Annotated in this window: 98 protein-coding genes, 5 tRNA genes, 1 other RNA gene and 1 pseudogene (1 of these 105 only partly in view); 56 read left to right on the top strand and 49 right to left on the bottom strand. The window is 63.9% G+C overall.

Features of this window, described 5'->3' with window-relative positions:
- The 3 genes from F4827_RS01560 to zwf form a co-directional block, all read right to left on the bottom strand.
- Positions 1-1,796, bottom strand: the 5' portion of a protein-coding gene (locus F4827_RS01560) for a bifunctional transcriptional regulator/glucokinase (RefSeq protein ID WP_183720501.1). The gene continues 121 nt to the left of window position 1, outside the view; only the first 1,796 of its 1,917 coding nucleotides appear in the window; the start codon lies at positions 1,794-1,796; its stop codon lies beyond the left edge, outside the window.
- On the bottom strand, positions 1,777-2,478 hold the full coding sequence (pgl, locus tag F4827_RS01555) for a 6-phosphogluconolactonase (protein WP_183720504.1): 702 nt from the start codon (positions 2,476-2,478) through the stop codon (positions 1,777-1,779). Before pgl ends, F4827_RS01560 begins: the two co-directional genes overlap by 20 nt.
- A 91-nt stretch (positions 2,479-2,569) precedes the next feature.
- Positions 2,570-4,030, bottom strand: coding sequence for a glucose-6-phosphate dehydrogenase (gene zwf, locus F4827_RS01550; RefSeq protein ID WP_183721337.1), 1,461 nt, complete (start codon positions 4,028-4,030; stop codon positions 2,570-2,572).
- 661 nt (positions 4,031-4,691) lie between these two features.
- Between zwf and F4827_RS01545 the strand changes: the two genes are divergently transcribed.
- The 4 genes from F4827_RS01545 (at position 4,692) to F4827_RS01530 (ending at position 9,015) form a co-directional block, all read left to right on the top strand.
- Entirely contained in the window at positions 4,692-5,939 is a 1,248-nt protein-coding gene (locus tag F4827_RS01545; RefSeq protein ID WP_183720507.1) for an ABC transporter substrate-binding protein, read from the top strand.
- Positions 5,940-6,075: 136 nt separating this feature from the next.
- Positions 6,076-7,020 carry a carbohydrate ABC transporter permease gene (locus F4827_RS01540; protein WP_183720510.1) on the top strand — a complete coding sequence of 315 codons (945 nt, stop codon included), beginning with the start codon at positions 6,076-6,078 and terminating at the stop codon, positions 7,018-7,020.
- The gene (locus F4827_RS01535; protein WP_183720513.1) at positions 7,010-7,867 is read left to right on the top strand and encodes a carbohydrate ABC transporter permease; all 858 of its coding nucleotides are present in this window, start codon (positions 7,010-7,012) and stop codon (positions 7,865-7,867) included. The genes F4827_RS01540 and F4827_RS01535 overlap by 11 nt, the downstream gene beginning before the upstream one ends.
- A 29-nt stretch (positions 7,868-7,896) precedes the next feature.
- The gene (locus F4827_RS01530; RefSeq protein WP_183720516.1) at positions 7,897-9,015 is read left to right on the top strand and encodes an ABC transporter ATP-binding protein; all 1,119 of its coding nucleotides are present in this window, start codon (positions 7,897-7,899) and stop codon (positions 9,013-9,015) included.
- A 74-nt stretch (positions 9,016-9,089) separates the two neighbouring features.
- On the opposite strand, the gene F4827_RS01525 is transcribed toward F4827_RS01530, so the two are convergent.
- The 6 genes from F4827_RS01525 to trxB all read right to left on the bottom strand — a co-directional run bounded on the left by F4827_RS01525 (position 9,090) and on the right by trxB (position 16,154).
- Complete coding sequence (locus tag F4827_RS01525) at positions 9,090-10,082, bottom strand: spore coat protein U domain-containing protein (RefSeq protein WP_183720519.1); 993 nt, start codon at positions 10,080-10,082, stop codon at positions 9,090-9,092.
- A 23-nt stretch (positions 10,083-10,105) separates the two neighbouring features.
- The gene (locus F4827_RS01520) at positions 10,106-12,565 is read right to left on the bottom strand and encodes a fimbria/pilus outer membrane usher protein (RefSeq protein WP_260174843.1); all 2,460 of its coding nucleotides are present in this window, start codon (positions 12,563-12,565) and stop codon (positions 10,106-10,108) included.
- A gap of 19 nt (positions 12,566-12,584) precedes the next feature.
- Positions 12,585-13,307: a molecular chaperone gene (locus tag F4827_RS01515; RefSeq protein ID WP_221303543.1), complete on the bottom strand. Its 723-nt coding sequence runs from the start codon at positions 13,305-13,307 to the stop codon at positions 12,585-12,587.
- Between the two features lie 90 nt (positions 13,308-13,397).
- Positions 13,398-13,907 carry a spore coat U domain-containing protein gene (locus tag F4827_RS01510; RefSeq protein ID WP_183720527.1) on the bottom strand — a complete coding sequence of 170 codons (510 nt, stop codon included), beginning with the start codon at positions 13,905-13,907 and terminating at the stop codon, positions 13,398-13,400.
- A 307-nt stretch (positions 13,908-14,214) separates the two neighbouring features.
- A complete protein-coding gene (locus F4827_RS01505) occupies positions 14,215-14,994 on the bottom strand; it encodes a Smr/MutS family protein (RefSeq protein WP_183720531.1) in 780 nt (259 codons plus the stop codon).
- Between the two features lie 164 nt (positions 14,995-15,158).
- Positions 15,159-16,154 (bottom strand): thioredoxin-disulfide reductase, encoded by a 996-nt coding sequence (gene trxB / locus F4827_RS01500; protein ID WP_183720534.1) that lies wholly within the window; start codon positions 16,152-16,154, stop codon positions 15,159-15,161.
- A 345-nt stretch (positions 16,155-16,499) separates the two neighbouring features.
- Here trxB and F4827_RS01495 point away from each other — a divergent pair, with 345 nt between their 5' ends.
- Together F4827_RS01495 and lolA are read left to right on the top strand one after the other, a co-directional pair.
- Positions 16,500-18,815, top strand: a complete 2,316-nt coding sequence (locus F4827_RS01495) for a DNA translocase FtsK (protein WP_183720536.1) — start codon at positions 16,500-16,502, stop codon at positions 18,813-18,815.
- Between the two features lie 52 nt (positions 18,816-18,867).
- A complete protein-coding gene (lolA, locus tag F4827_RS01490) occupies positions 18,868-19,578 on the top strand; it encodes an outer membrane lipoprotein chaperone LolA (RefSeq protein ID WP_183720540.1) in 711 nt (236 codons plus the stop codon).
- A gap of 77 nt (positions 19,579-19,655) precedes the next feature.
- Here lolA and F4827_RS01485 read toward each other — a convergent pair whose 3' ends face one another.
- Positions 19,656-20,726: an MBL fold metallo-hydrolase gene (locus F4827_RS01485; RefSeq protein ID WP_183720543.1), complete on the bottom strand. Its 1,071-nt coding sequence runs from the start codon at positions 20,724-20,726 to the stop codon at positions 19,656-19,658.
- 210 nt (positions 20,727-20,936) lie between these two features.
- Between F4827_RS01485 and F4827_RS01480 the strand changes: the two genes are divergently transcribed.
- The 10 genes from F4827_RS01480 to bioB all read left to right on the top strand — a co-directional run bounded on the left by F4827_RS01480 (position 20,937) and on the right by bioB (position 32,411).
- Positions 20,937-21,356, top strand: coding sequence for a MerR family DNA-binding transcriptional regulator (locus F4827_RS01480; RefSeq protein WP_233178402.1), 420 nt, complete (start codon positions 20,937-20,939; stop codon positions 21,354-21,356).
- 26 nt (positions 21,357-21,382) lie between these two features.
- On the top strand, positions 21,383-23,185 hold the full coding sequence (aceK, locus tag F4827_RS01475; protein ID WP_183720549.1) for a bifunctional isocitrate dehydrogenase kinase/phosphatase: 1,803 nt from the start codon (positions 21,383-21,385) through the stop codon (positions 23,183-23,185).
- 44 nt (positions 23,186-23,229) lie between these two features.
- Complete coding sequence (locus F4827_RS01470) at positions 23,230-24,435, top strand: acetyl-CoA C-acetyltransferase (RefSeq protein WP_183720552.1); 1,206 nt, start codon at positions 23,230-23,232, stop codon at positions 24,433-24,435.
- A 104-nt stretch (positions 24,436-24,539) separates the two neighbouring features.
- A complete protein-coding gene (locus tag F4827_RS01465; protein WP_183720555.1) occupies positions 24,540-25,217 on the top strand; it encodes an SDR family oxidoreductase in 678 nt (225 codons plus the stop codon).
- Positions 25,218-25,304: 87 nt separating this feature from the next.
- Positions 25,305-25,760, top strand: coding sequence for a YchJ family protein (locus F4827_RS01460; protein ID WP_183720558.1), 456 nt, complete (start codon positions 25,305-25,307; stop codon positions 25,758-25,760).
- 457 nt (positions 25,761-26,217) lie between these two features.
- The gene (locus F4827_RS01455; RefSeq protein ID WP_183720562.1) at positions 26,218-27,624 is read left to right on the top strand and encodes a dienelactone hydrolase family protein; all 1,407 of its coding nucleotides are present in this window, start codon (positions 26,218-26,220) and stop codon (positions 27,622-27,624) included.
- Between the two features lie 344 nt (positions 27,625-27,968).
- Complete coding sequence (gene bioA, locus F4827_RS01450; RefSeq protein WP_183720565.1) at positions 27,969-29,354, top strand: adenosylmethionine--8-amino-7-oxononanoate transaminase; 1,386 nt, start codon at positions 27,969-27,971, stop codon at positions 29,352-29,354.
- Positions 29,354-30,547: an 8-amino-7-oxononanoate synthase gene (gene bioF / locus F4827_RS01445; protein WP_183720568.1), complete on the top strand. Its 1,194-nt coding sequence runs from the start codon at positions 29,354-29,356 to the stop codon at positions 30,545-30,547. The genes bioA and bioF overlap by 1 nt, the downstream gene beginning before the upstream one ends.
- Positions 30,547-31,284, top strand: a complete 738-nt coding sequence (bioD, locus tag F4827_RS01440) for a dethiobiotin synthase (protein ID WP_183720571.1) — start codon at positions 30,547-30,549, stop codon at positions 31,282-31,284. The genes bioF and bioD overlap by 1 nt, the downstream gene beginning before the upstream one ends.
- A 41-nt stretch (positions 31,285-31,325) precedes the next feature.
- Positions 31,326-32,411: a biotin synthase BioB gene (gene bioB / locus F4827_RS01435; RefSeq protein ID WP_183720575.1), complete on the top strand. Its 1,086-nt coding sequence runs from the start codon at positions 31,326-31,328 to the stop codon at positions 32,409-32,411.
- Positions 32,412-32,509: 98 nt separating this feature from the next.
- Here bioB and cytX read toward each other — a convergent pair whose 3' ends face one another.
- On the bottom strand, positions 32,510-33,817 hold the full coding sequence (gene cytX, locus F4827_RS01430; protein WP_183720578.1) for a putative hydroxymethylpyrimidine transporter CytX: 1,308 nt from the start codon (positions 33,815-33,817) through the stop codon (positions 32,510-32,512).
- Between the two features lie 223 nt (positions 33,818-34,040).
- On the opposite strand from cytX, the gene F4827_RS01425 reads away from it, so the two are divergent.
- The 3 genes from F4827_RS01425 to F4827_RS01415 all read left to right on the top strand — a co-directional run bounded on the left by F4827_RS01425 (position 34,041) and on the right by F4827_RS01415 (position 37,025).
- A complete protein-coding gene (locus F4827_RS01425; RefSeq protein WP_183720581.1) occupies positions 34,041-35,372 on the top strand; it encodes a replication-associated recombination protein A in 1,332 nt (443 codons plus the stop codon).
- A 120-nt stretch (positions 35,373-35,492) separates the two neighbouring features.
- Positions 35,493-36,785, top strand: a complete 1,293-nt coding sequence (gene serS / locus F4827_RS01420) for a serine--tRNA ligase (protein ID WP_183720584.1) — start codon at positions 35,493-35,495, stop codon at positions 36,783-36,785.
- Positions 36,786-36,934: 149 nt separating this feature from the next.
- Positions 36,935-37,025 (top strand) — tRNA-Ser (locus tag F4827_RS01415).
- A gap of 78 nt (positions 37,026-37,103) precedes the next feature.
- Here F4827_RS01415 and F4827_RS01410 read toward each other — a convergent pair.
- The gene (locus tag F4827_RS01410) at positions 37,104-37,925 is read right to left on the bottom strand and encodes a glycosyltransferase family 2 protein (protein ID WP_260174853.1); all 822 of its coding nucleotides are present in this window, start codon (positions 37,923-37,925) and stop codon (positions 37,104-37,106) included.
- Positions 37,926-38,141: 216 nt separating this feature from the next.
- Between F4827_RS01410 and map the strand changes: the two genes are divergently transcribed.
- The 7 genes from map (at position 38,142) to waaC (ending at position 43,871) form a co-directional block, all read left to right on the top strand.
- On the top strand, positions 38,142-38,927 hold the full coding sequence (gene map, locus F4827_RS01405) for a type I methionyl aminopeptidase (RefSeq protein WP_167066582.1): 786 nt from the start codon (positions 38,142-38,144) through the stop codon (positions 38,925-38,927).
- A gap of 154 nt (positions 38,928-39,081) precedes the next feature.
- Complete coding sequence (locus F4827_RS01400) at positions 39,082-39,618, top strand: GNAT family N-acetyltransferase (protein WP_183720587.1); 537 nt, start codon at positions 39,082-39,084, stop codon at positions 39,616-39,618.
- Positions 39,619-39,826: 208 nt separating this feature from the next.
- Entirely contained in the window at positions 39,827-40,711 is an 885-nt protein-coding gene (gene minC / locus F4827_RS01395) for a septum site-determining protein MinC (protein ID WP_183720590.1), read from the top strand.
- Positions 40,712-40,809: 98 nt separating this feature from the next.
- Positions 40,810-41,625, top strand: coding sequence for a septum site-determining protein MinD (gene minD / locus F4827_RS01390; RefSeq protein WP_183720593.1), 816 nt, complete (start codon positions 40,810-40,812; stop codon positions 41,623-41,625).
- A gap of 14 nt (positions 41,626-41,639) precedes the next feature.
- The gene (gene minE / locus F4827_RS01385; RefSeq protein ID WP_027795398.1) at positions 41,640-41,894 is read left to right on the top strand and encodes a cell division topological specificity factor MinE; all 255 of its coding nucleotides are present in this window, start codon (positions 41,640-41,642) and stop codon (positions 41,892-41,894) included.
- Between the two features lie 222 nt (positions 41,895-42,116).
- Entirely contained in the window at positions 42,117-42,434 is a 318-nt protein-coding gene (locus tag F4827_RS01380) for a YXWGXW repeat-containing protein (RefSeq protein WP_183720596.1), read from the top strand.
- A 432-nt stretch (positions 42,435-42,866) separates the two neighbouring features.
- On the top strand, positions 42,867-43,871 hold the full coding sequence (gene waaC / locus F4827_RS01375) for a lipopolysaccharide heptosyltransferase I (RefSeq protein ID WP_183720599.1): 1,005 nt from the start codon (positions 42,867-42,869) through the stop codon (positions 43,869-43,871).
- A gap of 492 nt (positions 43,872-44,363) precedes the next feature.
- On the opposite strand, the gene F4827_RS01370 is transcribed toward waaC, so the two are convergent.
- The 4 genes from F4827_RS01370 to F4827_RS01355 form a co-directional block, all read right to left on the bottom strand.
- Complete coding sequence (locus tag F4827_RS01370; RefSeq protein WP_183720602.1) at positions 44,364-44,543, bottom strand: hypothetical protein; 180 nt, start codon at positions 44,541-44,543, stop codon at positions 44,364-44,366.
- Positions 44,544-44,736: 193 nt separating this feature from the next.
- Positions 44,737-46,053, bottom strand: a complete 1,317-nt coding sequence (locus tag F4827_RS01365) for an MFS transporter (RefSeq protein WP_183720605.1) — start codon at positions 46,051-46,053, stop codon at positions 44,737-44,739.
- A 435-nt stretch (positions 46,054-46,488) separates the two neighbouring features.
- A complete protein-coding gene (locus F4827_RS01360) occupies positions 46,489-46,923 on the bottom strand; it encodes an energy transducer TonB (RefSeq protein ID WP_233178399.1) in 435 nt (144 codons plus the stop codon).
- Positions 46,924-47,188: 265 nt separating this feature from the next.
- The gene (locus F4827_RS01355) at positions 47,189-47,401 is read right to left on the bottom strand and encodes a hypothetical protein (protein WP_183720609.1); all 213 of its coding nucleotides are present in this window, start codon (positions 47,399-47,401) and stop codon (positions 47,189-47,191) included.
- A gap of 477 nt (positions 47,402-47,878) precedes the next feature.
- Between F4827_RS01355 and F4827_RS35060 the strand changes: the two genes are divergently transcribed.
- The 4 genes and pseudogenes from F4827_RS35060 (at position 47,879) to F4827_RS35050 (ending at position 48,999) form a co-directional block, all read left to right on the top strand.
- Positions 47,879-48,067 carry an Arm DNA-binding domain-containing protein gene (locus F4827_RS35060; RefSeq protein ID WP_260174860.1) on the top strand — a complete coding sequence of 63 codons (189 nt, stop codon included), beginning with the start codon at positions 47,879-47,881 and terminating at the stop codon, positions 48,065-48,067.
- Positions 48,068-48,163: 96 nt separating this feature from the next.
- Positions 48,164-48,315, top strand: a pseudogene (locus tag F4827_RS35935) (phage integrase central domain-containing protein); the annotation flags it as partial.
- Positions 48,316-48,327: 12 nt separating this feature from the next.
- Positions 48,328-48,564, top strand: a complete 237-nt coding sequence (locus tag F4827_RS35055; RefSeq protein ID WP_260174861.1) for a hypothetical protein — start codon at positions 48,328-48,330, stop codon at positions 48,562-48,564.
- A gap of 48 nt (positions 48,565-48,612) precedes the next feature.
- The gene (locus F4827_RS35050) at positions 48,613-48,999 is read left to right on the top strand and encodes a tyrosine-type recombinase/integrase (RefSeq protein ID WP_260174862.1); all 387 of its coding nucleotides are present in this window, start codon (positions 48,613-48,615) and stop codon (positions 48,997-48,999) included.
- A 16-nt stretch (positions 49,000-49,015) separates the two neighbouring features.
- Here F4827_RS35050 and F4827_RS01345 read toward each other — a convergent pair whose 3' ends face one another.
- The 8 genes from F4827_RS01345 to rph all read right to left on the bottom strand — a co-directional run bounded on the left by F4827_RS01345 (position 49,016) and on the right by rph (position 55,077).
- Positions 49,016-49,564, bottom strand: a complete 549-nt coding sequence (locus tag F4827_RS01345) for a hypothetical protein (RefSeq protein ID WP_183720611.1) — start codon at positions 49,562-49,564, stop codon at positions 49,016-49,018.
- A 63-nt stretch (positions 49,565-49,627) separates the two neighbouring features.
- Entirely contained in the window at positions 49,628-50,857 is a 1,230-nt protein-coding gene (locus F4827_RS01340; protein ID WP_183720615.1) for a DUF2235 domain-containing protein, read from the bottom strand.
- Between the two features lie 23 nt (positions 50,858-50,880).
- The gene (locus tag F4827_RS01335) at positions 50,881-51,348 is read right to left on the bottom strand and encodes a DUF3304 domain-containing protein (RefSeq protein ID WP_183720619.1); all 468 of its coding nucleotides are present in this window, start codon (positions 51,346-51,348) and stop codon (positions 50,881-50,883) included.
- A gap of 272 nt (positions 51,349-51,620) precedes the next feature.
- Positions 51,621-51,911, bottom strand: a complete 291-nt coding sequence (locus tag F4827_RS01330; protein ID WP_183720622.1) for a hypothetical protein — start codon at positions 51,909-51,911, stop codon at positions 51,621-51,623.
- 384 nt (positions 51,912-52,295) lie between these two features.
- A tRNA-Ser gene (locus tag F4827_RS01325) sits at positions 52,296-52,385 on the bottom strand.
- A 90-nt stretch (positions 52,386-52,475) separates the two neighbouring features.
- Positions 52,476-53,645, bottom strand: coding sequence for a radical SAM family heme chaperone HemW (gene hemW, locus F4827_RS01320; RefSeq protein ID WP_221303557.1), 1,170 nt, complete (start codon positions 53,643-53,645; stop codon positions 52,476-52,478).
- A 44-nt stretch (positions 53,646-53,689) separates the two neighbouring features.
- Positions 53,690-54,343, bottom strand: coding sequence for an RdgB/HAM1 family non-canonical purine NTP pyrophosphatase (gene rdgB / locus F4827_RS01315; protein ID WP_183720628.1), 654 nt, complete (start codon positions 54,341-54,343; stop codon positions 53,690-53,692).
- On the bottom strand, positions 54,343-55,077 hold the full coding sequence (gene rph, locus F4827_RS01310) for a ribonuclease PH (RefSeq protein ID WP_183720631.1): 735 nt from the start codon (positions 55,075-55,077) through the stop codon (positions 54,343-54,345). Before rph ends, rdgB begins: the two co-directional genes overlap by 1 nt.
- A gap of 341 nt (positions 55,078-55,418) precedes the next feature.
- Here rph and F4827_RS01305 point away from each other — a divergent pair, with 341 nt between their 5' ends.
- The 5 genes from F4827_RS01305 (at position 55,419) to F4827_RS01285 (ending at position 60,501) form a co-directional block, all read left to right on the top strand.
- Positions 55,419-56,360 carry a YicC family protein gene (locus F4827_RS01305; RefSeq protein WP_183720634.1) on the top strand — a complete coding sequence of 314 codons (942 nt, stop codon included), beginning with the start codon at positions 55,419-55,421 and terminating at the stop codon, positions 56,358-56,360.
- 98 nt (positions 56,361-56,458) lie between these two features.
- Entirely contained in the window at positions 56,459-57,172 is a 714-nt protein-coding gene (gmk, locus tag F4827_RS01300; RefSeq protein ID WP_183720637.1) for a guanylate kinase, read from the top strand.
- Positions 57,173-57,211: 39 nt separating this feature from the next.
- On the top strand, positions 57,212-57,415 hold the full coding sequence (gene rpoZ, locus F4827_RS01295; protein WP_027817423.1) for a DNA-directed RNA polymerase subunit omega: 204 nt from the start codon (positions 57,212-57,214) through the stop codon (positions 57,413-57,415).
- 134 nt (positions 57,416-57,549) lie between these two features.
- Complete coding sequence (locus F4827_RS01290) at positions 57,550-59,916, top strand: bifunctional (p)ppGpp synthetase/guanosine-3',5'-bis(diphosphate) 3'-pyrophosphohydrolase (protein WP_183720640.1); 2,367 nt, start codon at positions 57,550-57,552, stop codon at positions 59,914-59,916.
- A 96-nt stretch (positions 59,917-60,012) separates the two neighbouring features.
- Positions 60,013-60,501, top strand: a complete 489-nt coding sequence (locus tag F4827_RS01285; protein ID WP_183720641.1) for a phage protein NinX family protein — start codon at positions 60,013-60,015, stop codon at positions 60,499-60,501.
- Between the two features lie 73 nt (positions 60,502-60,574).
- Here F4827_RS01285 and F4827_RS01280 read toward each other — a convergent pair.
- Together F4827_RS01280 and F4827_RS01275 are read right to left on the bottom strand one after the other, a co-directional pair.
- Positions 60,575-60,651, bottom strand: a tRNA-Arg gene (locus F4827_RS01280).
- 75 nt (positions 60,652-60,726) lie between these two features.
- Positions 60,727-60,803, bottom strand: a tRNA-Arg gene (locus F4827_RS01275).
- Positions 60,804-61,034: 231 nt separating this feature from the next.
- Here F4827_RS01275 and greB point away from each other — a divergent pair.
- Positions 61,035-61,598, top strand: coding sequence for a transcription elongation factor GreB (greB, locus tag F4827_RS01270; RefSeq protein WP_183720644.1), 564 nt, complete (start codon positions 61,035-61,037; stop codon positions 61,596-61,598).
- Positions 61,599-61,700: 102 nt separating this feature from the next.
- Here greB and F4827_RS01265 read toward each other — a convergent pair whose 3' ends face one another.
- Together F4827_RS01265 and F4827_RS35045 are read right to left on the bottom strand one after the other, a co-directional pair.
- The gene (locus tag F4827_RS01265) at positions 61,701-62,852 is read right to left on the bottom strand and encodes a porin (protein ID WP_183720647.1); all 1,152 of its coding nucleotides are present in this window, start codon (positions 62,850-62,852) and stop codon (positions 61,701-61,703) included.
- A gap of 546 nt (positions 62,853-63,398) precedes the next feature.
- The gene (locus F4827_RS35045) at positions 63,399-63,629 is read right to left on the bottom strand and encodes a hypothetical protein (protein WP_409258752.1); all 231 of its coding nucleotides are present in this window, start codon (positions 63,627-63,629) and stop codon (positions 63,399-63,401) included.
- 368 nt (positions 63,630-63,997) lie between these two features.
- Between F4827_RS35045 and F4827_RS01260 the strand changes: the two genes are divergently transcribed.
- Together F4827_RS01260 and F4827_RS01255 are read left to right on the top strand one after the other, a co-directional pair.
- Positions 63,998-64,201 carry a cold-shock protein gene (locus F4827_RS01260; RefSeq protein ID WP_027817418.1) on the top strand — a complete coding sequence of 68 codons (204 nt, stop codon included), beginning with the start codon at positions 63,998-64,000 and terminating at the stop codon, positions 64,199-64,201.
- Positions 64,202-64,530: 329 nt separating this feature from the next.
- A complete protein-coding gene (locus F4827_RS01255; protein ID WP_183720650.1) occupies positions 64,531-65,694 on the top strand; it encodes an exonuclease domain-containing protein in 1,164 nt (387 codons plus the stop codon).
- 24 nt (positions 65,695-65,718) lie between these two features.
- Here F4827_RS01255 and F4827_RS01250 read toward each other — a convergent pair whose 3' ends face one another.
- Together F4827_RS01250 and F4827_RS01245 are read right to left on the bottom strand one after the other, a co-directional pair.
- Complete coding sequence (locus F4827_RS01250) at positions 65,719-66,309, bottom strand: chorismate mutase (protein ID WP_183720653.1); 591 nt, start codon at positions 66,307-66,309, stop codon at positions 65,719-65,721.
- A gap of 281 nt (positions 66,310-66,590) precedes the next feature.
- Positions 66,591-66,740: a hypothetical protein gene (locus F4827_RS01245; RefSeq protein ID WP_183720656.1), complete on the bottom strand. Its 150-nt coding sequence runs from the start codon at positions 66,738-66,740 to the stop codon at positions 66,591-66,593.
- A gap of 674 nt (positions 66,741-67,414) precedes the next feature.
- Between F4827_RS01245 and F4827_RS01240 the strand changes: the two genes are divergently transcribed.
- Positions 67,415-69,259, top strand: coding sequence for a tetratricopeptide repeat protein (locus tag F4827_RS01240; protein ID WP_221303542.1), 1,845 nt, complete (start codon positions 67,415-67,417; stop codon positions 69,257-69,259).
- A 51-nt stretch (positions 69,260-69,310) separates the two neighbouring features.
- On the opposite strand, the gene F4827_RS01235 is transcribed toward F4827_RS01240, so the two are convergent.
- The 3 genes from F4827_RS01235 to pepN all read right to left on the bottom strand — a co-directional run bounded on the left by F4827_RS01235 (position 69,311) and on the right by pepN (position 73,390).
- Positions 69,311-69,386: transfer RNA gene (locus F4827_RS01235), tRNA-Thr, on the bottom strand.
- Positions 69,387-69,452: 66 nt separating this feature from the next.
- Complete coding sequence (locus F4827_RS01230) at positions 69,453-70,469, bottom strand: class 1 fructose-bisphosphatase (protein WP_183720662.1); 1,017 nt, start codon at positions 70,467-70,469, stop codon at positions 69,453-69,455.
- A 230-nt stretch (positions 70,470-70,699) separates the two neighbouring features.
- Positions 70,700-73,390: an aminopeptidase N gene (gene pepN / locus F4827_RS01225; RefSeq protein WP_183720665.1), complete on the bottom strand. Its 2,691-nt coding sequence runs from the start codon at positions 73,388-73,390 to the stop codon at positions 70,700-70,702.
- A gap of 441 nt (positions 73,391-73,831) precedes the next feature.
- Here pepN and F4827_RS01220 point away from each other — a divergent pair, with 441 nt between their 5' ends.
- Positions 73,832-74,542, top strand: a complete 711-nt coding sequence (locus F4827_RS01220; RefSeq protein WP_183720668.1) for a DUF4136 domain-containing protein — start codon at positions 73,832-73,834, stop codon at positions 74,540-74,542.
- A gap of 95 nt (positions 74,543-74,637) precedes the next feature.
- Here the strand turns inward: F4827_RS01220 and guaD are convergent, their stop codons facing one another.
- From guaD to F4827_RS01195, 5 genes are all read right to left on the bottom strand, one after another.
- Entirely contained in the window at positions 74,638-75,939 is a 1,302-nt protein-coding gene (gene guaD, locus F4827_RS01215) for a guanine deaminase (RefSeq protein WP_183720671.1), read from the bottom strand.
- Positions 75,940-76,129: 190 nt separating this feature from the next.
- Complete coding sequence (locus tag F4827_RS01210; RefSeq protein ID WP_183720674.1) at positions 76,130-77,164, bottom strand: adenosine deaminase; 1,035 nt, start codon at positions 77,162-77,164, stop codon at positions 76,130-76,132.
- Between the two features lie 33 nt (positions 77,165-77,197).
- On the bottom strand, positions 77,198-78,313 hold the full coding sequence (gene xdhC / locus F4827_RS01205) for a xanthine dehydrogenase accessory protein XdhC (RefSeq protein WP_183720678.1): 1,116 nt from the start codon (positions 78,311-78,313) through the stop codon (positions 77,198-77,200).
- A 500-nt stretch (positions 78,314-78,813) separates the two neighbouring features.
- Positions 78,814-79,344, bottom strand: coding sequence for a disulfide bond formation protein B (locus F4827_RS01200; RefSeq protein WP_183720681.1), 531 nt, complete (start codon positions 79,342-79,344; stop codon positions 78,814-78,816).
- Positions 79,345-79,479: 135 nt separating this feature from the next.
- Positions 79,480-80,865, bottom strand: coding sequence for an amidase (locus F4827_RS01195; RefSeq protein WP_183720684.1), 1,386 nt, complete (start codon positions 80,863-80,865; stop codon positions 79,480-79,482).
- Positions 80,866-81,055: 190 nt separating this feature from the next.
- Between F4827_RS01195 and F4827_RS01190 the strand changes: the two genes are divergently transcribed.
- The 3 genes from F4827_RS01190 to F4827_RS01180 all read left to right on the top strand — a co-directional run bounded on the left by F4827_RS01190 (position 81,056) and on the right by F4827_RS01180 (position 85,442).
- The gene (locus tag F4827_RS01190; RefSeq protein WP_183720687.1) at positions 81,056-82,825 is read left to right on the top strand and encodes a cation:proton antiporter; all 1,770 of its coding nucleotides are present in this window, start codon (positions 81,056-81,058) and stop codon (positions 82,823-82,825) included.
- Positions 82,826-82,980: 155 nt separating this feature from the next.
- On the top strand, positions 82,981-84,501 hold the full coding sequence (locus tag F4827_RS01185) for a gamma-glutamyl-gamma-aminobutyrate hydrolase family protein (RefSeq protein WP_183720690.1): 1,521 nt from the start codon (positions 82,981-82,983) through the stop codon (positions 84,499-84,501).
- A 218-nt stretch (positions 84,502-84,719) separates the two neighbouring features.
- Positions 84,720-85,442 (top strand): DUF2968 domain-containing protein, encoded by a 723-nt coding sequence (locus tag F4827_RS01180; RefSeq protein ID WP_183720693.1) that lies wholly within the window; start codon positions 84,720-84,722, stop codon positions 85,440-85,442.
- 105 nt (positions 85,443-85,547) lie between these two features.
- Here the strand turns inward: F4827_RS01180 and F4827_RS01175 are convergent, their stop codons facing one another.
- Both F4827_RS01175 and F4827_RS01170 read right to left on the bottom strand, forming a co-directional pair.
- Positions 85,548-86,834, bottom strand: a complete 1,287-nt coding sequence (locus F4827_RS01175; RefSeq protein WP_183720696.1) for a hypothetical protein — start codon at positions 86,832-86,834, stop codon at positions 85,548-85,550.
- A gap of 237 nt (positions 86,835-87,071) precedes the next feature.
- On the bottom strand, positions 87,072-87,614 hold the full coding sequence (locus F4827_RS01170; protein WP_183720699.1) for a GNAT family N-acetyltransferase: 543 nt from the start codon (positions 87,612-87,614) through the stop codon (positions 87,072-87,074).
- A gap of 376 nt (positions 87,615-87,990) precedes the next feature.
- On the opposite strand from F4827_RS01170, the gene F4827_RS01165 reads away from it, so the two are divergent.
- On the top strand, positions 87,991-89,286 hold the full coding sequence (locus F4827_RS01165) for an MFS transporter (RefSeq protein ID WP_183720702.1): 1,296 nt from the start codon (positions 87,991-87,993) through the stop codon (positions 89,284-89,286).
- A gap of 79 nt (positions 89,287-89,365) precedes the next feature.
- Here the strand turns inward: F4827_RS01165 and F4827_RS01160 are convergent, their stop codons facing one another.
- Positions 89,366-91,276 carry a lipopolysaccharide assembly protein LapB gene (locus tag F4827_RS01160; RefSeq protein ID WP_183720705.1) on the bottom strand — a complete coding sequence of 637 codons (1,911 nt, stop codon included), beginning with the start codon at positions 91,274-91,276 and terminating at the stop codon, positions 89,366-89,368.
- A 147-nt stretch (positions 91,277-91,423) separates the two neighbouring features.
- Here F4827_RS01160 and F4827_RS01155 point away from each other — a divergent pair, with 147 nt between their 5' ends.
- The 3 genes from F4827_RS01155 to F4827_RS01145 all read left to right on the top strand — a co-directional run bounded on the left by F4827_RS01155 (position 91,424) and on the right by F4827_RS01145 (position 94,633).
- Positions 91,424-91,744, top strand: coding sequence for a helix-turn-helix transcriptional regulator (locus F4827_RS01155; RefSeq protein ID WP_233178086.1), 321 nt, complete (start codon positions 91,424-91,426; stop codon positions 91,742-91,744).
- Positions 91,744-92,769, top strand: coding sequence for a cation diffusion facilitator family transporter (locus tag F4827_RS01150; RefSeq protein ID WP_183720711.1), 1,026 nt, complete (start codon positions 91,744-91,746; stop codon positions 92,767-92,769). The genes F4827_RS01155 and F4827_RS01150 overlap by 1 nt, the downstream gene beginning before the upstream one ends.
- A 103-nt stretch (positions 92,770-92,872) precedes the next feature.
- Positions 92,873-94,633, top strand: coding sequence for an FAD-dependent monooxygenase (locus tag F4827_RS01145; RefSeq protein ID WP_183720714.1), 1,761 nt, complete (start codon positions 92,873-92,875; stop codon positions 94,631-94,633).
- 6 nt (positions 94,634-94,639) lie between these two features.
- Here F4827_RS01145 and F4827_RS01140 read toward each other — a convergent pair whose 3' ends face one another.
- From F4827_RS01140 to F4827_RS01125, 4 genes are read right to left on the bottom strand one after another with little or no spacing between them, the layout of a single operon-like run.
- A complete protein-coding gene (locus F4827_RS01140) occupies positions 94,640-94,885 on the bottom strand; it encodes a formate dehydrogenase subunit delta (protein ID WP_183720717.1) in 246 nt (81 codons plus the stop codon).
- A 14-nt stretch (positions 94,886-94,899) separates the two neighbouring features.
- Positions 94,900-97,845 carry a formate dehydrogenase subunit alpha gene (fdhF, locus tag F4827_RS01135; RefSeq protein WP_183720720.1) on the bottom strand — a complete coding sequence of 982 codons (2,946 nt, stop codon included), beginning with the start codon at positions 97,843-97,845 and terminating at the stop codon, positions 94,900-94,902.
- A gap of 13 nt (positions 97,846-97,858) precedes the next feature.
- On the bottom strand, positions 97,859-99,427 hold the full coding sequence (locus F4827_RS01130) for an NADH-quinone oxidoreductase subunit NuoF (RefSeq protein ID WP_183720723.1): 1,569 nt from the start codon (positions 99,425-99,427) through the stop codon (positions 97,859-97,861).
- On the bottom strand, positions 99,424-99,951 hold the full coding sequence (locus tag F4827_RS01125) for an NAD(P)H-dependent oxidoreductase subunit E (protein WP_183720726.1): 528 nt from the start codon (positions 99,949-99,951) through the stop codon (positions 99,424-99,426). Before F4827_RS01125 ends, F4827_RS01130 begins: the two co-directional genes overlap by 4 nt.
- Before the next feature lie 131 nt (positions 99,952-100,082).
- Here F4827_RS01125 and F4827_RS01120 point away from each other — a divergent pair, with 131 nt between their 5' ends.
- Both F4827_RS01120 and F4827_RS01115 read left to right on the top strand, forming a co-directional pair.
- Positions 100,083-101,168, top strand: a complete 1,086-nt coding sequence (locus tag F4827_RS01120; RefSeq protein WP_183720729.1) for a substrate-binding domain-containing protein — start codon at positions 100,083-100,085, stop codon at positions 101,166-101,168.
- 141 nt (positions 101,169-101,309) lie between these two features.
- Positions 101,310-101,576 carry a hypothetical protein gene (locus F4827_RS01115; RefSeq protein ID WP_183720732.1) on the top strand — a complete coding sequence of 89 codons (267 nt, stop codon included), beginning with the start codon at positions 101,310-101,312 and terminating at the stop codon, positions 101,574-101,576.
- Between the two features lie 160 nt (positions 101,577-101,736).
- Here F4827_RS01115 and ssrA read toward each other — a convergent pair.
- The 4 genes from ssrA to ompA form a co-directional block, all read right to left on the bottom strand.
- Positions 101,737-102,106, bottom strand: a transfer-messenger RNA (tmRNA) gene (ssrA, locus tag F4827_RS01110).
- Positions 102,107-102,203: 97 nt separating this feature from the next.
- The gene (locus tag F4827_RS01105) at positions 102,204-102,920 is read right to left on the bottom strand and encodes an HAD family hydrolase (RefSeq protein ID WP_183720735.1); all 717 of its coding nucleotides are present in this window, start codon (positions 102,918-102,920) and stop codon (positions 102,204-102,206) included.
- Positions 102,921-102,949: 29 nt separating this feature from the next.
- A complete protein-coding gene (gene ubiG, locus F4827_RS01100) occupies positions 102,950-103,648 on the bottom strand; it encodes a bifunctional 2-polyprenyl-6-hydroxyphenol methylase/3-demethylubiquinol 3-O-methyltransferase UbiG (protein WP_183720738.1) in 699 nt (232 codons plus the stop codon).
- Between the two features lie 230 nt (positions 103,649-103,878).
- The gene (ompA, locus tag F4827_RS01095) at positions 103,879-104,523 is read right to left on the bottom strand and encodes an outer membrane protein OmpA (RefSeq protein WP_183720741.1); all 645 of its coding nucleotides are present in this window, start codon (positions 104,521-104,523) and stop codon (positions 103,879-103,881) included.
- Positions 104,524-105,137: 614 nt separating this feature from the next.
- Here ompA and gyrA point away from each other — a divergent pair.
- From gyrA to cmk, 7 genes are all read left to right on the top strand, one after another.
- Positions 105,138-107,747, top strand: coding sequence for a DNA gyrase subunit A (gene gyrA, locus F4827_RS01090; RefSeq protein WP_183720744.1), 2,610 nt, complete (start codon positions 105,138-105,140; stop codon positions 107,745-107,747).
- Between the two features lie 276 nt (positions 107,748-108,023).
- Positions 108,024-108,632: a DUF2059 domain-containing protein gene (locus F4827_RS01085; RefSeq protein WP_183721349.1), complete on the top strand. Its 609-nt coding sequence runs from the start codon at positions 108,024-108,026 to the stop codon at positions 108,630-108,632.
- A gap of 241 nt (positions 108,633-108,873) precedes the next feature.
- Positions 108,874-109,956, top strand: coding sequence for a 3-phosphoserine/phosphohydroxythreonine transaminase (serC, locus tag F4827_RS01080; protein WP_183720747.1), 1,083 nt, complete (start codon positions 108,874-108,876; stop codon positions 109,954-109,956).
- Between the two features lie 52 nt (positions 109,957-110,008).
- The gene (gene pheA, locus F4827_RS01075) at positions 110,009-111,091 is read left to right on the top strand and encodes a prephenate dehydratase (protein ID WP_183720750.1); all 1,083 of its coding nucleotides are present in this window, start codon (positions 110,009-110,011) and stop codon (positions 111,089-111,091) included.
- Between the two features lie 56 nt (positions 111,092-111,147).
- Entirely contained in the window at positions 111,148-112,152 is a 1,005-nt protein-coding gene (locus tag F4827_RS01070) for a prephenate dehydrogenase (protein ID WP_183720754.1), read from the top strand.
- A gap of 67 nt (positions 112,153-112,219) precedes the next feature.
- Positions 112,220-113,524: a 3-phosphoshikimate 1-carboxyvinyltransferase gene (gene aroA, locus F4827_RS01065; RefSeq protein WP_183720757.1), complete on the top strand. Its 1,305-nt coding sequence runs from the start codon at positions 112,220-112,222 to the stop codon at positions 113,522-113,524.
- A 28-nt stretch (positions 113,525-113,552) separates the two neighbouring features.
- Positions 113,553-114,263, top strand: a complete 711-nt coding sequence (cmk, locus tag F4827_RS01060; protein WP_183720760.1) for a (d)CMP kinase — start codon at positions 113,553-113,555, stop codon at positions 114,261-114,263.
- Positions 114,264-114,437 lie beyond the last annotated feature (174 nt).

Genomic DNA, 114,437 nt, shown 5'->3' with positions numbered 1-114,437 from the left:
CGACGGATCGCGACGCCCACGGCCAGGATGTCGATCATCAGCAGATGCAGGATGCGCGAGATCATCGAAAGCTGCGACTCGCGCATTTCGATGTGATCGGTCTCCAGCGCCACGGTGGCGCGCCTGGCGAGCGGCGTGTTGCTCGACGTGATGGCGATCACCTTCGCGCCCGCCTGCATGGCCACGTCGAGCACGCGCAGCAGTTCCGGCGCACGGCCCGACTTCGACACCGCCACGATCACATCGCCCTTGCCAAGCAGCGCAGCGGAAGCGGCCTGCATGTACAGATCGCCGTAAGCGATGGTCGGGATGCCGAAGCGGAAGAACTTGTAGTGCGCGTCCTGGGCGACGATGTGCGAATTGCCCAGACCGTAGAACTCGATGCGCCGTGCGCCGTTGAGCAGCGAAATCGCCTGCTCGACCTGATCGAAGTTCAGGTGTTCGCGCAACTGCAGGATCGCCGATACGGTGTTGTCGAGCACCTTCGCACCGAAGTCGGTGGCCGTGTCGCCCAGATGCACCTGGCTGTGGCTCACCGGAATCGTGCCGGTCAGGCCGGTGGCGAGCTTGAGCTTGAAGTCCGACAGACCCTGGCAGCCCAGCGAGCGGCAGAAGCGGATCACGGTCGGCTGGCTCACGTCGGCCTTGCGCGCGATATCGACGATCGGATCGTTGATGATCGAGCGCGGGTGATTGAGCGCGAGATCGGCCACGCGGCGCTCGGCGGGCGTGAGCGCGTCGCGCATCTGACGGATGCGCTCGAACACCGCCGACGATCCGCCACCCGCGCGGTTCGAGAGTTGTTCCGCGAGAATCGCCGAAACCCCCAGAAACGCCGGGTATTCCGCCGTGATCACATAGGTGGGCACGTTGGAGAGATAGACGTCGAAGCGGCCCTTGGCCTCGAAACGCTGGCGGAACGAGGAGCGCATGAACAGCTCGCCCAGACGCCCGACCACGCCGCCGCCGATATAGATGCCGCCCAGCGCGCCGAGCGTCACCGCGATATTGCCAGCGAAGCTGCCAAGAATGCCGCAGAAGACTTCGACCGTTTCCAGCGCGAGTTCCTCGCCTTCGTGCGCGCGCTTGACGACTTCGGCCGGGCTGATATCGGCGCTGACTTTCTTCTTGTCGCGTGCGGCCAGCGCGCGATAGATCAGCTCGACGCCAGGCCCCGCGCAGACGCGCTCGAACGACACATGCGGCCACTTTTTGCGTGCATATTGCAGCACGATATCTTCGCGTTCGTCCTGCGGCGAGAAGCTGGCGTGGCCGCCTTCGCTGCCCAGCGCGATCCAGCGGTCGTCGGCGGGAATCAGGCCCGAGACGCCCAGACCCGTGCCCGGCCCGAGCAGGCCGATCACGCTGTTCTGGCGGCGCTGGCCGCCGCCCACCTGAACGCGCTGCGCGTCGGTCAGACCCGGCAGCGCCATGGCGAGTGCGGTGAAGTCGTTCACCACCAGCAAGGTGTCGAAGCCCAGCGCGCGGCGCGTGGCTTCGATCGAGAAGGTCCAGTCGTGATTGGTCATGCGCACCTGGTCGCCGTCGACCGGATTCGCGATGGCAATCGCCGCATGATTGACGCGGCCGATCTTCGTGTCCTTCAGATACTGCTGGATCACCTCGGCGACGCCCGGATACTGCGCGCACGGATACACGCGCACCTGGCCAATGTCGCCGGGCGCGGTTTCCAGCGCGAAGCGCGCGTTGGTGCCGCCGATATCGGCGAGCAGTCTCGGTCCGTCGGCGTGCTGGCCCGCGCCGGAGGCGGATTTGTTAGGCGCACCAGTAGACATCGAGTCTCACTCCCTTGTCGTTCGCCAGCCTGGAGATGGCGTTGTTTTGTTCTGTCGCGGCCGCCTGTTGCAGCACGTCGAGCTTGCGCTGTCCCGCGATCAGCAGGAACAGGCGGTCGACCTGGCGCAGGGCCTGCATCGACCACGACACGCGCGCATGGGGCGCTGCCTGCGGATGCACGGCCACGAACGGGCGCGCGGTGGTGATGGCCTCATGCCACTCGGGGGCATCGGCGAAGATCGAGGCGGTGTGGCCGTCCTCGCCCATGCCCAGTACAGCCACGTTCGGCACGAGGCGTTGCGGGTCGGCGTTGAGCGCGGCGACGTGGGCGTCGAGATCCTGCGTCACGTCCACGAGCGGCAGGAAGCGCGCGTTGGCGGCTGCGTGCTGGAGCAGCGTTTCGCGCACGAGGCGCGCGTTGCTGGCCGCATCGCTTTCGGGCACCCAGCGGTCATCGACCAGCGTGACGTCGGTGTGGGTCCAGTCGAAGCGATGCGTCGACAGGTTTTCGAGAAACGGACGCGGGCTCGTGCCGCCGGAGACGGCGAGCGTCGCGCGGCGCGCACCGGTGCCGGGCGCGGCTGCAAGAGCGGTGAGCGACGCATGTAGCGCGTCGCCCACGGCTCGCGCCAGCGCGTCGGATTGGACGCGCGGGTCGTCGAATACGTGAAGCTCGATCACTTCTCCTCCAGGCTGCTTTTTTGTAGGTGTTCGGGGTCGTTCATCTGTGCATATCTGTGCATTACGGCGTGCGCGCACTCATGCACTCACATCAATTCTCTTCTTCGAGCCAGCAGGTGCCGTGCTGCGCCAGCATCGCGCTGGCCGCCGCCGGTCCCCATGTGCCCGCCGCGTAGGGCTTGGGCGCACGCGTGGACACGCTCCAGTCGTTGAGGATCGGCTCGACCCATTTCCACGCGGCTTCCTGCTCGTCGCGGCGCACGAAGAGGGCAAGGCGACCGTTGATGACGTCGAGCAAGAGACGCTGATACGCCTCCATCTGGCCTTCGCGGAAGAACTGGTCGAAGGCGAGATCCAGATGCACGCTCGCGAGGTTCATGCCTTCGCCGGGCTGCTTGGCGAGGCAATAGAGACGAATGCTTTCGTTCGGCTGCAGGCGGATCACTAGGCGGTTCGCGCCGGGACGCAGCGCCGTGGGACCGAGCGCCGAATGCGGCACGGGCCGGAAATTCACCACGATTTCCGCGACGCGGTCGGCCAGACGCTTGCCGGTGCGCAGGAAGAAGGGCACGCCGGCCCAGCGCCAGTTTTCGATCTCCACCTTCAGCGCGACGAAGGTGTCGGTGCGGCTGTCGGGCTTGACGCCTTTTTCGGTGGCGTAGGCGGGCACCGGCGTGCCGCGGATCACGCCCGCGTGATACTGGCCGCGCACCGCGACCTTGCTGATTTCGTTGGGATCGATGGGCTTGAGCGCGCGCAGCACGCGCAGCTTTTCGTCGCGCACCGAATCCGAATCCATCGAGTGCGGCGGCTCCATCGCCACGATCGAAAGCAGCTGCAGCAAGTGGTTCTGCACCATGTCGCGCAGCGCGCCGGTGTTGTCGTAGAAGTCGCCGCGCGCTTCCACGCCGAGTTCTTCCGCGATCGTGATCTGGATGCTCTCGACCCATTCGCGCCGCCACAGCGGCTCGAACAGGGCGTTGCCGAAGCGCAGCGCCAGCAGGTTCTGCACCGGCTCTTTACCGAGGTAATGGTCGATGCGATAGATCTGCTCTTCGGCAAAGATTTCGCCCACCGCGTCGTTGATCGCGTTCGACGATTTCAGGTCGTAGCCCAGCGGCTTTTCCAGCACGATGCGCGCATTCGCGTTCAGGCCGACCGCGGCCAGCGCGCGGCAGATCGGCACGAACAGCGACGGGCCGGTGGCCAGATAGAACACGCGGATGCCAGGCAACCCGGCGATGCCGTCGCGCAACGTGCCGAAGTCTTCGGCGCGCGACAGATCGAGCTTCACATAGACGATGCGTTCGAGAAAGCTGGCCCAGGCGGCTTCGTCCAGACCGCCTTTCGAGACGTGCGGCTTGACGTGTTCCTCGACCCACTGGAGATAGTGATCGCGGTCGTTCTCATGGCGCGCCACGCCCACGATCTTGCCGGACTCTGCCAGCATGCCCGAGCGGTGCGCTTCGAACAGTGCGGGAAGAATCTTGCGCATCGCCAGGTCGCCGGTGGCGCCGAACAGCACGAACGTGAATCCTGAATCGGTAGGGATTTGCATAGTCTCCGTCACAGTCCAGATGGGTCGAACCCAGGCTAGAAGCGCACTTGAACCGGGCCGCTCAGGCCACGCCAGCGGGGCGCGGGCAGCGGTCCGCCAGGCGGCCGTAGTCCGATAAAATTTTTTTTGACACTGAATTGTAGTTTAACTACAATCCAAATCAAGAGGTAACGTTGATTCGATGAAAAAAGCGTGCGGAAGCGCGGCCCGGCGAGGGTTTGCGGCGGTCTTCAGGCGCATTTCGCGAGTCGGACGGAACGTCTCCCATGTTAAAGGACAATGAATCTGTCCATCGGCGAGCCCGGCGCATGATCGAGGCCAGCCACATGTGGGAACGGCAAGCCGCGCGCGCATGAACGATGCAGGCGGCGCCTCGACTGGCCGCGCATCTACAGGCAGCGAATAAGCCTGGCGGGCGTGGGCCGGACAAAATCAAAAGAGGAGACAGTCTTTGCATCCCGAACCACTCATCTCTTGAGCGTCCAGCGGCCGGAAACCGGCCCGCGGCCCGCGCGCATCCCAAGACAACACGCGCGCGCGGTACTCCGGCGCCACTTTCGTCCGTCCAGTGTTTTGCCTGTTTGAACTACACCGCACCCTGGCGCAATCAGGGGCCAACCGATTTTTTTGTTCAGGTGTCTGGAGGAGATAAGCAATGAAATTCCGAGCGATCATGGGCGCCCTGTGCGCAGCAGGTCTGATGGGCGGCGTCGCCACGGCGCAAGCTGCCGAGTCGATCGAAGTGCTGCACTGGTGGACGTCGGGCGGCGAATCGAAGGCCGTCGGCGTGCTCAAGGACGACATGCAGAAGCAGGGCTACACCTGGAAGGATTTCGCCGTTGCCGGTGGCGCGGGCGCGGCAGCCATGACCGCACTGAAGACCCAGGTGATCTCGGGTAACTCGCCTTCGGCAGCCCAGATCAAGGGTCCGCTGATTCAGGAATGGGCGGAGCAGGGCGTGCTGGTGCCGATCGACCCGGTCGCGGGCGACTGGAAGGCGAACCTGCCGCCGCAGATCGACAAGATCATCCACGCGGACGGTCACTATGTCGCCGCGCCGTTCTCGGTGCACCGCGTGAACTGGCTGTGGATCAACAAGGCCGCGCTCGACAAGGTCGGCGCGAAGGCCCCGACCACATGGCCGGAATTCTTCGCCCTCGCTGACAAGCTCAAGGCCGCGGGTATCCAGCCGGTCGCCGCAGGCGGCCAGCCGTGGCAGGACCTGACGCTGTGGGAAGACGTGGTCCTCTCGCAGGGCGCGGACTTCTACAAGAAGGCCATCGTCGATCTGGACCAGAAGACGCTCACGTCGGCGCAGATGGTCGGCGTGTTCGACACGGTTCGCAAGATCGAGTCGTACATGGATAACGGCCGCACGGGCCGCGACTGGAACCTCGCCACGGCCATGGTCATCAACGGCAAGGCCGGCATGCAGTTCATGGGCGACTGGGCCAAGGGCGAGTTCAACAACGCGAACAAGAAGCCGGGTGCGGACTACATCTGCGCCCCGGTCCCGGGCACCTCGAAGGGTTACACATTCAACGTCGACTCGTTCGTGTTCTTCCAGCAGAAGGGCCAGAAGACGGCAACGCCGGGCCAACTGGCGCTGGCCAAGACCATCATGAGCCCGGCGTTCCAGGAGCAGTTCAGCCTGTACAAGGGGTCGATCCCGGTGCGTCTGGGCGTCGATATGAGCAAGTTCGACGATTGCGGCAAGCAGTCGTACGCGGATGAGCAGACGGCCATCAAGGCCGGCGGCTACGTTCCGTCGCTGGCTCACGGCATGGCGCAAGCCGATGCCACGGCCGGTGCGATCACCGACGTCGTCACGAAGTTCATGAACTCGACGCAAGACTCGAAGAGCGCGGTCGAAGCGCTCGCGAAGGCAGCGAAGACGAAGTAATCAAGCAGTGAGTTTGTGAAGCAAGACGGGATGCGCACGCCGCGTGCGGCGCATCCCGGGCATGACGGTTCAACCCGAACCCCTTCATCGTGCGCAAGGTCACCCCGATTTTTCGCACCGTAACAGGAGTTGCGCAGTGACTGCTTCTCTTAGCGGCAACGGCAAGGCGGCCACGCCTGCTGAATCGCGCCGCGCGTCGCCGATGGCGGCGCTCGCAGACCGCTGGATTCCGAAGCTGGTGCTTTCGCCCAGTATTCTGATCAGCCTTGTGTTCGTCTACGGCTTCATCGCTATTACCGGCTATATCTCGCTGTCCAATTCGCGATTGATGCCGCGCTACGATTTTGCTGGCTTGGACCGCTACAGCGAGCTGTTCTCGAACGACGTCTGGTGGACGTCGGCGCAGAACCTCGGCTGGTTCGGCATTCCATTTATCGCCATCTGCGTGTTTCTCGGCCTGTTTCTCGCGATCCTGCTCGACCAGCAGATTCGTCAGGAAGGCGCGCTGCGCGCGGTGTTCCTCTATCCGATGGCGCTCTCGTACATCGTCACGGGTACGGCCTGGCAGTGGATTTTCAATCCCGATCTGGGCCTCCAGCAGGTGCTGCACGACTGGGGCTGGACGAGCTTCCAGCTTGGCTGGCTCAACGATCCGGACAAGGCGATCTTCTGTATCGTCGTCGCGGCGGCGTGGCAGTCGACCGGCTTTTGCATGGCGCTGTTCCTCGCGGGCCTGCGCGGCGTCGATAGCGAAATCTTCAAGGCCGCCCAGGTGGACGGCGCGACGCTGCCCACGATCTACCGCAAGATCGTGATTCCGAGCATGCGTCCGGTGTTCTTCTCGGTGCTGCTGATCCTGTGCCACATCACGATCAAGACGTTCGATCTGGTGGTCGCGCTCACCGCAGGCGGCCCGGGGACCTCGTCGTCGCTGCCGGCCATTTTCATGTACACGTTTTCGTTCAACCGCGGGCAACTCGGCGTCGGCGCAGCTTCGTCGATGATGATGCTCGCGACGGTGGTGGCCGTGCTCGTGCCGCTCATGTACCTGGAATCGAGGAGCACGCGCAATGCAGCCTAAGATGAAGGTGAGCCGCGTTTTTATCTACGCGGTGCTGATCCTGTTCGCGTTGTACTTCCTGTTCCCGCTCTACGTGATGCTCTCGACGTCGTTCAAGACGCTCGACGAACTCCACACGGGCAACATGCTCACGCTGCCCGCGCACCCCAGCTTCGCGCCGTGGGTGAAGGCATGGGCCGAAGCCTGTACCGGCGTGCGTTGCGACGGCATGCAGCCGTTCTTCATGAACTCGGTGAAGATGGTGATTCCGGCCGTGCTGATCTCGTCGATCATCGGCGCGTTCAACGGTTATGTGCTCACGCACTGGCGCTTTCGCGGCGCGGATGCGCTCTTCACGATGCTGCTGGTGGGCTGCTTCATCCCCTTCCAGGCGATCCTGCTGCCGATGGCGCGTCTCGAAGGCTTTCTCGGCCTGTCGAACACGATTGGCGGTCTGGTGGTGGTGCACGTGGTCTACGGTATCGCGTTCACCACGATGTTCTTCCGCAACTTCTACGTGAGCGTGCCGGCTGAACTCGTGAAGGCTGCGCGCATCGACGGCGCCGGTTTCTTCATGATCTTCACGCGCATCATGCTGCCGATCTCGCTGCCCATTTTCATGGTGTGCCTGATCTGGCAATTCACGCAGATCTGGAATGACTTCCTGTTCGGTATCGTGTTTTCGGGCGTCGATTCGATGCCGATCACGGTGGCCCTGAACAATCTCGTGAACACCTCCACGGGCGTGAAGGAATACAACGTCGACATGGCCGGCGCGATCATCGCCGCGCTGCCCACGCTGCTCGTCTACGTGATCGCCGGCCGCTACTTCGTGCGCGGCCTCACGGCGGGCGCGGTGAAGGGCTAACCCCCGCATTCGATTAAAGGATTCATAGCATGGCAAGCCTTTCCATTCGCGACGTCTACAAGACCTACCCGAACGGGGTGCCCGTCCTCAAGGGCGTAAACATCGACATCGAAGACGGCCAGTTCCTGATTCTGGTCGGCGGCTCGGGCTGCGGGAAGTCGACGCTGCTCAACATGATCGCGGGTCTCGAAACCGTGACCAAGGGCGAGATCATGATGGACGGCAAGGTGGTGAACAACCTCTCGCCGAAGGATCGCGATATCGCGATGGTGTTCCAGTCCTACGCGCTCTATCCGTCGATGACGGTGCGCGAGAACATCTCGTTCGGCCTGAACATCCGCAAGGTGCCGAAGGCCGAGCAGACGCAGATCGTCGACCGTGTCTCCAGCATGCTGCAGATCCAGCATCTGCTCGACCGCAAGCCGGGCCAGCTGTCGGGCGGCCAGCGTCAGCGCGTCGCGATGGGCCGCGCACTGGCGCGCGATCCGATCATGTTCCTGTTCGACGAACCGCTCTCGAACCTCGACGCCAAGCTGCGCATCGAGATGCGTTCGGAAATCAAGCTGCTGCATCAGCGCGTGGGCAAGACCATCGTCTACGTGACGCACGACCAGATCGAGGCGATGACGCTGGGCGACCGCATCGCGGTGATGAAGGACGGCATCGTGCAGCAGTTCGGCGCGCCGCAGGACATCTACGATTCGCCGTCGAACCTCTTCGTGGCGGGCTTCATCGGCGCGCCGCCGATGAACTTCATCAACGGCCGTCTGGTGGAGCAGGGCTCGGGCGTGGGCATCGAACTGGATACGGGCGTGGCGCGCAACGTGCTGAACCTGCCTTTCGACGCCAACAAGCTGCGTAGCCATATCGGCCAGGAAGTGGTGCTGGGCCTGCGCCCGGAACGCATCACCGACGCGCGCAGTTCGCACGACGGTCACGGCCACGAACTGCAACGTCATACGGTGAAGGTTGATGTGATCGAGCCGACCGGTCCGGACACGCTGGTGTTCGCGCAGGTCAACGGCAAGCGCGTGGTGAGCCGTGTGCACCCGGGCGCGAATCCGCAGCCGCTGAACAGCATGGAACTGCTGTTCGATGTATCGAAGGCCGTGCTGTTCGATCCGAAGACGGAAGAGCGCATTGCGTAAAGGCGCAATTCGCTAAAAGAAAAGCCCGTTCGCTGCGTGAGCACGAACGGGTTTTTTGTTGACCGCAGCGGCGTTTAGAAGCTGACTGTCGCCGTGATCGTGTCGGAGTAGTTGCCGGGCGGGGGCACGGACTGAGGCAGGATGCGTCCGTAGACCGTGAAGGCTTGCGAATTGCCGTTACCCGTGCCGGCGTTCGTGGTGGTGCCCCTCGTGCCGTCGCCCCACGGCTGGCCCCAGGCCGCATCTTTGAAGAGGCCGTAGGCAACGGTGGTAGAGCCGCCGTTGAGCAGCAGCAGCCGGTTCGCCACAGTGGCGCCCGGCGTGGTCCCCGCGTCGAGTGCGATCGTGTACGGAGCGCCCGAGACGCAGGTGACCTGGACACTCGTGTTGGCCGTGACCTGGCTGTTGAGCGCCGTGACGGCTGGAAAGGCCAGCGGCGCCGCCGTAATGTTGCAATCGGCCGCGACTGCGGCGGTAACCGTGAAGCTAAGCCGCGCCGAAGGCGTCGACGCGCCGGTACAGGTGGGCGGCGCACCCGAATAGCCGAGATAGGTCAACAGCGTGTCCGTGGTGGCGAACGTTTGGGTATAGGTGCCGACTGGCGACCCATTCTGCCCTGCGTTGACGCGCGCATACAAGGTCAAGCTGGTCGAGGCGCTTCCGCTGACGACGGGCAGATCGACGATGACCGCCTTCCAGGTGCTCGAATTGATCGAGCCCCAGATGGTCGTGTGCGCGGCATCGCTGTAGATGTTGTAGGCGAGCGTCGAACTGGACGGCCCCTTCAGCGTTCGTGGATCGAATCCGCCGGAAGGAATGCCAAGGCTCAGGCACAGCCGGATTGTCGAAGTCGAATAGCCGCTGCAGTTCGCGGTGAGTGTGCCGTTGGCATCGGCGGGGACGCCGGAGATCGTACTGATGTTGCCGACCACGATATTGCTGAGCGTGAACGAGCACGTTTGCGCGAGCGCGGCGCGCGGCGTGACGCAGCATAAGGCAAGCAGTGCGAGCGCGGCGGACGGCCACACGCGCAGCAAGCTTGCAAGCCGGGGGAGCAGGCGAGGCATCGGCACGTCTCCTATCGATTTCCTTAACGGGGCGGGGCCGCCGGTGGCGCACAGACAATGGGGCCGAGCTGCGGCATCCTGCTCGCGCTCGACGGATCGAACGGCAGGTCCGCCACGCAGCTCGCTCCGCCCTTGCCCTTGATCGTGACGGTGTTGGCCGCGTCGAGCTTGTCGAAGAACGCCACGCCGTCGTAGCCCACGACCGAGCTGGCGCCGCCGGGCTGGACGCTCGCGAGCCCACCCGCTGGCAGCGGCTGGCCCTGCTCGTCCACGAAGCTCACGGAAGCGCCTGTATAGCGCTTGAGCCCGAAGTGCACGTATACACCGGCGCGGCGCTCCGGAGCGACATCTTCACTGCTCGATTCGATCAGCGCATCCGCGGGGAGTGCGAGCGGATCGATGTCAATCTGGTTGCGCACATACGAGGTCATGTCGGGCACGAGCAGATAGCCGCGCGAATTGGTTGTGCCCACCACGCGATTTTCCTGGAGCACGGGCACATTGGGCACGCCGTCGGTGGAAACGAGCGCGAAGCCGTCCGAGAGCGTGCGCGAAGGCGTGAGCGTGCCGCCCATCACCGTGAAGGCGCCGGTCGCTTCGAGTGTGCCGGTGTTGGTGCCGTTGAAGCGTTGCGCCGTGGCCTGGAAGTCGCCGACGCCCGCGCGGTAGTTGGCCGAAGCGAATCCCAGGTGCGAGTCCGAGCCCGCGCCGCCCTGGACGGCCCAGCCCCAGCCGCCGCTGAAATCGGCGGGGCGCGAGGCGCTGACGTTGGCCGTCGTGTCGCTGCCGGTGCGCGTGACCGTCGCGCTCGCCGAAACATTGCCGCCCAGCGCGATCGTCACGCCCACCGAGCCGCCCCAGACGCCGCTTTGTGCGTAATCGCGAAAGACATTCGCGTAGAACGACCATCGGCTGCCCAACTGGCCGCTGTAGCCGAGCGTGAGCACACGCGAATGTCCCGAGAAACTGTCTTGCGCATCGATGTACGAGACGTTGAACGCCTGGTTGCTGTAGATCGAGACGGTGGTCGTCGCCTGGTACTGGTGGCGAAACAACACGCCGCCTTCCAGTGCGGCGATGTCTCGGTATCCGGGCGTCGCGCGCGTGCCTTGCAGATCGACGGAAAAGTGCGGGCCGATGTATTGATAGCCTGCGCTGTAGAGCGCGCCCGAGGCTCCGCTTGCCGTGCTGCCCGCGGCGGCGAGCGAGAGCGAGCCCGCGTCGCCGATGCCGATGATCGAGCCAACGCCGCCGTTGCGCAGGCTTTGCGCCGCTTCGGCATGCGTTTGCAGCGTGAGCCAGTTGCGCATGCCGTAGCGCAGCGTGCCGCTGAAAAGCGGCGACGAATGATAGGAAAACGAATCGATGCCGTAGTTCTCGCGCAGAAAGCCGATTTCCGCCGAGTAGTCAAAGAGTCCCTGCGCGAGCCGGCTCGTATCGACGTAGAGCGGCACGCTGGTGGTCACGCGCCGCCCCAGGATGTCGGTGAGCGTCACCTGCGCGACCCCGGCGCCGGTGAGCGCCGGCGGCTGGGCGATCTGGAACGGACCCGGCGCGACATTGCCGCTGTACTGGCGCAGACCGTTGACGAAGAGATCCACGGCGGACGGCACGACCGCGCTGCCCGCGATCAGTGGCATCGGCCAGGTCACGAGATTCGGCTGAAGCGAGTAGTTGCGCTGGATCTGGATGCCGCCGAAGCGCACCGCGCGCGTCCACGGCAGCGACCCGGAGATCGAGTCGCCCACGTTGAGCGTGAACAGTTTCGTGGCGTCCGAATAGCTGTAGTCGGTGTCGAGCCGCGTATAGCGGCTGACGCCGGTGCCGCTGATCCAGGCGCCGGTGTTGTCTAGCACGCCGAGCGGCGAGAAGAAGCGTTGTTCGCTCCACACGCCGAACTGGTTCTCGGTGCCGTCGCCGGACGCATGCACGTAGCTCGCGTCGTAGTTGAGCACGAAGCCGGTGCCCGACGTGGCCCTGGGCGCGGCGACCACGCGGTAGCCGAGTTGCTGCGCGATCTGCTGGTGCTGCGCGACGTCGATGACGAGCTGCTGCTTTTGCGCGTCATAGCGGTAATGCAGGTCCGGTATCGAATCGAGCGCGATCCGGCCGTCCGGGCCGGGTTTGACGTTGCTGGTGCGGATGCCCGCGTCGTTCAAGGTCTGCGGTATTGCGTAGAACGCGTTGCCGCGCCGCTCGAAGGTCGCGGGATCGCCCTGGCTCGCGCCGTTCACGATGATTTCCAGCACGAGCGTTTCGGTTTCGTTCGCGTCTGCTGGCGCGGGTGGCGCAATGGTCGTGGGGACGGCCGCCGCCGGGTCGGACTGTGCGGATGGCGGATTCGGCACGGCGGCCGGTGTTTGCGCGATCGCCGCCTGCATCGCGAGGCCTAGCACGACGATCGCCGCGCCGCACGCGCGCGCATCGCGCAGCACCGCACGGCGGCGTTGCGATGGACGCGAAGGTGGAGCGGCGGCGCGCAAGGCGGAGTCGCGGTGCAGATCAGTGTTCGAGCGCGACGGGCGCCGTCACGGATTTCCCGTTCACGTTCGCCGTGACCTGGAGCGGTGCGCATGCGTGCCAGCCGGCGCTCGCCTGTGTGAGCGGAAAGACACGCTCGCGCCCGGCGAGGGCGTAACCGAGCAAGCCCGCACGCACCGGCACCGTTTCTCCTGGGCAGGTCAGCGTGACGTCGCTGATGCGCGCATGGATGGAACCGCTGTTGGCGACATGCAGGAACCACTTGCCGGCGCGGCTTTCCAGCGACCAATGCGTGTCGGGCGCGCCGCGTTCGCCAGCGGGGTAGAGGAACACGGGCACCGAGTAGCGAAAGCGGAACTGTATGCCGGTGGCGGCGTTCGTGTTGTCGGGCGGCAGCTCGTCGATGAGAAGGCGATAAGCCGCCTCTTTCGGCGCCGCGCCGCCGTTCGCGCGAATCAGCCGCATGATCTGTTCGCCGCCGGGTGGCACCTGCGCGATGGGGGGGCTCGCGATGAGGTCGCGGGTCGGTGTGAGGTGATCTTCGCCGTCTGCCTGATCCCAGGCGAAGACGCGAATCTGGGCACTGAGGGCAGCCTCGCCGCTGTTGCGCAGCTTCAGCACCTGGCCGTTCTGGTTGGCTTCGAGTTCGACGGTGACCGGCGTGATTTCCAGTGAGGCCGCCGCTGCTGATGCGGCATATATGGTTAGCAAACCTGATGTTATAAGCCGGGACAGTGCGCGCATCGTCAACCTCCGGTTCTCTGTGCCAGATTGGGCTAACGAACTTGATACACGGGACACGACGCCTTGGCAAGCGTCGTGCCAGAAGATTGCTCAGAACGTAACAGTCGCGGTCACTGTCGACTGATACGTATCGGGTGCGGGGGTGTTTTGAGCCGGTACGCGCCCATACACCATGATCGATTGCGCGGTGCCGGTGCCCGTGCCCGCCACGGTATCGGTGCCGGCCGTTTGGCCCCAGACCTGGGTGCGCGCCGCATCTTGATAAAGGTTGTACTTGACCGTGCCCGTTGCACCAGCGTTCGCGAGCAGACGGCTGGCGACGGTCGAACCCGTGGGCGTGCCGGCGTCGAGCGCTACCGCGTACGGCGTGCCGGTCGAGCAGGTGACGTTGAGATTCGTCTGCTGGTCGATATTGCTGGAGAGCACGCCGGTCGAGCCGAAGTTGAGCGGATTGGTGTTGATCGAGCAGTCGGCCTGAACCGTCAAAGTGACCTGGAATGTCGCGGACTTCGAGCCCGCATAGACGGTCGGAATCGATGCGCCAACCAGACCTGCAACTGCGACGCCCATTGCCACTGCCTTCACAATTTGCTTCTTCATGATGATTTTCCCATTCAAGCTGTAAGTGTTGAGATCAATGCCCGATCGGTTGAGTACAGCGACCGCGACGACATGGGAAAAGGATAAAAAAATGCGCTCACGCGATACATAGAAGGAGTTCGAAACCGCTGGGAAAGTCGACGTAGCGCATCCTGAAGCGGCATTTTCGAACTGCCAGTCGAACTGGGCGCAAGGGGGAGGTCGGATTTCGATTTGGAATCCGAATTAATTGGGGCGAAAAAAACGCGTGCCGCCGGGTATGGCCGTGGCACGCGTAGCGAGGCAATCGCTGAAGCGGGGGAGGTCGTCAGCGCGGCTCGTGCTGGCCGTGTCCGTGCGGGTGTCCGTGCATTTGAGGCTGCAGCAGCACAAGCACCGCGCCCGCGCCGCCGTCATGCGGCCGCGCCTGGCAGAACGCGATCACTTCTTCCTTCTGCACCAGCCACGCGCGCACCTTGCCCTTGAGCACCGGCTCCTTGCCCACGGAGCCAAGCCCCTTGCCGTGAATCACACGCACGCAGCGCAGCCCGCGCTTGCCGGCTTCGCGAATGAAGGTCTGCAAGGCTTCGCGCGCTTCCTCGCGGCGCATGCCGTGCAGGTCGAGCTGCGCCTGCACGATCCACGTACCGCGCCGCAGTTTCTTGACCACTTCCTCGCTGATGCCAGGGCGGTGGTAATACAGCGAATCGTCGGTATCGAGCAGCGCTTCGGGATCGAATTCATCGGAGATGGCTTCGTGTAGCACCGCTTGCTCGTCGAGCTGGGTTTGCAGCGGCAGCGGCACGGGCGCAGCGCGGCGCGGCTGGGCGCGCGGCGGCGCAACGAGCGGCGCAACCTGGCCGATCTCGCGGCGGAACAGATCGCTGTCGGCGGCGGCTTCCACGCGCGCGGCCTGAGCGGCGACTTTTTCGCGCTCGCGTTGGCGTGTCTGGGTCTTGAGCGCGTCGCGCAGGCTGCCGAGGCCGGAAAAGCCGCTCGCGGCCTTGCCAGGTTCGAGCGCCGGTGCAGGCGCGGTAATGGGAGCCGGTGCGGGGCGCGCGGCGGCGGGGCGCTTGGGTTCGCCCGGATGGGGGACGTTCTTGGGCATAAGAGTCGATCTTGAAGCGGAAAGTAGTGCGCGCGACGTCAATAAAAAGGGCCGCCGGCTGGCTGGCCGCGGCCCTCTTGCACTGCGCCGGCAGGCTCGATCGAGCCTCAGCGCGCTATTTTACCGGCTTGACGCCACGTGCTCGCCTGGCGGCCTGGAGCCCCTTAGCGATCCGCCTCGGCGCTCATCACGTGCTCCTGGCCGAGTTCATCCACGGATTCCAGGTAGCGCTGCGCGTCGAGCGCGGCCATGCAGCCCGTGCCGGCGCTGGTAATCGCCTGGCGGTAGACGTGATCCTGCACGTCGCCTGCCGCGAACACGCCCGCCACGCTCGTGCCGGTGGCGTTGCCGTTCAGGCCGCCGTTGGTGATGATGTAGCCGTTCTTCATCTCCAGTTGGCCTTCGAAGATGTCGGTGTTCGGCTTGTGGCCGATCGCCACGAACACGCCTTGCAGGTCGAGATCGGTGGTTTCGCCGGTTTTGACGTTCTTGATGCGCAGGCCGTTGACGCCGCCTTCGTTGCCCTTCACTTCGTCGAGCACGTGATCCCACTTGATCTCGACCACGCCTTCCTTTTCCTTCGCCAGCAGGCGGTCGATCAGGATCGGCTCGGCGCGGAACTTGTCGCGGCGGTGGATCACCGTGACCTTCTTCGCGATGCCCGCCAGGTACAGCGCTTCTTCCACAGCCGTATTGCCGCCGCCGATCACGGCGACGTGCTGGTTGCGGTAAAAGAAGCCGTCGCAGGTCGCGCAGGCCGACACGCCGCGGCCCATGAACAGCTCTTCGCTGGGCAGGCCGAGGTATTGCGCCGATGCGCCCGTTGCGATGATCAGCGAATCGCAGGTGTACTCGGCCGAATCGCCGATCAGGCGGATCGGCTTTTCATCGAGTTTGGCCGTATGGATGTGATCGAACACGATTTCCGTGTTGAAGCGCTCCGCGTGCTCAAGGAAACGCTGCATCAGTTCCGGGCCCTGCACGCCGTTCGGGTCGGCGGGCCAGTTTTCCACGTCGGTTGTGGTCATCAACTGGCCGCCCTGGGCCAGACCCGTGACGAGCAGCGGCGACAGGTTCGCGCGCGCCGCATAAACGGCGGCCGTGTAGCCGGCGGGGCCGGAACCGAGAATCAGGACTTTGGCGTGTTTGGTTGCGGACATGATCGAATTCCGTAGAAGGCGCTGCGCGGCGGGTAGCCGGCGCGGCTGCCGGGGGTTCGCATGGGCCGCGCGACAAGGCGGCGGCGCTCAAGCAGGTAGTTGGGTATCAGCCCGTAATTATAAAGGCCGCGGCACACCGATGCTTCATGAGGGTTTCTCATCGCGCCGATAGCCTCCCGGAGCGACTCCCACGCCGTTGTCAGTTACCGTCATTTACAGCCCGGGACAGCCGGGGCCGAAACAACGCGTTTACAATAGGCCGGATAGGACGGCCACCGCGCCCGTCTGCCGGGGCGTCCGGCAGCGCGCCCGCGCCGCGCAAGCATTACGAGTCACCGGGATTCAATGGCCAAAGCTCCCTTTTCCGCGCAGGCGCAGGCATTGCCTCACCGCATGTCGCGTCTTTTCACCGAAATCCGCTGGATCCTGCAGGTCGCGCTAGGCGTGTTCCTGCTGATGGCGCTCATCAGCTATAGCCGCCGCGACCCCAGTTGGACCCACGCCGCTCAGGTCGACCATATCTCGAACTGGGCCGGGCGCGTGGGCGCCTGGACGTCGGACATCCTGCTGCTGCTGTTCGGGCTGTCGGCCTACTGGTGGGTCGTGATACTCGCGCGGCATATCTCGAAGAACTACCGGCGCATCACCCGTCACGAGTCGCTCGACGATGACGACGAGGACAAGCCGCGCGATCATGGCTGGATCGCCGAAGCCTTTGCGTTCGTGCTGGTGCTGCTCGCCTGCGACGGCATCGAGGCGCTGCGCATGTGGTCGCTCAAGGTGCAACTGCCGCGCGCGCCGGGCGGCGTGGTGGGGGAGGCCGTCGCGCGCGGCGTCTCGCACGCGCTGGGCTTCACGGGCGGCACGCTCGCGCTTTTGCTGGCGCTGGGCATCGGCCTGTCGCTGTATTTCCGCTTTTCGTGGCTTTCCGTGTCCGAGAAGGTTGGCGAGTCGATCATCAACGCCGTGACGATGGCGCGTCTGCGCCGCGAGGAACGCAGCGACCGCAAGCTGGGCGAGGCCGCCGCGGTCAAGCGCGAAGGCAAGGTCGAGCGCGGCCGCGTGAAGATCGAGGAGCACGAGCCGGTCACGATCGTGCCGCCGGTGGTCACGCCGCAGCGTTCCGAGCGCGTGGAGAAGGAGCGCCAGGTGCCGCTCTTCACCGACCTGCCGGGCGACTCCACCTTGCCCGCGATCTCGCTGCTCGACCCCGCGCCCGCGAGCCAGGAAACCATCTCCGACGACACGCTCGAATTCACTTCGCGTCTGATCGAGAAAAAGCTCAAGGACTTCGGCGTGGATGTGGCCGTGGTGGCCGCCTATCCCGGTCCGGTCGTGACGCGCTACGAAATTGAGCCGGCCACCGGCGTGAAGGGCAGCCAGATCGTCAATCTGGCCAAGGATCTGGCGCGCTCGCTTTCGCTGGTGTCGATCCGCGTGGTGGAGACGATTCCGGGCAAGAACTGCATGGCGCTGGAGTTGCCGAACCAGCGCCGCCAGACCGTGCGGCTTTCGGAAATCCTCGGCTCGGCGGTCTATGCGGATGCACCTTCGGCGCTCACCATGGGGCTGGGCAAGGACATCGGCGGCAAGCCGGTGTGCGCCGATCTCGCCAAAATGCCCCACCTGCTGGTGGCCGGTACGACCGGTTCGGGCAAGTCGGTGGGCATCAACGCGATGATTCTCTCGCTGCTTTACAAGGCGAGCGCCGAACAGGTCCGCATGATCCTGATCGACCCGAAGATGCTCGAAATGAGCGTCTACGAGGGCATTCCGCATCTGCTCTGCCCGGTCGTGACCGACATGCGCCAGGCCGGCAACGCGCTGAACTGGACCGTCGCCGAAATGGAGCGCCGCTACAAGCTCATGAGCAAGCTGGGCGTGCGCAATCTGGCGGGCTACAACAACAAGATCGAAGAGGCGAACAAGCGCGAGGAAAAGATCCCGAATCCGTTCAGCCTCACGCCGGACGATCCGGAACCGTGCCAGAAGCTGCCGCATATCGTGGTGGTGATCGACGAACTCGCCGATCTGATGATGGTGGTCGGCAAGAAGGTCGAAGAGCTGATCGCGCGGATCGCGCAGAAGGCGCGTGCGGCCGGCATTCATTTGATTCTGGCCACGCAGCGTCCGTCGGTGGACGTCATCACCGGTCTCATCAAGGCCAACGTGCCCACGCGTATGGCCTTCCAGGTGTCGTCGAAGATCGACTCGCGCACGATTCTCGACCAGATGGGCGCGGAATCGCTGCTCGGCATGGGCGACATGCTCTATCTGCCTCCCGGCAGCGGCATGCCGGTGCGCGTGCACGGCGCCTTTGTCAGCGACGAAGAAGTGCATCGCGTGGTGGACAAGCTCAAGGAGCAGGGCGAGCCGAATTACGTCGAAGGCATTCTCGAAGGCGGCGTGACGGGCGAGGGCGACGAGGGCACGGCAAGTGCTTCGGGTACCGGCGACGAGTCCGATCCGCTCTACGATCAGGCCGTCGAAGTGGTCATCAAGAACAAGCGCGCGTCGATCTCGCTTGTGCAGCGGCATCTGCGCATCGGGTATAACCGTGCTGCGCGGCTGCTCGAACAGATGGAGCAGTCGGGGCTGGTTTCGGCGATGTCGTCGAGCGGCAACCGCGAAATTCTCGCGCCCACGCGCGATGCGGACTGAGCCAGGATCGGCACCGGAACCGAAGCTGAATTTGCTTTTTGGAGAACGCTACATGCAGGTTTTTGCAGGATATTCGAATCGTTTGAAACCCGCTGCATTCGTGCGCTCCCTCGTGCTCGCGCTGGGCGCGACGCTCGCGATGGCAAGCCACGCCTACGCCAGCGGCAGCGACCAGCTCAAGCAGTTCGTCACGCAGGTACACGCCGCGCGCGGCAGCTTCGTGCAGCGCGAACTCAAGGCGCCGTCGAACGCCAAAAACGCCAGCGACGCCATCGCCACGGCCACGCTCAACTCGAAGGTGTCGAGCGGCACGTTTGTATTTTCGCGCCCAGGCAAGTTCGTCTGGTCGTATGAAAAGCCGTATCAGCAATTGCTGCAGTCGGACGGCGACAACCTCTACGTCTACGACAAGGACCTGAACCAGGTCACCGAGCGCAAGCTGGGCGGCGCACTGGGCGCAAGCCCGGCGGCCATCCTGTTCGGCAGCAACGATCTGGACAAGAACTTCACGCTCTCGGATGCCGGCGTGAAGAACGGCATCGACTGGCTGCAACTGATTCCGAAGTCGAAGGACACGCAGTTCAAGAGCGTGGGCATCGGCTTCAAGGACGGCAATCTGGAGGCGATGGAACTGCATGACGTGTTCGGCAACGTCACGCTGCTGACTTTCTCGAACATCGAGAAGAACCCGGCGCTGCCGGCCTCGACGTTCAAGTTCGTGCGGCCAAAGGGTGCGGATCTGATCACGGGCGGCGCGAACTGATTTGCGTAGCTCGAAGCTGATACAAAAAAGGGGCGGCTCACATCGAGCCGCCCCTTTTGTTTTCGAGTCGCGCAGCGCTAAGCCGAAAAGCGGATCACGCCGTCCTCGCTGGTCGTGCGCGTGAGCTTGCCGTCGAGCCAGAGCAGGTGCAGATGCGCCAGCGCCTCGCCCATCGCGAAGGTCAGCTGATGCATGTCGAGCTTGCGCCTGAACATGAGCGGCACGATGTCGGCGGCGCATTGCGGCTTGCTTGCGCAGGCTTCCAGCACTTCAGCCAGACGCGCGTCGTGGTGCTCGCGTAACTGCGCGATACGCGTGCGCACGCCGCGAAACGGCTTGCCATGCGAGGGCAGCACGAGCGTATCTTCCGCCATCGTCTCATAGCGGCCGAGCGATTCAAGGTAAAGGTCGAGCGGATTGCCTTCCGGCTCCATGTCGAATACGGACACATTCGTCGAGATGCGCGGCAGCACCATATCGCCGGAAATCAGCACGCCGGTTTGCTCGCAAAGCAGCGCGCAATGCTCGGGCGAATGGCCGAAGCCCGTGACGACGCGCCAGTCGCGCCCGCCAATTTTCATCACGTCGGCTTCGCGCAGTCGGCGGTATTGCGGCGGCAGCGCGGGCACCAGATTCGAGTAGTAATTGCGGCGCGTGCGCAGTTGGTCGAGCGAGGCTTCGTCGGTCACGCCGTGGCGCGCGAAATGGCGCGCCGCGCCTTCGCCGCCCGCGTTCGAGCCGTTACCCGAGGCCAGCACGCAGGCGCTCATGTATTCGCCGAGCGTGGTCCACAGGCGCACATCCCAGCGCTGTTGGTCGCCGCCCGCGCAGATCCAGTGCGCAAGGCCGATATGGTCCGGGTGACAGTGCGTGACCAGCACGCGCAGCACCGGCAAGCCTTCGAGTTGCGTGTCGAACACCCGCTCCCAGTGCGCCTTGATGCTGTCGTCGGTGATGCCGCAATCCACCACGGTCCAGCCCTGCTGGCCGTCGATCTCGTCGCGCAGCAGCCAGAGATTGATGTGGTCGAGCACGAAGGGCAGCGGCATGCGCAGCCATTTCACGCCAGGCGCGACATCGAAGGCGACGCCGGCTTCGGGCAGGGTATCGGCGAAAGGGTAGTCCAGCTGATGTTCGAGGGCGTTCATCGTGGGGGTGTCTCGTATCGTTATCGATTCGTCGTCTGTCAGCATTGTCGCCGCATTGCGTCATTCCTGCTGGCGATTCGAACGATCGTTCCGTTATGCGGAACATCGCCCGAAGGTTGCGCAAGCCTGAAGTTGACGATAACGTAAACGTCGATCCCAACGATAGCCATGCCGCCGGACCGCCTTGGGCCCCGGCGAAGCACCCCCGACATGACCCAGTACACGATTACCGAGCTCGCACGTGAATTCGACGTGACGCCGCGCGCGATCCGTTTCTACGAAGATCAGGGCCTGCTTGCGCCAAGCCGCGAGGGCGCGGGCGGCCTCAAGCGCGTATTTTCGGGGCGCGACCGCACGCGGCTGCGGCTCACGCTGCGCGGCAAGCGCCTCGGTTTCACGCTCAATGAGATTCGCGCGCTGCTCGATCTCTACGAATCGCCGACCGATACGCTGCCGCAATTGCAGGCGTTCCTCGACACGGTGGTGCGCCATCGCGAGATTCTGGAGCGCCAGCGCGACGACCTCGACGCCACGCTCGAAGACCTCGCGCAGTACGAAGCGCAGGCGCGCGTGCTGCTGGAAAAGAACACGGCAGGCGACGTGCGGCAGCCCGCCTCCGAAGCGAAATAAGCGCATCAGGCCGCCAGGACCGCGCCATGAGACATTTTCCGAAACTGCTTTCCTCGCAGATCGGCTTCGATGTGGCGCAGACCATACTCGACGGTTTCAACCGCCACTATCAGAGTTTTTGCGCGGTGGCGGTGCAGGCGAGGGCGGCCTTCGAAGCCGCCGACTGGCGCGCCATGCAGCAACTCGCGCGCGAGCGCATCGTGTCCTATGACGAGCGCGTACGCGAATGCGTGCGCGCGCTCGAAGACGAATACGACGCCGAATCCATCGACGACGAGGTGTGGGAGCAGATCAAGCTGCACTACATCGGCCTGCTGACCACGCACCGGCAGCCCGAATGCGCCGAAACGTTTTTCAATTCGGTGTGCTGCAAGATCCTGCATCGCTCGTACTTCAACAACGCTTTCATTTTCATGCGGCCCGCGATCTCGACCGAATATATCGAGAACGACGAGCCCGCCGCCAGGCCGACGTATCGCGCTTACTATCCGGTCAGGGATGGACTCGCCGCGACGCTCGCGCGCATCGTCACGAACTTCCAGCTGGAGACGCCCTTCGAGGATCTCGAACGCGATGTCGGTTGCGTGATGCAGGCGTTGCTGGACACCTTCGGCGCGGTCGAGCCCAAAACGAATTTCCAGATTCACACGCTCGCTTCGCTGTTCTTTCGCAACCAGTCGGCGTATATCGTCGGGCGCATCATCAACGGCGACATCGTCGTGCCCTTCGTCGTGCCGATCCGTCATCAGAACGGCAAGCTCGCGCTCGATACGGTGCTACTGCGCACCGACCCCGTGCTGATCATGTTCAGCTTCGCGCATTCGTATTTCTTCGTGGATATGGAAGTGCCGTCCGCGTATGTCGAGTTTCTGCGCAGCATCATGCCGCGCAAGGCGAAGGGCGAGATCTACACCTCGCTCGGCCTGCACAAGCAGGGCAAGAATCTGTTTTATCGCGATCTGCTGCACCATCTTTCGCATTCGAGCGATCTGTTCAGCGTCGCGCCCGGCATTCGCGGCATGGTGATGATCGTGTTTACGCTGCCGTCGTTTCCCTATGTTTTCAAGGTCATCAAGGACCGCTTCCCCGCGCCGAAGGAAACCACGCGCGAGCAGGTGGTGGCGAAGTACCAGCTGGTGAAGCGCCACGACCGGCTCGGGCGACTGGCCGATACGCTCGAATATTCGAGCGTCGCGCTGCCCATCGCACGGCTGGACGAAGCGCTTGTGAAAGAGCTGGAAACGCTCGCGCCTTCGATGATCGAGTACGAGGGCGACAAGCTCGTGATCCGCCATCTGTATATCGAGCGCCGCATGGTGCCGCTCAACATGTGGCTGCAGAACGGCAGCGACGAAGACGTCGAGCATGGCGTGCGCGAATACGGCAACGCGGTGAAGGATCTGATGCGCGCGAATATATTTCCCGGCGACATGCTCTACAAGAATTTCGGCGTGACGCGTCATGGCCGCGTGGTGTTCTACGACTACGACGAGATCGAATACCTCACCGATTGCAACGTGCGCGCCGTGCCCGCGCCACGTCATGAGGACGACGAACTATCGGATGAGCCGTGGTACGCGGTTGGGCCGCGCGATATTTTTCCTGAAACGTACGGTACGTTTTTGCTCGGCGATCCGCGCGTGAAGCGTTATTTCATCGAACATCACGCCGACTTCTTCGAACCCGCGCTCTGGCAGGACAGCAAGGCGCGGCTGCTGGCGGGCGAGGTGCCCGATTGCCTGCCTTATGACGAAGCGGAACGGTTTCGCGTGCGCTATCCGGAGCTTTTCTTGAAGCATGAGGATAAAGACACGTCGCGCGCCGCATAGCGCGCGGTAACGAATCATCGAACCTATGAACAAGGAGGATGGACATGAGTGAGACACATAAGAACCCGCAGCAGGACGCCATCGTGATCGTCGCCGTGGCGCGCACGCCGATGGCCGCCTTTCAGGGCGAATTCGCCGCGCTTACTGCGCCGCAACTGGGCGCGACGGCGATTGCCGCCGCTGTCGAGCGCGCGGGCCTCAAGCCCGAACAGATCGACGAAGTCGTGATGGGTTGCGTGCTGCCCGCCGGTCAGGGCCAGGCGCCCGCGCGCCAGGCGGCGCTGGGCGCGGGGCTGCCGCTGGCGGCGGGCGCGACCACCGTGAACAAGATGTGCGGCTCGGGCATGCGTGCGGCGATGTTCGCGCACGACATGCTGCTGGCCGGTTCCGCCGAGGTGATCGTCGCGGGCGGTATGGAAAGCATGTCGAATGCGCCGTATCTGCTGCCCAAGGCTCGCTCGGGCATGCGCATGGGGCACGGCCAGGTGCTCGATCATATGTTCCTCGACGGTCTCGAAGACGCCTACGACAAGGGCCGTCTGATGGGCACTTTCGCGGAGGAATGCGCGGGCGAATACGACTTTTCGCGCGAACGTCAGGACGCCTTCGCCATCGAATCGCTCAAACGCGCGAAGCGCGCCAACGAAGACGGCTCGTTCGCCTGGGAGATCGCGCCCGTGAAAGTGGCCTCGCGTAGCGGCGAAACCACCATCGAGCGCGACGAACAACCCTTCAAGGCCAACCTCGACAAGATCCCCACGCTCAAGCCCGCGTTCAGCAAGACCGGCACGGTGACGGCCGCGAATGCCTCGTCGATTTCGGACGGCGCGGCGGCGCTCGTGATGATGCGCGAATCGACGGCGAAGCGCCTGGGCGTGCAGCCGATCGCGCGCATCACGGGACACACGACCTTCGCGCAGGCTCCCGCGAAGTTCACTACCGCGCCGGTGGGCGCCATCGCGAAGCTGTTCGAAAAGACCGGCTGGAAGGCCGAGGACGTCGATCTCTACGAGATCAACGAAGCCTTCGCCGTGGTCACGATGGCGGCAATGAAAGAGCACAACCTGCCGCACGAGAAGGTCAACGTGAATGGCGGCGCGTGCGCGCTGGGGCATCCGATTGGCGCGTCGGGCGCGCGCATTCTCGTCACGCTGATCGGTGCGCTGCGCGCGCGCGCGGCCAGGCGCGGCGTGGCGAGCCTGTGCATCGGCGGCGGCGAGGCCACGGCAATGGGCGTCGAACTCATGTAGGCTCTTGCATGGTGTGCGCCGCAGGGAGGCGGCGCGCGCAAACGCGCGCAAACATCGCGCAAGCGGGGCTCGGCAAAGACCGCGGCATACAGGACAGGTGCAACATGAAGACAGCGTTGATCGTGGGAGCCTCGCGCGGCCTCGGACTTGAGTTCGCGCGGCAGTATGTGAAGGCCGGCTGGCGCGTGCTGGCCACGGCCCGTTCCGAAGCGTCGCTCGCCGAATTGCGCGCGCTCGGTGCGCAGACATATGAGCTGGATATCGCGAATCCCGATGATATCGAGGCACTGGGCTCGAAGCTCGACGGCGAACGTCTGGATGTGGCGCTGATCGTATCGGGCGTCTATGGTCCGCGCACCGAAGGCGTCGAAGCCATCAGCGCCGAAGACTTCGAATACGTGATGAACACCAACGTGCGCGGCCCGATGCAGATCATTCCGATCCTGCTGCCGCTCGTCGATGCGGCGCACGGCGTGCTCGCCGTGCTGTCGAGCCGCATGGGCAGCATCACGCAGACCACGGGCACGACCGGCTGGCTGTATCGCGCGAGCAAGGCGGCGCTCAACGATGTGCTCAAGATCACCTCGCTGCAGACGCGCCGCGCGACCTGCATCGCGCTGCATCCGGGCTGGGTGCGCACCGATATGGGCGGCGCACACGCGGCCATCGACGCGAGCGCGAGCGTTGCCGGCATGCGCGAAGTGATCGCGGAAGCGGCAGCGGCACGCGAAGTCTTCAACGGACGCTTCTTCCAGTACGACGGCACGGAACTCGACTGGTAAGCTCCGCAGGCTGAATAAATCAGGGCCGCTTCGTTAGTGCGGCCTTTTATTTTTTGATTTTTGTTTCGTAGAAGGAATCGATTTTTTATGAGCGCACGCATTCATGCGCAAGCGCAACGCCCCGCCGAATGTCCGTGCGGCGGGGCGACGCCCAATCAAAAATCGGGCGCGAAGCCGCCCCGTTTTACCGACTGCTGCGGCCGATTCATCGATGACGGCGCCTTGCCCGCGACCGCGCTCGAACTGATGCGCTCGCGCTACACCGCTTACGTCCTGGGCGACGTGCCGTATCTGCGTGCGACGTGGGCCGCCGAAACCTGTCCCGCCGATCTCGATGTCGACCCCAACGATCCGGGCGCGCCGCGCTGGCTGGGGCTGGCCGTCAAGCGCCACGAGCAGATCGACGAAACGCACGCGATCGTTGAATTCGTCGCGCGCCATAAAAGCGGCGGACGGGCGTACCGCCTGCACGAGACCAGCCGCTTTACGCGCGGCGAAGATGGCCGCTGGCGCTACGTGGATGGCGATATCCTGGAAGGCTGAAGCACGCGCTTACCTGCAAAAAACGGGGATGTAGGCGGCGCGCGACAGGCTGCAGCCGCCTTTATTTTCCGTTTGCGTTACCCCGCATTACCTCGAAATCCCGCAATCCGCCGTGCTTAAAGGCATGCGTGCCGTTGGCACGCGTTATGCCGGGTTACCCCTGAATTGCACAACAATTATTTGTCGTGCGAGGATGCAATCACGGTGTCCGTTTCGCCATTAAGAGTTTGTTGAAAAACAATTTCGCGGCGAGTTCAGACGGATGCTGGCGGCGAGTCTGATCGATGACAGAAAGGCGCCGCTCAGGTGTTCCGATCGGTTTTACTTCCCTGCAAAGGGTCATGCCACGCCAGGCTTTCGGGCCAGGCGCGCCGGTGTGCCATTGTGTCCGTCGAGGACGGGGATAGTTGCTCGGTAGTCAGATTCACAGCGGGATTTTCGCAGGCAGGTGTAGCGCATGGCGTTCAGGAAGCTTCTTACCGGATGGGCGGTGGCCGGCACAGCATGCATGCTGTCGGTGGCGCACGCAGCCTCTCTTTCCGATCCGGCCGCTCAGGCGGCGTCGAACCCTGCTGCGCACGCGAGCGTCACGACAGGCGCGCAATCCTCCCTGGCCGCCAATGCTTCCGGCCCGCTCGGCAGCGCAAACGTGCCGCGCATCGCGCTCGACGACGCGTATCTGCCCGTGGTGCACGCGGGCATGAATGCCCAGATCATCCAGATCCCCGTGCCGGGCGAATCCGATGTGACGCTCGAAACCACGGTGTACCGTCCGGACGGCCCAGGCCCGTTCCCGATGGTGGTGTTCAACCACGGCAAGATTCCCGGCGACCCGCGCATGCAACCGCGCAGCGATCCGATGTCGTTCGCGCGCGAATTCGTGCGTCGCGGCTACGTGGTGGTCGCGCCGAACCGCCGCGGCTTCGCGGGCTCGGGCGGCACCTACGAACAGGACGGCTGCGACGTGGCGAGCAACGGCATGGGCCAGGCCGCCGATGTCGCCACCACCGTCGATTACATGTCGAAGCAGCCATACGTGGACGCGAACCACATCGCCGTGGCGGGCACCTCGCACGGCGGTCTCGCGACCATGGCCTACGGCACCGAAGCGGCGCATGGCGTGCGCGCGCTCATCAACTTCTCGGGCGGTCTGCGCCAGGACGCCTGCACGGGCTGGCAGGACAATCTGACCCAGGCGTTCGGTAGCTACGGCGGTAAGGCCCGCGTGGCTTCTCTCTGGCTCTACGGCGATAACGATTCGGTGTGGACGCCCGATCTCGTCACGAAGATGTTCGCGGCGTTCCGCACTGCACAGGCGGCCGACTTGCAGCCGGGACCGGGCGCGAAGCTGGTCGATTTCGGCGCTTACAAGAACGACGCTCACCGGCTGGTGGGCGATCGCGACGGCGTGCAGGTCTGGTGGCCGACGGTCGAAGCCTTCCTTGCGAATCAGGGCATGCCCACTTCGGTGCAGTACCGCGTGGAAACGCCGGCCGCGCCGCGTGCGAGCGGCTATGCGTCGATCGAATCGGTGGGGGCGGTGCCGTTCCTCGATCAGGCGGGCCGCGACGGTTATCGCAACTTCCTCAAGCAGTACCCGAGCCGCGCGTTCGCGGTGTCGGATTCGGGCGCCTGGTCGTGGGCCGAAGGCGGCGACAATCCGATGGATGTCGCCGTGGCGAACTGCCAGAAGCACAGCTCCGATCCCTGCCGTCTCTATGCGGTGAACGGCAACGTGGTGTGGGCGAACGACAACGTTGCGACCGCACAGAATGATTCCCGCGACGATGGCCATGCGGTGGCGGATAACGGCAACGCAGCGCCTGGCGCGGCAGATTCGGCGCACTCGCTGGCCAGCCGCTAGGACCGCTCAATCTCCAGTCAAACCGAAAGGCGCCCAACGGCGCCTTTTTTCTTGCCGGATGCATTTATCGCCTGGTGATAGTTCCCCAATAATACGCACGACGCTCGCCGCGAACGTCCCAACGTCCTGCTCGTCCGCCCATACGCATATTTTTTTGCATAAGCGCGCGTCACTTTGTTGTCGTCATCTACGCGCATTTCTGGCCTTTGCAAACCAAGTGCGCCGAGCTGCTCCGAACCGCGCCAAACCCCGTTGCAGCAAGGCTCGAAAGCCCATTTTGGGGGTAGTGCATTGCGCGATCGAACGCGCTAAATTCGGCTGCGCTGTCGTATCGGGAGCCGTAAGTGGACTCGCAACACAAGAATTCGCAACCTCAGAACTCGCAAACCCATCCTGGCAACGATGCCTGGATCGCCCGCAGCCTGCGCGCGGTCTGGCACCCGTGCACCCAGATGAAACACCATGAGCGACTGCCGCTCGTCGCCGTTTCGCGCGGCGCGGGCCCGTGGCTCTACGACCACGAGGACCGGCGCTATCTCGACGCCATCAGCTCGTGGTGGGTGAATCTGTTCGGCCACGCCAATCCGGCCATCAACGCCGCGCTCAAGGCACAACTCGACACGCTCGAACACGTCATGCTCGCGGGCTGCACGCACGAGCCCGCCGTCGAGCTGGCGGAACATCTGGCCGCGCTCACGGACAACGTGCTGGGCCACGCGTTCTTTGCCTCGGACGGCGCATCGGCGGTCGAGATCGCGCTGAAGATGAGCTTCCACGCGTGGCGCAATCAGGGCGCGAGCGACAAGCGCGAGTTTGTCTGCCTCGCCAACAGCTATCACGGCGAGACCATCGGCGCGCTCGGCGTAACCGATGTGAAGCTGTTCCGCGATGCTTACGATCCGTTGCTCACGCACGCGCATGTGGTGGCGTCGCCCGACGCGCGCCTCGCACACGACGGCGAAAGCGCCGCCGATGTGGCGCAACGCGCGCTTGCGGACGTGGAACGACTCTTCGCCGAACGCGAAGGCCGCATCGCCGCGCTGATCGTGGAGCCGCTGGTGCAATGCGCCGCCGGCATGGCGATGCACGATCCGTCGTATCTGCGCGGCCTGCGCGTGCTGTGCGACCAGTACAAGGTGCACCTGATCGCCGACGAAATCGCCGTGGGCTGCGGGCGCACCGGCACCTTTTTCGCCTGCGAGCAGGCCGGCATCTGGCCCGATCTGCTGACGCTCTCGAAGGGCATCAGCGGCGGCTATCTGCCGTTGTCGATCGTGCTCTCGCGCGACGAAATCTACGCGGCGTTCTACGACGACGACACCACGCGCGGCTTTCTTCATTCCCACTCGTACACGGGCAATCCGCTCGCGTGCCGCGCGGCGCTGGCGACGCTCGATCTGTTCGCGCGCGAAGGCGTGCTGGAGTCGAACGCGCGCAAATCCGCGCAGTTGCGCGAAGCATTCGCGCCGCTCGACGTGCATCCGCTGGTGCGCAACATGCGCCAGTGCGGCACGATCCTCGCGTTCGACGTGGCGCTCGACGATGCCGAACGCGCGCGCACCTTCTCGCGCCGCTTCTTCGAAAACGCCTTGCAGCGTGAACTGCTGCTGCGCCCGATTGGCACCACGGTCTATGTGATGCCGCCATATATTCTGGATGCCGAAACACAGGCGCTGCTCGCGACGCGTACGCGCGAAACCTTCGAAGCCACCGTCGCGGAGGACCTCTGATGCATCTGCTGGACACGCTCGAACTGAGCCTGAACGAGCTCGACGCGCACGGTCTGCGCCGCCGCCGCCGCACCATCGACACGCCATGCGACGCGCACATGACGGTTGACGGGCGCGAGACCATCGGCTTCGCGAGCAACGATTACCTGGGTCTGGCCGCGCATCCACAACTGGTCGCGGCGCTGGCCGAAGGCGCGCGGCGCTACGGCGCGGGCAGCGGCGGCTCGCATCTGCTGGGCGGCCATTCGCGCGCGCACGAGCAGCTCGAAGACGACCTCGCGGCGTTCGCGGGCGGTTTCGTCGATGCGCCGCGCGCGCTGTATTTCAGCACCGGCTATATGGCGAACCTCGCCGTGCTCACCGCGCTGGCGGGCCGCGGCACGACGATCTTTTCCGATTCGCTCAACCACGCCTCGCTGATCGATGGTGCGCGGCTGTCGCGCGCCGAAATTCAGGTCTATCCGCACGCGGATATGGAGGCGCTCAGCGCGATGCTCGACGCCTCGGACGCGGGCGCGAAGCTGATCGTGAGCGACACGGTGTTCAGCATGGACGGCGATGTCGCGCCGCTCGCGCGTCTGGTCGAGCTGGCGCAACAGCACGGCGCGTGGCTCGTCGTCGACGATGCGCATGGTCTGGGCGTGCTCGGCCCGCAAGGGCGCGGCGCGATTGCCGAAGCCGCGCTGCGCTCGCCGCATCTGGTGATGGTGGGCACGCTCGGCAAGGCGGCGGGCGTGTCGGGCGCGTTCGTCTGCGCGCACGCCACCGTGATCGAATGGCTGGTGCAGCGCGCGCGGCCGTATATCTTCACGACGGCGTCGTCGCCGGCGGTGGCGCATGCGGTCAGCGCGAGCCTGCGCATCATCGCGGGCGAAGAGGGCGACACGCGGCGCGCCCATCTCACCCACCTGATCGCTCGCACGCGCGCGATGCTCAAGCAGACCTGCTGGATGCCGGTCGATTCCGCGAGCGCCGTGCAGGCGCTGGTGATCGGCTCGAACGACGCCACGCTCGCTCTGCAGGCCACGCTCGAAAACGACGGACTCTGGGTGCCCGCGATCCGTCCGCCGACGGTGCCGGTGGGCACCTCGCGCCTGCGCATTTCGCTGTCGGCGGCCCATTCGGATGCCGATCTCGACCGTCTCAACGATTCACTGCAACGCGCCAGCCGCGCCGCACAGGAGGGCGCGTGATGAGCACGGCCAAGGTTTCTTTCTTCGTCACCGGCACCGATACCGAAATCGGCAAGACCTTCGTGAGCGCGGCGCTGCTGCGCGGGCTCACGCACGCCGGTCTGCGCGCGACGGCGCTCAAGCCGATCGCGGCAGGCGCGTACGAGCGCGACGGCGTCTGGCACAACGAAGACGCCGATCAGCTCGACGCCGCCGCCAGCGTGCTGTTGCCGCCCGAGATGCGCACGCCCTTCCTGCTCAAGGAACCGGCCGCGCCGCATATCGCCGCCGCGCTCGAAGGCGTGACGCTCGACATGGCGCGCATCGTCGATTGCCATCGCGCCGCCTGCGAGCGCGCCGATGCGGTGGTGGTCGAGGGTGTCGGCGGTTTCCGCGTGCCGCTCACGCCGACGCAAGACACCGCCGATCTGGCCGTCGCGCTCGGCTTGCCGGTGGTGCTGGTGGTCGGCATGCGGCTGGGCTGCATCAGCCATGCGCTGCTCACCGCCGAAGCGATCACCGCGCGCGGCCTGAAGATCGCGGGCTGGGTCGCGAACCGCATCGACCCGAACATGACCTTCCCGGAAGAAAACATCGACACCTTGCGCATGCTGCTGGGTGCGCAATCCGGCGGTCAATCCGGCGCGCCGCTGCTGGGCGTCGTGCCGCATATGCGCGGCGCGAGCGCCGACGACGCGGCGCAGCACCTGAACATCGACACCTTGCTCGCGCGCCTGGCCGCTGCGGCAGGGCATTGAAGCAAAACCACAAGTCACACGTCACGAAGGACCTCGACACCATGACGCAAACCCACATCGACATCACCTCGCTGAAGGCCACCGCGCCGAGCGCCCACGCCGCCGCCGAAGCCGCAGCGCGCTGGAAAGTCGCCGACGTCGCCGCACTCTACGAGCTGCCGTTCAACGACCTGATGTTCCGCGCGCAGCAAGTGCATCGCGAAAATTTCGACGCCAACGCCGTGCAGCTTTCCACGCTGCTGTCGATCAAGACCGGCGGCTGCGAGGAAGATTGCGCGTACTGCCCGCAGTCGTCGCACTACGAAACCGAACTCGAAGCCGGCAAGCTGATGGCCGTGGACGCCGTGCTGGACGCCGCACGCGCGGCCAAGTCCAACGGCGCGACGCGCTTTTGCATGGGCGCGGCGTGGCGCAATCCGAAGGATCGTCACCTGGAGCCGATCAAGGACATGATTCGCGGCGTGAAGGCGATGGGTCTGGAGACCTGTGTGACGCTCGGCATGCTCGAAGATCACCAGGCGAGGGAACTCGCCGATGCGGGCCTCGACTACTACAACCACAACCTCGACACCTCGCCGGAGTACTACGGCAAGATCATCACCACGCGCACCTACGAAGATCGTCTTGAGACGCTGGAGCGCGTGCGCGACGCGGGCATCAACGTGTGCTGCGGCGGCATCGTCGGCATGGGCGAGTCGCGCCGCGAGCGCGCGGGCCTGATCGCGCAACTGGCGAACATGGAGCCGTATCCGGAATCGGTGCCCATCAACAATCTCGTGCAGGTGTCGGGCACGCCGCTCGAAGGCACCGAGCCGATCGATCCGTTCGAATTCGTGCGTACGATTGCGGTTGCGCGCATCACCATGCCCAGGGCGATGGTGCGGCTGTCGGCGGGCCGCGAGCAGATGGACGACGCGCTCCAGGCGCTGTGCTTCATGGCCGGCGCGAACTCGATTTTCTACGGCGATCAACTGCTGACGACCAGCAACCCGCAAGCCGAAGCGGACCGCAAGCTGCTGCAACGTCTGGGTATTTCGGCGCAGGCCGCGCAGCATCTGCCTGCTGACGATCATGGTCATGCACATGGCCACGATCACTCGCACGGCGGTTGCGGGCACTGCGAGTAACTGGCGAATATGCCCTTTTCGAAGGGCTAAAAGCAAAAACGCCACGCTGATGCAAACAGCGTGGCGTTTTTTATTGCGCTATCGAAAGCGCGTGAACGTTACGCGTATGCCGCGCGACGACGCCCCGCGAGCACCAGATAGCACAGCGCGCCGATCACCAGCGACGGCAGCGTCGCGCCAAGATTCGGCAGCCATTGGTTGAGCGCCTGATACGCGCCAAAACCGAGCACCCACGCGGCGAACGCGCTCACGTGCCAGCCGCCCGAATAGCCATAGACGCCGTTCAGATCGGCGAGCGCCTGCGGATCGATGCGGCGACGGCGCACGATGAAGTGATCGGCGAGCACCACGCCAAACAGCGGCGCAAACACCGAGCCGATAAACAGCAGGAAGTTTTCGTACTTGGCCATCGGCACGACGAGGGCGATCAGCGTGCAGATCGCGCCGAACGCCGCCGAGAGAAACGGCACGCCGGCGCGCGTCCAGACCGTGCCCGTCGAGACCGCCGCCGAGTGAATGTCGGCGAAGGCGTTGTCGATTTCGTCGATCAGCACCAGCAGCAGTGCAAAGCCGCCGCCGGCCTGGGCGAGCGCCGTGGTCAGCAGCGCATCGCCGCCGCCCGCCGCGAGGCCGTAGATTGCGCCCAGCGCGTAGAACCACAGATTCGCGATGCCATAGCCGAACAGCGTGCCGCGGAAAGTCTCACCGGCTTTGCGGCCGAAACGCGTGTAGTCGGCAATCAGCGGCAGCCACGAGAGCGGCATCGCCACCACGAGATCGATGGCGCTGCCGAACGGCATGTCGCCGGTGCCGGGGCGCTTCATCAGCGCGGCGATGTCGTGCTGCGCAAGCAGGCTCCACGTCAGCCACGCCGCGCCCGCGAGCAGCAGCCAGATGCCCCACGTGCGCAGGAAGCGGCGCACGAACGAGAGCGGGCCGCTCACGGCCAGCAGCGTCGCCAGCACGCCGAAGATCACGGTCCAGACGAGCGGCATCGACAGCCCGAAGGCCTGTTTGGCGAGCGCATCGGCGGAATCGCGCATCACGATGATCTCGAACGAGCCCCAGCCGACCAGTTGCACCATGTTGATGACGGCCGGCACCGACGCGCCGCGAATGCCGAGCGTCGGGCGCAGCGAGGACATCGCCGCGAGACCCGTATCCGTGCCGATCACGCCCGCGAGCGCGAGCAGCACCACGCCGATCACGCTGCCGATGCCGATGGCGAGCAGCGCGTGCGGCAGCGACAGGCCAGGCACCAGCAGCGCGCCCGCCTGGGCGACCAGCAGGCCGATGCCGAGAGAGAACCAGAGCGCGAAGGCGTCGCCGGTACGAAACTGCCGGCGCGCGTCGGGCACCGGCACATTGGGCGCGTAGGCCGAGCCGGCCTGGGTGTTTTCAGTCATGGGAAAAGCTGTCCTCTGTGTCTTCTGCTGCGTTGCTTGTATTGAATTCGTATGGTGTGCGTAGGGATTACGCAAAATTCGCGCGGGACGCACGGCTCGCGCGGCGGCGCGGACTGTCATAATGCACGACTGACTCCGGCGCGGCGGCCCATTTTCAGGGGCGCGAACAGTGCGTTCTGCCGTGCGCGCCCGCCGTAAAAGCCGACATTATCGCGAAAACGCCATGTTTGAAGAAACCCGTGCCAACGTTCCGCTTGCCGAGCGGCTGCGCCCGCGCACCATCGACGAAGTCATCGGCCAGAAGCATCTGCTAGGGCCCAACAAGCCCCTGCGCGTCGCCTTCGAGTCGGGCGAAGCGCATTCGATGATCCTGTGGGGGCCGCCGGGCGTGGGCAAGACCACGCTCGCGCGCCTCATGGCCGATGCCTTCCACGCCGAATTCATCGCGCTTTCCGCCGTGCTCTCGGGCGTGAAGGATATCCGCGAGGCCGTCGAGCAGGCGCAACTGCATCGCGCGCACGGCCACCAGACGCTGGTGTTCGTCGACGAGGTGCATCGCTTCAACAAGAGCCAGCAGGACGCATTTTTGCCGCATGTGGAGTCGGGGCTGTTCGTGTTTGTCGGCGCGACGACGGAAAATCCCTCGTTCGAGGTGAACAGCGCGCTGCTCTCGCGTGCGGCGGTGTACGTGCTACGCAGTCTCGACGAGGCTGAGCAGGGCGAACTGCTCGCGCGTGCGTCGCAGGAACTGGGCGGTCTGACTTTCACCGACGAAGCGAAACAGGCGCTGATCGGTTCAGCCGACGGCGACGGCCGCAAGCTGCTCAACAATCTGGAAATCGTCGCGCGCGCGGCGGCCCAGCAGAAGAAGACGGAAATCGACGGAGAACTGCTCGGCAGCGCGCTGGCGGAAAACCTGCGCCGCTTCGACAAGGGCGGCGATGCGTTCTATGACCAGATCAGCGCGCTGCATAAATCGGTGCGGGGCAGCAATCCGGACGGCGCGCTCTACTGGTTCTGCCGCATGCTCGACGGCGGCGCGGATCCGCGCTATCTGGCGCGGCGCATCGTGCGCATGGCGTGGGAAGACATTGGTCTGGCCGATCCGCGCGCGGCGCGCATCACGCTCGACGCCTCGGAAACCTATGAGCGGCTGGGCTCGCCCGAGGGCGAACTGGCGCTTGCGCAGGCCGTGATCTATCTGGCCGTGGCGCCCAAGTCGAACGCGGGCTACAACGCCTACAACGAGGCGCGCCGCTTCGTGAGCAAGGACCAGTCGCGTGCGGTGCCCATTCACCTGCGCAACGCGCCCACGAAGCTCATGAAGGAGCTGGGCTACGGCCACGAGTATCGCTACGCGCACGACGAGCCGGACGCCTACGCCGCGGGCGAAACCTATATACCCGATGGCATGCGCGAGCCGAACTGGTATCGACCCACGCCGCGCGGGCTCGAAGGCAAGATCGGCGAGAAGCTGGCGCGGCTGGCCGAACTCGACGCGCACTGGCGCGATGAACACAAAGACGAAATCCGCGAACGCAAGCGCAAGGGCTGAACTCCGCTGAACCCAGCTGAACCCTGCTGAACGCGGCGAAAAGCGCCAAGGCGCACGGGCTGCCCGCGCCGGTGCGCTAAAATCGACTCCTCACACAACGAAACTGCGTCTCACAATCCCATGCTCGACATCCAGCTGCTGCGTAAAGACCTCGACGGCGTCGCCAGGCGCCTCGCCGACCGCGGCTACACCCTCGACGTCGCGGCTTTCTCCGCGCTCGAAGCGGAACGCCGTGACATCCAGACCCGCACCGAAGAACTCCAGGCACGCCGCAACAGCCTGTCGAAGCAGATCGGCGCGATGAAGGGCCGCGGCGAGGACACCTCGGCGGTCATGGCCGAAGTGGGCGGCATCGGCGACGAAATGAAGGCGTCGGCGGCCAAGCTCGACGAGATCCAGGCGAAGCTCTCCGACCTGCTGCTCGGCGTGCCGAACCTGCCGCACGAAAGCGTGCCGGTGGGCCGCGACGAGTCCGGCAACGTGGAAGTGCGCCGCTGGGGCACGCCGCGCGCGTTCGACTTCGAGGTGAAGGATCACGTCGATGTCGGCACGCCGCTGGGTCTGGACTTCGAGACGGGCGCCAAACTCTCGGGCGCGCGCTTCACGATGCTGCGCGGCCAGATCGCGCGCCTGCACCGGGCGCTCGCGCAGTTCATGATCGACACCCACACGCTGCATCACGGCTACACGGAAGCCTACACGCCGTACATCGTGAACCCGGAAATCCTCTACGGCACGGGCCAGCTGCCCAAGTTCGCCGAGGACATGTTCCGCGTGGAGAAGGGCGGCGACGAGAACAAGGTCACGCAGTATCTGATTTCGACCTCGGAAATCTCGCTTACGAACACGGTGCGCGAGAGCATCGTCGAAGGCGACGCGCTGCCGATCAAGCTGACGGCGCATTCGCCGTGCTTCCGCTCGGAAGCCGGTTCGTATGGCCGCGACACGCGTGGCCTGATCCGCCAGCACCAGTTCGACAAGGTCGAAATGGTTCAGGTCACCACGCCGGAAACCTCGTATAACGCGCTCGAAGAGATGGTCGTCCACGCCGAGACGATTCTGCAGAAGCTCGGCCTGCCGTATCGCGTGATTACGCTGTGCACGGGCGACATGGGTTTCTCGGCCAGCAAGACCTACGACCTCGAAGTCTGGCTGCCGGCGCAGAACACCTATCGCGAAATCTCCAGCTGCTCGAACACCGAGGCGTTCCAGGCGCGCCGCATGCAGGCGCGCTATCGCAACGCGCAGGGCAAGCCGGAACTCGTACACACGCTCAACGGTTCGGGTCTGGCCGTGGGCCGTACGCTGGTGGCCGTGCTGGAGAACTATCAGGAAGCGGACGGCTCGATCACCGTGCCGGAAGTGCTGCGTCCGTATATGAACGGCGTGGCGCGTCTGTCGGTAGGCGCCTGACCCATCTCCTCTACCATCGAAGTAGCGGAGTTCTGCGGGCCCTCGAAAAAATTTTCGAAAAAGGGCTTGCAGGATCCGAAATATGTTCTATAATCTTCGCTTCTCTGGTCGCCGACCAAGACCGGAGAAGCAGTAAAAAGCAGTACCCCGGAGAGGTGGCAGAGTGGTCGAATGTACCTGACTCGAAATCAGGCGTACGGTAACCCCGTACCGTGGGTTCGAATCCCACCCTCTCCGCCAGATTCAGAAAACCCCGTAAGTCGAAAGACCTACGGGGTTTTTGCTTTGCGGCGCGCATTCCTGCGTGCCCGTGCATCCTCAGCCGCTGTTGCCCGGCACATGCCCACGCCGCTCCAGCGAGCGCATGAACGTCCCGGAAATCGCCGATTGACCGTGATGGACGATCTTCTCGTCGATCAGCGCCCACACCGGCATGCCCGCGGCCCGCGCGCGCTGGCAGAACGACAGGTCTTCCGAGAGATACACGCCTTTTTCGCCGACCGTGTCGAAGAACGCATAGAAGCGCCCGTCGGGCAGATACGCCGCGTACTGCGCGGGCGGTCTGTAGAGCTGCGTGAGCGGGGCCATCGCCTCCATGGCGTCGCGGCGCACGAGGAAAATGCCCGTGCCGATGTGATTCACCTCGACCCAGCCCGCGTTCACGCGACTGTTGCCTTGTGCATCGGCGCGGATCGCCGTGTTGTAGTCGACGGTTTTTTCCTGCCACTCGCGCAGCGTGAGGCCCGCGTCTTCAGCCGTAATGCGCTTTTCCACATCGAAGTAGCGATACGGGCAGGCAATGCCCGCCACGGGCTTGTCGCCGGCCAGCAGGCGCGCAATGGCTTCGCGCGAAAAATCCATGTCCGTATCGAGGAACAGCACGTGTGTGAATCGCGGATGGCTCAGGAAATAATTCGCAAAGAAATTCCGCGCGCGGATGATGTGCGACGACGCCGTGTGGATGTACTCGAAGCCGATGCCGCGCTCCTTGAACGTTTCCATCAGACCCGCCAGCGCCATGGCGAAGTCGAAGTGCACGGAATTGTCGTAAGTGGGCAGTGCGATGAGGATATTGAGCGGCGCTTGCGCGGGAGCGTCAGTGCCGGTTGCGGCGCTGGAAGAAGAGGCTGCTGGGATCATGGTCTGGCGTTCTACTCACGTCGTTGTAAGATATTTCCCATTCTTGTTGGCGGCTTGCGCCTGGACAATCGGACGTATCCGAATAATCGGCGCTGCGACGGGCGCAGGCCCGCCAGTGCCGCCAGTCGTGCCGGGTACAATGGCGCCTTCGAGCGGCGCTCCCATGAATTCGCGGCGAGGCGCTACGCGCGCCGTCGCGCCTACTTTGGTTCTCAGATGGCTATCACTTACAAATCCGCCGGCGACATCGAGCGTCTGCGCATTTCGGGCCGCCTCGCGGCCGACGTGCTCGCCATGATCGGCGAGCACGTCAAGCCCGGTGTCTCCACCGACGATCTCGACGCGATCTGCAACGACTTCATCGTCAATACGCTCAAGGCAGTGCCGGCCAACGTCGGTTACCTGGGTTTCCCGAAGACGATCTGCACGTCCGTCAATTCCGTGGTCTGCCACGGCATCCCGAGCCGCAACGAAGTGCTCAAGGACGGCGACATCATCAACATCGACGTGGCCGTGATCAAGGACGGCTATTTCGGGGACACGAGCCGCATGTACACGGTCGGCACGCCCAGTTCGGTGGGCCGACAGCTGATCGACACCACCTACGAGGCGATGCTCGCGGGCATCCGCCAGGTGAAGCCGGGCGCGACGCTTGGCGACGTCGGTCATGCGATCCAGAAACGCGCGCAGGCCGATGGCTTTTCGATCGTGCGCGAGTATTGCGGCCACGGCATCGGCAAGGTCTATCACGAGGAGCCGCAGGTGCTGCACTACGGTCAGCCGGGGCAGGGCGTGCGTCTGAAGCCCGGCATGGTCTTCACGATCGAGCCGATGGTGAATGCCGGACGCGCGGGCACGGCGGTGCAGCGCGATGGCTGGACCGTCGTGACCAAGGACCGTTCGCTCTCCGCTCAGTGGGAGCACATGGTTGCCGTCACCGATGACGGTTATGAATTGCTCACGCCCTGGCCGGACGGCACGGGTGCGTACGAAGCTCCGTGAGGGCCGCGGCACAAGCGGCTGTGCGGGTCATCGGCGTGGCTGTCAAGACCCGCGTACGCCGTGCACAGGGAACTTTTTTGTCAAATAAGGATTTGACTCTCTGGCCAGTTCGGTTAAAGCTACGCGTTAGTGCTTTATTGGGGTTTACGACTGCATGAGTCCGTCACTGACCGTTCGCCGTATTGTTGCCGATCAAGGTGCCGTGCTCCGCGAGCTTCGAACTGCTTCGCTGCGCGACGCGCCTTACGCGTTCGGCGACTCGCTCGAAGACGCCTTGTCTGCCGATGCAGCTGTCTTCGACGCCGCGGCCGCCCGTCAAGCGGATTCGCATACGGCCACCACGTTCATCCTCTACACGGAAGGCCATCCGGCCGGCCTGATCGGCGCGAACTTCGAGAGCGCGCCCGCGCGCCGGGCCTTCGTGTTCGCGTTGTGGGTGGCGCCGGCGGTGCGGCATCTGCGTGGCGGCGAGTTGCTCGTCAACGCGGCCATCGACTGGCTCGCGAGCGAGAACGCCACCCAGATCTACGCATGGGTGACCGATAGCAACACCACCGCCATGCGCTTCTACGAGCGCATGGGTTTTATCGCCACCGGCGATCACGCGCGCAGCACGCAGACGTCCGAGCAATGGGAAACGCTGCTGATGCGCGACCTCGCTGGCGCTGCGCCGGTGGCGTCCGCCCAGTGATCACCGTTTTGAGCGCAGCGCGGTTTTGAGCTCGCCGCGCCCGTTTTTTGCGCCCTGACGCGCGCACCGCGCGTCATGCGGCGGCTCCCCTGGGCGTTTTTCGCGCCGTTCCTTTGTCTTTCCTTTCGATGCAGCATTGTGGGCCATTAAAAATAATGGCCGTGCGCGTCGACGCCTGTAAAATACGCAAAATTTTTCGCCGATCGCCATGTCGCCCAAGAAATCGCCATATTTTGAACTGAAGAGCGGTTCAGTCGATACGCTGCTGTTCGTGGTCAAAACGACTGAACTCGATGCGATGCGCGCCGAACTCACGCGGCGCTTCGAGGCGACGCCGGAATTCTTCGCCAACGATACCGTGGCCATCGATCTGCGCCGTCTTGCCGACGGTGAGCAGGTCGCGCTGGGCGACATCGCGCGCCTGCTGGAAAGCGTGCGCATGCGTCCCGTGGGCGTGGTCGCGCAGCCTGAACAGCATGGCTGGGCCGCCGCAGCCGGCCTGCCGTTCCTCGAAGCGCGCGACAGGCGCGTAGCGGGCGGCAACGCCGCTGCAAAGAGCGAAACCGAAGACGGCACCGCAGCAGTTGCCGCAGCAGTCGCCGCAGATGTTGCCGCAGACGCCGCCACGGCGAACGCCTCGGCCACACCCGCCGCCACGCAACCCGAACTCTTCCCGACCGACCCCACGCAGGACCTGCCTGCGCAAACCGGCACCGAAGCCGATGCCGACATCGACGCACGCAGCAACGCGCCGCGCGCGGCCACGCTGGTGGTCGACCGTCCGCTGCGCTCGGGCCAGCGTGTCTATGCAAAGGGCGATCTGGTGGTGCTTGGCATGGTGTCCAACGGCGCGGAAGTGATCGCCGAAGGCAACATCCATATTTACGCGCCGTTGCGTGGCCGCGCGCTTGCGGGCGTGCACGGCAACCACGACGCACGTATTTTCTGCACGAGCCTCGAAGCGGAACTGATTTCGATTGCGGGCATCTACCGTACCACTGAAGTGCCGCTCTCAGACGACGTGCGTGGCAAGCCGGCGCAGATCCGGCTCGACGAAGAAAAGCTGTTGATCGAACCGTTGAGGCTCACCTGATCCGCCGCTGACGCGTCGCGCAATCAATGTGCGAGCGTGGCGTGCGAGCGGTGCGAGATGAGACCAAACTGGGAAACTGACGAACGCAAGGTAAGGGAATGGCAAAAATCATTGTGGTGACTTCGGGCAAGGGTGGCGTCGGCAAAACGACCACGAGCGCGAGTTTCGCATCGGGCCTCGCGTTGCGTGGCCACAAAACCGCGGTCATCGACTTCGACGTCGGCCTGCGCAATCTCGACCTCATCATGGGTTGCGAGCGCCGCGTGGTGTACGACCTGATCAACGTGATCCAGGGTGAAGCGAACCTGAACCAGGCGCTCATCAAGGACAAGAAGTGCGAAAACCTCCACATCCTGCCGGCCTCGCAGACGCGCGATAAAGACGCGCTCACGAAGGAAGGCGTGGAGAAGGTGATCGAAGACCTGCGCAAGATGGACTTCGAATACATCGTCTGCGATTCGCCGGCGGGTATCGAATCGGGCGCGATGCTGGCGATGCACTTCGCCGACGAAGCGCTGATCGTGACGAATCCGGAAGTCTCGTCGGTGCGCGATTCGGACCGCATCCTCGGCATGCTGTCGTCGAAGACCAAGCGCGCGATCGACGGCAAGGAGCCGATCAAGGAGCATCTGCTCATCACGCGCTACAGCCCGAAACGCGTCAACGAAGGCGAAATGCTTTCGCTCGCGGATATCTCGGAAATCCTGCGCATCGAGCTGATCGGCGTGATTCCGGAATCGGAAGCGGTGCTGCACGCATCGAACCAGGGCCTGCCCGCTGTCCATCTGGACGGCACCGACGTCGCGGAAGCCTACAAGGACGTCGTCGCGCGCTTTCTTGGCGAAGACAAGGCGCTTCGCTTCACCGATTACCAGAAGCCGGGGCTCCTGCAGCGCCTGTTCGGTAGCAAGTAAGGGAGGCGCACGTCATGTCGTTTCTTTCGTTTTTTCTCGGCGAGAAGAAGAAGTCCGCCTCGGTAGCGAAGGAACGCCTGCAGCTCATCATCGCTCACGAGCGCGCAGGCGGTCATCCGCCCGCCGATTATCTGCCGGCCCTGCAACGCGAACTCGTCGCCGTGATCTCCAAGTACGTGAAGATCTCGGACGAAGATATCCGCGTAAGCCTGGAACGCCAGGACGACCTCGAAGTACTTGAGGTCAAGATCGAGATTCCGCAGGCTTGACCCGCGCGGCGAGTGCGGCGCACGTGTTTCTAGCACCCATGTGCCGTACTCGTCTCGATATCGCTGCGCGCCTTTGATGTGCAGCGCGGCATTCCTTGCCTTATCGAAATATTCGGTTTCACTTCACCTCCTGCGGTTACACGGCCGCTGTCAGCGCAGACGCCTGCTCGCGCATTGATCGGGTAACGCCACTCATGGCGTCCTACTCGAAGGGTGAACCACATGAACAACTCCATCCGTCTGCTGATCGCCAAGGCCGCTATCGTCGCTGCGGGTACGTGCGCCGTTGCCGCGCCGGCCTTCGCTGAAATCGTCGTCGTTGAGCCGAGCGCGCCGCCTCCTGTCGAACGCATCGAAGTCGTGCCCGCGCCGCGCGTCGGCTATGTCTGGGACAAGGGCCACTGGCGCTGGGACCACGGCCGCTACGTCTGGATCGCAGGCCACTGGCAAGCCGAACGCGTGGGCTATCACTGGGTCCCGGGCCACTGGGTCGCGCATGGTCCGAACTGGCACTGGGTCGATGGCCACTGGGCTGCCTGAAACTGCCTGGCTTGAGTTGAGTTTGCTTAAACGAGCCGTCTGAACGGGTTCATCGGCAAGGAGAAACTCCATGAGCAGAAAACTGCTCGCTGCGGCGGCGCTCGCGATCGTGCTCGCCGGCTGCGTCGTCGTTCCGGCGCGGCCCGTGTATGTGCGACCCGCACCCGTCGTGATCTATTGATTTGGCTACAGGCTCGCTGGCGTAGATCAGCACAGCCGCGCCGGGCCCGGCGCATGTCAGTCGTTCGAGCTAACGACCATCGACATGCCGCCGGGCTTTTTTTCGCCCCGACGCCACGTCCCGCCAAAGCGGGGACCGATGAAATGCGCGAACGTTCGCAGATTTCGCCTGTTGCGAACGGCTCCGTCCGCTAGAATCTCGGGAAAAATGCCGGCAAATCATCGAAATCGGGCCTCAGCGTCCGCAGCACAATGAAACGAGTTTTGATAGTCAAGGTGACCTCGCTCGGCGATGTCGTCGAGGCCCTTCCCGTCGTCGCCGACGTCCAGCGCAAATTTCCCGGCGTCAAGGTCGATTGGGCCGTGGACGAGGCGTTCGCCGGGATCGTCCACTGGAACGCGGGGATCGACCGCGTGCTCTGCGCGCCGCTGCGCCGCTTCAAGAAGGCGCGCAAATGGAGCGACTTCAAGGCCATCTGGGATTCGATCGCCGAACTGCGCCGCGAGCGCTACGACGCCATCATCGATATTCATGGCGTGTACAAGAGCGCCATCATCGCGTTCATTGCGCGCGGCAAGCGCCGTTTCGGCTATCTCGGGCAGGATCTTGGCGAGCGGGGCGCAGCCTTCGCCTATAACGGCCGCTTCGGACCGCGTCCGAAATGCGATGCATGGCTGGGCATGCGTATCAGCACGGGCGAGGCGCTTGGCTACACCATCGATACGCCGCCCGATTTCCAGATGCGCATTCCGCGCGACGGCGATGCGCTGCCTAAGCCCGATGCCCCCACCGCGCTGATCTTCCATGCCACCTCGAAGGAAGAGAAGAAGTGGCCGGTCGCCCACTGGGGCGAGCTGTGCAACGAACTCGTCAAGCGTGGTCTGCGTATCGAGCTGCCGTGGGGATCGGATGCCGAGCACGCCACCGCGAAAGAAATTGCTGCGCTGGTGCCTGGCGCGACCATCCTGCCGCGTCTGACGGTCACGCAGGTGGCGCAGCGCATCGAAGATAGCGCGCTGGTGGTGGGCACGGACACGGGCTTCGTGCATCTGGGCCACGCGCTGCTCAAACCCACGGTGATGATTTTCGTCGCGACCAACGCCGAACATCTTGGCGTGCGCGCGCCGGATCGTTCGATCTCGATTGGCGACGGTCGACATGTGCCGCCGGTCTCGGTGGCGCTCGATGCGGTCGATCGCGTTTATCCCGCGCGCACTGGCGATGCGGCGAAAGGGCCGGCTGTGACGGCTGCCTGAGTTTTACGCGTCTTCGCCTGCCTTGTCTCGCACGGCCCGCTCGTCTCAAGCAGACGGGCGGGCCGTTTTCATGGGTGCCGTCGTCGCGGCAGCGTGATCGTCGCGGGCGAATTGGCTCGGCGACTCGATTACCAACTTGTTAAAAGTGTCGCCGTTGCGTGCGGCGTGCGGCGCGAATCGCACGTGGCGCTGCCCAAGCGCGCGGACCCTGTAACACGGGCCACACCGCTGCTTACAAATTGCAACGCATAGGGGATTCGCCGTCGAGTTAAATCTGAACTGTCCACCGCACGCCATGCGAGGCAGGGCCGGGCAGGACACCAGACATTGACTCGATGGGAGAACGAAGTGAAACGATTGACGCTTACGCTGATTGTGGGTGCAGTGCTTGCAGCGTCGCTGGCCGGATGCATCGTCGTGCCCGCGGGCGGCGGCTACTATCACCACGGCTACTACAACTGATAGACGCTCTCCCGAACAGCCAGGAAGCCGTCACGCCAGCAGCATCTCGACGGCGATGACTGCCGCAACCGCGGCGGCGTTGGCGACCAGGGCTTCGACCACGACGGCTCGCCATGTGGTCGTACGCAGCCGGAAGGCGAGGAACAGGGAGATGCCCAATGCGAGGGCAATCATCAGAACGACATCGGCATTGCTCAGATGCAGGTTCATCGTCGGCCTCCCGTGCGCAGTTGCGCGGACCTTGTTGATTCGAGCTGTTTGAACGCAGCCTTGAAACCAGTATAGCCACGCCGCGCGCGTGTCCATAGCGAACAAAAAAAGCGGAGTCCGACTGGCGGACTCCGCTTTTTTTGCTTCTGGTTCGCGCGCTTTCGCGCGTTCGTGAATACGCGCGCGGGCCGGGTCAGCTCAGCGACGTATGGCGCGTCTCACGCATGCACAGCACGCCGACGAGGCTCACGCACGCGGCGATCGACACATACGCGCCGACCCACGAGAGCCCGCCGCGTGCGGCCAGTTGCTGCGCGATATACGGCGCCACCGACGCGCCGAGGATACCGCCCAGGTTGTAGGCGACACCCGCGCCCGTGTAGCGCACGCTGGTCGGGAACAGCTCGGGCAGCAGCGCGCCCATCGGGGCGAACGTCGCGCCCATCAGGAACAGTTCGATCACGAGAAACAGCAGCACGAGCGGCAGCGAACCACTGCCCAGCAGCGGCTGCATCGTGAAGCCCGAGAGAATCGCCAGAATGCAGCCGACGATCAGCACCGGCCTGCGGCCGAAACGGTCGCTCAACGCCGCCGAAACCGGCGTGGCGATGCCCATGAACACCACCGCGATACAAAGCATGCCGAGGAAGGTCGGACGCGGAATATGCAGCGCCGTCACGCCGTGCGAGAGCGAGAACACCGTGGCGTTGTAGAACAGCGTGTAGCAGACCACCATGGCGAGCGCGCCGAGGATGGTTGGCCCCCAGTAGCTGCCAAGCAGTGTGGCGATCGGCACCTTGACGCGCTCCTCGCGCTCGACGGCGGCCTTGAAGGCGGGCGTTTCGGCGATCTTCAGGCGCACGTAAAGACCCAGCGCCACGAGCACCGCCGAGACCACGAACGGCACGCGCCAGCCCCAGTCGCGGAACTGCTGCTCGGAGAGTGTGGAGGCCAGACCGAAGAAGAGGCCATTCGACGCGAGAAAGCCCACCGACGGCCCGAGCTGCGGAAACATGCCGAACCAGCCACGCTTGCCCTGCGGTGCGTATTCGGTGGCGAGCAGCGCCGCGCCGCCCCATTCACCGCCCAGACCGATGCCCTGGCCGAAGCGCAGCACGCACAGCAGGATCGGCGCGAGGCTGCCGATCGAGTCATAGCCGGGCACGAAACCGATCAGCGTGGTGGAGAGGCCCATCACGAGCAGCGAGGCCACCAGCGTCGATTTACGGCCGATACGGTCGCCGAAGTGGCCGAACAGGAACGAGCCGATCGGGCGCGCGATGAACGCGATGCCGAAAGTCACGAACGCCGACAGCGCCTGCGCCGTGGCCGAGCCATGCGGGAAGAACACCGGGCCGATCACGAGCGCGGCGGCCGTTGCGTAGACATAGAAGTCGTAGAACTCGATGGCGGTGCCGATGAAGCTCGCGAAGATCACGCGCGCGGTGCTTTGCTGGCGGGCGGCGTCGGGCTGATCGGCGCTCGCCGACGAAAGCGGTGAGGTGGACATCGAAAGGTCTCCAGTCGTTGTGACGCGCGCTGGCGGGCTGGAGCGAAGCCGATGGGCCGGAAGGTCGGTCCGATCGGCAGGCGTGAAGCGCGGCGCGGGCGTCTTTGTTCAAGGCTCGAAGCGGCAGGGCGATGCAGGGCGGGCGCGGGCAGCGCCACGGCGGCATGCTTGATCCGGCAACGATTCGTCAGTATGCATCGCACAGCGGCAACTGTGCGCGCGAAAGCGGGACCGGCTGGCGCAGGCGCTGGATAGGCGCAATGCGCACGCAAAGCGTGCAGGAAGCGAAAGCACGGTCGATGGGCGCTGCGGCGCGGCGTGGGTGACGCAGCGCGCAGGCGAAGCAGGCGCAAGGCCGGCGGGGGATAGCAAAAAATTATAACGAGCGGAGACGGCGGCCAGCAAGGCGGCCGCAAGCGACGATCAGTTCGGCGATCAGTTGTAGTTCTGCGCCTGCGGCGAGGCGAGCGTGCGCAACTGGAACTTGCCGTCGTCGTTGAAGAGCCAGTCCTCGAACAACTCGATCTGGCCGACCGAATTGAGCAGGCGCGGCGGCGGTGCGGGCAGCGGTTGGGCGCGCCGCAAGGTGGCGAGCGCGGTGGTTTCGGCGCCGTCGTCGCCGTTGGTGCGATAGACCGACGACTTCACCACCTGGCCATCGCGGTTGACCGTGAACGACACCACCACCAGCGAGCGCAGCATCGCTTGAGGCGAGCCGTGCAGGACGTAGGAAGGATTGCGCTCGATGATGCGCCTGGCGATCTGCGTGCGGTAGTCGTCGAGTGTGGTGCTGTTGATGGCCTGCGGCGGAATGATGAGCAGCGGTCGAGGCGGCGGCGTGATCGTGCAGGCGCTTGCGAGCGCAAGCATCAGAGCCGGGCCGAGGCGGCGGAGAGCGGCGGCGCTCACGGCCGCAAGGCCGTTGCGCATACAGGCGCGGATGAGCATGGCGAGCAGGCTCGGTGGCAAGACAGATTCGAGCTTAGTTCAAACGCGAGGGGAATCAATCCGCAGTCACCCGTGGCGGGTGAACGTATCGCAGAGGGGCCGCCTTGCCCATGCGCCGCGCGTGAAACGCGACGCGAAGAGTGTTTGCGGGCGCCGGCTCGGTCGGCTTACCGCAGCTTACGCCGGCTTACTCGACCGGGAACTGGGGGCAGGGATCGGCGACTACGGTGGAGCAGGCGTAAGAATATTCGCCGCTCTTCAGGAACAACTCCTTGCCTACCTGGACGTTCTCGCGCAGATCAGGCGAGCTTTCCCACGCGATGTAGCTAGAGCACATCACGGCAAACAGGACGACGATCGAAAAAGCAAACTTTTCAAGCAGTTGGTAACGGTGCGGCATGGCGGTTGATCCCATCTAAGGTTGGGATTTTACCGCAATACTAGGGTTTTCACCTAGTCAAATGCCGGGAAGCAGGGATGGCGTATGGCAGTGGAAAATGAATGCGACCCTTTCATTGCTGTGTTGCGTGTTGAAAGCATCCGCTTGCGCAGCTGAGCACGGGCTTTGTTCGGTAATTTGCGATTGGGAAAGATTGCGGGCGAGAGCCGCGAGAGAGATTCCAGATTGTGTCGGCGCAGATGTTGCGCGAATCTGGCGGAGGCGGTGTCCGCCACGAACAAAAGCGCGACTTTCCGCGCCAATCCGTGACTTCCACGTCTATCAAGCGTTTGACGCCGATTTTGTGCCGCAACAGGCTACTGTATTCCGGCGCTATCCGCCACTTGGCGATGGGCTGAAATGGCACTTACGGACAGACAGGCAAAGGCAATTTGACCCGGCGACACGCCGGTCTTCGACGGCAAGGTAACGGGATTAATGCTCACCGCCGGCAAGGCGGGCAGCAAGTGGACGCTACGTTTCACGAGCCCAGTAACTGGCAAGCGGCGCGATGCGGGCCTCGGCGTATATCCTGAAGCCTCGATACTGGACGCGTGTACCAAGACGCTCGCGATGCGGACCCAACTTGACGCGGGTAAAGACCCAATCGAAGAACGCGACCGCTGACAGCAAGCCGCCACCGCTGCCGCCGCCGCGCTCAGCTTCGACAAGGCCGCCCGCCAGGTTCACGAAGAACTCAAACCCGGCTGGCGAAACGAGAAACATGCCGCCCAATGGATTAACACACTAGAGGCTTACGTGTTCCCAAGCTCGGCCACAAGCCGCTTGACGCAATCATGCCAGCCGATTGTGCGGACGTCCTACGGCCTATCTGGCTTGAGAAAGCCGAGACCGCCAGCTGTACCCGCCAGCGTATGCACGCCGTCATGCAATGGTTCTGGGCGCACGGCCATATCTCGGCGAACCCGGTTAGCCTGGTTGACCATATCTTGCCGAAACAGAACGCGAACAACGAGCATCAACCCGCGATGCCGTGGCGCGACGTTCCGGTTCTCGCTAAAGAGCAACTTGGGGATATCAAACCCGGCGACAACACGCGGGCGGCCCTGCTATTCCTGATTCTCACGGCGGCGCGTAGCGGCGAAGTGCGCGGCGCGACCTAGGGCGAGTTCGACCTCGAAGCCGGTATCTGGACCGTCCCAGGTGAACGTATGAAAGCGAAGGTACCGCACCGCGTACCGCTTTCGTCGTCGGCGCTCGCGCTCGTCAAACGGCTGAAAGAACAGAAACAACACGAGACGTTGGTGTTCCCGTCGCCGCGTGGCAAAGTGCTGTCCGATATGACCCTGATGGCGCTATTGCGCCGGGTGAAGGCGAAAAGCGATACGCCGGGCCGCGTCGCGACCGCGCACGGCTATCGGTCGAGTTTCAGAGATTGGGCCAGCGAAATCGGCTACGCCCGCGACCTCGCCGAGCGTGCGCTCGTGCATACCATCGCAAACAAGATTGAAGCCAGTTATCACCGAACCGATTTGATGGAACAGCGCCGCCCGATGATGGAAGCGTGGGCGGCGCATGTCTGTAACACTTCGGATTGACCTTTGGACGCACGGCTCAAGCAGTTGCTTCCTCATCCGTTCCGGACAGTGCGCTTCGTGCAGCATCCTCGACCGACCCGGCAGCGTCGCTTGATGACACCGCCGCCACCGTCTGTTCTCGGGTGTTCTGATAGATGTTTCGATAGCGCAGATACCCGCCCGTGAGGTCATGGAACTCCATCTTGTTCCGAACGCGGAATCCCGCACGCGAATCGTGCAGATAGTCATCGAAGAACTGTTGTACTGAGGTTGGTACGCTGTTATTTGTCGTTGCGGCAGCAACTAGTTCGCGGGTTTCGCCGCTCACCGGGCGATGGTCCCACGCGTACCGCGCAACCATCGCAGGTGAAACTACCCCAAGGATCGTTGCGGTCCCGGCGGTCTTCGGTGGGGATTGCAGACGTGGGCCAATGTCGTGCACCTGCTCCGCCAAGTCGTTTTGTGCCTCGGACAGTTGGCCGCGGTCATTAACCGCCCGCTTCCAGAAAAGGCGGTTTTCTAGATCAAGCCTTGACGGCAACGCCTTACGCCATTGCAGATATTGGTGTGTGTGCTGGCGGATCATGTTCAGCGTACCGTCCTTGCCCGAGCCGCCCGCGACAATGCCGTTGTCGTACCAGTACGCCTTTTACTTCGCCAGCAGGTCGGGCGGTATGTCGAACTGCTTTTTAAGCGCTTCGAATCCCTTGCTGTTGATTTCATCGTGTGACCTCAACGGCACCCCCGCCTTGAACGCCTCGTAATACATGTCGTTTAGTGGAATCTGGGACAACTGCCCGAGCTTTCCCTGCTCAGTGGGAAGGTAACCACCGCCCACGTCCGAGTGCATGCCGGGATAAGCTACCTCGCGCACGTTGGACGCCATCTCCAGCGGAAAGCAGGCGCGTTGCTCGTGCAGCGCAATGAAATGGACGCACTGCTCGACGATTCCCGGGATGGCCTGGGTGCCGTCCGCCCACGCCATATGTCCATTCACCCCCGGAATCATGTTCGGAACGCCCACCGACGCAACCGTATCGAACAGGCCAAGAAAATACAGGCGCAACGGTACGCCCGCCAGCGTGTAATAGCCGCCATCATCGCGCTTGAGCAAATCGTTGAGCCAGTTCGTAAATGCTCTGGCCTCTGCCGCACCACGCGAAAAACCCAGTACCGCGACGTTGATCGAGGTCACCTGGCGCTGGGCGTTTTTCAGTACCACAGCGAGCTTGTCTTCCCATTTGCGCAGGGCTGCAACACGGCGCTGCTTTTCTAGCATCATGTTCGCCAGCATTTGCCCAGCCATCGCGCCCGGCATGGCATCGTCGGGCGAGAGGAACGCTTTTCCAGGCGTTGCGCCCGATGACAGCGCAGGCGCATTGGAGCTGACGGAGTTGACGAGGGCCTTGGCATCATCGTCGTTTAGCAACACAGTATTTGTGGCGTAAAAGTGGGCGGCGTTGAAAATCCGTGTGATGCCCCAGTTAATGCGGTCGGCTCCCATATAGCCTGCCCCCATGCCGAGTGTGTCGCCGCTCTGGTTGTTGTCGCCGACTTTGTCGAAGGGCGTGCCGACGCCAGGCATGTAAAAGGAGAAAAAACCTTCGTCGGGCTTGTCAATTCGTGCGTTATAAAGGCGGGCAACATTGCTGTGCTTGTTGCGGGCCTGTTGATTGCCGGTTGTCTTCGGCTCAGTCCAGTCCTGGTTGTTTCCCGTGCCGTCGAAGAACAACGTGGCGTACACCTGCCCCTGGCATTGCCCCGCCTCCTTCTTGTGAATGCAGTTCATCGCGGCGGCCCTTTGGGCTAGTTCACGTGGGGTTAGCTTGCGGTAGCCGTCTGCGGGAAGGGGGGCGGGGATTGTGACCGAGTAAGGCATCTGGATTGTCCTTGTTATTGGCTTTACATCTTTGCTTCGTCGTCCTTCAACGGGTAATCGGGGTGTCTAGGGCCATACATTGTGACGAACACCTTGATCTGCCCGTCGCGCAGAAAATGTACAGCGAACATGCCTGCATCTTTTCGCTCAAAGGGAGGAACTGCGACAACACGGCTTTGCGGGTGCTCGCCGTACGTATCCGTCCAGGTCACGGTCACGGCCAGGCCGGGCGTGTATTTAGCCGGTAGCGTTACGCAGCAAGTAAACCCCCCACCTCCCTCGTGCCTGGCGAGAAACGAGCCACCCTGACCATTGACGGAAAAGCTGCCGATGGAGTTGTCGGTATGGTTGTAGCCAACGACGTCCAGTCCCATCGTCTCGGCGCTGGATGCTGCGTGATTGTTATCGTTACCGGCACCGGCATGGCAACCGGAAAGCAAGGCGCTCAGTGCGAACGCCAGTCCGAAGGCAAGTTTTCTTGGTGTTGTCATTGGTGCTCAACTGCCGCTCTGTTTGAAGTAGGCCGCTCCGCTGTGGCTAAACGGGTAGCGGCCGCGTCGAAGGCAATCGAGTAGAGCAAATCATCTGAACAATGTCCATGATTCGGAGCATTGATTGACGATATTTGAGAAATAGCGCAAAGCGAGCCCCGATGAGGGCGGCCAGTCTGCTCTCGGCGGAAGTGATTGATTTGCTAGTAACGTCGAGGTGCTCGTCGCGCTGCCGTCGCGCCCCGGGCGTATTTTATGGGCGGACGATTCGCTCAGGCGGTCCGGGCTTCGTCCGTTTCACCGGGGCCGTTTGCAAACAGGTTGGCGAAGAGAATGTCGTCGTCGTTGCCGGTTTCAGTGCAAGTTGTCGGGCGACCAAGAGCGCGATCCAGAATCGGGCACGCAGCAGAAAGGCGCAGCCCTTCAGTTGTGCCGTGCTGCATGATCGAGATGATCGTTTCGATGGCGGCGGGTGCGTGCTGCCCGGCGAGATCGCGCATCTTCAGTGTCGTCTTGCTTAACGAGCCGGGCAGGCGACTGCCTGTTTTGTGTCCGAGAGCCATAGTCCTGCTCCCTCCGATCTAATTTTCTTTGATTTAGACGGGTGGACCGTCGCCTGTGTATTCGCCGTCGTCTTTGGCGTCGGCTGCTGACTGGCGGTTTGCCCGCAAGCGATACGGGCCGTGCCCGGCTTTACGTTCGACCTAATGCGCGAGTTCGGTCCCGATCTCGCGGCGGACGCGCCCAAATGCCGCCCGTCCTGCTTCGCAGTTGTCCAAAGTGTGCTCGGTGCGAAAATCACGCGTATCGCAACGTATGTTGCGCCCAACTGCGAATACATGCGTGAGCTTAGTAGAAAAGTGCGTGGCGTGCGCGATGATGGGCTAAATGATGGGCCGAAAAACAAAAACCCCGTAGATCTTTCGACTTACGGGGTTTTCTAAATCTGGCGGAGGCGGTGAGATTCGAACTCACGGAAGGGTTACCCCTTCGCCGGTTTTCAAGACCGGTGCATTCAACCACTCTGCCACACCTCCGGAGCCGCGCATTGTAACCTGGAATCTGCACACACCGGCAGTCTCACCCTTGTGCGCAGATCCAGCAATTAGGCAAAGATCACACGAAGATCACTGCGCGTCCTTCAAAAACAGCTCCTGCAGGTCGTTCAGAAAGCGCTGCCCCAGCTCGGTCGGCACGATCTTTTCGTAATCGCGCGTGATGAGCCCGCGCTTTTCCGCTTCCTGAAGTTGCGGCTCGATCGCCGTGATCGGCAGGCCCATACGTTCAGCGAAACGATACACCGGGAAGCCTTCCACCAGACGCAGCGCATTGAGCATGAACTCGAACGGCAGATCCTTCGCGCTCACTTCATGCTCTTCCTGGATTGGCTTGCCCGCACGCGCTTCTTCGATGAAGGTTGCGGGATGCTTGTAGCGCATCTGCCGCACGATGCGGTTCGGGAACGACAGCTTGGTGTGTGCGCCCGCGCCGATGCCCAGGTAATCGCCAAAGCGCCAGTAGTTGAGATTGTGGCGGCTCTGGCGCCCCGGCTGCGCATAGGCCGACACCTCATAGCGCCCATAACCGGCTTCGGCCGTGCGCGCGTGAATCCACTCCTGCATGTCCGCCGACTGGTCGTCATCGGGCAGCACGGGCGGAAACTTCGCGAACATGGTGTTCGGTTCGAGCGTGAGGTGATAGAGCGACAGATGCGGCGGCTTGAACGCGAGCGCGGTTTCGATATCGGCCTGACATTCGGCGAGCGTCTGCTTCGGCAGCGCGAACATCAGGTCGAGATTGAAATTGTCGAAGGTGTTCGCCGCCACTTCCACTGCATGGCGCGCCTGCGCCGCGTCGTGAATGCGGCCGAGCGCCTTCAGATGGGCCTCGTTGAAACTCTGGATGCCGATCGACAGTCGGTTCACGCCGCTCGCGCGAAACTGCGCGAACTTATCGGCTTCGAAGGTGCCGGGATTCGCTTCGAGCGTGATTTCCGCGTCGGCGTCCAGCGGCAGCAGCGCGCGGATATCCGAGAGCATGCGGTCGAGCCCCTTCGCCGACAGCAGGCTGGGCGTGCCCCCGCCGATGAAGATCGTATGTACCTGGCGGCCCCACACGAGCGGCAACGACTGTTCGAGGTCGGTGCGCAGGGCGTCGAGATAATCGTCCTCGGGAAAGCGCTCGCCTTTCCATTCGTGCGAGTTGAAGTCGCAGTACGGGCACTTGCGCACGCACCACGGGAAATGCACGTAAAGCGAGAGCGGCGGCAGGGCGGAAAGGCGAATGCTGCCCGGCATCGTGAACGACTGCACGACGTCGAGGCCGGTCTGGTGCTGCTGACTCACGCTTGCTCCTCCAGCCGTGCGAGCAGTTGCCGCAGGGCGATGGCACGATGGCTCGACGCGTTCTTGAGCGCCGGATCGAGTTCCGCGGCCGTGGCTTCGAGGCCCGCTACGTAGAAGTAGGGGTCGTAGCCGAAGCCGTGGTCGCCGCGTGGTGCGTCGATCACTTCGCCATGCCAGCGGCCTTCCGCGATCAGCGGTTCGGGATCGTCGGCGTGGCGCACCAGCGCGAGCACGCAATAGTAGTATGCTCGGCGGTCGGCCTGATCCTTGAGATTCTGCACGAGCAGGGCGTTATTGGCCGCGTCGCTTTTTTCGCCGCCCGCGAGTTGCGCGTAGCGGGCCGAGTAGACGCCTGGCGCACCGCGCAATGCGCGCACGCACAGGCCGGAGTCGTCGGCGAGCGCGGGCAGGCCGGTGAGCTTCGAGGCGTGACGCGCCTTGGCGAGCGCGTTTTCGACGAAGGTGGCGTGAGGCTCTTCGGCTTCGGGCACGTTCAGCGCGCCTTGCGGCACGAGTTCGATCCCCGCGGCTGCGAGCAGCGCCGCGAATTCGCGCAGCTTGCCCGCATTGTTGGACGCCAGCACGACGCGGCCGAGCGGGCCCGCGCCATGGTTCGCATCCTTGCCGGCGGTTTCAGGCGTATCGGCCATCACGCGACTCCCAGCGCGGCCTTCTGCATGCCGATCAGCGTAGCGATACCGCCTTGCGCGAGGTCGAGCAGCGAGTTGAGTTCGGCTCGCGAAAACGGCGCGCCTTCGGCCGTGCCCTGGACTTCGACCATGCCGCCCGAACCCGTGATGACCACGTTCATATCGGTGTCGCACTGCGAATCTTCGGCGTAATCGAGATCGAGTACCGGCAGGCCTTCGTAGATGCCCACCGAAATCGCGGCGACGTAATCGGTGATCGGCGAGCGTTCGATGCGGCCCTCGGCGAGCAGCTTCGATACCGCGTCGTGAGCCGCGACGAAGGCGCCCGTGATGCTGGCGGTGCGGGTGCCGCCGTCGGCCTGCAGCACGTCGCAGTCGAGGTTGATGGTGCGGGCGCCAAGCGCTTTCAGATCGAACACCGCGCGCATCGCGCGGCCGATCAGGCGCTGGATTTCCTGGGTGCGGCCCGTCTGCTTGCCGCGTGCGGCTTCGCGGTCGCTGCGCGTGTGCGTGGCGCGCGGCAGCATGCCGTATTCGGCGGTGAGCCAGCCCTGACCCTTGTCGCGCAGGAACGGCGGCACGCTTTCCGACACGCTCGCGGTGCACAGCACTTTCGTATCGCCGAACTCGACGAGGACCGAGCCTTCAGCGTGCTTGGTGAAGTGGCGGGTGATGCGGATGTCGCGCAACTGGTCGGCGGCGCGGCCGGAGGGGCGCAGGATGGTTTGGGTCATCGTGGAATGTGCGCGAGGGCACGGGCAGGAAGGGGAAAGCGTAATTTTACCGCCTTCGCGCGGCAGGCGATGGACACAGGCGGATGGCGCGGACCCGCGCGCGCCCGGCGCGCGGATCGCCAATAGGCGCGATGGGCGCGATGGGCGCAACAGGCGCTGCCGTCGATCCAGCGCAATCGCCGCTGCGGCGGCCGTGCGGCCAAAAATGGGATAATAGTGTTTCTCCGCCCCGCGTCATCGAGCGTCACAGACAGTACGCCTACACGCCGGGCGCCTCGAATCCCCTCGCCGTGGCCGGCGCCTTTCAGGTGCGCCGCTGCGGCTTTATCGCGAGACGAACCATGATTTACAGCATGACCGGCTACGCCAGCGCCACGCGCGAACTGGTTGCGGCATCGGGCACGGGCGGCGCCAGTGTTTCCGTCGAATTGCGTACCGTGAACTCGCGCTTTCTCGACCTGAACTTCCGCATGCCCGAAGACGTGCGCGTCATCGAGCCGACGTTGCGCGAAATGCTGATGACGAAGCTCTCGCGCGGCAAGGTCGATATCCGCATCAATATCCAGCGCAGCGAGCAGGCCGCCAACGCGGGCGCGCTCAACCGCGATGCGCTCGAACAACTGGCCGTGCTCGAACGCGCCGTGCTCGAAGCGTTCCCGGAATCGGGCCGCCTTCGCACCGGCGAAATCCTGCGCTGGCCTGGCGTGCTGGCCGAAAGCGGCGTCGCGCCCGAGGTGCTGCGCGATGCGGTGCTCGGTTGCGGCAAGCAGGCCATCGCCGATCTGATCGATGTGCGCGGGCGTGAAGGCGCGCAGCTTGCCAACATGCTGCTCGCCAATGTGACGGAGATGGAAGCGATCGTCGCGAAGATCACGCCGTTGGTGCCGGACCTGATCGTCAAGCATCAGCAGAAGATCGTCGAGCGTCTGCAGGAAGCCCTCGGCATCGCCGCGCCGGATGCGAACGGCAATGGCAGCGGCAACGTCGGCAACGTCACGCGCGAGGAAGTCGCCGAGCGCATCCGCCAGGAAGTGACGATGTACGGTATCCGCATCGACATCGCCGAAGAACTCTCGCGCCTCACCGCGCATCTGAACGAAACGCGCCATGTGATCGAGAAGGGCGGCCGCGTTGGCAAGCGCCTCGACTTCATGATGCAGGAGCTCAATCGCGAAGCGAATACGCTGGGTTCGAAGGCCGCGGCGAAGGAACTCGCCGATGCGTCGATGACGCTCAAGCTGCTCATCGAACAGATGCGCGAGCAGGTGCAGAATCTCGAATGATTGCCGGTGCGTGTGCTTATGCACACAGGCCGGACGAGGCAGCGTAAAGCACAGTAAAAAAGCAGCAAAACAAGGCAGCAAAACAGGAAGCAACGAACATGACCGACCAGACCAGCGCACCCGGTGCGCACAAGGCTGAAACGAAGCCGCGCAATCCGTACGCGGGCGTTTATCCGGGCAATCTTTTCATGGTGGTCGCGCCTTCGGGTGCGGGCAAGTCCACGCTCGTGAACGCGCTGCTCGCCGAAGACAGCGCGATCCGTCTGTCGATTTCGTACACCACGCGCGCGCCGCGCTCGAAGGAGCGTGACGGCGAGCACTACCACTTCACAAGCGTCGACGATTTCCTCGCACGCCACGCTGAAGGCGAGTTCCTCGAAAGCGCGGAAGTGCATGGCAACTACTACGCCACCTCGCGCGTCTGGATCGAAGACCAGATGAAGCAGGGGCACGACGTGCTGCTCGAAATCGACTGGCAAGGCGCGCAGCAGGTGAAAAAGCAGTTCCGCAATGCGGTGGAGATTTTCATCCTGCCGCCGTCGCTCGACGCACTCGCGGAACGCCTGAAAAAACGCGGTGAAGACGAACCCAACGTCATCACGCGACGCCTGCTCGCAGCGGGTAGCGAGATGGCGCACGCAAGCGAATCGGAGTATGTCGTCATCAACGAAAACTTCGATACCGCGCTGCAAGAACTGCGCAATATCGTGAGCGCGACGCGCATGCGCTTCGCTTCGCAATACGCGCGACACACCGAGCTCTTCGTGCAGCTCGGCATCCACCTGCCGCAGCCCGGCGCATCGGGCACATAAGGTAGAATAAGAACCTGCTGAGAATTGAAGGAACCCGACATGGCCCGCATCACCGTCGAAGATTGTCTGAAACAGATTCCGAACCGCTTCGAACTGGCGCTCGCCGCGACGTATCGCGCACGCCAGCTCGCACAGGGTCATACGCCGAAGATCGAAAGCCGCGACAAGCCGACCGTCGTCGCGCTGCGCGAGATCGCGTCTGGCCAGGTGGGTCTGGAAATGCTGAAAAAGGTGCCCGTTTAACGGCGCCTCGTAGTTTTCGTAGTTTGCTTGTCGTTGTATCGCAGTAACCGCAGTTGCAACCGTAGTTGCTTTACTCGTCGTGTAATTCGCGCTGTGCGCCAACCGTCAACGCCTGACCTGAAACGGAGGGGAACATGAGCACCACGCCCTCGCCGGCCACCGATGTGGACCAGGAAGCGGAGACCTCAAGCCCTGCGCGCAATTACATCGACGCGGTCCTCGAACAGTCGTTTCGTCATCTGTTCGGGCCAACCGCCACTCCGGAGCAGCCTCGCAAACACGGGGTCGTCTCCATCGCCAATCTGACCGCTGCGCTTTCCGGTTACCTCACACCCGAGGAAATCAAGGAGATCAAGGCGGCGTTTCACTTCAGCGACGAAGCCCACCTCGGGCAATATCGTCAGAGTGGCGAACCCTACATCACGCATCCCGTCGCCGTCGCGGAAATCTGCGCCGGCTGGAAGCTCGACGCCCAGGCCATCCAGGCGGCGCTGCTTCATGACGTGATCGAAGACCAGGGGGTGACCAAGGCGGAAATCGCCGAACGCTTCGGTGCGAAGGTCGCGGAACTGGTCGATGGTCTGTCGAAACTCGACAAGATGGAGTTTCGCAATCGCGAGGAAGCCCAGGCGGAAAACTTCCGCAAGATGCTGCTCGCGATGGCGCGCGATGTGCGTGTGATTCTGGTGAAGCTCGCCGATCGCTTGCACAACATGCGCACGCTCGGCGCGGTGCCCCCCGAAAAGCGCCGCCGCGTGGCGCGCGAAACGATCGACATCTATGCGCCGATCGCGCACCGCCTGGGTCTGAACAACACCTATCGCGAGCTGCAGGATCTCAGCTTCCAGAACTTCAACCCGAATCGCTACGCCACGCTGGAAAAAGCGGTGAAGGCGGCGCGCGGCAATCGGCGCGAAGTGGTGAGCAAGATTCTGGAAGCGGTGCAGCGCGCAATCGGCGAAGCGAAGCTCGACGCCGAAGTCACCGGCCGCGAAAAAACCATCTTCAGCATCTATAAAAAGATGCGCGACAAGCAACTGTCGTTTTCGCAGGTGCTCGACGTTTATGGTTTTCGCGTGGTGGTGGATTCGGCGCTCGAATGCTACACCTGCATCGGCGCACTCCATGCGCTCTACAAGCCCGTGCCGGGCAAGTTCAAGGACTACATCGCCATTCCGAAGGTGAATGGCTATCAGTCCTTGCACACCACGCTCGTCGGCCCGTTCGGCGCGCCCATCGAATTCCAGGTGCGCACCCGCAAGATGCACGAGATCGCGGAAGCAGGCGTGGCCGCGCACTGGCTCTACAAGAACGGCGGGGCTGATCTGAACGACGTGCAAAAGCGCGCGCATCAGTGGCTCAAGTCGCTGCTCGATATCCAGAGCGAGGCGGGCGACTCCAGCGAATTCCTCGAACACGTCAAGATCGACCTGTTCCCGGACGCCGTCTACGTGTTCACGCCGAAGGCGAAGATCATGGCGCTGCCGCGCGGCGCCACGGCGCTCGACTTCGCGTATTCGATCCACAGCGACCTGGGCAACCAGTGCGTCGCCGTGAAGATCAACAACGAACTTCTGCCGCTGCGCACGGAGCTCAAGAGCGGCGATATCGTCGAAGTGATCACCGCGCCGTATTCCAAGCCGAATCCGGCATGGCTCGGCTTCGTGCGCACCGGCAAGGCGCGCTCGGCGATCCGTCACTACCTGAAGACGATGCGCCTCACGGAATCCGTGCAACTGGGCGAACGACTCGTCGATCAGGCGCTCAAGGCTTACGGCTATCAGCTTTCGGAAGTCACGCCGGAAACCTGGGAAAAGCTGGTCCAGTGGACCGGCAACAAGAATCGCCAGGAAATCTTCGCGGATATCGGCCTTGGCCGGCGTGTGGCCGCGGTCATGGCCAAGCGTATCGAAGTGCTGATGAAGGGCCTCGACGCCGACGACGAAGAGCACCATCATCCGCCGCGCGACCCGAACGCACCGCACGCGCCGCCGGTGGTCATCACGGGCACAGAGGGCATGTCGGTGCAGCTCTCGGCGTGCTGCCGCCCGATTCCGGGCGACGACATCATGGGCTATATCGGCATCGGCCTGGGTATGGCGATTCATACGACCGATTGCCGCGTGGCGCAGCGTATCCATCGCCGCGATCCGGGCCGCTGGATCGACGTCGCCTGGGCGCCGCAGCCGGGCCGCCTGTTCGACGTCGCCGTGAAGGTGCTGGTGAAGAACACCAAGGGCGTGTTCGCGCGCGTGGCCGCCGACATCACCTCGGCGGACGCCAACATCGTCCACATCGCCATGGACGACGATCTCGCGCAGGAATCGAACATGCTGCGCTTCGTGATCCAGGTGAGCGACCGCGTGCATCTGGCGAACGTCATGCGCCGCGTGCGCACGAATCCGGACGTCATGCGCATCACGCGCGAACGCCCAAGCGACGAGGGCCATCATCGCCATGATGGCGGCATGCGGATCGATCGCGAACGCGCCGACTATTGATCGACGTTTCAGAACGGGCAGCCTTTAAGGCTGCCCGTGTCGTATCTGGAGCCCGCGCGCCCCTCGAACACTTTCCAGCGGAAACGAGGACAAGCCATGAACGTAGCTGATCTGAGCGGCCTCGAACTCGATTACTGGGTGGCGCGCAGCCTCCCTGACTTCGTGCGCGAGATCTATTTCACCGATAGCGGCGAGACGGTCGCCGTGCGCGGCAATGACCGTGGCAAGGCCTGGGACGGGCGTTTCGAACCATCGACATCATGGGATGCGGCGGGCGTCGTGCTCGACCGCGCGAAGCGAGTCGAATTACGTGAACGGCGTGAGGGTGAGCCGGCTCTTTGCGCGGCCGAATTCGTGGGTAGCCAGCATGTTGCCGAGTCGTATGGCGCGACCCCGCGTGAGGCGTTGCTGCGTGCGTTCGTGAAGAGCCGCTTTGGCGAGAGGGTCGAGGCGATGCTGCGCCAGCCCCAGGCGCTCACTGGCATGGGCTCGGAACTCGCGGCCGAGCCGAGCGACGTAGGCGACGTGGAGGATTTGCCCAGGCCCGATGCGCAGATCGGCGATATCGGATCGACGCCGCGTTGAATCGGTAGAGCGCCTCGAAAAGCACGCTACAAAGACAAAGGGCCTTCCTGAATCAGGAAGGCCCTTCGAAAGGTGGCGCGGCTGGCAGGATTCGAACCCACGACCCCTTGGTTCGTAGCCAAGTACTCTATCCAACTGAGCTACAGCCGCACGCTAAGACGATACTACATACTGCAGTGTTACTGGAGACCTGCGCTGAACAACTAACGCAAAACTCTTAATAGATGGCGCGGCTGGCAGGATTCGAACCCACGACCCCTTGGTTCGTAGCCAAGTACTCTATCCAACTGAGCTACAGCCGCACACAGAAAGGAGATTATAGCATCGATTCCGGAAAAGGGAAGCCCCTTATCGCGATTTGTTTAAAACCATGCTTCGTGTAACCTCGGGGAAGTGGCGCCTGGTCCTTGCGGGGCAGAAGTGCGAGCCCGCTATTACCAGTCGGAGTCGGCTGAAGTAGGCTGAAGTTGGCTAATACGCAAGCAAAGACAGCCACAAGCAAAGTCGCAAGCAACGCAGTCAATCGAACCATCATGAACAAGGCCTTTGTCAAAGAATCGACCGACAACGACGATGACGATCTTGAGTCCGGTCATCCCGAAATTCCCGCGGGCGCGAAGAACTACATCACGCCGGCTGGTTACGAGCGCATGCGCAGCGAACTGCTGCATCTGATCGATGAGGAACGGCCCGAGGTGGTCAAGCTCGTCTCGTGGGCCGCCTCGAACGGCGACCGCTCCGAGAACGGCGACTACATTTACGGCAAGCGCAGGCTGCGCGAGATCGACCGGCGCATCCGCTTCCTCACCAAACGCCTGGATCTGGCCGAGGTGGTCGACAGCAGCCGTCAGGAAAACGTGGATCAGGTGTTCTTCGGCGCGACCGTGGACTACGGCACCGAGGACGGCGAGGTGCACACCGTGACGATCGTCGGCGTGGACGAGGTCGATCTGGATGTCGGCCACGTGAGCTGGGTCTCGCCGATCGCGCGCGCGCTCATCAAGGCGAAGATTGGCGATCAGGTGATCCTGTACACGCCTGCTGGCCCGGAGCCCATCGACGTGCTGGATGTGCGTTATCCGGCGCGCGCGGCCTGAGCGTCCGTCAGGCGGCTCTTACGCAGTGTAGAAAGGAAAAAAGCCGCCCGAGGGCGGCTTTTTCAGCTGCACGGCTGGCCGCGAGGGCCAGCGAGGTGCATCTTAGAAGCGGTGACGCATACCGACCGTCACAGCAACCTGGTCTTGACGACCCGATGCGTTGCTCAGACCGTTCAGGAATGCCGTCACGCCGCCGTCGTTCGACGACACGTGTTGCCAGTCGCCTTGCAGGTAGACGTCCGTGCGCTTCGACAGGGCGTAGTCCGACTGCAGAGCCACCGTGTGGAAGTTCGGGTTCACGCCGCCGCCGAAGTTCGAACGCGTGTACGTGTACGCGCCAGCCAGGCTGATTGCCGGCGTCAGAGCGTAGCGGACATTGCCTTCGAAGTTCTGGAAGCGTGCGCTGTTTGCGTGGAAGCCGACACCGTTCGTCGTGCCCGACTGCGTCGGCGAGATGCCGATTGCCTGGCTCAGTTGCGTCTGCGTGTACACGAGGCCAGCCGTTGCCGGGCCGAACGTGTAGTTCACGCCGCCGCCGAACGTACGTTGACGGCCAGCGCCGAACGTGTAGTCACCCGCTTCCGCGCCCGAGAACGTCGCTGCGTTGAATTGCTGGTTGTTGACGTTGTTGTTCGTTTGCAGGTAACCAGCAGCAACGTTCAGGCCAGCGTAGTTGTACGATGCGCCGAAGCTGTAAGCACGGTTGTTCGCGAATTCGGTGCTGTTCGAGAACGAGTACGTGCCGCCGAACTTGAAGCCAGCGTAGTTGACGCTCGAGTACTTGACCGTGTTGTTGAAACGGATCGAGTTGTTCAGGTTGTCGTTATCGAACGGGTGAGCAGCAATCGTGCCGCCGTATTGCGTGCCCGTGTTCGACAGCGGTGCCAGGTAGTCGACGATCGAGTCGTACTGACGGCCGAGGGTCACAGCACCGTATTGATTGCTTGCGAGACCGACGAATGCTTGACGACCGAACAGACGGCTCTTCTGACCCATGTTGCCGTTGTCGATGTTGAAGCCGTTTTCCAACGTGAAGATAGCCTTCAGGCCGCCACCGAGGTCTTCAGCGCCACGCAGGCCGAAACGGCTGCCGTTGATCGTGCCGCTCGTTGCCTGGTAGGTAGCGTGGCCCTTCTGGGCGCTGGAGTACGTGAGGCCGGCGTCGATCAGGCCGTACAGCGTAACGCTGCTTTGTGCGTGCGCAGCCGTTGCAAAAACGCCCGTGAGGGCAGCGACCATGAGAGTCTTTTTCATCTTTGTAAACTCCGAGAACAGAGGTGGGTTTCGTCGAACCCTGTTTGGGAAACCGTCCACACGAATCGCAGCGAGAGGCAGAGGCCGCGTGGCGCGTTAAATCCGTTGCTGTCGGTTTCCGGACAGGCAGAGTGTAGAAGAGGGTCACTGCCATCAAGGCATTCCGATTTGCGCAATAAAGTATTGCGAATTCAGGAATGATATTTGGGCCGGCTTCAAGCCTTACTGGTTGGGGCTTTCAGCGGATTTACGTAAGAGGTCGGAAGAAGTGTCAACCGAATGGCGTTGTGCAATCGCTACAATAATGGATTGCTGAAAACGGGGGTAATCGGTGTCAACCCCGATTATTGCGTCTCACGTAACACATGATTGTGCGCCGCAGAGTTAATGGGCCAGAACGCTGCGGCTATACTTCAATGGCTGCTTTCCGAAGCAGACTTTTTCGTTGACGAAAAAGATCTCCAAACCTTTGTCGGCGCGGCCTTGGCTGCGCTTTTTTTTTGCCTGTCGTGCGCGCACGCACGTATTGCCGCCACCCGGCACGTCTTAACGTGAAGGGTCTTCTGGCGGTTCAGATTGCAGGCTCCAGTCTTCCATTACGTAATGCCGGGCGTCCATCGGGGAACACAGCAGGTTATGCCAGTGATCGCCGTGCCACGATCCGTAGGTCGCGGCATCGTTCGTCGGCTCCGGGCTGTCTATTTCAATCAGCCAATGAAAACAGCGTCGTAGTGACGTCAGCATGATTGCCTCCCATAGCACGCTAACCCAATTCATGATGGGTGGATTGGTTTGCACGAACAACCGGTAAAAACACTTACGTTTGACACTAATTGTTACACTTCACGTAGTTTTTCCCGAATGAAGGTAATCCGCGGCATTCGATGAGTAAAAAGGTTACTCGTTCACGTACCCATTTCAATTGCATATGTTTTTGTGGGTTTTTTGATGCATGCCGGTTTATCTCGGAAGCGGGATTGCTGTTATAAAAAATTCGCTTGACTGGCGATTGGCGTTCCCCGTATAACGGCAATTCTGAATTGACCTTTCAGCTTCAATTGCATTGGCATTGCGGTGAGGGCGGCTCAGTTTGAATACGGCGTGTGGGTAAGCCCACGTCATTTTATTTCGAGGGAAACGGAAACATGGAAACCGGTATTGTCAAATGGTTCAATGATGCTAAGGGCTTTGGCTTCATCACGTCGGATGCCGGCGGCGACGATCTGTTCGCGCACTTCTCGGAGATCCGTTCGGAAGGCTTCAAGTCGCTGAAGGAAAACCAGCGCGTCTCGTTCGACGTCAAGGTTGGCCCGAAGGGCAAGCAGGCAGCGAACATCCAGCCGCTGTAAGCGCGCTGGCGTCTGGTGTGGCCCAGGCTTAAGTCTTGGCATCATCAGGCTCGCGGGTCGAGCGCATTCGATATTCGCTCTCCGCATAAAGACAAGCCCTGGTCATCCAGGGCTTTTTTATTTCCGGCGTAAAAAGTAGCCGAATAAAACTATCGGGTTTTTTTATAAAAAACCGGCCTTTTAACGGGAAAACCCCAATACCAAAAAAATCGTCAATCGCGTCCTTAAAATGCGATCCCGAAAGCGGTCCGCCTCGTGAAAACGCTGCGCGCTTTGCCCAAACAGTGCATACTTGGGCCGATTTCTTCTCTCCGCTCTACCGCTGCATCATGTCCGACACCCTCTTGAGCGCCGAACAGCCGTCCGGCGACGTTCCCCTCGTCTTTGTTGATCTTGAAACGACGGGAGGCTCGGTGGGCGAACACCGCATCACCGAAGTCGGCATCGTCGAGGTGACAGATGGGCAGGCCACGCGATGGAGTTCGCTGGTCAACCCTCAACAATCGATCCCGCCCTTTATCCAGCAACTCACAGGCATCAGCGATGCCATGGTGAGGGGCGCGCCAACGTTTGCTGAGATTGCACCTGCGCTGCTCAAGCGCCTCGAAGGCAAGCTTTTCGTCGCCCACAACGCCAGCTTCGACCGGGGTTTCCTGCGTGCCGAATTCGAGCGCGCCGGTCTGACGTTCAATCCCGACGTGCTGTGCACCGTGCGGCTCTCACGTGCGCTCTTTCCCGCCGAGAAGCGGCATGGACTCGATGCGCTGGTCGAGCGTCACGCGCTGGTGGCCTCCGACCGTCACCGCGCGCTTGCCGATGCCGATTTGCTCTGGCAATTCTGGCAACGCCTGCCAGGCCTCGTGCCGGAAGATATGCTCGCCACGCAGATCGAGCGTCTCACGCGCCGCCATCGTCTGGCCGGCGACATCACCGACGATCTGATCGAAACCGCGCCGGCGGGGCATGGCGTCTACGCCTTTTTCGGCGAAAACGACGCGCCTCTATATGTAGGACGCAGCGTGCGAGTGCGTCAGCGGGTGCGCTCGCATCTGTCGGGTGAGCGGCGGTCGTCCCGTGAACAGCGCATGGCGCAACTCATCCGTCGCGTCGAGTGGCAGGCGACGGGCGGCGAGATTGGTGCGTTGCTGGTCGAAGCGCGTTGGCTCGCGCAACTGCGGCCGTCGTTCAATCGGGCAGTGCGTGTGTCCAGGCTCGATCCGGTTTCCGCACCCTGGCCGTTTGGCTCGGCGGTGCTCGTCGAAGAGCAGGACGCCGTGCGCGGCACCACGGTATTTCATGTGATCGACCGCTGGTGCTATCTCGGCGCGGCGGCGAGTGCGGCGGAGGCGGCCACGCTGGCCGCATCGGCGAGCGCTGCCGAAGCGCCGTTCGAACTCACCACGTGGAAGATCCTGCAGACGCGAATCGAGCGCGGCCTGCGCGTGCAGCCGCTCGAACCGCTCGCGGCAGAAGGCGTCGCGAGCGAGGTCTGACCAGCCATTTTCTGGCAGATCAGATCAGGCGGTGCCGCCCACGCCGCCTGCTTCGCACACATGGCCGAGTGCACGTGTCATGGCCTCCGCGCGCGTGGAGTCGTAGCGCGTCAACTCCTTCCAGTTCGCAACGGCCCGCGCCACGCGCGCCGGGCAGTCGTCGGCCGTGCGCGTGGGCTGCACGCGTGCGAGCGCGCCGATCAGTTGCCCCGTCAGACGATCGAGTTGCGGACGCGTGACGCTCGCGAGGTCAGGCGCCGGACCGCTGGGCGCCTGCGAATTGCGCCAGGTCGCAAATAGTGCTTGCTGGACCTGCGTACTCGCGTCGATCTGATCGCGGAAGAACGCGCGCGCGAATGACGGATCGACTCCGGCCGCCGTGGCGCGCTTTTGCACGTCGACGAGCAGCGCGTTTTCGCGCGGCGTGTCGGTGATCGGCTTATGATTCAGCCACTTCCATTGCGCAACCGGTTCCGCCAGCGCGAGGCGTTGCGAGACCAGCGCGACAAGATTGGTCAGGGAAGTGTCGTCACCGTCGGCGTGAGCTGAAACGGCGGGCAAGGAAAAGAGCAGGGCGGCGGCGCAGGACGCGAGCGCGCGAAGGCGAAAAGTCATTGCGTGTGGACGTGTGAAGGCCGGCTGGCCACGAGGAGAAAAGCGAAGGATAGCCGGTTATCGGGCGGCGCATTGGGTTGTGTTCACATTTCGCGCCGACGAACGTGAGTGCACGCGCTAGAACGCGACGTGCTCCTTCAATGTCGCAAGCCGTGACTTGAGGCGCGCAACCCCTTTTCGCACGACACGATTTCGTGGCGCGGTCAGCGTGCGCAAACAACCTCAGCAGTCAAGGCTGACCGCCGGACTCATTGCCCCGTAAGCGCCAAGGCGCTTTGCCATTAATGCTGTTCGTGTGCCTTGCGTTGCTCGTCGAGGAACGCCCGGACATGCGCGGGCAATTCATCGCCGAGAAACTCGACGGCCACCGGTTCCGGATCCGGGCTGAAAACTTGGTCCGGGGTCGGAATCTTTGGTGGTTTGGCGTCCATGATCTTTCTCCTGTGTAAAGGGATTATCCGACTCGGCGCTTCAGGCATGCTAGTAGCGCCGGACGTAAAAGTGCTTTTCAGATGCGTGTGTTGCTTTATTCGCACAGGAAGCGGACTTATTAAGCGAGCAGGAATATACTTATTTGGATAGCGGGTTAATCCGCCAAAGCCCTCGCATCGAGCCGAGGGCTTTTTTCATTGAAGGTGGCCAGGCGCGTTGCCATGTTGCACCGCCGCACGCCACAGCGATACGGATGGGGTTCATTGGGGCTGGTCGGGACAACGCCGGCAGCGGGGTACTGTGGGCGAAGCCGCAAATTGCACTTACGCTCATTCAACCGCTAGTCCTCGCTATTTCACTAGAGCGAATGATTATGCGTAATAGTTGACTCCCGCACAGTTAACACAATTAAAAGTATGTAAGCGGGAGTTTCTTCTCATGTTGCTGATTAAAAGCAAAGGGAAGGCTGATGTGCGTAATTTGAGTGGAGGGGGAGTGACCATGCGAATGAGCAGAACAATGAGAATGCTTCGCAGAGCGTCTTACTCGTCTCTTACACACAAGTCAGCGGCTGAGCGGGTTTTCGGATCCGTCCGATTCGATCTGAGGGCGTCTTTCGTTATCTTCAAAAGATCGCAAGAAGTCCATCCGCCGCTTTCGCCCCTGCCTCCCGATGATGAATCTCACCCAAAACGCGCTGCCTGCAAACGGCGCGGGCGATCTGTCGCCGCCTGAACAACTCGCTCTCGCTGAGCGCTACCTCGCGGTTGGTCGAACGGACGAGGCCATCGCGCAATACGAGCGTCTGCTGTCGCTCGAACCCGAGCACCCAGGCGCGTTGCACAGTCTGGCGCTCGCGTGCATGCGTGCAGGGCGCGCCGCTGAAGCGCGTAGTCATCTCGATCGCGCGGTCCGCATTTCGCCTGCCAATGCGCAGCTCTGGGAACATCGCGGCCTGATGGCGGCGCTTGCAGGCGAGCTTGATGTCGCGGAAGCGGCCTATCATCGCGCGATGGCACTGGCCGGCAGCACGTCCACGCTGCATCGCAATCTCGCAGATGTGCTCAAGTTAGCGGGTCGCCGGGACGAAGCGCGCCATCATTATGAGAGAGCGCTCGCGCTCGATCCGGTGCTGCACCACGCGGCGCGCCGCCTGGCGGATCTCGGCCTCGAAGCCGGTCACTATGATGACGCGGCGCGCTATCTGGCGCTGGCATTCAGGGCCGGCGGCGCGCGCTTCGCCGACGGACTCGACTTGCTCAAGCTGCTCTCGCGCCTCGGTCGCCAGGAAGAGGCCACGGCGCTGATCGCACTACTGCGCGCCGAACTTAACACCGACGCCCATGCCCTCAAAGAATTCGCTTTCGCGTTGAACCAACTCGACCACTTCGATCTTGCGCTCGATGTGTCGAGGCAGGGACTCAGCGTCGATCCCTCGTCGGCCCTGCTGCATCACAACGCGGCCTACGCAGCGCACATGCGAGGCGACTTTGCCTCCATGCATCGGCACAACGTCGAGGCCGCGCGGCTCGCGCCCGACGACGCGCATATCCAGTTCAACCTGGCCGTTTCGCTCTTGCGCGAAGGCGCGTTCGAGGCCGGCTGGAAGCAGTACGCATGGCACGAGCGTTTGCCTGAAAACAGCACACTGGCACGGCCGCCCTTTGCCGAGTGGGCCGGTGAGCCCGTTGCAGGCAAGCGCATTTTGATGCTGGGCGAGCAGGGTTTGGGCGATCAGATCCAGCTATTGCGTTGCGCCGACTGGCTGCATCGCGCGGGCGCGGTGGTCGACGTCTGGGTGGATGCGGCCATCGTTGGTGTGGCGCGTTGCGCCAGCGGCGTGCGTCAGGCCTTCGACACCCTGCCGGGCGGCCCCTACGACTACTGGTGTCGCATGTTTCGCATGCCCGAACATATGCAACTCGGCTTGAGCGACCTTCCTGTTGCGATGCCCTATCTGCGGGCACCCAAGCCGGAGGTCGCCAACTGGCGTATGCGACTCGATGCGCTATCGCCCGCGCGCTGCAGCGTGCTGCGCGCGGGGCTCGTGTGGGCGGGCAACCCCGGGTATCAGCTCGATCGCTTCCGCTCGATAAAAATCGACACTTTGATGCCGGTGCTCGCGCAGCCGGGTGTGTCGTGGTTTGCGTTGCAAAAGGGCGCGGCGCAGCGCGCGCTCGATACGCTGCCGGCCGCCATCGACATGACGGCGCTCGGCGAACAGATTGCGACCTTCGACGACACATTAGCCATCGTGCAGTCGCTCGATCTGGTGCTCACCGTCGATACATCGGTCGCGCATCTGGCTGCGGCGTCCGGCGTGCCGGTCTGGGTGTTGCTCCCGGCGTGCACGGATTGGCGCTGGATGGCGGAACGCGCCGACAGTCCGTGGTATCCGTCGGTTCGGCTCTTCAGGCAGCGCGAACTGGGGCAGTGGGGGCCGGTGCTTGATGAGGTGCGCGCAGCTTTGGCGCAGCGGGTCGAGGAAGTCGCGGCGAACAAAGCTGCGAAACGCTAGCCGGAAAGCAAAAAGCCCAGTCAGAGACTGGGCTTTTTGTTGAAACTTTGGTGGTGCCGGAAAGAGGAATCGAACCCCCGACCTTCGCATTACGAATGCGCTGCTCTACCGTCTGAGCTATTCCGGCCGCACATCAGAGAAGAAAGATTATAGAAAAGTGCTCAGAAGAACGCAAGAACTTTCTGCATCTTTTTTATTTTTTTGCTTCGTGATGATAGCGGGTGACACGCTCGACCTCGTTCTTCGAGCCGAGGAACACCGCGACACGCTCATGCAGGCTGGTCGGCTGGATGTCGAGAATGCGGCCTTCGCCGTTGGTCGCCACGCCGCCTGCCTGCTCGACGATAAACGACATCGGATTCGCTTCGTACATCAGACGCAGCTTGCCCGGCTTGGACGGATCACGCTTGTCGGCCGGGTACATGAAGATGCCGCCGCGATTCAGGATGCGGTGCACGTCCGCGACCATGGAAGCGATCCAGCGCATGTTGAAGTTTTCGCCGCGCGGGCCGTCCTTGCCTTCATTCAATTCGCCGACGTACTTCTGCACTGGCTCGTACCAGTGGCGCGCGTTCGAGGCGTTGATGGCATATTCGCGCGTGTCTTCCGGAATGCGCATGTTGCTCTGCGTGAGCACCCACGAACCCAGTTCGCGATCGAGCGTGAAGCAGTTCACGCCGTTACCGGTCGTGAGCACGAGCACGGTTTGCGGACCATACACGGCGTAACCGGCTGCAACCTGTTTCGTGCCCGGCTGCAGGAACGATTCTTCGGTGGCTTGCTTGCCGTCCGGGCAACGCAGCACCGAGAAGATCGTGCCGATCGACACGTTCACGTCGATGTTCGACGAGCCGTCGAGCGGATCGAACACCAGCAGGTATTCACCCTTCGGATAGTTGGCCGGGATCGGGAAGAAGGTTTCCATTTCCTCGGAAGCCATCGCCGCGAGGTTGCCGCCCCATTCGTTAGCGTCGAGCAGGATTTCGTTCGACAGGATGTCGAGGTTCTTCTGCACTTCGCCCTGGACGTTCTCGCTGCCGGCGGTGCCCAGCGCATCGCCGAGCGCGCCCTTGCTGACGTTGAAGCTGATCGCCTTGCACGCGCGGGCGACGACTTCGATCAACAGACGCAGATCGGCGGGCAGGTTCTTGTGTTCGCGCTGCTGCTCGATCAGGTATTTCGTGAGAGTGGTACGACGGTGCAAAGCCATTGCATTACTCCGGGGAGCTTGGGGAATAGCGCAATTCTACCCGCTGGGCTGTGACTGCCCGCTGCGCAACGCTGTAAAAAAGCCGTCGGCGCGCGGCCTGGCGTGCTGCGCAGGCATGTTGGCGACGGCGATCCGAGGAAAAATATTCGAAAAAAACCGCGAAAAAAAGCCGGTCCGACGAACTTCGCCGAACCGGCAGATTTCAGTATGCCTCGCGCGTCAGCGCATCATCAGGCCAACGCTTTTTCCACGATCTCACGCACGTCGCGCGACTTCACGCGTGCGGCGACCTGTTCGAGCGCGGCGCGCATCTTGTCGCGCAGGGCGGGCGTGAAGCGGCGCCACAGTTCGAGGTTGCGCGCCAGACGCGCGGCGACCTGCGGATTGATGGCATCGAGCGCGATCACCTGTTCGGCCCAGAACGCGTAGCCCGAACCGTCCGCCGCGTGGAATTGCGCCGGATTGGCCGCGCAGAAGCTGAAAATCAGCGAGCGCGCGCGGTTCGGATTCTTCAGATTGAAGGCCGGATGGCGCATCAGCGCGCGCACCGTGTCGATCACCGGACGCTGCGCCGTGCCGCGCTGCGTGGCCTGCAGCGAGAACCACTTGTCGATCACGAGCGGCTCTTTCTCGAAGCGCGCGTAGAAGTCTTCGAGCGCGTGCTTCGCGTAACCGGCGCCCGTGGCCGCCGAGGCGTTCATCAGCGCCGACAGCGCCGCCGCACGATCGGTCATGTTGTTGGCGGCGTCGTACTGGGCGGTGGCGAGGCGCACGGCATCGGTGGGATCGTCGAGCTCGCTGAGGTACGAGAGCGCGAGGTTCTTCAGACCGCGGCGACCGGCGGCCTCGGGCGTCGGCTCATAGGCGCCCGGCGTGAGGTTCGCCTGGTAGGCGGCCAGCCATTCGGCCTTGAGCGCCGTCGCCAGACGCTTGCGCACGAACTGGCGCGCGGCGTGCACGGCGGCCGGATCCGATTCCGCCATCTGCTCGGCCAGATAGGTTTCCGACGGCAGCATCAGCGCAAGTTCGCGGAAGGACGGCGACAGCGAAGTATCGGTCAGCACGCGGCTTAAGGCCTGCACGAGCGCATCGTTGGCTTCGAGCGGCTGAGCCGCGGACGCACGCGTGGCCAGGGCGAGCAGTTCGCGCGTGGCGAGGCGCTGACCCGCTTCCCATCGGTTGAACGGATCGCTGTCGTGCGCGAGCAGAAAGGCCAGTTCGTCGTTGCCGTAGTCGTACTCAACGATCGCCGGCGCAGAGAAGGTGCGCAGGAGCGAAGGCAGGGGCTTCGCTTCGACATCGACGAAGGTGAAAGTCTGCTGCGTTTCGGTCACTTCGAGCACGCGCGTCGTGCCGTGCGATGCGCTTTCGCCTTCGAGCTTGAGCGGCAGATCGCGGCCGTCCGGGCCGATCAGACCGATCGCGAACGGAATCAGCAGCGGTCCCTTCTGCGTTTCGCGCGCGGCCGCCGAACCATTCGCATAGCCCTGCGAAAGCGTCACGCTATAGCGCTTCGCGGCGGCGTCGTATTGCGTCGTCACGCTCACGCGCGGCGTGCCCGCCTGGCTGTACCAGCGCTCGAACTGCGCGAGATCGCGGCCATTGGCATCGGCCATCGCGGCGCGGAAATCGTCGCAGGTCACGGCTTGACCGTCGTGGCGCTGGAAGTAAAGATCCATGCCCTTGCGGAAGCCGTCGCGGCCAAACAGCGTCTGATACATCCGCACGACTTCCGAGCCTTTCTCGTAGACCGTCATCGTGTAGAAGTTGTTGATCTCGACGTAGCTTTCAGGACGCACAGGATGCGCCATCGGGCCCGCGTCTTCGGCGAACTGCATCTGGCGCAGTACGCGCACGTCCTCGATACGCTTGGTGGCGCGTGCGGCTTCGTTTTCATCGCCGCCCGACATCGCCGCCGAGAATTCCTGGTCGCGGAACACCGTCAAGCCTTCCTTCAGGCTCAGCTGGAACCAGTCGCGGCAGGTCACGCGGTTGCCGGTCCAGTTGTGGAAATACTCGTGGCCGACCACGGCTTCGATGTTGGCGAAGTCGACGTCGGTGGCCGTTTCGGGGTTCGCCAGCACGTACTTCGTGTTGAAGATGTTGAGCCCCTTGTTCTCCATCGCGCCCATATTGAAGTCGCTCACGGCGACGATCATGAAGCGGTCGAGATCGAGTTCGAGGCCGAAACGCTGCTCGTCCCAGCGGATCGAGTGGATCAGCGAGTCCATCGCGTGACGCGTCTTGTCGAGGTCGTGCGGTTCGACCCACACCTGCAGCAGCTTTTCCTTGCCCGAACCGCTCTTGATGCGCTCTTCGAGCGCCACCAGCTTGCCCGCGACCAGCGCGAACAGATAGCTCGGCTTGCGGAACGGGTCTTCCCATTTCGCATAATGGCGACCGTCGGGCAGATCGCCTTCGGCGATCAGGTTGCCGTTCGAGAGCAGCACGGGGTACGAGATCTTGTCTGCGCGCAGCGTGACCGTGTAGGTGGACATGACGTCCGGGCGGTCGAGGAACCAGGTGATGCGGCGAAAACCTTCGGCTTCGCACTGGGTGAAGAAGTTGCCGCTCGACACATACAGGCCGGAGAGCGTGGTGTTCGCGGCCGGGTCGCATGCGCCGGTGAGCGTGAGCGTGAAGGCGTCGGGCACGTTTTCGACCGTCAGCCCGTGCTCGTGCGCGCGCACCTGCTCCCAGGGCTGGCCGTCGATGGCCGCGCCGATGAATTCCAGTTGCTCGCCCATCAACTCAAGGTGCGCGCTATGACGGGCGTCCGGGTTGCGGCGCACGACCAGCGTGCTTTTGACAATGGTGCGCTCGGGCACGAGATCGAATTCTAGATCGACGGTATCGATCAGGAAGGCGGGCGGCGCGTAGTCTTCGCGGCGTATCACGGTAGGCGTAGCGGTATCGGACATGGTCTCGTGCGGGGAAACTTCGGGTCGTCGGAATCGGGGGCCGCCAGATCGTGCTGCTGCGGGCGCCCGGTCGTCCCATTGTACAAAGGCGCGGGCGGCTTGTCCGGAGGGTGCTCGCGCGCGATGCGGGGTGGAATCAGGGCGAACGCAGGGCAAATGCAGGGCGGGTGGAGGGCGGTTGTGTGGGCTGTGGGGGGGCGAGAACTTTCACGCCGCCGCGCGAGTCAGTATGATCGGGCCTGCCGCATCGCATCGCGCATGCCTGCGAAGCCGTTCGGAGCGCGGAGGAATCGCGCCGGAAGGCGCACAAAAAATCACACGACGATGCCCGTGCGAGGGAATAAACGCCGTGGCAGATTCGTATCTGTCGTAACCAAAGGATGAAGGAGCGGCCCCCCGACTGCGCTTTCACCACCACTGGCAAGATTGCAAGAGAAGACCATGATGCCCGACCGATGGACCCGCCGCGCCCTGCTGATGCTGGCCGCGCTTGCCGTGACGCTGTCCGGCTGCACTACCTACGTGACCAGCCAGGTGACGGCGTTCTCTGCGTGGGACGGCGGCAGCGACGCCACGCGCACCTATGCGTTCACGCGCAACCCCGACCAGCAGCACAGCATCGAACAATCGACCTACGAAAACCTGGTCGCCGATGGCCTTTCGACCCAGGCGTTCCATCAGGTGCCCGATGCGAAGGCTCACTATCTCGTGGGTCTTGCCTATGGCAGCCGCATGGACACGGTGACGGTCGCCCAGCCCGTGTTCTACAACCCGTGGCCGAGCCCTTACTGGGGGCCGTTCAATCCGTGGGGCCCGTGGGGTCCGTACGGCCCGGCCTATGTGAACCAGAGCTATCCGGTCTATTCGCACGTGCTTGCGATCCGCATCACGGACAAAGCCTCCGGCAAGGAACTCTATAACGTCTCCGCGCGTGCCTCGGGCGACGATCCTTCGCTCGTGCGCGTGATGCCTTATCTGGTGCGCAGCGCACTGGCCAATTTCCCGTTGCAGAACGGCACGGTGACGCAGGTGAAACTGCCGCTCGACAAGAACGGCGGGGCGTCGAATGAAGCGCCGGGTTTTGCACCTGCGGCACCTGCGGCACCGGCCGCGCCGATGCCGCCGTCTGCCGCCGCCGCGCCTGCAAAATAAGCGGCAACCTGGCGACAAAAAGCGCGCCGGACCAAGCGGTCCGGCGCGCTTTGCTTTTGAGCCGAGCGTTTCTGGCGCGTGTTTCTGGCGCGTTCTTAAGCCGCTTCGCGGCTATGCACGCGCGCACCCGCCGCATAGGTCTCGAACACGGCGCGATCGTCGCCGAGCAGGGCGAATGCGAACAGCAGTTCTTCGAGCGATTCCGCGCGCGCAGTGCGGCGCGCCAGCAGCGGCGTGGCCTTCGGGTCGAGCACGACGAAGTCGGCTTCCGATTGCGGCGCGAGGGTGCCGATCTTGTCGGCGAGATCGAGCGCCTGCGCGGCGCCCGCCGTCGCGAGCCAGAACATGCGCGTAGCCGTCAGGTGATGGCCGCCCATGCGCGCGACCTTGTGCGCCTCGTTCATCGTTTGCAGCATCGAGAACGAGGTGCCCCCGCCCACGTCGGTGGCGAGCGTCACGGGCATCTGCGACTCGCTGGCCTTGTCGAAGTCGAACAGGCCGCTGCCAAGGAACAGGTTCGAGGTCGGGCAGTGCGCCGCGACGGCGCCGGTTTGCGCCATGCGCTGGCGGTCTTCCTCGTCGAGCCAGATGCAGTGGCCGTACACCGCGCGACGACGCAGGAGTCCGTAGTGATCGTAGACGTCCAGATAGCTGCGCTGGCGCGGGAACAGTTCCTTGACCCACTTCACCTCGTCGAGATTTTCAGCGACGTGGCTCTGGATGAAGATGTCGCCGTGCGCCCTGGCGAGCGCCTCGCAGGCTTCGAGCTGCGCCTCGGTCGAGGTGGGCGCGAAACGCGGCGTGAGCGCGTACATCTGGCGGCCCTTGTTGTGCCAGCGGCCGATCAGCTCGGCGCTGTCGTCGTAGCCGCTCTGCGCTGTGTCGCGCAGGAACTCGGGGCAGTGGCGGTCCATCAGCACCTTGCCTGCGACCATGCGCAGATTTTTCGCCTCGCTCGCCGTGAAGAGCGCATCGGCGGATTGCTTGTGCACGGTGCAGTAGACCAGCGCCGTGGTGGTGCCGCTCTTGAGCAGTTCGTCGACGAAAAAGTTTGCCGTGTCCTGCGCGAGTGCCTCGTTTTCGAAGCCGCGCTCGGTCGGGAACGTATAGGTTTCGAGCCACGGCAGCAGTCCCGGCGCGGGCGACGCGATCATGTCGGTCTGCGGGTAGTGGATGTGCGTATCGATGAAGCCCGGCACGATCAGCTTGTCGCGTAGGTCGTGCACCAGCGCGCCTTCGTGCAAGCGGTCCTTGAGCGCCGACCAGGCGCCGCTCGCGCTGACGCGGCCATCCTCGACGATCACGACGCCGTCATCGAAGAACCGGGCCGCATCGGGCGACTGCGCGGGGTCGCCGTTAAACGTCAGGAGTTGTGCGCGAAAAGCCGATTGAGTCATGGGAACATCGTCTCCAAAATTTTCAGGTATGCAGGCGCAGGATGCTCACGCGCCTGATGGCTGGCGCGCGCTGCACGCGCCGCTCCCGAAAACGCGGCGCGCAAAAATTGGGCGCGAGCGATCCCCCGGCCCGACGCATGCGCGTGGGACCGTAATGGGGGAAAGCCCGGGCTAAAACGTCCTGCGCGTATTAAGCCGCTGCGCTCCAGTACTGATCGAGCTTCGCGATCAGTGCGGCGCGCTCTTGCGGCGTCACGAACGACGCCTCGAAGCCATTGCGCAGAACCGTGTACACCTCTTTATCGTCGAGCTTGAGCGCTTCGATGATCGCGCTGTAGTTCTCGTTGACGTAGCCGCCGAAGTAGGCAGGATCGTCGGAATTGATCGTCACCGCGATGCCTTGATCCAGCAGCTGCTTGAGCGTGTGCTGGGTCATGTCGTCGAACACGCAGAGCTTGGTGTTCGACAGCGGGCAGACGGTCAGCGCGACGCGCGAATCCGCCAGGCGTGCGACGAGCGCCGGGTCCTCGATGCTGCGCACGCCGTGATCGACGCGATCGACCTTGAGCAGATCGAGCGCTTCGTAGATATAGGCCGGCGGGCCTTCCTCGCCGGCATGCGCGACGAGCTTGAGACCCTTGGCGCGCGCCTTCTCGAACACGCGTTCGAACTTCGAAGGCGGATGGCCGCGCTCGGACGAATCCAGACCCACGCCGATCATGCGCGGATAGCGATCGAAAACCGGCAGCGCGGCTTCCCACGTGGCGAGTGCGTCTTCTTCGCTCAGATGGCGCAGGAAACACAGGATCAGCTTGCTGGTGAGGCCGCGCTTTTCGGCGTCGGCGAGCGCGCGGTCGATGCCGGCGACCACGGTGTCGATCGATACGCCGCGCTCGGTGTGCGTCTGCGGATCGAAGAAAATTTCGGTGTGCACGACGTTGTCCGCGAGCGCGCGCTCGCAGTAGGCCATCGTCATGTCGTAAAAGTCCTGCTCGTGCAGCAGGACGCTCGCGCCCGCGTAGTAGATGTCGAGGAACGATTGCAGATCGGTGAACGCGTAGGCTGCGCGCAATGCCTCGATCGACTCGTAGGCGAGCGTGACGTTGTTGCGCTGGGCGAGCGCGAAAATCAGTTCAGGTTCGAGCGAGCCTTCGATATGGATATGAAGCTCGGACTTGGGCGCGCCGAAGGCTTTCTGGACAAGCGGATTAGTCGTGATGGTCATGATCTGGTCGGTCAAGATGTTCTATGGGTGACATCACGCGCAATGGGGCAGGGCGGTTGACGCATGCCCATGGGCATGCGCCTGTGCGTTGACGCTCGCGGCCTCGACCGCCTGCAGCAACTGGGCGGCGGCCGAAATCGCGATCACCTCGGGCGACTTGTCGACGATGCCGTCCACGCCGAGCGGGCAGTTCATGCGCGCGATCTGCATCGGGTCGATGCCGCGCGCGGCGAGCCGGTGCTCGAATTGCTGGCGCTTGCTGAGCGAGCCGATCATGCCGAAGAACACGAAGTCGCCGCGGCGCAGGATGCGTTCGGCGAGATCGAGATCGTGGGCGTGATCGTGCGTCATCACGATGAAGCTGCTGCCTGGCGGCGCGGCTTCGACGGCCTCGTCGGGCGCATCGCTGGCGTCGATTGCGACATTGGACGCACCGAGCGCGGCGAATTCGACCGGCGAGGGAAACGCGGCGTCGCGCCCGTCGACCCAGCGCACCCGGCAGGGCAAGGTGCCGAGCACGCGCACCAGCGCCGCGCTCACATGCCCCGCGCCGAACAGCACGACGGGAAAATCGTTTGGCGCGATGGTTTCGGTGAGCAGCAGCGTGGCATCGCCGCCGGTCGTACCTGCGACGCCGTCGCTGCCAATCTCCCAGAGCAGGCAGTCGGGAGATTCGACGCCCGGCTCCGGTTCCGAGAGCATGACGGCTCCCGCGTCGGCATCGCTGGACGTGCTGGAAGCGGCCCCATTCCGCGAGGAGCGGAATGATACGCTACGAACGGTCGACGCGCCTGCGGCGAGCCGGCGCGACAGCGTCGCAAGCCAGCCAAGATCGGCCACATCGAGTCGCTCGAACGCGAGTACGACCGCGCCGCCGCAGCACTGGCCCAGGCTCGGACCAAGCGACAGGCGCTCCAGACGCCTCGCGTGCGACATTCGCATGCCGTCGCGCAGCACCTGGCGCGCGATTTCAATGGCTTTCCATTCGAGATGGCCGCCGCCGATGGTGTGACGCGCGGATTCGCGCGTGACGATCATCTTCGTGCCGGCCTCGCGCGGCACCGAGCCCTCGGCACGCGCCACTGTGACGAGCACGGCGGCGTCGCCATGCGCGAGCAGTTGCTGAAGATCGGTGACCCAGGCTTGCATCGGCGGTTCTCCTACGCGGCGGCCAGGAAGGCGCAGCCGCTCACAACGCTGCGCGCGGGGCGCACGCGCTGGTCGATGGCAGGCAGAGGCTGGATGGGCGCGAACGCCAGGCGCTGGCGACTTGCGATGGGCGCGTCATGAAAGTCATGCACGACGCCACGAGGGACGGATCGGATGGTTTGCGTTGTCATGTGAAACCCAGGAGACATTGCGGATCAGGCGCGCGTTACGCAGGGGAGCCAAGGCGAGCCCAAGCCGGCCTCGCGCACGTAGATCGCCATCCAGTTGCGAATGTAACACTGACAGAGCCAGGAAACTATTCCCTGCGAATAATGGAGGTCATGTGACGGCGGCCATGACCGGACCATGGATTGATCCGGCCCCACGTAAGCAAAAAGACTACAGGAAAACGGGGGGAGAGCAGGAGGCGGGCTGGGAGCGGGCGGCGCCGCTCGCTGATGGAGCGGCGCTGGAGCGGGGCTGGAGCAATCGGGCTGCGCTTAACGGCGAATGCCGGGCCACGACACCTGACGGCGACGGTTACGCCACAGACTCGCCAGTACCGCAACGAACACCACGACGAACGCGACCACGGACCAGAGCGGCAGCGTAAGGCCGAGGATCGGCGGATAGGTGGTTTCGCACAGACCCTGAACCTTGAAGACGCCCGGCAGCCAGTGCGCGGGCGGCAGGGCATCGACAATGGGCTGCAGCGTATCGAAGCCGCAGCTGAAGCTCGGGAACGCCTGCACCCACGCGAGTTTCGCGGAGGCGACGATGCCGCCCACCGCCGAAATCACGATCAGCCCTTCGAGCGCGCGCACGCCGCGCCAACTCGTGAAACGCGCGCCAAGGAACGCGAAAACGGCGATCAGAATGAAGAAATAGCGCGTCAGGATACACAGCGGGCATGGGTCCTGGCGTTCGGCGTACTGCATGTAGAGCGCGCCGCCCAGCAGCGCGAGGCAGATGATGCCGAGAAGGACCAGCAGGCTGCGTTCGCGGCGCAATAGCGCGTTATCGTCGTTCATGTGGTTTTGTTTTCTTCGGGTTGGAGGCGCAGCGGCACTCGCGGGGCGGCTGCAACGGCGTGCCCCGGATTCTAGCGCGAAGGCCGGGCATCGCGAGAAAGTGCACAGCGAGCGCCCGCAGCCTGCGCCAACTGCCTAGCGCAGCGGCGCGAGCACGGCCTCCACGCCGCGTCCGATCGCCAGCAGCGCGTCGTCGGCGTAAGGGGCGGCGGCCAGCATCAGCCCGACCGGTGCCGCGCCGTGCCGGTGCACCGGCAGCGAGAGCGCGCAGGCATCGAGGAAATTGAAGGCGCTGGGATTGCGCAGCACGAGCGCGTTGGTGCGCGCGAAGACATCGTCATCGGCGGCGAGCGGGGCGAGTGCGGGCGGGACGATCGGCACCGTCGGCGCGATCACGACATCGAAGCGCGACCAGAGTGCCGCCTGCGCTTCCTCCATCACGGCCGCGCGCGCGGCGACGAGGTCGAGATAATCGGCGGCGCTCGCGGGCTCGCCCTTGAGGATGCGCACGAGCACGCGCGGATCGTACTGGTCGCGATGTTCGGCGATCAATGCGCGATGCCACGTATAAGCCTCCATCGACGAAAAGCCGATGCGATTGATCCCACCCAGGCGCTCGAATGCCGAAAAACGTACTTCATTGACGATTGCGCCCGCGGCGTCGAGATGTTTGAGCGCGGTGTCGATGGTGTCGGCCACGTCGGGGTCAACGCCGTCGGTCACGTAATTCGTCAGCACGCCGATCCGCACGCCTTCCAGATGGCGCGCCGCCGGCACTTGCGGCGCAAGGCCCGCGAGGAGGCGGTCGAGCAGCGCGCAGCACGCCACCGTAATGCCGATCGGACCGAACGAATCGAGCGTCGGGGAGAGCGGCACGCCGCCCGTCTTCGGGATGCGCGCGGCGGTCGGCTTGAAGCCGGTCAGGCCGCAGAACGCGGCGGGAATGCGGATCGAGCCGCCGGTATCGGTGCCGAGCGCGACGGCGGCCATGCCGTCCGCGACCGAAGCCGCCGCCCCCGACGACGAGCCGCCCGCGACGCGCTGATCGCCCTTCACAGCGCGCTGCCACGGCGAAAGCGGCGTGCCGTAGTGCGGATTGAGCCCAAGGCCCGAGAACGCGAACTCGCTCATATTGGTGCGGCCCACCAGCACCGCGCCCGCCTGGCGCAGGCGTGCGACTACGGACGCGTCGGCGCGGGCGGGGGCGGCGCTGGCGAGCGCCATAGAGCCCGCGCGCGTGACTTCGCCCTGCACATCGAACAGATCCTTGACCGATACCGGAATGCCCGCGAGCGGCGAGAGCACCGTGCCGCTCGCGCGCAAACGGTCGTGCGCGTCGGCGGCAGCGCGCACGCGTTCGGCATCGACGTGCGTGAAGACGGTCGCGCCCTGGCCCGCCGGATCGGCGATGCGTTCGAGCGCGGTTTCGGCCAGCGCGCGGCTGGTGGTGGCGCCCGCAGCAAGATCGGCGGCCAGTTGGGCGAGCGGCGGGAAGGGGATCGAGGCGGCGCTAGAGGTCATGGCAGCGGGGAGCGGTTCGTGAAAACGGGCGGCGGCGCGGCGTAGTCCTCGGGCAGAGGAACGCGCATTTCGCACCGCAGGGGACACATCATTGTAGAACGGCGGCTTTTTGTTGCACGGACGATTTGGCGCGGCGGGATCATCGGGTAACATTCAGCTATTCGATAGCATTTTGTAAGGAATTGGGCTTATGCACCAGGGAATCGGCTTCATTCAGGATCTGGCAGTCGTGATGGCGATCGCCGGGATCGTCACCGTGCTGTTCCATCGCCTGAAGCAGCCGGTGGTGCTGGGCTATATCGCGGCGGGCGTGATCATCGGGCCGTACACGCCGCCGTTCCAGCTGATCCACGACGAGCAGACCATCCAGACGATGGGCGAACTGGGCGTGGTGTTCCTGATGTTCTCGCTCGGCCTTGAATTCAGTCTGCGCAAGCTGTTCCAGGTGGGGGCGACGGCGATCGTCGCGGCCATTTCGGAAATCGTGGTGATGCTGTGGCTCGGCTACGAGATCGGCCGGGCGTTTGGCTGGGCCGCGATGGATTCGCTGTTCCTCGGCGCGATCCTCGCGATTTCCTCGACCACCATCATCGTCAAGGCGCTCTCGGATCTGGGCGTCAAGCGCGAACCGTTCGCGCAGCTCGTGTTCGGCATCCTGATCGTCGAGGACATCCTGGGCATCGCCATGCTGGTGCTGCTCGGCGGCATCGCGCAAACGGGCGAACTGTCGCCCGGCATTGCGCTCATCACGCTCGGCAAGCTGCTGCTATTCATGCTGGTTTCGCTGCTGGCGGGCATCCTGGTGGTGCCGCGCGTGATCGGCTATGTGGCGCGCGTGGGCAGCGACGAGATGCTGCTGGTGTCGGTGCTGGGCTTCTGCTTTGCGTTTTGCCTGCTGGTCGTCAAGCTCGATTACTCGATCGCGCTGGGCGCGTTTCTGATTGGCGCGGTGATGGCCGAATCGCGCCATCTCGAACGCATCGAGCATCTGGTCGCGCCGTTGCGCGACGCGTTTTCGGCGATCTTCTTCGTGACCATCGGCCTGATGCTCAACCCGCTCGTGCTGGTCGACTACGCCTGGCCGATCGCGGTGATTTCGCTGGCGGTGGTGTTCGGCAAGCTGGTGTCGTGCGGTCTGGGCGCCTTCCTCGCGGGCCGCGACGGCCGCACGGCAATGCGCGTGGGCATGACGGTGTCGCAGATCGGCGAGTTCTCGTTCATCATCGCCTCGCTCGGGCTCACGCTCAAAGTAACCAGCAGCTTTCTGTATCCGATCGCCGTGACGGTGTCGGCCATCACCACGCTCACCACGCCCTATCTGATCCGTTTCGCCGATCCGCTCTCGCAGCGCCTCGCGCGCGCCATGCCGCCCGCGGTGTCGAACGTGTTCGGCATGTACAGCCAGTGGCTGCGCTGCCTGATGCCGCGCTCGCAAGGCGAGGGCGCCCCGACGCTGTTTTCGCTCACGCGGCGCATCGTGTTGCAGATCGCGGTGAATCTGGCGCTGGTGTCGGCGATCTTTATCGGCGTCTCGTACGGCGCGCGCTTCGCGTCCCCGTTCATCGCCAGCTGGGCGCCCGATGAACGCATCCAGCGCGTGGTGCTCTGGAGCGCGGCGCTGCTGCTGGCCATGCCGTTCCTCGTGGCGGTGTGGCGCAAGACCCAGTCGCTTGCGCTGCTGCTCGCCGAGGTGAGCGTGCAGCCGGAGAAGGCCGGGCGCTTCACGCGCGCGCTGCGCCATGCGATCGCCGAGCTGGTGCCGGCTGTGTCGATGATCGGCGTGTTCGTGCTGGTGGCGGCACTCTCGGGCACGATCCTGCCGCCGACGGGCTTTCTGATTGGCGTACTGGTGTGCGCGGCGCTGCTCACGATGCTGTTCTGGCGCTGGTGCGTGAAGATCCACGCGAGCATGCAGATCGCGCTGCGCGAGACTTTCGACGAGCGTCAGGACCCGCATTGAGGCCAAACGGGGCGGCGGCCCGCGGGCGCGGCCAATGTGACGGAATGTGAGCAATTGTGCAAATGGGTGGCGGCCTTATGCAGTGGGACGCATAATCGAAACCCTGTTCATCCGTTTGCGCCCTGCAACGATGTAGCGCGCCCCGACCCCACGTCATGAGCGACAACAAGACCGACCGCCCCGAGGTTCCCGACGGCGCAGGCCGTCCCGCCGGATCCAGTGAATCCACCCGTTCCACCGATTCCACCGATTCCGGCACTGCTCCTTCCTCTTCTGCTTCCTCAACGCCCTCTGCTGGCCAGGCGACTGGCTCCGGCGAGTCCGCCCAGCGCGCGTCGACCGACGCGCCGGATAGCGCCTCGAACGTGACGTCTGGCTCGGCAGGCGCCGACAGTTCCGGCGGCGGCATCGATGAGGAGCCGGTAGCTTCAAAGGCTGCGCCTTCCGCCGCATCTGTCGCATCTGCCGGCGCTGCTGCCGCAACCGAAGCCGCACAGGCCCGCGAGGAAGCCGGGCGTGCCGTCGAGCGCCAGGCGGCCGAAGCTGCGGCGAGAGCCGCAGCGACTGGCGCCGGCAAACCGCAGGTGCCAATCGAAGTCGCCGCCGATGCCGATCGTGACGTGCCTGCGCCCACCGCAAGCGAGGCAAAACCCGCCGCGCCCGAAGCCGCCGCGCAGGCGAAGCCGCCGCAGACGGGCGGCGCGACGCGTCCTGGTGCCGCGCCCGCAGGTTTCGGCCAGGCGCCTGACTTCACCGCGCAGAATCCGCCGCCGCCGGGCGCATTGCCGCCTGAAGCGCCGCGCTATCTGCGCCCGAGCGATTCCGCCTGGTCGGTGCTCGGACGCATCATCGCGGCGCGCGCGCGCCAACTGTTCGACCGCGCGGGCCAGCGCATCACCCAACGCACGTTGCGCATCGGCGTATCGGCGCGCATCTTTCACCCCGAACCGGGCGCTCAAGGGCTGCGCGGCAAGACGCTTCAGTACCTGGAGGAGTCGATCGCGCACTGGGTCATGTCGCGCGACGTGATCGTCTTCATGATTCCGACGGTCGGCCATCAGGGCATGCTGCACCCGAGCAATATCCGCCTGCGCGACTACGCGAAGCATCTCGACGGTCTGCTGCTCCAGGGTGGCGCCGACGTCTCGCCGCAGACTTATGCGGAAGTCTCGCCGCGCCCGGAATGGCCCGGCGATCGCGTGCGCGACATGTACGAGCTGGAACTGCTGCACGAATTCGTCGAATCGGGCAAGCCGGTGCTTGGCGTGTGCCGCGGTTGCCAGCTGATCAATGTCGCGTTTGGCGGCACGCTGTATCAGGACATCGCCAGCGATGTGCCGACGGCCGGCGTGCACGTTAGCGAGCATTACGACCAGCACCGCCACGCGATTACTTTCCCGGAGGGCTCGTCGCTGGCGAGCATGTTCCCGGGGCGGCGCGAAGCCATCGTCAACTCGATCCATCACCAGGCGGTGAAGACGCTTGGCCGCGATCTCACCGTCGAAGCGGTTTCTGCGGGCGATGGCCTGATCGAAGCGGTGCGTTACCGGCGTGCCCCGTTCGTCGTCGGCGTGCAATGGCACCCGGAGTTTCATCGCGCAGGCGGCCCCGAATTGCTCGACTGCACGCCGTTGCTCGATAACTTCCTGCGTTCGGCGCGCGAGACGCGCTTCTGACGCTTTCACGAAGGACTGTTGTACGTTTCAGCAAAAAGGGGCGATAGCCCCTTTTTCTTTTTCTCGTACGAGTCTTCCGACAATTCCTAAGATTGAGTAGGTGATTTCGGACAAGCCATTGGCAGGTTCTTTTGTTATCCGAAATTAAACGACGTTTATGAGATTTTCGGGCGGCGATAATAAGCGGTTACTCGGAATCCTGAACGGAACAGGTAGTCATGAAGCAATCCTCTGTGCTGCGGCGCGCCCTGCTGGCCGCTGCGGTCTCAACACTCCTGCAACAGGGCGCGCCCGCATGGGCCGGCGCGCCCGCAAGCGACGCCGCGCCGGTGGCGGGCAGCCGCCCCGCGCTTGGCAGCCTGACGCCCCAGCCCGCGGGTACAACCGCGCCAGCCGGCATGGTTGACGACCAGGCATCGGCCGGAGCCTCGCAAGGCGACGTCGCCACGCTGATGCAGCTCATCCACGATGCGCAACTGGTCGAACTGCGTACCACGTACAACGCCAGTTACGGGGCGAGTCTATTCTTTTACCCGCCCGAAATGACTTACTACGTGGTGCTGTTCCAGGACAAGCACTTCTGGCGCGTGATTCGTTCGCAGGACGAAGCGCGCTCGGAATCGATCTATGCAAACTTCGTGCAGCAGACCCAGCGTCTTGCCGAAGTCGAGATCCGCCGCATGCAGATCGAGGCGCAGAAGGCCTTTATCGAGCGGGTCATTGCCATCAACGAAGATCGCGCCCGCCGCCTTCAAGCCGATCTCGACGTCGCGCGTACGCAGCAGGCGCGTGTCGACGACTACCAGCGCCAGGTGCAGGGCAACGCGGCCGCGCTCAACGCCGAGAAGATCCAGGCGCAAGCGCAGTTGCGCGAACTGCAGATTCAGGTCGACCAGCTTCAGCGTCAGACGGAGCAGGGCTTGCCGGGATCGCGCCGCTAGGCAAGTCAGGATGACGAGTTGCTTGCAGGAAACAGAAAGCCCGGCGAGAAGCCGGGCTTTCTGTTTGTCCGAACACCGCGTATCGCCGAGCTGCGCTCGACGACTCTACTTTGCGAAGCGGTCGGGCACTTCGGTCACGCGACGTTGCGCGACATGATTGACCCAGTCCGTGCTGTCGGCGGCGACCGAGGCGCGACTGACGGAGCGCGGTGCGGTACGGGTGTTCGCGTAGGTCGTGATTGCGGGATATTCGTCGCTGGAATTGACCGCAAACTGATGCGGAGAATACTGCGCAGCCTCCGAATACATTCCGTTTGTGCGTTGCGTGGTGACGAGCGGCGCGCCGCGCTGTGAAGTGAATTCGTGCACCGCGTGGCGCGTGCCTGTGCTGCGTGCAGCCTTGGCCGCCTGATGGCGCTTCGCCGTCACGGCGCGCTTTTCGCTGACATGCCTGGGTGCAAGCGCGGCTTGCACAGGCTTGCTGGCGGTACGCATCTTGAAGTCGGGGTGCTTCGCGGTTGCTGCGCCCGCGGCTGCGGTGGCCAGCGCAGCCGCAGGTTCGCTCCGGGTTGCCGCGACCGGCGTAACTGGCGTAATCGGCGCAATCGGCGTAACCGGTGCAACGACAGACCCGGCATCGCGCACGGAAGAAGCGGCTGTCGCGGCCCGTTGAGCTACGACTGTCGAGCCGATCGCCACCCCGCGCTCATGACTGGCGTCGTTCGCGCCAGTGGCCTGCGCAGCGTCGATCACGCCCGAGACCGAGCGGTCGTGCCGTGCGCGTTCGTCGACAAGGCGCGTTGAGGATTGTGCAGAAGCAGGTGGCGAAGACTGCGCCAAAGATGGTGTGTCGCTCTTCGCAGCCGGACTCGTGGTCGCATGCAGCGTGGAGTCGCCTTTGTCGTCGCGAAATTGCGTGTGGCTGGCGACGATCCAGGCGAGCAACGCCGCGCCGCCGATGGCGACGGCGCTGGCCGTGAGCTTGTGTGAAGGTGGCGGCGTGCGCGCCGCCTGGGCGCTTTGCGTACGCTGCGGGGTTTGCGCGGGCGCGGGTTTGCCGCCCGCTGCAGCAAGACCGCCGATGGCTTCGGCCGCCGCCTGCTGGGCCTGCGTGGCGCCCATCGCTGCGCCAACCGGAGCGGCGGCGGGGCGCGGCGGCTCGGCGACGTTGCGCGGTTGACGATCCCAGCGATACGCCTGGCGAAACGCCTCCGCGCTCAGGCAGATGGTGCGCAGGAACGCCGCGTAGAGCGCGTGCAGTTCGGTGCGCAGGCTGAATTGCGACGGCATGAGGGCCCATTCGCGACCGAACGGTGGTGGAACGCGATTGAGCGGGCGCATGTGCGGCATCGCGAGTGCGCCTTCCACCTGGACTAACGGATAAGTTGACATGGATCTCTCGCTGCCTTGTTGTGGTGAAACACCAGAACACGGGGGTGTTCGAAAGGCGCGCCACTGGCCAACGCGGCAGCGCGCTATTCGGGAATCGTATGTTTGGCCCACGATCATGCAGGGCCGATTCCCGGCAATCCATCGGAAACGTCTGAAATTTAGACTGGAATCATGGTTTTTGCGTGCAGCACGGCCGGTTTGCCTGCCCAGCTCTCGCGGGCACGTGCGCGACCGCTTTTAAATGTCCGCGAGCCGATACACGTAGCGCAGCGCGGTGATGTCGACGCCGCCCATGCGATCGGGCTCGGAACCGGAAAACTCCCAGCCTTGCCGCTCGTAGAACGCGATGGCCGGCGCATTGCCGTCGAGCACATACAGATAGAGCTGCGCTTCGCCCTGCGCGCGCGCCCAGCTCTGCGCGGCCTCCATGAGCCGCTTGCCGACGCCCATTCCCTGATATGCGGGCAGCGCATGCAGATTGTCGAGCAGCACGCCCCACGGCGATTCGGGCTGGCGCTCGACGCACACGAAACCCGCCGGCGTGGCGGCGGCAGGCGGCGCATCGAGTTCGGCGATCAACACAAGGCGGCGCTCGGCGCCAGGCGCTTCCATGCGCGCGCGCCAGTAGGCTGCTCGCTCCGCATTGACTTCGCTTTCAAGAAAGGCGGCTGGCAGCAAGGCCCGATAGGTGGCCTGCCAGCTGGCGGCATGCATGGCAGCGAGAAGCGGGGCATCGGCAAGCGTGGCCGGTCTTAGTGTGAGGGTAGCGGCGGTGGACATGCGCAGGCGTCGGTTATGCGGAAAAGGCGCGACTCATCACGGAATTCGTCGGAATGGGCTGCATCGATGGGCTATTGTGCATGATAGGCACGGCGATGCGAACCGCCCCGGCTGCAGGCGTCATCGAAAGTTAAGTGAAATATAAGAAGGTAATTAGAAAGCATTGCACGAAGTTGGCAGGTGTTAGCTAACGCGGCCAGGTCTTACCCGGATTTATGGGTGAAGGCGCGCGCAGCATAATGGGCGCCCGCGCGCGCGAGGTCGTGGCGCATCGGAGTTTCTTGTTTTATCGGCAGTCCAGACGCAGTCATGCATGCACCCGCGGCACCCGCGTGCATCTGTGCGCAGGCCGTCGGCAACCCCTACAGAGATCGTCATGTCCACAGCGACCCACGCTCCTTCCAGCGAATCGAAGTTCCGCACGGTGTTTCGCGTCGTCAGCGGCAACTTCCTGGAAATGTACGACTTCATGGTCTACGGCTATTACGCCTCGGCTATCGCCAAGACCTATTTTCCGGGCAATGACCCGTTTGCCTCGCTGATGCTGGCGCTTTCGGTGTTCGGCGCGGGTTTCCTCGTGCGGCCGCTCGGCGCGATCATCCTCGGCGCGTACATCGACCACCACGGGCGGCGCAAGGGCCTTATCCTCACGCTCGGCCTGATGGCGCTGGGCACGCTGACCGTTGCGGCGGTGCCGGGCTACGCGACCATCGGCGCACTCGCGCCGGCGCTCGTGCTGCTCGGGCGCCTGCTGCAGGGTTTCTCGGCGGGCGTGGAACTGGGCGGCGTGTCGGTCTACCTCTCGGAGATCGCGACCAAGGGCAACAAGGGCTTCTACGTGTCGTGGCAGTCGGGCAGCCAGCAGGTCGCCGTGATCTTCGCAGCGCTGCTGGGCGTGTTGCTGCACCGCCTGCTGCCGGTCGAGGAAATGACCGCCTGGGGCTGGCGTGTGCCGTTCATCATCGGCTGTCTGATCGTGCCGTTCCTGTTCCTGATCCGCCGCTCGCTGCAGGAAACCGAGGAATTCGCCAGGAAGAAGCATCGCCCGTCGATTCGCGAAATCATGGCGTCGATGGTGCAGAACTGGGGCATCGTGCTGGGCGGCATGGGCATGGTGATCATGACGACGGTGTCGTTCTACATGATCACGGCCTACACGCCGACCTTCGGCAAGGAAGTGCTCAAGATGGGCGAGCTCGACACGCTCGTCGTGACGGTGTGCATCGGTTTGTCGAATCTGTTCTGGCTGCCGGTTTCGGGCGCGATCTCGGACCGCGTCGGCCGCCGTCCGGTGCTGCTGGCCTTCACGATTCTCACCATCCTGACCGCCTATCCGGCGGTGCAATGGCTGGTGGCCGATCCGTCGTTCGCGCGCCTGCTGATGGTCGAGCTGTGGCTCTCGTTCCTCTACGGCTGCTACAACGGCGCGATGGTCGTGGCGCTCACCGAAGTCATGCCCGCCGACGTGCGCACGGCCGGCTTCTCGCTGGCCTATAGCCTTGCGACGACGATTGGCGGTTTCACGCCGGCGATTTCGACGTACCTGATCCACATCAGCGGCAACAAGGCTGCGCCGGGCGCATGGATGGGCGTCGCGGGCATTTGCGGGCTGGTCGCCACGCTCGTGCTCTATCGCACGGCGCAAGCGCGTAATCAGTACAAGACGGTCTGACGCGTAGCGCAGCAATACAAAAAACCCGCAGCGTTGAACTGCGGGTTTTTTTGCGTCTGAAGGTTTCAGGCGAAGTTTTTCAGCCTTCGCGCAAGGCGCTGGCGACCTGCGCCACGACTTCATCCCATGCGCCCGGACGCGGCTGGCGCACGAGCTGCGCGCGCGGATACCACGGGCTTTCGTTCGTGCCCGTGAACCAGCGCCAGTCGGCGGCGAACGGCAGCATCAACCAGAGCTTGGCATCGAGCGCACCGGCAAGGTGAGCAATCGACGTGTCAATCGAGACGACGGCGTCGAGCCGTTCGATCACGGCGGCGGTGTCGGCGAAATCGGCGAGCTTCTCGCCCAGGCGATGGATCGAGCGCGCGCGCGGATGCCTATCCAGCGCTGCGTGTTCGGCCTCGGTCAAATGCGGTTGCAGGACGATCCAGTCGATGCCGTCGAGCGCGAACAGCGGTTCGAGCGCGGCGAGCGGCATGCTGCGGTTTTCGTGCTTGTGGATGCGGCCCGACCACGCGATGCCGATCTTGCGACGCGCCTGGCCGCCCAGCGAGCCGCGCCATTTACGGCGATATGCGGTGGGGGCGGCGAGATAGGGCATCGGCGCGGGCAGGGCGTCGAAGCTCGTGCCCAGCACGAGCGGTAGTGATAGCAGCGGACATTGCAGATCGGCCTGCGGGCGCGGCGCGCCCTGGGAGATCAGCGTGATGCGCGCCGTCTGGGCCGCGGGCGCGACGAGCGGCACGAGCGGCGCCTGCACTTCGAGCACGATGCGCGTGCCCGGCTGCGCAAGTGCCAGCACCGACGGCACGAAGCGGATGAATTGCAGCGTATCGCCGAAACCCTGTTCGGCGTGGATCAGCAGCGTGCGTTCGCCAAGCGGTTCGCCTCGCCAGCGCGGCACGCCCTGCGCGCAGGTGGGCGCGGGCTTGGGTTCGCGCGAGGGCAGGCCCAGCGCGCCGAAACCCTCATCTCGCGAGGTCGGGTCCAGACGCCATTCGTACTCGGGCAGGCCGCGCCGGAAGTCGCCGAGCGTGAGCCAGGTCAGCGCCCGGTTCAGGTGCGCGGCGGCCAGATCGGGGCGCGCGCGCAGCGCTTCGTCGAAGGCGCGCAGCGCGGCGGCGTGACGGCCGAGCGCATGCTGGGCGGTGCCGAGCGCAAGCCACGCGAGCGCAAACTTCGGGTCGAGGCCAATCGCGCGCTCGTAGGCGGCGATCGCTTCTTCATGGCGGCCAAGCGCCGCCAGCGCATTGCCCAGACCGAACAACGCAGGCGCGAACTGCGGCTGCAGCGCCAGCGCGGCCTCATAGCCCGCTACGGCATGCGCGTGATAGCCGGTCGCGTCGAGCGTGTTCGCGAGGTTGAAATGCGCGGCGACGAAACGCGGCTGCACGCGCAGTGCCTTCTGGAAATGCTCGACCGCGCCCGCGCTGTCGCCGAGCGCATTCAGGGCCATGCCAAGGTTGTTGTGCGCGCCCGCGTGGCCCGGGCGGATCTTCAGCGCGCGCCGGAAGGCGTCGGCGGCTTCGGCGTGGCGGCCCAGCGCATGCAGCGCATTGCCCAGGTTGTTGTGCGACGAGGCGTCGCCGGGCTGCAGGCGCACCGCGTGGCCGAACGCGTACATCGCGTCCTCGTGTCGGCCGATCGCCGCATAGGCGTTGCCGAGGTTGTAGTGCGCGAGCGCGAACGTGGGCGCGAGCGTAAGCGCATTGCGAAAGCGCTCGATCGCTTTGTCGAGCTCGCCCATCGCCTTCAGTGCGTTGCCGAGGTTCAACTGGAGCGCGGCGTCGTCCGGGCGCAGGTCGACCGCCCGGCGCACGAGGTCCGCGGCTTCGGCGTGCTGGCCCTTTTGATGCCGCAGCACGCCGAGCATGTGCAGCGCATCGACGTGCACGGGATCGGCGGCGAGCGTCGCACAGTAATCGCGCTCGGCATCCTCCAGCCGGCCGTCGCGATGTGCGGCGAACGCGCGGACAAAAACCTGTTCCATGACCGAAAGGCAACCACGTTGGAAATCTAAAGGCGGCATTTTCCCACACTCGCGCAGGCGTTCCGTAATCGCCAGGTAGGGACTTGACCGTGCGCGTCACCGCAACTAACATGTGAACAACTATTCATATATCAATGTATGATCCGCATGCCGACGAATTTCGACGATGAACGCGTGGTGCCGCTTGCAGACCTGTTCCGCCTGCTCGGCGATCCAACGCGGCTGCGCATCGTGCTGGCCTGCGTGCAGGGCCGCACGGCGGTGGGTGCGATTGCCGACACGCTCGGGCTGTCGTCGTCGCTGGTGAGCCACCACCTGCGGCTATTGCGCGCGGCGCGCATCGTGCGAGCGGAGCGCGAGGGCAAACAGGTCTTTTACGCGGCCGCCGACGCCCATATCAGCGCGATGCTCGCGGGCATGCTCGAACACGTGGCGGAGCCTGCGTCAGCGTTGCCGGAGGTGAATTGATGAGCGCCGAACACCCGCACGCACACGGACATGACCACGGGGGCCACGATCATGCTCATGGCGCCCATGCTGGGCATAGCGGCCACGGCCACGCCCACCACCACCATCACCACGCTCCCGTGGCGGGACACGGCCGCGCGTTCGCATTGGCCGTCGCGCTCAATATCGTCATCGTGGTGGCGCAGGGCGTCTATGGCGTGATCGCACATTCGGCTGCGCTGCTGGCCGACGCCGGCCACAATCTCTCCGATGTGCTGGGTCTGCTGCTTGCCTGGGGCGCGACCTGGCTCGCCACGCGGCGGCCGTCCGCGCGCTTCACGTTCGGCTTCGGCAGCAGTTCGATCCTGGCGTCGCTTGCGAATGCGGCGCTGCTGCTGGTCGCGTGCGGCGCGATACTCGCCGAAGCCGTGGGCCGCCTCGTCAGCCCCGCGCCCGTCGCGGGCTTCGACGTTTTCGTGGTGGCGACGATCGGCATGATCGTCAACGGCTTTTCCGCGTGGCTCTTCATGAGCGGGCAAAAGGACGACATCAATATTCGCGGCGCTTTCCTGCATATGGCTGCCGACGCGGGCGTTTCGGCCGCGGTGGCGATTAGCGGTCTGGTGATTATCGGCACTGGCTGGAGTTGGGTCGATCCGGTGATGAGCATCGTCGTCGTGCTGGTGATCTTGCGCGGCACGTGGGGGCTGCTGCGAGAGTCGGTGCGGCTCGCGCTGGCGGCCGTCCCCGAGGGCGTAGATATCGATGGCATCCGCCTTTATCTTGCGCAGCAGCATGGCGTGACCGATGTGCACGATCTGCACGTCTGGGCGCTGTCCACCACGGGCAACGCGCTCTCCGCACATCTGGTGATGCCGGCAGGGCATCCCGGCGACGCCGCGCTGGACGGCATGGTGAGCGCACTGGGCGAGCGCTTTCGCATGAAGCACGTGACCTTGCAGGTCGATCTGGGTACGAGCGTGCATCGTTGTGCGCTCGATGTGGAGATCGCCTCGTCGAGCGCTCACGCGCATCGACATACCTGAGTGCGCGATGCCTGCGCGATACCCGGGCGCCACGCCGGCTCGGCCACGGCCAGGCGGATAGCGGGCGTACACTACGGTGCATGTCGACCGCATGGAGGTCTGCATGACCGAGGTTTTATCCCAGCCGTCCGTGCTCATCGTCGGTGCGGGGCCGACGGGTCTTGCCGCTGCGCTGAGCCTCGCCCGCGCGCGCATTCCGTTGCGCCTGATCGATCGCGCACCCGAGCCCGGCCGTCATTCGCGCGCCATCGGCATCCAGGCGCGCACGCTCGAACTGTTCGAGCAGCATCGCATCGTCGAGCCATTTCTCGCGCGCGGTCATCGCGCGCACGTCGCCAATCTTTATTCGAACGGACAGCGCCGCGCGCGGCTCGATTTCGATCCGCTGTTCACGCGCTATCCCTATCTGCTCTTTCTCGATCAGACCGAGACCGAACGCATCCTTGCCGCGCAACTGGCGAGCTTCGGCGTCGAAGTCGAGCGCGGCTGCGAACTGCTGGAACTGCATCAGGGCGCGGCCGGCATCAGCGCCGACGTGCGTTGCGCCAACGGTCGCGTGGAAGCGCTGCGCTGCGCGTATCTGATCGCCGCCGACGGCGCGCACAGCACCGTGCGTCATCACCTCGGCATGGAGTTCGAGGGCGAGACGCTGGCGCAGTCCTTCCTGCTTGCCGATATCGAAGCCAGCACGCCCTGGTCGGAGAACGAGTTTCATGTGTTCGCCTCGGGCGATGGTCTCGCCGCCTTGTTTCCCTACGGGCACGGCCGCTATCGTCTGATCGCCGATCACAAGACCATGCTGCCCGCCGCGCCCGAAGGCGCGATCCCCGTGCCGACGCTGGAGGAGTGCCGCTCGGTGGTCGAGCGGCGCGTGCATCATCCGGTGTCGATCGCCGATATGAACTGGGCCTCGTACTTCCGCATCAATAGCCGCATGGTGCGTTTTCTGCGCAAGGAGCGCGTGTTCTTCGCGGGCGACGCCGCGCATGTGCACAGCCCGGCCGGCGCGCAGGGCATGAACACGGGCATCCAGGAATCGTTCAATCTGGGCTGGAAACTCGCGCGGGTGCTGGGCGGCGCGCCCGACCGGCTGCTCGATACCTATCACGCTGAGCGCTCGCCGATCGAGCGCATCGTGCTGCGCCAGACCAGCTTCATGACGCAACTCGTCGAAGCCGATCATGGACCGCTCAAGCTGCTGCGCGAGCGCGTGATGCCGGCGCTTGTCGCGCTGGGGCCGTTGCGCGACGCGGCGCGTCAGGCGGTGAGCGAACTGTCGATCCAGTACCGGCGCAGCCCGCTGACGCTGGAGCGCGTGCTCGATGGCGGCCCGCGTGCGGGCGAGCGCGCCCCCGATGCCTGCGTGCGGGTAGTCGACGGGCCGCTCGGCAAGGCCCCGGGCAAGGGTCGTATTTTCGATCTGCACGACCCGGCGAGCTTCTCGCTGTTCCTGCTGGTGGATGCCGATACAGTGCGCGCAGCCGAAGCCGCGGAGCATGCCGCGAACGGTGGGCCGGCGGACGCAGGGGCGAGCGTGCGCAATGCCACGACAAACGGCTCCCACAATGGCAATGGTCCCGACGCCTTGCGTCATTTTGGCGATGCCGTCGAGCGCGCCTTGCCGCAGGCGGTGCGGGTCTGGTGGCTGGCCGATCTGGAGCAGGGCGAGACGCCGCCGCTCGCGGGCGAGGGCGCGCCGGCGCTCGGCGATGCATACGGTCGCACGCGTCCCGCCTTCTATCTGGTGCGGCCCGACGGCTACATCTGCGCGCGCGGCCGCACGAGTTCGGACCTGCACGGCTTGCTGCGTCACTGCGAGACGTGGTTCTCGCCCGCGCCGTCGCCAAAACCGTCCGCGCAGTAATTTCCGCTAGTTGGCAGGCGTGAGCGCCGCGCGATGCTGCACCAGCGCGGCGCGCACGATCTCGCTGAAGCCCGCTTTGTCGTGCGCGCCATCGTCGGTGTCGAGCGCCGCGAGCAGCGCGCGCCGCATGCGCGGCTCCCAGAACTTGCGGATGTGCTCGGCGATGCCCGTGAGCGCTTCCTCGCGATCGGGTAGCGAGTCGAAGAACATGCCGATCTGGTTGGCCATCTCGATCAGGTGAGCGGTTTTCATCGCTTGGATTCCCCCTATTTCCCGGATGTCGTCACGATTTCGCGCTTGCCAAGCAGGTCGAGCTGCGTCGCGTTGAAACGCGAATACTCGCGCTGCCATTCGGACGCTTGTTGCACGTGGCTCACCTGCACGGCGGTCACCTTGTACTCGGGGCAATTGGTGGCCCAGTCGGAAGCGTCGGTGGTGATGACGTTCGCGCCCGATTCGGGGAAGTGGAAGGTCGTGTAGACCACGCCCGGCTGCATGCGCATGCTGACCTTCGCGCGCAGCACCGTATGACCCGCGCGCGATTCGATGCCCACCCAGTCGCCATCGCGAATGCCGCGATCCTCGGCATCGACCGGATGCACTTCCAGCCGGTCTTCCTCGTGCCAGCGCGAATTTTCGGTGCGACGCGTCTGCGCGCCCACGTTGTACTGCGAGAGGATGCGGCCGGTCGTGAGCAGCAGCGGGAAACGTCGCGTGACCTTCTCCGGCGAGGCGATGAACTTCGTGATGACGAACTTGCCCTTGCCGCGCACGAATTCATCGATATGCATGATCGGCGTGCCGTCTGGCGCCTGCTCGTTGCAGGGCCACTGGATGCTGCCCATTTCGTCGAGACGCTTGTAGGACACGCCGTGGAAGGTGGGCGTGAGACGCGCGATCTCGTCCATGATCTGTGACGGATGGGTGTAGTCCATTTCGTAGCCCAGCGCGCGCGCGAGCAGGATCGTCACCTCCCAGTCGGCGTAACCGGCGATGGGCGGCATCACCTTGCGCACGCGCGAAATGCGGCGCTCGGCATTGGTGAAGGTGCCGTCCTTTTCGAGGAACGACGAGCCCGGCAGCAGCACATGCGCGTACTTGGCCGTCTCGTTGAGGAAAATATCCTGCACGACGATGCATTCCATCGACGACAGCGCCGCCGCCACATGCTGCGTGTTGGGATCGGACTGGACGATGTCCTCTCCCTGGCAGTAGAGGCCCATGAAGGTGCCGTCAAGCGCCGCCTCGAACATGTTCGGAATACGCAGGCCCGGCTCGCTTTGCAGCGCGACATTCCAGGCATCCTCGAAGAGGGCGCGCACATTGGCGTCGCCCACATGGCGATAACCCGGCAGTTCGTGCGGGAACGAACCCATATCGCACGAACCCTGCACGTTGTTCTGGCCGCGTAGCGGATTCACGCCGACGCCTTCGCGGCCGATGTTGCCCGTGGCCATCGCCAGATTGGCGATGCCCATCACCATCGTCGAGCCTTGCGCGTGTTCTGTCACGCCCAGGCCGTAATAGATCGCGGAATTGCCGTGCTGAGCGTACAGGCGCGCGGCGGCGCGCACTTGATCCGCGGGCACGCCGGTGAGCGGCTCCATCGCTTCGGGCGAGTTTTCCGGCAGCGCGACAAAATCGCGCCATTGCTCGAATGCGCGCGTCTCGCAGCGCTCGGCCACGAAGGCTTCGTTGACGAGACCTTCGGTGACGATCACATGCGCGAGCGAATTGACTATCGCCACATTGGTGCCGGGGCGCAGTTGCAGATGATGCTCGGCCTTCACGTGCGCGGTATCGACGATATCGATGCGGCGCGGGTCCACCACGATCAGCTTCGCGCCCTGGCGCACGCGGCGCTTCAGACGCGAGCCGAACACCGGATGCCCGTCGGTCGGATTCGCGCCGATCACCATGATGACGTCCGAGTGATCGACCGAGGCGAACGTCTGTGTGCCTGCCGATTCGCCCAGCGTCGTCTTCAGGCCGTAGCCCGTGGGCGAATGGCACACGCGTGCGCAGGTATCCACATTGTTGTTGCCGAACGCGGCGCGCACCAGCTTCTGCACGAGATAGGTTTCCTCGTTCGTGCAGCGCGACGACGTAATCCCGCCAATCGAATCGCGCCCATGTTTCGCCTGGATGCGGCGGAATTCGCTGGCGGCGTAGTTCAGCGCTTCTTCCCAGCTCACTTCGCGCCACGGATCGGTGATCTTCGCGCGGATCATCGGCTTCTTGATGCGGTCCTTGTGCGTCGCATAACCCCACGCGAAACGACCCTTTACGCAGGCGTGGCCTTCGTTGGCCTGGCCGTTCTTGTGCGGCACCATGCGCACGACTTCGTTGCCCTTCATTTCGGCCTTGAACGAGCAGCCCACGCCGCAGTACGCGCAGGTCGTCACCACCGAATGTTCGGCCTGACCGAGCATCACGACGCTCTTTTCCTGCAGCGTGGCGGTCGGGCAGGCGGCCACGCAGGCACCGCACGAGACGCATTCCGAATCCATGAACGCTTCGTTCGCGCCCGCCGCGACGCGCGATTCGAAACCGCGTGCGGCGATCGTCAAGGCGAAGGTGCCTTGCGTTTCCTCGCAGGCGCGCACGCAGCGGTTGCAGACGATGCACTTGGACGGATCGTAGGTGAAGTACGGGTTCGATTCGTCCTTCTGGTCCTTGAGGTGATTCGCTCCATCGAAGCCATAGCGCACTTCGCGCAGACCCGTCACGCCCGCCATGTCCTGCAGTTCGCAGTCGCCGTTGGCGGGGCAGGTGAGGCAGTCGAGCGGGTGATCGGAGATATAGAGCTCCATCACGTTGCGGCGCAGCTTTTGCAGGCGCTCGCTCTGCGTGCGCACCTTCATGCCCGCTTCGACGGGCGTGGTGCACGAGGCCGGATAGCCGCGCCGCCCTTCGATCTCGACCAGACACAGACGGCACGAGCCGAACGGTTCGAGCGAATCGGTCGCGCAGAGCTTCGGCACGTTGACGCCCGCTTTGATCGAGGCGCGCATCACCGAAGTGCCCGCGGGTACGGTGATGCTTCGGCCGTCGATTTCGAGCGTGACGTCGATATCGGCGTGGCGCAGCGGCGTGCCGTAATCGGTGTCGTCGAAGGGCGAGTGCGCGTTGGCCTTGTTCATGGCAGCGGACTTGCAGGCGCAATTGCCGGAACCGCAACCACCGGCTTGAGACATGAGCGTGTCGGACATGGTGGTTCCTCGTTCAGGCAGCCGCGTTCTGTTGCGTGGCGAGTGATGGGGATTCGAGACCGAAATCTTCGGGGAAGTGATCGAGCGCGGAGAGTACGGGGAAGGGCGTCATGCCGCCCATCGCGCAGAGCGATCCGGCCACCATCGTGTCGCACAGATCGCGCAACAGCGTGATCTGCTTCTCCGAGGTGTCGCCTTTGCGGATCTTTGCGATCACTTCGACGCCGCGCGTCGAGCCGATGCGGCAAGGCGTGCATTTGCCGCACGATTCGAGCGTGCAGAATTCCATCGCGTATTGTGCGAGTTCGGCGAGATTGGACGTATCGTCGTGCACTACGATGCCGCCGTGACCCACAACTGCGCCGACCGTCGCATATGCTTCGTAGTCCATCGGAATGTCCCACTGGCTTTCGGGTAGATAGGTGCCAAGGGGGCCGCCCACCTGCACGGCGCGCGCGGGACGGCCGCTGGCGGTGCCGCCGCCGTAGTCCATCATCAGTTCGCGCAGCGTCACGCCGAAGGCCAGTTCGACCAGGCCGCCGCGCGCGATATTGCCCGCCAGCTGGAACGGCAGCGTGCCGCGCGAGCGGCCCATGCCAAAGTTCTGATAGAACGCCGCGCCCTTTGCGAAGATGATCGGCACCGTGGCGAGCGTGATGACGTTGTTGATCACCGTGGGCTTGCCGTAGAGACCGGCGAGCGCGGGCAGCGGCGGCTTGGCGCGCACGACGCCGCGCTTGCCTTCGAGCGATTCGAGCAGCGCCGTTTCCTCGCCGCACACATACGCGCCCGCGCCTTTGGCGACGAACAGGTCGAAGCGCTTGCCGCTGCCGAGCACATCGCCGCCCAGCCAACCGGCGGCGCGCGCGCGGCGGATCGCTTCTTCGAGCGCGGCGATCGAATGCGGATACTCGCTGCGCACATAGATATGGCCGACCGTCGCGCCCACCGTCACGCCCGCGATCGTCATGCCTTCGATCAGCACGTACGGATCGCTTTCCATGATGAGGCGATCGGAGAAGGTGCCCGAATCGCCTTCGTCGGCGTTGCAGACGATGTACTTCTGATCGGCGTGCGCCTGCGCGACCGTGCGCCACTTGATGCCGGCCGGGAAGGCCGCGCCGCCGCGTCCGCGCAGACCCGATTCGATCAGCGACTGGCAGGCATGCTCGCCGGTGAGCGTCAGCGCGTTGCGCAACCCTTCGAGGCCGCCGTGCGCGACATAGTCGTCGGTCGACAGCGGGTCGGTGATGCCGATGCGCGCGAACGTCAGGCGTTGTTGCTTGTGCAGATACGGAATCCGCTCGACGAGGCCCACGCTGCGCGCATGCTGGCCGCCTTCTACGAAGCCTGCGTCGAACAGCGCGGCCGCCTCGCTGTCTTCGACGTTCGCGTAGCCGACCCGGCCATCGGCGGTTTCGACTTCGACGAGCGGTTCCAGATAGAGCAGGCCGCGCGAGCCGTTGCGTACGAGTTCGATATCGATGCCACGCGCGGCGGCTTCGCGCTGGATCGCGGCGGCGACATCATCGGCGCCAAGCGCCAGCGCCGACGAATCGCGAGGAACGTAGATGCGCGTCATGCGGCCTCCTCGGTGCGGGCCGTGGCCGCCGTGGCTGCGAGCGCGTTCGCGAGCAACGCATCGAACTTCTGCGGGGTCACTTTTGCGTGCAAGCTGCCGTTAATCATCATGGCGGGCGAAAGCGCGCACTGGCCGAGGCAATAGACCGATTCCAGCGCGACGCAGTGCGCCGATGCCGGTTCATGCGCGCCGAAGCGGCATCCCGTTTGCGCTTCGGCATGCTGTGCGAGCGCTTCGCCGCCCATGCTGCGGCACGCTTCGGCGCGGCACAGCTGGACGACGACGGGCGCAGGCGGCGCGGTACGGAAATGGTGGTAGTAGGTGAGCACGCCATGCACCTCTGCGCGCGAGAGATTCAGCGTCTTGCCGAGCGGCGCGATGGCGGCTGGCGGCACGTAACCGAGTTCGTCCTGGATCGCGTGCAGGATCGCAAGCAGGGTGCGGCCAGGCAGCGCGTGACGCTGCACGAGCGCTTCAGCCGTCGCGCTGGAAAGCGCGGCTGAAGGCGATTTTGTCTCGTCCATTGTGAGGCTCCTCCAGGGGCATATATGCACTTGTTATTCATAAAGTGTGCATCTATGCTGGGGTTGTCTTGTAGTATGGACGAACAATAGGCCCGTAGAATGGCCGTTGCAATAGGAAGGAAGACTTCATAATGATCAAGGTCGATTGCCATGCGCAACTGGTCGTGCGCGACGCGGATGGCCGCGAGGCAAGCCTGACGGACGTTGTGCCGCTGCTCGCGCTCGTCGCGGAAGAAGGCAGCATTGCGCAGGCCGCGCAGCGTAAGGGTTTGTCCTATCGCCACGCGTGGGGTTTGTTGCGCGATGTCGAAGAGCGCCTGGGCGGCGCGCTGATCGCCAAGGCGCGCGGCCGGGGCTCGGTGCTGTCGGAACTCGGCGAGGCGGTGCTGCGCTCGCAGCGTCTGTGCGCCGAGCGCCTGCACGGCAATCTCCAGGCGCTTGCCAGCGAAGTGGCGAGCGACCTAAACCGCTGGCTCGCGCCCGATGTGCAGGATCTGCGCATCCACGCCTCGCACGGCTATGCCGTGGCCGCGCTGGTCACGGCGCTGGTCGGCGATCAGGTGCCCGTCGAAATCAAATACCGCGATAGCGCCGATGCCATTACGGCGCTCGCGCGCGGTGAATGTGATCTCGCGGGCTTTCATCTGCCGCGTGGCGAATTCCGCGCAGCCTGCGCCGATGCCTACCGCAACTGGCTCGATCCTCAGCGGCATGTGCTGATCCATCTCACGCGCCGCAAGCAGGGCCTGTTTGTGGAGCGCGGCAACCCGCGCGGGATCGCCGGTCTTGCCGACCTCGCGCGCGCCGACATCCGTTTCGTGAACCGTCAGCCGGGCTCAGGCACGCGCCTCTTGATCGACCTGCTGCTCACGCGTATTGGCGTCGATCCGGATCGCGTGAACGGGTATGCGTCGGCGGAACTCACGCATTCGGCGATCGCGGCGTTCGTGGCGAGCGGGATGGCCGACGTGGGCTTCGGTGTCGAGCCGGCGGCGCACCACTTCGGCCTCGACTTCATCCCCATCGTCGACGAGGACTACTACTTCGCCTGCGAGCGCAGCCAGCTTGAACGCGAGCCGCTGGCCGCGGTGCTCGAACTGCTGCGCGGCGAGCCGTTCGGGGCGTCGGTGGCGCAGCTGCAGGGTTACGATCCGGGCGAGTGCGGCACGGTCGTGCCCCTCGGCGAAGGCTGGCTGGGCCACGCTTTCGCGGCTTGAGCGGAGGCCGGCGCGCTCAGGCCTTGTAACGCAGAGCAATTTCTCCGTAAGCCTGCGCTGCAGAATCGGCGAGTTTTTGTGATACTTTCGACCGGTATAAGCTCCCCCGTTCCAGATGCGCGCCGTCCGCGCCGATCGACCATGAAATTCTTGCTCAATGTTTGTGCAGCTGCTGCAACCGCAGGCGTGCTGTTTGCCACCATCGACGTCGCATTCGCGCAGAACTCGCCCGGCGTGCCAGGCGGCATCCTGACCGACGAATTCCGTCTCCAGGAACATCCGCAGATGCAGTTCGCCGCGTCTGCACCGTCCAGTAAATATCAGCACGGCAAAACGTCGGCAATGCGCAAGAAGGGCGATCTGGGCGACCCGAACGGCTGTAATCTGCAGTGCCCGCAAGATAATTAAATGTCGGGATTTTTTTGCAAATCTTGAAATAAAAAGCGGCGCATCGTGCGCCGCTTTTTATTTGGTCAAACTTTGTTACAGATTTATTGCGCTGCAAAAACAAAAAACTCGCGACGCTTTTAAAAGCGTTCGCGAGTTTCTATTTTGCTGCAGCAAATTCTGGTGGAGCCGGCGGGAATCGAACCCGCGTCCAGAAGCAATCCATAAACAGTTCTACATGCGTAGTTCAGTCGTTTGATTTAACCGGAGCGACGCGGACGAACACGCTGCGCTACGGCGATTCACTAGATTTTCGACTCTGGCGTCGTGACGCCGACAGAGCTTAACTGACGTAAATGACCTCTGGCGGTATTGCTACCGGTCTTGCGACACTAGCCCGTCAGTGAGCCAGGCAGAGGACGGCGGCCCTTAGGCTGCCAGTGCGAACGTATCGTCGTTTGCAGTTACGATTTTCCCATTGATTAACGAGGTGACGGGTCCTCGGCATGCCCTGCCTACTTCATAACCCCTGTCGAAACCAGGTCGGCCCCAGAGGAAGGATCAATTATCCCATAGTTCGGCAGATGAGGCGAACCGTGCCCTTTTCAAGGGGCGCGGCGGCCTCTGACGCGCCCCCAAGGTTGCCGCTCAAGCAGGCTGTACGTGCTGGAGCAGGGCGAACAGGGACTCGGTGGTATCGGCCACGAAATCGGCGTTCCACTGCGCGGGCGGCTCGACGTTGCCGCAGTAACCGTAGCCGGCGGCGATCGTCGCCATGCCTGCGGCGTGGCCGGCCTGCACATCGCGCAGATCGTCGCCGACGTAGACCAGGCGTGTGGCGTCGATGCCGAGCGCCTGCGCCGCGTGCAGCAGCGGTGCAGGGTGGGGCTTGGAATACGGTGTCGTATCGCCGCTCACCACGCAGGCGGCGCGCGTGTCCAGGTGCATCAGTTTGACGAGCGGATCGGTCAGGCGCGCCACCTTGTTGGTGACGATGCCCCAACGCACGCCGCGCGCGTCGAGGTCGTCGAGCACTGCGTCGATGCCCGCGAACAGCGCGGTTTCCACGCGCAGGTTGGCCGCGTAGTTGGCAAGGAATTCTTCGCGCATCGCGGCGAACTCGCGGTCGTCCGGGCCGATGCCGAAGGCGCCGCCGATCAGGCCGCGCGCGCCGGCGGACGCCAGCGGGCGCAGTTTCTCGTAGGGCGTGGGCGCCAGACCGCGCGCATGGCGCATCTGGTTGACGGCGGCCGCGAGGTCGGGCGCCGTATCGGCGAGCGTGCCGTCGAAGTCGAACAGGACGGCGTCGCAGGCGCGCAGCGCTGCGCAGTGCGCCGGGTTTTGCTCAGGCGTGGTCTGGGTCATGTCAGGAAGAAACAGGGCGCACGCGGAGCTTACGCGGGACGCCGGCAGGCGATCATGTAATTGACGCTTGAGTCGTTCGACAGGGCGAAACGGCGCGTGAGCGGGTTATAGGTGATGCCCTTGATCTCGGCTGCTGTCAGGCCGGCTTGACGGGCGAAGCCAGCAAGCTCCGACGGGCGGATGAAGCGCGCATAGTCGTGCGTGCCCTTGGGCAGCATCTGCGCGATGTATTCCGCGCCGATCACGGCCAGCAGATAGGACTTCACGTTGCGGTTGAGCGTGGAGAAGAAGACCCAGCCGCCCGGCTTCACCAACGTTGCGCAGGCTTTGACCACGCTCAGCGGCTCGGGCACGTGCTCAAGCATTTCCATGCAGGTGACCACGTCGAACGAGCCGGGCTCGCGCGCGGCGATCGCTTCGGCGGCGATCTCTTCGTATTCCAGCGTGATGCCGCTTTCCAGGCTATGCAGATCGGCCACGCCCAGCGCTTCGCTGGAGAGGTCGATGCCTTTCACATTCGCGCCAAGCCCGGCCATCGATTCCGACAGGATGCCGCCGCCGCAACCGATATCGAGTACACGCTTGCCCGTCAGATGGGCGTGGCTGTCGATCCAGCCGAGGCGGATGGGGTTCAGCTCGTGCAGAGGCTTGAACTCCGCGTTCGGGTCCCACCAGCGATGAGCGAGATCGCTGAATTTCTGCAGTTCGTGGGGATCGGCATTCGTCATGTCGGATTGGCCTGAAGCGCGCAAGCGAAGGTGGAACAAGCCCAGAGTATAAAGGCGCTCGTGGGTGACGGCAAAACAGGGCGGCAATATGCGCGCCTGCCCCTCAGCGATTCGAGCAGGCCTCATGCCCAACGCATTGACGCGGCTCAAACCGGGTGCGCAATACGGGTGCGCAATAAAAAAGCCCCGCCGGGGCGGGGCTTTTGAGTCGTGCTGTCGCAGCTCGCAGATTACTGCTTTTGCGTGCCGACGACTTCGACTTCAACGCGGCGATCCGGTGCGAGGCACGAGATCAGCTGCTTGCGGTTCTTCTGGTTGCAACCCGTCGTGACCGGGTTACGCTTGCCCTTGCCTTCCGTGTACACGCGCTCAGCCGGGACACCCTTGCTGACGAGGTACGACTTGACGGCTTGCGCACGGCGCAGCGACAGGCGGTCGTTGTAAGCTGCCGAACCGATACGGTCCGTGTAGCCCGTTGCAACGACGACTTCGAGGTTCAGAGCCTGGATCTTGCTTGCCAGATCGTCCAGCTTTTCCTTGCCAGCCGGCTTCAGGGTAGCCTTGTCGAAGTCGAACAGGGCGTCAGCTTGATACGTGATCTTCTGGCTGGTGATTGCCGGAGCAACCGGAGCGACCGGCGGCGTCGGAGCCTGGGCGACCAGTGCGCCATCGCACTTTGCGTTGGCCGTGGCCGGCGTCCAGAATGCATCGCGCCAGCAAAGCTCGTTCGTGCCGTTCATCCACACGTATTCGCCGGTACCATTCACCCAGTTGTCATTGACGGCTTGTCGCGACGCCGGCACCGATTGTGCTTGGGCGGTTGCAGCGACTACTGCGGTAGCTGCAATGAACGCGAGCTTTGAAAGTTTATTCATATTTCTCCTCTCGAAATTGAGATTACCGCAGGTTTACTGCGAGCCATATGACGAAGACAAGTCATACATTGCTCGAAGTATAACATTGGCGCGTCGTGGGGCACGTCTTGTGTAGACTTCGAGCGGTGTCTAACTCTTTGTGCGTTCGCATTTTGCCATATCGTTCCCGTCCAACGATAAAAAAAATCCGCCCCTTTCTTTGGGGCTTGTCGAATGTGGTACACCCGCAACAAAAAGTTCCCGTGCGATCTCCTGGTAGTGTGCCTGGTTGTTGGGCGAGCGCAAGCGGCCGTCTCGCGCGATCTGTTTATTGTCATATTCAAGTGCTAAATGCGCGGTTTTCGTGTCGCGTGGAAGCGACTGTCGCGCCCATCGCTTTACCCGTTTACCGCCTGAGTGGTTCTACGCGTTTTTGAGCCGCTGACAGGCCGCTCCAGATCCCCCCTCTAATAGGTATACGCACATCGCGCCCGGACGGCGGGCGGGGGTGCCGCGCATGATAGAATCGGAAGATTGCGCTGCGTCTGCGGCGTCCATGCGACAGCAGGGTGCAAAGCGTGGCTTCCGGCGGCTTTTGCCGGTAGCACCGCGCGTGCCTGACAACGACATCGATAATGGATCAATTCGCCAAAGAGACTCTGCCTATCTCCCTTGAGGAGGAAATGCGCCGCTCGTATCTCGATTACGCGATGAGCGTGATCGTCGGGCGGGCACTTCCCGATGTGCGCGACGGCCTGAAGCCGGTGCACCGGCGCGTGCTGTACGCGATGCACGAATTGAACAACGACTGGAACCGCGCCTATAAGAAGTCGGCGCGTATCGTCGGCGACGTGATCGGTAAATACCATCCGCACGGCGACACGGCTGTCTACGACACCATCGTCCGGATGGCGCAGAACTTCTCGCTGCGCTACATGCTGGTCGACGGCCAGGGCAACTTCGGTTCGATCGACGGCGACAACGCCGCGGCCATGCGTTACACCGAAATCCGCATGGCGAAAATCGGTCATGAACTGCTGGCCGACATCGACAAGGAAACGGTCGACTTCGGGCCGAACTACGACGGCAGCGAAAGCGAGCCGCTGATCCTGCCCGCGCGCATCCCGAATCTGCTGATCAATGGCTCGTCGGGTATCGCGGTCGGCATGGCCACGAATATTCCGCCGCACAATCTCAACGAAGTTGTCGACGCCTGCCAGCATCTGCTCAAGACGCCGGAAGCGACCATCGACGAACTGATCGAGATCATCCCCGCGCCCGATTTCCCGACCGCCGGCATCATCTACGGCGTGGCAGGCGTGCGCGACGGCTATCGCACGGGGCGCGGCCGCGTCGTGATGCGCGCGCTCACGCACTTCGAAGAGATCGATCGCGGCCAGCGCATGGCGATCATCGTCGACGAACTGCCGTACCAGGTGAACAAGCGCTCGCTGCTTGAGCGCATCGCCGAACTCGTCAACGAGAAGAAGCTCGAAGGCATTTCCGACATCCGCGACGAGTCCGACAAGAGCGGCATGCGTGTCGTGATCGAGCTCAAGCGCGGCGAAGTGCCGGAAGTGGTGCTCAACAATCTGTACAAGGCGACGCAGCTGCAGGACACGTTCGGCATGAACATGGTCGCGCTGGTGGATAACCAGCCGAAGCTGCTGAACCTCAAGGAAATGCTCCAGCATTTCCTGTCGCACCGCCGCGAAGTGCTCACGCGCCGCACGGTGTACGAACTGCGCAAGGCGCGCGAACGCGGCCACGTGCTCGAAGGCCTGGCGGTTGCGCTGGCCAACATCGACGACTTCATCGCCATCATCAAGGCCGCGCCCACGCCGCCGATCGCGAAGCAGGAGTTGATGAACCAGTCGTGGGATTCGTCGCTGGTGCGCGAGATGCTCACGCGCGCGGAGCAGGACAACGCCCGCGCGGGCGGCCGCGAGGCTTACCGTCCGGAAGGGCTCAACCCGCTGTACGGTATGCAGGGCGATGGTCTCTACCGTCTGTCCGATACGCAGGCGCAGGAAATCCTGCAGATGCGTTTGCAACGCCTGACGGGTCTGGAACAGGACAAGATCATCGGCGAGTACCGCGAAGTGATGGCCCAGATCGCCGACCTGCTCGACATCCTCGCGCGCCCCGAGCGCGTGACGACCATGATTTCCGATGAACTCACCGCGATCAAGAGCGAGTTCGGCGACGCCCGCCGCTCGAAGATCGAGATGAACGCGACGGAACTCAACACCGAAGATCTGATCACGCCGCAGGACATGGTCGTGACCATGTCGCACTCGGGTTACGTGAAGTCGCAGCCGCTCTCGGAATACCGCGCGCAAAAGCGTGGTGGCCGTGGCAAGCAGGCGACCTCGATGAAGGAAGACGACTGGATCGACACGCTCTTCATCGCCAATACGCACGACCACATCCTGTGCTTCTCGAACCGTGGCCGCGTGTACTGGGTCAAGGTCTATGAGGTTCCGCAAGGTTCGCGCAACTCGCGTGGCCGCCCGATCGTCAATATGTTCCCGCTGCAGGATGGCGAGAAGATCAACGTCGTGCTGCCGGTGAAGGAATTCTCGGCCAACCAGTTCGTGTTTATGGCGACGGCACTCGGTACGGTCAAGAAGACCCCGCTCGAAGCCTTCAGCCGCCCGCTGCGCAAGGGTATTATTGCGGTCGGTCTGGATGACGGCGATTACCTGATCGGCGCGGCCATCACGGACGGTGAACATGACGTGATGCTGTTCTCGGACGCCGGCAAGGCCGTGCGCTTCGACGAAAACGACGTGCGTCCGATGGGCCGCGAGGCACGCGGCGTGCGCGGCATGCAGCTCGACGACAACCAGCAGGTCATTGCCTTGCTGGTGGCCGGCGACGAACAGCAGTCCGTGCTGACCGCTACCGAAAACGGCTACGGCAAGCGCACGCCGATCACCGAATACACGCGTCACGGCCGCGGCACCAAGGGCATGATTGCGATCCAGACGTCGGAGCGCAACGGCAAGGTCGTGGCGGCAACGCTGGTGGACCCCGAAGCGCAGATCATGCTGATCACGACCACGGGTGTGCTGATCCGCACGCGTGTCTCGGAGATTCGCGAAATGGGCCGCGCAACGCAAGGTGTTACACTCATCAGCCTTGACGAAGGCACGAAGCTCTCGGGCCTGCAACAGGTCGCAGAAGCCGATGCCGACGGCGATATCGCCGAAGGTGAAGGCGAGGGCGAAAGCGAGGAGTAAGGCTACGCCCGCAGGACTGAACGGCCCGCGCGAGCGGGCCGCTTCGTGTCAGGCGCTTGTGGTTTGCTGGTGGAAATATTTGAGCTGTTTTTGGGTTATTTGCCTGCGGTGACGCAATGGCCAGCAAGGCCAAACGACGCTGCGGGTTTTGAATGATGCCGGGTGGATCGGCCAGCGGGCGCGAAGGTGACGGATCAAACCGTGACCGTGCAACATCAGGCGCGCCCCGCCGTCCGCGCGGCAGGCAATTCGATTCATTTCACAGAGGGAGTAATGATGCAAAAACGATTCAAGCAGGTTATGTTGCTGGCCGCTCTCGTGCCGACGTTTGCCATGGCTCAGGCGCTCCAGTCCCAGGCGCCCGCGCAGGCTCCGGCAGCTGCTGCACCGGCACCGATCGATTCGGCCAAGCAAGCCGCGATCAAGGACCTGCTGGACGCAATCGACGCGCAGAAGCTCGTCGGCGCAATCGGCAATAGCGCACAGATGCAAGCCAAGCAACTCGTGCCGGCGATCCTCTCGGATGCGCTGTCGGAAAACAAGACGATGACGGACAAGCAGAAGCAAGCTTCTGTCCCGACGCTGCAGAAGAATGCAGTGCCGAAGCTGGTTGACGGCGCAGGCCAGGTCTTCAACACGGACGGCTTCAAGCAGGACGCAATGGAAGCCCAGTACGAAGCCTACGCAAAGTACTACAGCACCCAGGAAATCAAGGACCTGACCTCGTTCTACCGCAGCCCGACCGGCCGCAAGTTCATCCAGGTGCAAGACCAGGTTGGCCGCGATGTGGTCAATGGCCTGATGCAGAAGTACATGCCGCAATCGATCAAGGCAACGCGCGACCAGGCTGACAAGGAAGTCGCTGCGGTCAAGCCGGGCAAGTAAGCACGCCTCTCGCTGGCCGCGTTCGTCGCCGCAACCGCTTCAGTGTGGAATAAGTGCGTGCGATAAACGCGGGCCAGATCGGGCTGCGTGGCTCGCGCATTGCCCGCAGAGCCTGCGTTGGCGGGTTCCCGGCGACAATGCGATAATGGCCGTTTGCGCGATAAGCGCAGACGGCCATTTTCTTTTTCCGGCGCGTCCCGGCCTCCACCGCCGCAGCGCCCGCCTCGGGGATCTCCAAACGATGCGCGTCTTCAACTTCTCCGCCGGACCGGCTGCACTGCCTGAAGAAGTCCTCCGTCAGGCTGCCGACGAAATGCTCGACTGGCACGGCAGCGGCATGGGCGTGATGGAAATGAGCCATCGCGGTCCCGAATTCATGCAGATTCACCGCGAAGCGCTGCAGGATCTGCGCGATCTGATGCAGGTCCCAGACAGCCACGAGATCCTGTTCCTGCAGGGCGGCGGCATCGGCGAAAACGCCATCGTGCCGCTTAACCTGTTCGGTGCGAAGCCGCGCGCGGATTTCGTCATCACCGGTTCGTGGTCGCAGAAGTCGCAGAAGGAAGCGCTCAAGTACGGCGCCTCGCATATCGCCGCGACGGGCCGCACCGAAGCCGGTTTCACGCATTCGCCGGCACGAAGCGAATGGCAGCTTTCCGACGATCCCGCCTATGTGCATCTGTGCACGAACGAGACGATCGACGGCGTCGAAACCTTCGAGATTCCGGATCTGGGCGATATTCCGCTGGTCGCGGATGCTTCGTCGCACATCCTGTCGCGTCCGATGGACATCGCCAAATACGGCGTGCTCTACGGCGGCGCGCAGAAGAATATCGGCATGGCCGGCGTGACCGTGGTGATCGTGCGCAAGGATCTGCTCGAACACGCGATGCCCATCTGCCCGTCGGCGTTCGAATGGAAGACGGTCGCCGCCAACAACTCCATGTTCAACACGCCGCCCACTTACGCGATCTACATCGCGGGCCTCGTGTTCAAGTGGTTGAAGCGCCAGGGTGGCCTCGAAGCCATCGAGGCGCGCAATATCGAAAAAGCAGGGCTGCTCTACGACACGATCGACGCGAGCAGCTTCTTCGTCAACAAGGTGGAGCGCCGCGCGCGCTCGCGGATGAACGTACCGTTTTTCCTCGCCGACGAAACACGTAATGATGATTTCCTGGCCGGCGCGAAGGCGCGCGGGCTTCTGCAGCTGAAGGGCCACAAGTCCGTCGGCGGCATGCGGGCGTCGATTTACAACGCGGTGCCGCTCGAAGCAGTGCAGGCACTTGTCGAGTACATGAAGGAATTCGAGGCGAAGCACGCCTGATACGGGCTGTGCAGCGCCACGCACTCATCCTTCCAGATTGCCGGTTTCACGCATGGACGACGAACTCAATTCACAACTCAAGCCGTTGCGCGAGCGCATCGACGCCATCGACGCGCAGTTGATCGCACTCCTGAACCAGCGCGCTTCGGTTGCGCTCGAAGTGGGCGAGGTCAAGAAGCACTTCAACGCGCCCGTGTTTCGCCCGGAGCGCGAGCTTCAGGTGATCGAGCGCCTGCAAAACCTGAGCCACGGGCCGCTGGGCAACGATCACATCAGCGCGATCTGGCGCGAGATCATGGCCGCGAGCCGCTCGCTCGAAAAGACTATCACGGCGGCGTTCCTCGGGCCGGTCGGCACCTATAGCGAACAGGCGATGTACGCGTACTTCGGTCAATCGATCGAAGGCTTGCCGTGCCCGTCGATCGATGAAGTGTTCCGCGCGGTCGAGTCGGGTGCATCCGAATTCGGCGTGGTGCCGGTCGAGAATTCGGCCGAAGGCGCGGTGTCGCGCTCGCTCGATCTGTTCCTGCAGACGCAGCTCATGATCGGCGGTGAGATTGCGCTGCCGATCCAGCACAACCTGATGACGCAAAGCGGCAAGCTCGAGGGCGTGACGCGTGTGTGCGCGCACCCGCAGGCGCTCGCGCAGTGCCAGCAATGGCTCACCGCGAACGCGCCGCATCTGGAGCGCCAGGCGGTGTCGAGCAATGCCGAAGCTGCGCGCCTCGCGTCGGAAGATCCGACGGTCGCCGCCATCGCGGGCGAACGCGCGGCCACGCATTACGGGCTCTTGATCGCCAATGCGCTGATCCAGGACGACCCGCACAACCGCACGCGTTTCGTGATGATCGGCAAGCAGCCGGCGGGCGTGTCGGGTCACGACCAGACCTCGATGATCGTGTCGGTGAAGAATGAGCCGGGGGCGGTCTACAAACTGCTGGAGCCGCTTGCGCGCCATGGCGTGTCGATGACGCGTTTCGAATCGCGTCCGGCGCGTGTCGGCACGTGGGAGTACTACTTCTATATCGATTTCGAAGGGCATCGCGACGATCCGGCCGTGGCCGCCGCGCTCGACGAACTCGGCAGGAAGGCTGCGTTCCTCAAGATCCTCGGTTCGTATCCGCGTTCGCGCTGAGCGCCACGCGCGCGCCCGGCTCGTGGGCGCGCAAACTTTCTCTTTTCGGTGATGGCGTGAGCGCGTTCTCTTTCAAGAAGCTGGTGATTTTCGGCGTCGGCCTGATTGGCGGATCGCTCGCGCGTGGCCTGCGCGAGCGCGGCGCGGGCGCAGCGGGCGAGCAGGGCGCGCAGGGTGTGCAGGGTGAAGTAATCGGCGTGGGCCGCCGCGCGCATTCGGTGGCGCGCGCGCTGGAGCTGGGCGTGATCGACGCCGCCGCGACCTTCGACGACGAAGCGGCGCTGGCCAAAGCCCTCGACGGCGCCGATCTCGTGCTGATCGCAGCGCCGGTTGCGCAGACGCAGATGCTGCTCGAACGCATCGCGCCGCACCTCCAGCCGCAGACGATCGTGACCGACGCGGGCAGCACCAAGAGCGACGTGATCGCAGCCGCGCGCGCGGCGCTGGGTGCGCGCATCGGCCAGTTCGTGCCCGGTCATCCGATCGCGGGCCGCGAGTCGAGCGGCGTGGAAGCGGCGCTGCCCGACCTCTACGTTGGCCGCAATGTGGTGCTGTGCCCGCTGCCGGAAAACGCCCCGCAAGACGTCGAGCGCATCGCGCAGATGTGGCGCGCCACGGGTGCGGTGATCGGCCAGATGAGCGCGGAGCAGCACGACCGCGTGTTTGCCTCGGTGAGCCATCTGCCGCATGTGCTCTCGTTCGCGCTGGTGGATCAGATTCTCGCCACGCCGGACGCCGAACTCAAATTCTCGTTCGCGGCGGGCGGTTTCCGCGACTTCACGCGCATTGCCGCGTCGAGCCCGGAAATGTGGCGCGACGTGTGCCTGGCGAACCGCACGGCCCTGCTCGCGGAACTCGACGCTTACACTGAAGTGCTGGCGAAGCTGCGCGCGGCCATCGACGCCGGTGACGGCGACGCGCTCGAAACCGTGTTCGCGCGCTCGCGCGCGGCGCGCGAGGCGTGGCAGGAGCGCGGCGGCGTAAAGAAGGCGCATCAGGCACATCAGGCGGACGCGGCGGATGCAAGCATCACGCCCTCGCAGGCAGGACCCGACAAGTAAGGCATCAGTCATGCGGCCGGGCCATTCCACGCCAGGCCGCAACGCACAGCAACATCAGGACACGCTCATGGAACACCTCGATCTCGGACCGTTCACCCGTGCGTCCGGCACGATCCGCCTGCCTGGCTCGAAGAGCATCTCGAACCGCGTGCTGCTGCTCGCGGCGCTGGCCGAAGGCGAAACGACGATCACGAACCTGCTCGATTCCGACGACACGCGCGTGATGCTCGACGCGCTGGAAAAGCTCGGCGTGAAGCTCAAGCGCGAAGACGACACCTGCGTCGTGCAGGGCACGCGCGGCGCGTTTCAGGCGGCGCGCGCGGATCTCTTCCTCGGCAACGCCGGTACGGCGGTGCGCCCGCTGACGGCGGCGCTCGCGGTCAATGGCGGCGATTACCGCATCCACGGCGTGCCGCGCATGCATGAGCGCCCGATCGGCGATCTCGTGGACGGTTTGCGCCAGATCGGCGCAAAGATCGACTACGAAGAAAACGAAGGCTTTCCGCCGCTGCGCATCCGTCCCGCCCAGATCAACGTGAGCGCGCCGGTGCGCGTGCGCGGCGACGTGTCGAGCCAGTTCCTCACCTCGCTTTTGATGACGCTGCCGCTGGTGCGCGCCGAAGGCGGCGTGACGGTCGTCGAAATCGATGGCGAGCTGATCTCGAAGCCCTATATCGAAATCACGATCAAGCTGATGGAGCGCTTCGGCGTGAAGGTCGAGCGCCACGGCTGGCACCGCTTCGAAGTGCCGGCCGGTGTGCGCTACCAGTCGCCGGGCAAGATCATGGTGGAAGGCGATGCGTCGTCGGCCTCGTATTTCCTCGCGGCGGGCGCCATTGGCGGCGGCCCGATCCGTGTGGAAGGCGTGGGCCGTTCGAGCATCCAGGGCGATGTCGCGTTCGCGGCCGCGCTCATGAAGATGGGTGCGAACGTCACGGTGGCCGACGACTGGATCGAGGTGCGCGGGATCGGCAACGATCACGGCAAGCTCGATCCCATCGACATGGACTTCAACCTGATTCCCGATGCGGCGATGACGATCGCCGTCGCGGCCCTGTTCGCCGACGGCGCAACCACGCTGCGCAACATCGCGAGCTGGCGCGTGAAGGAAACCGACCGTATCGCCGCGATGGCCACGGAATTGCGCAAGGTGGGCGCCGACGTGGAGGAGGGCCCGGATTACCTGATCGTGCGCCCGCCCGAAAAACTCACGCCGAACGCCGCGATCGACACCTACGACGATCACCGCATGGCGATGTGCTTCTCGCTCGTGAGCCTTGGCAATGTGCCGGTGCGCATCAACGACCCGAAGTGCGTCGGCAAGACGTTCCCCGATTATTTCGAGCGCTTCCTGGCGCTCGCACAACCTTGAAACTTTCGTCGCCGAGTATCGTTGCCGCATGAAATCGACCCGTCCCTTTTACCCGACGCCCGTCATCGCGATCGACGGCCCGACCGCTTCCGGCAAGGGCACGGTGGCCACGCTGGTCGCCGCGCATCTCGGCTTTCACCTGCTCGACAGCGGCGCGCTGTATCGCCTCGCCGCGCTTGCGAGCATGCGCTACGCGATCGACGCCGATGACGCCGATGGCCTGGCGAAGCTGATCGACGACCTGCACATCACGTTCCGCGAAGGCACGGCGCAGCTCGACGGCGTCGACGTTTCCAACGATATCCGCGCCGAGGAAGTGGGCAACCGGGCCTCGATGATCGCCGCGCATCCGTCCGTGCGCACCGCGCTGGTGGCCCGTCAGCGGGCCTTCCGCAAGCTGCCGGGCCTCGTCGCGGACGGCCGCGACATGGGCACGGTGATCTTCCCGGACGCCGGTCTGAAGGTGTTTCTGACGGCCAGTGTGGAGGCCCGCGCGGCCCGCCGGCATAAGCAATTGATCCAAAAAGGATTTTCTGCTAATATGGATGACTTGCTCCGGGATTTGCGTGAACGCGACGCGCGCGACAGTAATCGCGCAGCCGCGCCACTCAAGCCCGCGGCGGATGCGAAGCTGCTGGATACCTCGGCGCTGTCCATCGACCAGGCGGTCGAACAGGTCGTGCAGTGGTTCCAGTCTTTGCCGGTGCGCCACCCGGATGCACACGGCAAACCGCAGTAAAGGCGGCGCAGCAAGAATGCAGTCAAGCAGTTGCAGTATGTAGTGGTGCCCTGCTGGGAAGCAGGGCGTTTGTTAAACCCTTTAACCCCGTATGGCTTTTGCCTCCGTGCCACGAGCGTAAGCGCTCCGGCCTCAACGCCCAACCGGCCTGGAACAGGCTGGAAGCGCAGCAAA

Origin of the sequence: Paraburkholderia bannensis (assembly GCF_014200455.1) — a bacterium.
Lineage (GTDB): Bacteria > Pseudomonadota > Gammaproteobacteria > Burkholderiales > Burkholderiaceae > Paraburkholderia > Paraburkholderia bannensis_A.
Note: the sequence above shows the minus strand (reverse complement) of the source record. Positions and strands in the feature narration are given on the sequence as shown.

Excerpts from the sequence above, each read along its gene's own strand:
- F4827_RS01545 (WP_183720507.1), top strand. The coding sequence starts at position 4,692 with ATGAAATTCCGAGCGATCATGGGCGCCCTGTGCGCAGCAGGTCTGATG.
- F4827_RS01535 (WP_183720513.1), top strand. The coding sequence starts at position 7,010 with ATGCAGCCTAAGATGAAGGTGAGCCGCGTTTTTATCTACGCGGTGCTG.
- F4827_RS01530 (WP_183720516.1), top strand. The coding sequence starts at position 7,897 with ATGGCAAGCCTTTCCATTCGCGACGTCTACAAGACCTACCCGAACGGG.
- F4827_RS01525 (WP_183720519.1), bottom strand. The coding sequence starts at position 10,082 with ATGCCTCGCCTGCTCCCCCGGCTTGCAAGCTTGCTGCGCGTGTGGCCG.
- F4827_RS01515 (WP_221303543.1), bottom strand. The coding sequence starts at position 13,307 with ATGCGCGCACTGTCCCGGCTTATAACATCAGGTTTGCTAACCATATAT.
- F4827_RS01510 (WP_183720527.1), bottom strand. The coding sequence starts at position 13,907 with ATGAAGAAGCAAATTGTGAAGGCAGTGGCAATGGGCGTCGCAGTTGCA.
- F4827_RS01505 (WP_183720531.1), bottom strand. The coding sequence starts at position 14,994 with ATGCCCAAGAACGTCCCCCATCCGGGCGAACCCAAGCGCCCCGCCGCC.
- trxB (WP_183720534.1), bottom strand. The coding sequence starts at position 16,154 with ATGTCCGCAACCAAACACGCCAAAGTCCTGATTCTCGGTTCCGGCCCC.
- F4827_RS01495 (WP_183720536.1), top strand. The coding sequence starts at position 16,500 with ATGGCCAAAGCTCCCTTTTCCGCGCAGGCGCAGGCATTGCCTCACCGC.
- lolA (WP_183720540.1), top strand. The coding sequence starts at position 18,868 with ATGCAGGTTTTTGCAGGATATTCGAATCGTTTGAAACCCGCTGCATTC.
- F4827_RS01485 (WP_183720543.1), bottom strand. The coding sequence starts at position 20,726 with ATGAACGCCCTCGAACATCAGCTGGACTACCCTTTCGCCGATACCCTG.
- F4827_RS01480 (WP_233178402.1), top strand. The coding sequence starts at position 20,937 with ATGACCCAGTACACGATTACCGAGCTCGCACGTGAATTCGACGTGACG.
- aceK (WP_183720549.1), top strand. The coding sequence starts at position 21,383 with ATGAGACATTTTCCGAAACTGCTTTCCTCGCAGATCGGCTTCGATGTG.
- F4827_RS01470 (WP_183720552.1), top strand. The coding sequence starts at position 23,230 with ATGAGTGAGACACATAAGAACCCGCAGCAGGACGCCATCGTGATCGTC.
- F4827_RS01465 (WP_183720555.1), top strand. The coding sequence starts at position 24,540 with ATGAAGACAGCGTTGATCGTGGGAGCCTCGCGCGGCCTCGGACTTGAG.
- F4827_RS01460 (WP_183720558.1), top strand. The coding sequence starts at position 25,305 with ATGAGCGCACGCATTCATGCGCAAGCGCAACGCCCCGCCGAATGTCCG.
- F4827_RS01455 (WP_183720562.1), top strand. The coding sequence starts at position 26,218 with ATGGCGTTCAGGAAGCTTCTTACCGGATGGGCGGTGGCCGGCACAGCA.
- bioF (WP_183720568.1), top strand. The coding sequence starts at position 29,354 with ATGCATCTGCTGGACACGCTCGAACTGAGCCTGAACGAGCTCGACGCG.
- bioD (WP_183720571.1), top strand. The coding sequence starts at position 30,547 with ATGAGCACGGCCAAGGTTTCTTTCTTCGTCACCGGCACCGATACCGAA.
- bioB (WP_183720575.1), top strand. The coding sequence starts at position 31,326 with ATGACGCAAACCCACATCGACATCACCTCGCTGAAGGCCACCGCGCCG.
- cytX (WP_183720578.1), bottom strand. The coding sequence starts at position 33,817 with ATGACTGAAAACACCCAGGCCGGCTCGGCCTACGCGCCCAATGTGCCG.
- F4827_RS01425 (WP_183720581.1), top strand. The coding sequence starts at position 34,041 with ATGTTTGAAGAAACCCGTGCCAACGTTCCGCTTGCCGAGCGGCTGCGC.
- serS (WP_183720584.1), top strand. The coding sequence starts at position 35,493 with ATGCTCGACATCCAGCTGCTGCGTAAAGACCTCGACGGCGTCGCCAGG.
- F4827_RS01410 (WP_260174853.1), bottom strand. The coding sequence starts at position 37,925 with ATGATCCCAGCAGCCTCTTCTTCCAGCGCCGCAACCGGCACTGACGCT.
- map (WP_167066582.1), top strand. The coding sequence starts at position 38,142 with ATGGCTATCACTTACAAATCCGCCGGCGACATCGAGCGTCTGCGCATT.
- F4827_RS01400 (WP_183720587.1), top strand. The coding sequence starts at position 39,082 with ATGAGTCCGTCACTGACCGTTCGCCGTATTGTTGCCGATCAAGGTGCC.
- minC (WP_183720590.1), top strand. The coding sequence starts at position 39,827 with ATGTCGCCCAAGAAATCGCCATATTTTGAACTGAAGAGCGGTTCAGTC.
- minD (WP_183720593.1), top strand. The coding sequence starts at position 40,810 with ATGGCAAAAATCATTGTGGTGACTTCGGGCAAGGGTGGCGTCGGCAAA.
- minE (WP_027795398.1), top strand. The coding sequence starts at position 41,640 with ATGTCGTTTCTTTCGTTTTTTCTCGGCGAGAAGAAGAAGTCCGCCTCG.
- F4827_RS01380 (WP_183720596.1), top strand. The coding sequence starts at position 42,117 with ATGAACAACTCCATCCGTCTGCTGATCGCCAAGGCCGCTATCGTCGCT.
- waaC (WP_183720599.1), top strand. The coding sequence starts at position 42,867 with ATGAAACGAGTTTTGATAGTCAAGGTGACCTCGCTCGGCGATGTCGTC.
- F4827_RS01370 (WP_183720602.1), bottom strand. The coding sequence starts at position 44,543 with ATGAACCTGCATCTGAGCAATGCCGATGTCGTTCTGATGATTGCCCTC.
- F4827_RS01365 (WP_183720605.1), bottom strand. The coding sequence starts at position 46,053 with ATGTCCACCTCACCGCTTTCGTCGGCGAGCGCCGATCAGCCCGACGCC.
- F4827_RS01360 (WP_233178399.1), bottom strand. The coding sequence starts at position 46,923 with ATGCTTGCGCTCGCAAGCGCCTGCACGATCACGCCGCCGCCTCGACCG.
- F4827_RS01355 (WP_183720609.1), bottom strand. The coding sequence starts at position 47,401 with ATGCCGCACCGTTACCAACTGCTTGAAAAGTTTGCTTTTTCGATCGTC.
- F4827_RS35060 (WP_260174860.1), top strand. The coding sequence starts at position 47,879 with ATGCTCACCGCCGGCAAGGCGGGCAGCAAGTGGACGCTACGTTTCACG.
- F4827_RS35055 (WP_260174861.1), top strand. The coding sequence starts at position 48,328 with ATGCAATGGTTCTGGGCGCACGGCCATATCTCGGCGAACCCGGTTAGC.
- F4827_RS35050 (WP_260174862.1), top strand. The coding sequence starts at position 48,613 with ATGAAAGCGAAGGTACCGCACCGCGTACCGCTTTCGTCGTCGGCGCTC.
- F4827_RS01345 (WP_183720611.1), bottom strand. The coding sequence starts at position 49,564 with ATGATCCGCCAGCACACACACCAATATCTGCAATGGCGTAAGGCGTTG.
- F4827_RS01340 (WP_183720615.1), bottom strand. The coding sequence starts at position 50,857 with ATGCCTTACTCGGTCACAATCCCCGCCCCCCTTCCCGCAGACGGCTAC.
- F4827_RS01335 (WP_183720619.1), bottom strand. The coding sequence starts at position 51,348 with ATGACAACACCAAGAAAACTTGCCTTCGGACTGGCGTTCGCACTGAGC.
- F4827_RS01330 (WP_183720622.1), bottom strand. The coding sequence starts at position 51,911 with ATGGCTCTCGGACACAAAACAGGCAGTCGCCTGCCCGGCTCGTTAAGC.
- hemW (WP_221303557.1), bottom strand. The coding sequence starts at position 53,645 with ATGCCGGGCAGCATTCGCCTTTCCGCCCTGCCGCCGCTCTCGCTTTAC.
- rdgB (WP_183720628.1), bottom strand. The coding sequence starts at position 54,343 with ATGGCCGATACGCCTGAAACCGCCGGCAAGGATGCGAACCATGGCGCG.
- rph (WP_183720631.1), bottom strand. The coding sequence starts at position 55,077 with ATGACCCAAACCATCCTGCGCCCCTCCGGCCGCGCCGCCGACCAGTTG.
- F4827_RS01305 (WP_183720634.1), top strand. The coding sequence starts at position 55,419 with ATGATTTACAGCATGACCGGCTACGCCAGCGCCACGCGCGAACTGGTT.
- gmk (WP_183720637.1), top strand. The coding sequence starts at position 56,459 with ATGACCGACCAGACCAGCGCACCCGGTGCGCACAAGGCTGAAACGAAG.
- rpoZ (WP_027817423.1), top strand. The coding sequence starts at position 57,212 with ATGGCCCGCATCACCGTCGAAGATTGTCTGAAACAGATTCCGAACCGC.
- F4827_RS01290 (WP_183720640.1), top strand. The coding sequence starts at position 57,550 with ATGAGCACCACGCCCTCGCCGGCCACCGATGTGGACCAGGAAGCGGAG.
- F4827_RS01285 (WP_183720641.1), top strand. The coding sequence starts at position 60,013 with ATGAACGTAGCTGATCTGAGCGGCCTCGAACTCGATTACTGGGTGGCG.
- greB (WP_183720644.1), top strand. The coding sequence starts at position 61,035 with ATGAACAAGGCCTTTGTCAAAGAATCGACCGACAACGACGATGACGAT.
- F4827_RS01265 (WP_183720647.1), bottom strand. The coding sequence starts at position 62,852 with ATGAAAAAGACTCTCATGGTCGCTGCCCTCACGGGCGTTTTTGCAACG.
- F4827_RS35045 (WP_409258752.1), bottom strand. The coding sequence starts at position 63,629 with ATGAATTGGGTTAGCGTGCTATGGGAGGCAATCATGCTGACGTCACTA.
- F4827_RS01260 (WP_027817418.1), top strand. The coding sequence starts at position 63,998 with ATGGAAACCGGTATTGTCAAATGGTTCAATGATGCTAAGGGCTTTGGC.
- F4827_RS01255 (WP_183720650.1), top strand. The coding sequence starts at position 64,531 with ATGTCCGACACCCTCTTGAGCGCCGAACAGCCGTCCGGCGACGTTCCC.
- F4827_RS01250 (WP_183720653.1), bottom strand. The coding sequence starts at position 66,309 with ATGACTTTTCGCCTTCGCGCGCTCGCGTCCTGCGCCGCCGCCCTGCTC.
- F4827_RS01245 (WP_183720656.1), bottom strand. The coding sequence starts at position 66,740 with ATGGACGCCAAACCACCAAAGATTCCGACCCCGGACCAAGTTTTCAGC.
- F4827_RS01240 (WP_221303542.1), top strand. The coding sequence starts at position 67,415 with ATGATGAATCTCACCCAAAACGCGCTGCCTGCAAACGGCGCGGGCGAT.
- F4827_RS01230 (WP_183720662.1), bottom strand. The coding sequence starts at position 70,469 with ATGGCTTTGCACCGTCGTACCACTCTCACGAAATACCTGATCGAGCAG.
- pepN (WP_183720665.1), bottom strand. The coding sequence starts at position 73,390 with ATGTCCGATACCGCTACGCCTACCGTGATACGCCGCGAAGACTACGCG.
- F4827_RS01220 (WP_183720668.1), top strand. The coding sequence starts at position 73,832 with ATGATGCCCGACCGATGGACCCGCCGCGCCCTGCTGATGCTGGCCGCG.
- guaD (WP_183720671.1), bottom strand. The coding sequence starts at position 75,939 with ATGACTCAATCGGCTTTTCGCGCACAACTCCTGACGTTTAACGGCGAC.
- F4827_RS01210 (WP_183720674.1), bottom strand. The coding sequence starts at position 77,164 with ATGACCATCACGACTAATCCGCTTGTCCAGAAAGCCTTCGGCGCGCCC.
- xdhC (WP_183720678.1), bottom strand. The coding sequence starts at position 78,313 with ATGCAAGCCTGGGTCACCGATCTTCAGCAACTGCTCGCGCATGGCGAC.
- F4827_RS01200 (WP_183720681.1), bottom strand. The coding sequence starts at position 79,344 with ATGAACGACGATAACGCGCTATTGCGCCGCGAACGCAGCCTGCTGGTC.
- F4827_RS01195 (WP_183720684.1), bottom strand. The coding sequence starts at position 80,865 with ATGACCTCTAGCGCCGCCTCGATCCCCTTCCCGCCGCTCGCCCAACTG.
- F4827_RS01190 (WP_183720687.1), top strand. The coding sequence starts at position 81,056 with ATGCACCAGGGAATCGGCTTCATTCAGGATCTGGCAGTCGTGATGGCG.
- F4827_RS01185 (WP_183720690.1), top strand. The coding sequence starts at position 82,981 with ATGAGCGACAACAAGACCGACCGCCCCGAGGTTCCCGACGGCGCAGGC.
- F4827_RS01180 (WP_183720693.1), top strand. The coding sequence starts at position 84,720 with ATGAAGCAATCCTCTGTGCTGCGGCGCGCCCTGCTGGCCGCTGCGGTC.
- F4827_RS01175 (WP_183720696.1), bottom strand. The coding sequence starts at position 86,834 with ATGTCAACTTATCCGTTAGTCCAGGTGGAAGGCGCACTCGCGATGCCG.
- F4827_RS01170 (WP_183720699.1), bottom strand. The coding sequence starts at position 87,614 with ATGTCCACCGCCGCTACCCTCACACTAAGACCGGCCACGCTTGCCGAT.
- F4827_RS01165 (WP_183720702.1), top strand. The coding sequence starts at position 87,991 with ATGTCCACAGCGACCCACGCTCCTTCCAGCGAATCGAAGTTCCGCACG.
- F4827_RS01160 (WP_183720705.1), bottom strand. The coding sequence starts at position 91,276 with ATGGAACAGGTTTTTGTCCGCGCGTTCGCCGCACATCGCGACGGCCGG.
- F4827_RS01155 (WP_233178086.1), top strand. The coding sequence starts at position 91,424 with ATGCCGACGAATTTCGACGATGAACGCGTGGTGCCGCTTGCAGACCTG.
- F4827_RS01150 (WP_183720711.1), top strand. The coding sequence starts at position 91,744 with ATGAGCGCCGAACACCCGCACGCACACGGACATGACCACGGGGGCCAC.
- F4827_RS01145 (WP_183720714.1), top strand. The coding sequence starts at position 92,873 with ATGACCGAGGTTTTATCCCAGCCGTCCGTGCTCATCGTCGGTGCGGGG.
- F4827_RS01140 (WP_183720717.1), bottom strand. The coding sequence starts at position 94,885 with ATGAAAACCGCTCACCTGATCGAGATGGCCAACCAGATCGGCATGTTC.
- fdhF (WP_183720720.1), bottom strand. The coding sequence starts at position 97,845 with ATGTCCGACACGCTCATGTCTCAAGCCGGTGGTTGCGGTTCCGGCAAT.
- F4827_RS01130 (WP_183720723.1), bottom strand. The coding sequence starts at position 99,427 with ATGACGCGCATCTACGTTCCTCGCGATTCGTCGGCGCTGGCGCTTGGC.
- F4827_RS01125 (WP_183720726.1), bottom strand. The coding sequence starts at position 99,951 with ATGGACGAGACAAAATCGCCTTCAGCCGCGCTTTCCAGCGCGACGGCT.
- F4827_RS01120 (WP_183720729.1), top strand. The coding sequence starts at position 100,083 with ATGATCAAGGTCGATTGCCATGCGCAACTGGTCGTGCGCGACGCGGAT.
- F4827_RS01115 (WP_183720732.1), top strand. The coding sequence starts at position 101,310 with ATGAAATTCTTGCTCAATGTTTGTGCAGCTGCTGCAACCGCAGGCGTG.
- F4827_RS01105 (WP_183720735.1), bottom strand. The coding sequence starts at position 102,920 with ATGACCCAGACCACGCCTGAGCAAAACCCGGCGCACTGCGCAGCGCTG.
- ubiG (WP_183720738.1), bottom strand. The coding sequence starts at position 103,648 with ATGACGAATGCCGATCCCCACGAACTGCAGAAATTCAGCGATCTCGCT.
- ompA (WP_183720741.1), bottom strand. The coding sequence starts at position 104,523 with ATGAATAAACTTTCAAAGCTCGCGTTCATTGCAGCTACCGCAGTAGTC.
- gyrA (WP_183720744.1), top strand. The coding sequence starts at position 105,138 with ATGGATCAATTCGCCAAAGAGACTCTGCCTATCTCCCTTGAGGAGGAA.
- F4827_RS01085 (WP_183721349.1), top strand. The coding sequence starts at position 108,024 with ATGCAAAAACGATTCAAGCAGGTTATGTTGCTGGCCGCTCTCGTGCCG.
- serC (WP_183720747.1), top strand. The coding sequence starts at position 108,874 with ATGCGCGTCTTCAACTTCTCCGCCGGACCGGCTGCACTGCCTGAAGAA.
- pheA (WP_183720750.1), top strand. The coding sequence starts at position 110,009 with ATGGACGACGAACTCAATTCACAACTCAAGCCGTTGCGCGAGCGCATC.
- aroA (WP_183720757.1), top strand. The coding sequence starts at position 112,220 with ATGGAACACCTCGATCTCGGACCGTTCACCCGTGCGTCCGGCACGATC.
- cmk (WP_183720760.1), top strand. The coding sequence starts at position 113,553 with ATGAAATCGACCCGTCCCTTTTACCCGACGCCCGTCATCGCGATCGAC.